Annotated in this window: 115 protein-coding genes, 1 tRNA gene and 1 pseudogene (2 of these 117 only partly in view); 61 read left to right on the top strand and 56 right to left on the bottom strand. The window is 68.6% G+C overall.

All coding sequences use genetic code 11. From position 1 onward, the window contains the following. Positions 1 to 699, bottom strand: partial view of a hypothetical protein gene (locus PUT80_RS00875; RefSeq protein WP_275290747.1) — the 5' portion only. 705 nt of this gene lie to the left of the window's left edge; only the first 699 of its 1404 coding nucleotides appear in the window; it begins with the start codon at positions 697 to 699; the stop codon falls past the left edge of the window. Positions 700 to 858: 159 nt separating this feature from the next. Here PUT80_RS00875 and PUT80_RS00870 point away from each other — a divergent pair, with 159 nt between their 5' ends. Genes PUT80_RS00870 through PUT80_RS00850 form a run of 5 tightly spaced genes read left to right on the top strand, consistent with a single transcriptional unit; the run spans position 859 to position 4453 of the window. Further along, a complete protein-coding gene (locus tag PUT80_RS00870) occupies positions 859 to 1503 on the top strand; it encodes a glycosyltransferase family 2 protein (protein ID WP_275291089.1) in 645 nt (214 codons plus the stop codon). Then, positions 1500 to 2171, top strand: a complete 672-nt coding sequence (locus tag PUT80_RS00865) for a DUF2064 domain-containing protein (protein WP_275290746.1) — start codon at positions 1500 to 1502, stop codon at positions 2169 to 2171. The genes PUT80_RS00870 and PUT80_RS00865 overlap by 4 nt, the downstream gene beginning before the upstream one ends. Continuing rightward, a complete protein-coding gene (locus PUT80_RS00860; RefSeq protein WP_275290745.1) occupies positions 2168 to 2797 on the top strand; it encodes a class I SAM-dependent methyltransferase in 630 nt (209 codons plus the stop codon). The genes PUT80_RS00865 and PUT80_RS00860 overlap by 4 nt, the downstream gene beginning before the upstream one ends. Then, positions 2794 to 4005: a molybdopterin-dependent oxidoreductase gene (locus PUT80_RS00855; protein ID WP_275290744.1), complete on the top strand. Its 1212-nt coding sequence runs from the start codon at positions 2794 to 2796 to the stop codon at positions 4003 to 4005. The genes PUT80_RS00860 and PUT80_RS00855 overlap by 4 nt, the downstream gene beginning before the upstream one ends. 40 nt (positions 4006 to 4045) lie before the next feature. Further along, on the top strand, positions 4046 to 4453 hold the full coding sequence (locus PUT80_RS00850) for a hypothetical protein (RefSeq protein ID WP_275290743.1): 408 nt from the start codon (positions 4046 to 4048) through the stop codon (positions 4451 to 4453). A 292-nt stretch (positions 4454 to 4745) separates the two neighbouring features. On the opposite strand, the gene PUT80_RS00845 is transcribed toward PUT80_RS00850, so the two are convergent. The 7 genes from PUT80_RS00845 to PUT80_RS00815 all read right to left on the bottom strand — a co-directional run bounded on the left by PUT80_RS00845 (position 4746) and on the right by PUT80_RS00815 (position 11951). After that, positions 4746 to 6341, bottom strand: a complete 1596-nt coding sequence (locus PUT80_RS00845) for a trypsin-like peptidase domain-containing protein (protein ID WP_275290742.1) — start codon at positions 6339 to 6341, stop codon at positions 4746 to 4748. Positions 6342 to 6420: 79 nt separating this feature from the next. Further along, the gene (gene galT, locus PUT80_RS00840) at positions 6421 to 7491 is read right to left on the bottom strand and encodes a galactose-1-phosphate uridylyltransferase (protein ID WP_275290741.1); all 1071 of its coding nucleotides are present in this window, start codon (positions 7489 to 7491) and stop codon (positions 6421 to 6423) included. After that, a complete protein-coding gene (locus PUT80_RS00835) occupies positions 7488 to 8288 on the bottom strand; it encodes a DeoR/GlpR family DNA-binding transcription regulator (protein WP_106961260.1) in 801 nt (266 codons plus the stop codon). The genes galT and PUT80_RS00835 overlap by 4 nt, the downstream gene beginning before the upstream one ends. Positions 8289 to 8407: 119 nt before the next feature. Further along, complete coding sequence (locus PUT80_RS00830) at positions 8408 to 9847, bottom strand: HAMP domain-containing sensor histidine kinase (protein ID WP_134665169.1); 1440 nt, start codon at positions 9845 to 9847, stop codon at positions 8408 to 8410. Continuing rightward, on the bottom strand, positions 9844 to 10536 hold the full coding sequence (locus PUT80_RS00825; protein WP_037811118.1) for a response regulator transcription factor: 693 nt from the start codon (positions 10534 to 10536) through the stop codon (positions 9844 to 9846). Before PUT80_RS00825 ends, PUT80_RS00830 begins: the two co-directional genes overlap by 4 nt. A gap of 131 nt (positions 10537 to 10667) precedes the next feature. Next, positions 10668 to 11288: a trimeric intracellular cation channel family protein gene (locus PUT80_RS00820; protein WP_134665171.1), complete on the bottom strand. Its 621-nt coding sequence runs from the start codon at positions 11286 to 11288 to the stop codon at positions 10668 to 10670. A gap of 9 nt (positions 11289 to 11297) precedes the next feature. Then, positions 11298 to 11951 carry a response regulator transcription factor gene (locus tag PUT80_RS00815; protein ID WP_009083595.1) on the bottom strand — a complete coding sequence of 218 codons (654 nt, stop codon included), beginning with the start codon at positions 11949 to 11951 and terminating at the stop codon, positions 11298 to 11300. 462 nt (positions 11952 to 12413) lie between these two features. On the opposite strand from PUT80_RS00815, the gene PUT80_RS00810 reads away from it, so the two are divergent. Beyond that, positions 12414 to 13601: an MFS transporter gene (locus PUT80_RS00810; protein WP_275290740.1), complete on the top strand. Its 1188-nt coding sequence runs from the start codon at positions 12414 to 12416 to the stop codon at positions 13599 to 13601. Here the strand turns inward: PUT80_RS00810 and PUT80_RS00805 are convergent. Continuing rightward, on the bottom strand, positions 13567 to 14178 hold the full coding sequence (locus tag PUT80_RS00805; RefSeq protein WP_275290739.1) for a TetR/AcrR family transcriptional regulator: 612 nt from the start codon (positions 14176 to 14178) through the stop codon (positions 13567 to 13569). The genes PUT80_RS00810 and PUT80_RS00805 overlap by 35 nt on opposite strands. Before the next feature lie 69 nt (positions 14179 to 14247). Between PUT80_RS00805 and PUT80_RS00800 the strand changes: the two genes are divergently transcribed. After that, complete coding sequence (locus tag PUT80_RS00800; RefSeq protein WP_275290738.1) at positions 14248 to 14649, top strand: hypothetical protein; 402 nt, start codon at positions 14248 to 14250, stop codon at positions 14647 to 14649. Beyond that, positions 14604 to 15164 carry an alpha/beta hydrolase gene (locus PUT80_RS00795; RefSeq protein WP_275290737.1) on the top strand — a complete coding sequence of 187 codons (561 nt, stop codon included), beginning with the start codon at positions 14604 to 14606 and terminating at the stop codon, positions 15162 to 15164. Before PUT80_RS00800 ends, PUT80_RS00795 begins: the two co-directional genes overlap by 46 nt. 116 nt (positions 15165 to 15280) lie before the next feature. Here PUT80_RS00795 and PUT80_RS00790 read toward each other — a convergent pair whose 3' ends face one another. Continuing rightward, complete coding sequence (locus PUT80_RS00790) at positions 15281 to 15964, bottom strand: GntR family transcriptional regulator (protein ID WP_275290736.1); 684 nt, start codon at positions 15962 to 15964, stop codon at positions 15281 to 15283. Positions 15965 to 16073: 109 nt separating this feature from the next. On the opposite strand from PUT80_RS00790, the gene PUT80_RS00785 reads away from it, so the two are divergent. Genes PUT80_RS00785 through PUT80_RS00755 form a run of 7 tightly spaced genes read left to right on the top strand, consistent with a single transcriptional unit; the run spans position 16074 to position 24229 of the window. After that, positions 16074 to 16907: a fumarylacetoacetate hydrolase family protein gene (locus PUT80_RS00785; protein ID WP_275290735.1), complete on the top strand. Its 834-nt coding sequence runs from the start codon at positions 16074 to 16076 to the stop codon at positions 16905 to 16907. A gap of 13 nt (positions 16908 to 16920) precedes the next feature. Next, positions 16921 to 17847 carry a VOC family protein gene (locus tag PUT80_RS00780; protein ID WP_275290734.1) on the top strand — a complete coding sequence of 309 codons (927 nt, stop codon included), beginning with the start codon at positions 16921 to 16923 and terminating at the stop codon, positions 17845 to 17847. A 17-nt stretch (positions 17848 to 17864) separates the two neighbouring features. After that, positions 17865 to 18839: an amidohydrolase family protein gene (locus PUT80_RS00775; RefSeq protein WP_275290733.1), complete on the top strand. Its 975-nt coding sequence runs from the start codon at positions 17865 to 17867 to the stop codon at positions 18837 to 18839. After that, positions 18836 to 20047 carry an aromatic acid/H+ symport family MFS transporter gene (locus PUT80_RS00770; protein WP_275290732.1) on the top strand — a complete coding sequence of 404 codons (1212 nt, stop codon included), beginning with the start codon at positions 18836 to 18838 and terminating at the stop codon, positions 20045 to 20047. Before PUT80_RS00775 ends, PUT80_RS00770 begins: the two co-directional genes overlap by 4 nt. A 14-nt stretch (positions 20048 to 20061) precedes the next feature. Further along, positions 20062 to 21516: a bifunctional 3-(3-hydroxy-phenyl)propionate/3-hydroxycinnamic acid hydroxylase gene (locus PUT80_RS00765; protein WP_275290731.1), complete on the top strand. Its 1455-nt coding sequence runs from the start codon at positions 20062 to 20064 to the stop codon at positions 21514 to 21516. Beyond that, positions 21513 to 22331, top strand: a complete 819-nt coding sequence (locus PUT80_RS00760) for an SMP-30/gluconolactonase/LRE family protein (protein WP_275290730.1) — start codon at positions 21513 to 21515, stop codon at positions 22329 to 22331. The genes PUT80_RS00765 and PUT80_RS00760 overlap by 4 nt, the downstream gene beginning before the upstream one ends. After that, the gene (locus PUT80_RS00755) at positions 22316 to 24229 is read left to right on the top strand and encodes an acetoacetate--CoA ligase (RefSeq protein WP_275290729.1); all 1914 of its coding nucleotides are present in this window, start codon (positions 22316 to 22318) and stop codon (positions 24227 to 24229) included. Before PUT80_RS00760 ends, PUT80_RS00755 begins: the two co-directional genes overlap by 16 nt. Here the strand turns inward: PUT80_RS00755 and PUT80_RS00750 are convergent. Next, on the bottom strand, positions 24213 to 25652 hold the full coding sequence (locus PUT80_RS00750) for a carboxylesterase family protein (RefSeq protein WP_275290728.1): 1440 nt from the start codon (positions 25650 to 25652) through the stop codon (positions 24213 to 24215). The two genes, PUT80_RS00755 and PUT80_RS00750, sit on opposite strands and share 17 nt — an antisense overlap. Before the next feature lie 70 nt (positions 25653 to 25722). On the opposite strand from PUT80_RS00750, the gene PUT80_RS00745 reads away from it, so the two are divergent. Beyond that, a complete protein-coding gene (locus PUT80_RS00745) occupies positions 25723 to 26307 on the top strand; it encodes a TetR family transcriptional regulator C-terminal domain-containing protein (protein WP_275290727.1) in 585 nt (194 codons plus the stop codon). Between the two features lie 64 nt (positions 26308 to 26371). Here PUT80_RS00745 and PUT80_RS00740 read toward each other — a convergent pair whose 3' ends face one another. Continuing rightward, the gene (locus tag PUT80_RS00740; protein ID WP_051171969.1) at positions 26372 to 26767 is read right to left on the bottom strand and encodes a hypothetical protein; all 396 of its coding nucleotides are present in this window, start codon (positions 26765 to 26767) and stop codon (positions 26372 to 26374) included. Positions 26768 to 26873: 106 nt separating this feature from the next. Here PUT80_RS00740 and PUT80_RS00735 point away from each other — a divergent pair, with 106 nt between their 5' ends. Continuing rightward, positions 26874 to 27083 (top strand): hypothetical protein, encoded by a 210-nt coding sequence (locus PUT80_RS00735; RefSeq protein ID WP_134729292.1) that lies wholly within the window; start codon positions 26874 to 26876, stop codon positions 27081 to 27083. A gap of 269 nt (positions 27084 to 27352) precedes the next feature. On the opposite strand, the gene PUT80_RS00730 is transcribed toward PUT80_RS00735, so the two are convergent. Then, on the bottom strand, positions 27353 to 27523 hold the full coding sequence (locus PUT80_RS00730) for a hypothetical protein (RefSeq protein ID WP_238604155.1): 171 nt from the start codon (positions 27521 to 27523) through the stop codon (positions 27353 to 27355). A 17-nt stretch (positions 27524 to 27540) separates the two neighbouring features. Here PUT80_RS00730 and PUT80_RS00725 point away from each other — a divergent pair, with 17 nt between their 5' ends. The 4 genes from PUT80_RS00725 (at position 27541) to PUT80_RS00710 (ending at position 28865) form a co-directional block, all read left to right on the top strand. Beyond that, positions 27541 to 27780: a hypothetical protein gene (locus PUT80_RS00725; RefSeq protein ID WP_275290726.1), complete on the top strand. Its 240-nt coding sequence runs from the start codon at positions 27541 to 27543 to the stop codon at positions 27778 to 27780. Positions 27781 to 27801: 21 nt separating this feature from the next. Continuing rightward, positions 27802 to 28167 (top strand): hypothetical protein, encoded by a 366-nt coding sequence (locus tag PUT80_RS00720; RefSeq protein WP_051171967.1) that lies wholly within the window; start codon positions 27802 to 27804, stop codon positions 28165 to 28167. Positions 28168 to 28275: 108 nt separating this feature from the next. Beyond that, on the top strand, positions 28276 to 28647 hold the full coding sequence (locus PUT80_RS00715) for a hypothetical protein (protein WP_051171965.1): 372 nt from the start codon (positions 28276 to 28278) through the stop codon (positions 28645 to 28647). Next, entirely contained in the window at positions 28644 to 28865 is a 222-nt protein-coding gene (locus tag PUT80_RS00710; protein ID WP_037811091.1) for a hypothetical protein, read from the top strand. Before PUT80_RS00715 ends, PUT80_RS00710 begins: the two co-directional genes overlap by 4 nt. A gap of 84 nt (positions 28866 to 28949) precedes the next feature. On the opposite strand, the pseudogene PUT80_RS00705 reads toward PUT80_RS00710, so the two are convergent. From PUT80_RS00705 to PUT80_RS00685, 5 genes and pseudogenes are all read right to left on the bottom strand, one after another. Next, positions 28950 to 29438, bottom strand: a pseudogene (locus PUT80_RS00705) (LppA family lipoprotein). Positions 29439 to 29556: 118 nt separating this feature from the next. After that, a complete protein-coding gene (locus PUT80_RS00700; protein ID WP_275290725.1) occupies positions 29557 to 30078 on the bottom strand; it encodes a hypothetical protein in 522 nt (173 codons plus the stop codon). Further along, positions 30075 to 31730, bottom strand: coding sequence for an alpha/beta hydrolase (locus tag PUT80_RS00695; RefSeq protein ID WP_275290724.1), 1656 nt, complete (start codon positions 31728 to 31730; stop codon positions 30075 to 30077). Before PUT80_RS00695 ends, PUT80_RS00700 begins: the two co-directional genes overlap by 4 nt. Further along, a complete protein-coding gene (locus PUT80_RS00690) occupies positions 31730 to 32038 on the bottom strand; it encodes a type VII secretion target (RefSeq protein ID WP_037811085.1) in 309 nt (102 codons plus the stop codon). Before PUT80_RS00690 ends, PUT80_RS00695 begins: the two co-directional genes overlap by 1 nt. 309 nt (positions 32039 to 32347) lie before the next feature. Further along, positions 32348 to 32728, bottom strand: a complete 381-nt coding sequence (locus PUT80_RS00685) for a hypothetical protein (RefSeq protein WP_037811083.1) — start codon at positions 32726 to 32728, stop codon at positions 32348 to 32350. Positions 32729 to 32856: 128 nt separating this feature from the next. On the opposite strand from PUT80_RS00685, the gene PUT80_RS00680 reads away from it, so the two are divergent. Continuing rightward, complete coding sequence (locus PUT80_RS00680) at positions 32857 to 33789, top strand: IS3 family transposase (protein WP_275290723.1); 933 nt, start codon at positions 32857 to 32859, stop codon at positions 33787 to 33789. A gap of 72 nt (positions 33790 to 33861) precedes the next feature. On the opposite strand, the gene PUT80_RS00675 is transcribed toward PUT80_RS00680, so the two are convergent. The 4 genes from PUT80_RS00675 to PUT80_RS00660 form a co-directional block, all read right to left on the bottom strand. Continuing rightward, the gene (locus tag PUT80_RS00675; protein WP_134665208.1) at positions 33862 to 34143 is read right to left on the bottom strand and encodes a hypothetical protein; all 282 of its coding nucleotides are present in this window, start codon (positions 34141 to 34143) and stop codon (positions 33862 to 33864) included. 79 nt (positions 34144 to 34222) lie between these two features. After that, entirely contained in the window at positions 34223 to 34732 is a 510-nt protein-coding gene (locus tag PUT80_RS00670) for a hypothetical protein (RefSeq protein WP_134665210.1), read from the bottom strand. 340 nt (positions 34733 to 35072) lie between these two features. Further along, positions 35073 to 35145: transfer RNA gene (locus PUT80_RS00665), tRNA-Arg, on the bottom strand. Positions 35146 to 35161: 16 nt separating this feature from the next. Next, a complete protein-coding gene (locus tag PUT80_RS00660) occupies positions 35162 to 35782 on the bottom strand; it encodes a TetR/AcrR family transcriptional regulator (protein WP_037811080.1) in 621 nt (206 codons plus the stop codon). Positions 35783 to 35853: 71 nt separating this feature from the next. Here PUT80_RS00660 and PUT80_RS00655 point away from each other — a divergent pair, with 71 nt between their 5' ends. After that, positions 35854 to 36600: an ABC transporter ATP-binding protein gene (locus PUT80_RS00655; RefSeq protein ID WP_037811079.1), complete on the top strand. Its 747-nt coding sequence runs from the start codon at positions 35854 to 35856 to the stop codon at positions 36598 to 36600. Here PUT80_RS00655 and PUT80_RS00650 read toward each other — a convergent pair. Further along, on the bottom strand, positions 36597 to 37550 hold the full coding sequence (locus tag PUT80_RS00650; RefSeq protein WP_037811078.1) for an Lrp/AsnC family transcriptional regulator: 954 nt from the start codon (positions 37548 to 37550) through the stop codon (positions 36597 to 36599). The two genes, PUT80_RS00655 and PUT80_RS00650, sit on opposite strands and share 4 nt — an antisense overlap. On the opposite strand from PUT80_RS00650, the gene PUT80_RS00645 reads away from it, so the two are divergent. Continuing rightward, complete coding sequence (locus tag PUT80_RS00645) at positions 37506 to 38996, top strand: MFS transporter (RefSeq protein ID WP_275290722.1); 1491 nt, start codon at positions 37506 to 37508, stop codon at positions 38994 to 38996. The two genes, PUT80_RS00650 and PUT80_RS00645, sit on opposite strands and share 45 nt — an antisense overlap. Here the strand turns inward: PUT80_RS00645 and PUT80_RS00640 are convergent. Both PUT80_RS00640 and PUT80_RS00635 read right to left on the bottom strand, forming a co-directional pair. After that, complete coding sequence (locus PUT80_RS00640) at positions 38917 to 39786, bottom strand: SDR family oxidoreductase (protein WP_275290721.1); 870 nt, start codon at positions 39784 to 39786, stop codon at positions 38917 to 38919. The genes PUT80_RS00645 and PUT80_RS00640 overlap by 80 nt on opposite strands. Positions 39787 to 39847: 61 nt before the next feature. Continuing rightward, positions 39848 to 40348 (bottom strand): pyridoxamine 5'-phosphate oxidase family protein, encoded by a 501-nt coding sequence (locus tag PUT80_RS00635; RefSeq protein WP_238604150.1) that lies wholly within the window; start codon positions 40346 to 40348, stop codon positions 39848 to 39850. 317 nt (positions 40349 to 40665) lie between these two features. Here PUT80_RS00635 and PUT80_RS00630 point away from each other — a divergent pair, with 317 nt between their 5' ends. Both PUT80_RS00630 and ftsW read left to right on the top strand, forming a co-directional pair. Further along, complete coding sequence (locus tag PUT80_RS00630; protein ID WP_275290720.1) at positions 40666 to 41907, top strand: LCP family protein; 1242 nt, start codon at positions 40666 to 40668, stop codon at positions 41905 to 41907. Between the two features lie 111 nt (positions 41908 to 42018). Beyond that, complete coding sequence (ftsW, locus tag PUT80_RS00625; RefSeq protein WP_275290719.1) at positions 42019 to 43335, top strand: putative lipid II flippase FtsW; 1317 nt, start codon at positions 42019 to 42021, stop codon at positions 43333 to 43335. 304 nt (positions 43336 to 43639) lie between these two features. Here ftsW and PUT80_RS00620 read toward each other — a convergent pair whose 3' ends face one another. Then, entirely contained in the window at positions 43640 to 44806 is a 1167-nt protein-coding gene (locus tag PUT80_RS00620) for an AAA family ATPase (protein WP_275290718.1), read from the bottom strand. Next, complete coding sequence (locus PUT80_RS00615; RefSeq protein WP_275290717.1) at positions 44800 to 45768, bottom strand: RNA polymerase subunit sigma-70; 969 nt, start codon at positions 45766 to 45768, stop codon at positions 44800 to 44802. The genes PUT80_RS00620 and PUT80_RS00615 overlap by 7 nt, the downstream gene beginning before the upstream one ends. Positions 45769 to 45834: 66 nt before the next feature. Here PUT80_RS00615 and PUT80_RS00610 point away from each other — a divergent pair, with 66 nt between their 5' ends. Next, positions 45835 to 46395, top strand: coding sequence for a TIGR03086 family metal-binding protein (locus PUT80_RS00610; RefSeq protein WP_275290716.1), 561 nt, complete (start codon positions 45835 to 45837; stop codon positions 46393 to 46395). Here PUT80_RS00610 and PUT80_RS00605 read toward each other — a convergent pair. Continuing rightward, the gene (locus PUT80_RS00605) at positions 46392 to 47327 is read right to left on the bottom strand and encodes a methyltransferase (RefSeq protein WP_275291086.1); all 936 of its coding nucleotides are present in this window, start codon (positions 47325 to 47327) and stop codon (positions 46392 to 46394) included. The two genes, PUT80_RS00610 and PUT80_RS00605, sit on opposite strands and share 4 nt — an antisense overlap. Before the next feature lie 214 nt (positions 47328 to 47541). Between PUT80_RS00605 and PUT80_RS00600 the strand changes: the two genes are divergently transcribed. Together PUT80_RS00600 and PUT80_RS00595 are read left to right on the top strand one after the other, a co-directional pair. Beyond that, a complete protein-coding gene (locus PUT80_RS00600) occupies positions 47542 to 48174 on the top strand; it encodes a TetR/AcrR family transcriptional regulator (RefSeq protein WP_275290715.1) in 633 nt (210 codons plus the stop codon). A gap of 55 nt (positions 48175 to 48229) precedes the next feature. Next, positions 48230 to 48892 carry a TetR/AcrR family transcriptional regulator gene (locus PUT80_RS00595; RefSeq protein WP_275290714.1) on the top strand — a complete coding sequence of 221 codons (663 nt, stop codon included), beginning with the start codon at positions 48230 to 48232 and terminating at the stop codon, positions 48890 to 48892. On the opposite strand, the gene PUT80_RS00590 is transcribed toward PUT80_RS00595, so the two are convergent. Together PUT80_RS00590 and PUT80_RS00585 are read right to left on the bottom strand one after the other, a co-directional pair. Further along, positions 48893 to 50206 (bottom strand): MFS transporter, encoded by a 1314-nt coding sequence (locus PUT80_RS00590; RefSeq protein WP_037811062.1) that lies wholly within the window; start codon positions 50204 to 50206, stop codon positions 48893 to 48895. A gap of 32 nt (positions 50207 to 50238) precedes the next feature. Then, positions 50239 to 51243 carry a hypothetical protein gene (locus PUT80_RS00585; RefSeq protein WP_275290713.1) on the bottom strand — a complete coding sequence of 335 codons (1005 nt, stop codon included), beginning with the start codon at positions 51241 to 51243 and terminating at the stop codon, positions 50239 to 50241. Positions 51244 to 51341: 98 nt separating this feature from the next. Between PUT80_RS00585 and PUT80_RS00580 the strand changes: the two genes are divergently transcribed. Further along, positions 51342 to 51941, top strand: coding sequence for a TetR/AcrR family transcriptional regulator (locus PUT80_RS00580; RefSeq protein ID WP_275290712.1), 600 nt, complete (start codon positions 51342 to 51344; stop codon positions 51939 to 51941). On the opposite strand, the gene PUT80_RS00575 is transcribed toward PUT80_RS00580, so the two are convergent. Further along, on the bottom strand, positions 51938 to 52288 hold the full coding sequence (locus PUT80_RS00575; RefSeq protein WP_134665233.1) for an antibiotic biosynthesis monooxygenase family protein: 351 nt from the start codon (positions 52286 to 52288) through the stop codon (positions 51938 to 51940). The two genes, PUT80_RS00580 and PUT80_RS00575, sit on opposite strands and share 4 nt — an antisense overlap. 206 nt (positions 52289 to 52494) lie before the next feature. Between PUT80_RS00575 and PUT80_RS00570 the strand changes: the two genes are divergently transcribed. Next, positions 52495 to 53682 (top strand): cytochrome P450, encoded by a 1188-nt coding sequence (locus PUT80_RS00570; protein WP_275290711.1) that lies wholly within the window; start codon positions 52495 to 52497, stop codon positions 53680 to 53682. A 93-nt stretch (positions 53683 to 53775) separates the two neighbouring features. Further along, entirely contained in the window at positions 53776 to 54159 is a 384-nt protein-coding gene (locus PUT80_RS00565) for a hypothetical protein (protein WP_275291085.1), read from the top strand. Between the two features lie 4 nt (positions 54160 to 54163). On the opposite strand, the gene PUT80_RS00560 is transcribed toward PUT80_RS00565, so the two are convergent. After that, complete coding sequence (locus PUT80_RS00560; protein ID WP_275290710.1) at positions 54164 to 55105, bottom strand: MBL fold metallo-hydrolase; 942 nt, start codon at positions 55103 to 55105, stop codon at positions 54164 to 54166. A 10-nt stretch (positions 55106 to 55115) separates the two neighbouring features. After that, the gene (locus tag PUT80_RS00555) at positions 55116 to 56108 is read right to left on the bottom strand and encodes a fumarylacetoacetate hydrolase family protein (protein WP_275290709.1); all 993 of its coding nucleotides are present in this window, start codon (positions 56106 to 56108) and stop codon (positions 55116 to 55118) included. Positions 56109 to 56232: 124 nt separating this feature from the next. Here PUT80_RS00555 and PUT80_RS00550 point away from each other — a divergent pair, with 124 nt between their 5' ends. Further along, the gene (locus tag PUT80_RS00550) at positions 56233 to 56832 is read left to right on the top strand and encodes a TetR/AcrR family transcriptional regulator (protein ID WP_275290708.1); all 600 of its coding nucleotides are present in this window, start codon (positions 56233 to 56235) and stop codon (positions 56830 to 56832) included. On the opposite strand, the gene PUT80_RS00545 is transcribed toward PUT80_RS00550, so the two are convergent. Genes PUT80_RS00545 through PUT80_RS00520 form a run of 6 tightly spaced genes read right to left on the bottom strand, consistent with a single transcriptional unit; the run spans position 56829 to position 63581 of the window. Beyond that, positions 56829 to 57710 (bottom strand): hypothetical protein, encoded by an 882-nt coding sequence (locus PUT80_RS00545; protein ID WP_275290707.1) that lies wholly within the window; start codon positions 57708 to 57710, stop codon positions 56829 to 56831. The genes PUT80_RS00550 and PUT80_RS00545 overlap by 4 nt on opposite strands. 1 nt (position 57711) lies before the next feature. Next, a complete protein-coding gene (locus PUT80_RS00540; protein WP_275290706.1) occupies positions 57712 to 59193 on the bottom strand; it encodes a CoA transferase in 1482 nt (493 codons plus the stop codon). Then, positions 59190 to 60047, bottom strand: a complete 858-nt coding sequence (locus PUT80_RS00535; RefSeq protein WP_275290705.1) for a 3-hydroxyacyl-CoA dehydrogenase NAD-binding domain-containing protein — start codon at positions 60045 to 60047, stop codon at positions 59190 to 59192. The genes PUT80_RS00540 and PUT80_RS00535 overlap by 4 nt, the downstream gene beginning before the upstream one ends. Positions 60048 to 60061: 14 nt before the next feature. Continuing rightward, positions 60062 to 61225, bottom strand: coding sequence for an acyl-CoA dehydrogenase family protein (locus PUT80_RS00530; RefSeq protein ID WP_275290704.1), 1164 nt, complete (start codon positions 61223 to 61225; stop codon positions 60062 to 60064). A gap of 13 nt (positions 61226 to 61238) precedes the next feature. Then, positions 61239 to 62411, bottom strand: a complete 1173-nt coding sequence (locus tag PUT80_RS00525; protein WP_037811046.1) for an acyl-CoA dehydrogenase family protein — start codon at positions 62409 to 62411, stop codon at positions 61239 to 61241. Positions 62412 to 62414: 3 nt separating this feature from the next. Next, the gene (locus PUT80_RS00520; RefSeq protein WP_275290703.1) at positions 62415 to 63581 is read right to left on the bottom strand and encodes a CoA transferase; all 1167 of its coding nucleotides are present in this window, start codon (positions 63579 to 63581) and stop codon (positions 62415 to 62417) included. Positions 63582 to 63710: 129 nt separating this feature from the next. Here PUT80_RS00520 and PUT80_RS00515 point away from each other — a divergent pair, with 129 nt between their 5' ends. The 12 genes from PUT80_RS00515 to PUT80_RS00460 all read left to right on the top strand — a co-directional run bounded on the left by PUT80_RS00515 (position 63711) and on the right by PUT80_RS00460 (position 78475). Further along, complete coding sequence (locus PUT80_RS00515) at positions 63711 to 64583, top strand: LysR family transcriptional regulator (RefSeq protein ID WP_275290702.1); 873 nt, start codon at positions 63711 to 63713, stop codon at positions 64581 to 64583. 55 nt (positions 64584 to 64638) lie between these two features. Beyond that, positions 64639 to 65841: a TIGR02679 family protein gene (locus tag PUT80_RS00510; protein WP_275290701.1), complete on the top strand. Its 1203-nt coding sequence runs from the start codon at positions 64639 to 64641 to the stop codon at positions 65839 to 65841. Between the two features lie 136 nt (positions 65842 to 65977). Beyond that, positions 65978 to 67516, top strand: coding sequence for a TIGR02677 family protein (locus PUT80_RS00505; RefSeq protein ID WP_275290700.1), 1539 nt, complete (start codon positions 65978 to 65980; stop codon positions 67514 to 67516). Then, the gene (locus tag PUT80_RS00500) at positions 67513 to 68754 is read left to right on the top strand and encodes a TIGR02678 family protein (RefSeq protein ID WP_275290699.1); all 1242 of its coding nucleotides are present in this window, start codon (positions 67513 to 67515) and stop codon (positions 68752 to 68754) included. The genes PUT80_RS00505 and PUT80_RS00500 overlap by 4 nt, the downstream gene beginning before the upstream one ends. Beyond that, positions 68751 to 72803, top strand: a complete 4053-nt coding sequence (locus PUT80_RS00495) for a TIGR02680 family protein (RefSeq protein WP_275290698.1) — start codon at positions 68751 to 68753, stop codon at positions 72801 to 72803. The genes PUT80_RS00500 and PUT80_RS00495 overlap by 4 nt, the downstream gene beginning before the upstream one ends. 294 nt (positions 72804 to 73097) lie before the next feature. Continuing rightward, positions 73098 to 74498 carry a fatty acid desaturase gene (locus PUT80_RS00490; RefSeq protein ID WP_275290697.1) on the top strand — a complete coding sequence of 467 codons (1401 nt, stop codon included), beginning with the start codon at positions 73098 to 73100 and terminating at the stop codon, positions 74496 to 74498. Next, positions 74498 to 74689, top strand: a complete 192-nt coding sequence (locus tag PUT80_RS00485) for a ferredoxin (protein WP_037811043.1) — start codon at positions 74498 to 74500, stop codon at positions 74687 to 74689. Before PUT80_RS00490 ends, PUT80_RS00485 begins: the two co-directional genes overlap by 1 nt. Continuing rightward, entirely contained in the window at positions 74686 to 75888 is a 1203-nt protein-coding gene (locus PUT80_RS00480; protein ID WP_275290696.1) for an FAD-dependent oxidoreductase, read from the top strand. Before PUT80_RS00485 ends, PUT80_RS00480 begins: the two co-directional genes overlap by 4 nt. Before the next feature lies 1 nt (position 75889). Beyond that, the gene (locus PUT80_RS00475) at positions 75890 to 76513 is read left to right on the top strand and encodes a TetR family transcriptional regulator (RefSeq protein ID WP_037811040.1); all 624 of its coding nucleotides are present in this window, start codon (positions 75890 to 75892) and stop codon (positions 76511 to 76513) included. A 42-nt stretch (positions 76514 to 76555) separates the two neighbouring features. Next, a complete protein-coding gene (locus tag PUT80_RS00470; protein WP_275290695.1) occupies positions 76556 to 77284 on the top strand; it encodes a class I SAM-dependent methyltransferase in 729 nt (242 codons plus the stop codon). A gap of 60 nt (positions 77285 to 77344) precedes the next feature. Continuing rightward, the gene (locus tag PUT80_RS00465) at positions 77345 to 77740 is read left to right on the top strand and encodes a VOC family protein (RefSeq protein ID WP_037811038.1); all 396 of its coding nucleotides are present in this window, start codon (positions 77345 to 77347) and stop codon (positions 77738 to 77740) included. A 21-nt stretch (positions 77741 to 77761) separates the two neighbouring features. After that, entirely contained in the window at positions 77762 to 78475 is a 714-nt protein-coding gene (locus PUT80_RS00460) for a nucleotidyltransferase domain-containing protein (RefSeq protein ID WP_275290694.1), read from the top strand. Between the two features lie 379 nt (positions 78476 to 78854). On the opposite strand, the gene PUT80_RS00455 is transcribed toward PUT80_RS00460, so the two are convergent. Further along, positions 78855 to 79571, bottom strand: a complete 717-nt coding sequence (locus PUT80_RS00455; protein ID WP_275290693.1) for a CDP-alcohol phosphatidyltransferase family protein — start codon at positions 79569 to 79571, stop codon at positions 78855 to 78857. A 33-nt stretch (positions 79572 to 79604) separates the two neighbouring features. On the opposite strand from PUT80_RS00455, the gene PUT80_RS00450 reads away from it, so the two are divergent. The 3 genes from PUT80_RS00450 to PUT80_RS00440 are packed head-to-tail and all read left to right on the top strand — an operon-like array spanning position 79605 to position 81723. Next, on the top strand, positions 79605 to 80579 hold the full coding sequence (locus PUT80_RS00450) for a zinc-binding alcohol dehydrogenase (RefSeq protein WP_275290692.1): 975 nt from the start codon (positions 79605 to 79607) through the stop codon (positions 80577 to 80579). 11 nt (positions 80580 to 80590) lie between these two features. Then, a complete protein-coding gene (locus tag PUT80_RS00445; protein ID WP_037811036.1) occupies positions 80591 to 80989 on the top strand; it encodes a 6-carboxytetrahydropterin synthase in 399 nt (132 codons plus the stop codon). Further along, positions 80986 to 81723 (top strand): class I SAM-dependent methyltransferase, encoded by a 738-nt coding sequence (locus PUT80_RS00440; protein ID WP_275290691.1) that lies wholly within the window; start codon positions 80986 to 80988, stop codon positions 81721 to 81723. The genes PUT80_RS00445 and PUT80_RS00440 overlap by 4 nt, the downstream gene beginning before the upstream one ends. Here PUT80_RS00440 and PUT80_RS00435 read toward each other — a convergent pair. The 4 genes from PUT80_RS00435 to PUT80_RS00420 form a co-directional block, all read right to left on the bottom strand. Next, positions 81706 to 82671 (bottom strand): ATP-dependent DNA ligase, encoded by a 966-nt coding sequence (locus PUT80_RS00435; RefSeq protein ID WP_275290690.1) that lies wholly within the window; start codon positions 82669 to 82671, stop codon positions 81706 to 81708. The two genes, PUT80_RS00440 and PUT80_RS00435, sit on opposite strands and share 18 nt — an antisense overlap. A 39-nt stretch (positions 82672 to 82710) precedes the next feature. Further along, positions 82711 to 83490, bottom strand: coding sequence for an oxygenase MpaB family protein (locus PUT80_RS00430; protein WP_275290689.1), 780 nt, complete (start codon positions 83488 to 83490; stop codon positions 82711 to 82713). Between the two features lie 42 nt (positions 83491 to 83532). Beyond that, positions 83533 to 84576: a cytochrome P450 gene (locus tag PUT80_RS00425; RefSeq protein WP_240691316.1), complete on the bottom strand. Its 1044-nt coding sequence runs from the start codon at positions 84574 to 84576 to the stop codon at positions 83533 to 83535. A gap of 359 nt (positions 84577 to 84935) precedes the next feature. Then, positions 84936 to 85811, bottom strand: a complete 876-nt coding sequence (locus tag PUT80_RS00420; RefSeq protein WP_037811030.1) for a LysR family transcriptional regulator — start codon at positions 85809 to 85811, stop codon at positions 84936 to 84938. Positions 85812 to 85881: 70 nt separating this feature from the next. On the opposite strand from PUT80_RS00420, the gene PUT80_RS00415 reads away from it, so the two are divergent. Then, entirely contained in the window at positions 85882 to 87024 is a 1143-nt protein-coding gene (locus PUT80_RS00415) for an FAD-binding oxidoreductase (RefSeq protein ID WP_275290688.1), read from the top strand. Between the two features lies 1 nt (position 87025). Here the strand turns inward: PUT80_RS00415 and PUT80_RS00410 are convergent, their stop codons facing one another. Next, on the bottom strand, positions 87026 to 87430 hold the full coding sequence (locus PUT80_RS00410) for a nitroreductase family deazaflavin-dependent oxidoreductase (RefSeq protein WP_043830655.1): 405 nt from the start codon (positions 87428 to 87430) through the stop codon (positions 87026 to 87028). Positions 87431 to 87516: 86 nt separating this feature from the next. Here PUT80_RS00410 and PUT80_RS00405 point away from each other — a divergent pair, with 86 nt between their 5' ends. Continuing rightward, complete coding sequence (locus PUT80_RS00405; RefSeq protein ID WP_275290687.1) at positions 87517 to 87975, top strand: MarR family winged helix-turn-helix transcriptional regulator; 459 nt, start codon at positions 87517 to 87519, stop codon at positions 87973 to 87975. On the opposite strand, the gene PUT80_RS00400 is transcribed toward PUT80_RS00405, so the two are convergent. Continuing rightward, positions 87961 to 88632 carry a GNAT family N-acetyltransferase gene (locus PUT80_RS00400; RefSeq protein WP_037811025.1) on the bottom strand — a complete coding sequence of 224 codons (672 nt, stop codon included), beginning with the start codon at positions 88630 to 88632 and terminating at the stop codon, positions 87961 to 87963. The two genes, PUT80_RS00405 and PUT80_RS00400, sit on opposite strands and share 15 nt — an antisense overlap. An 81-nt stretch (positions 88633 to 88713) precedes the next feature. Between PUT80_RS00400 and PUT80_RS00395 the strand changes: the two genes are divergently transcribed. Next, positions 88714 to 89562: a PaaX family transcriptional regulator C-terminal domain-containing protein gene (locus tag PUT80_RS00395; protein ID WP_275290686.1), complete on the top strand. Its 849-nt coding sequence runs from the start codon at positions 88714 to 88716 to the stop codon at positions 89560 to 89562. On the opposite strand, the gene PUT80_RS00390 is transcribed toward PUT80_RS00395, so the two are convergent. After that, positions 89552 to 89944: a RidA family protein gene (locus tag PUT80_RS00390; RefSeq protein ID WP_037811023.1), complete on the bottom strand. Its 393-nt coding sequence runs from the start codon at positions 89942 to 89944 to the stop codon at positions 89552 to 89554. The two genes, PUT80_RS00395 and PUT80_RS00390, sit on opposite strands and share 11 nt — an antisense overlap. 66 nt (positions 89945 to 90010) lie before the next feature. Between PUT80_RS00390 and PUT80_RS00385 the strand changes: the two genes are divergently transcribed. Both PUT80_RS00385 and PUT80_RS00380 read left to right on the top strand, forming a co-directional pair. Continuing rightward, positions 90011 to 92362 (top strand): bifunctional salicylyl-CoA 5-hydroxylase/oxidoreductase, encoded by a 2352-nt coding sequence (locus PUT80_RS00385; protein WP_275290685.1) that lies wholly within the window; start codon positions 90011 to 90013, stop codon positions 92360 to 92362. Further along, positions 92359 to 93504: an acyl-CoA dehydrogenase family protein gene (locus PUT80_RS00380; protein WP_275290684.1), complete on the top strand. Its 1146-nt coding sequence runs from the start codon at positions 92359 to 92361 to the stop codon at positions 93502 to 93504. The genes PUT80_RS00385 and PUT80_RS00380 overlap by 4 nt, the downstream gene beginning before the upstream one ends. A 66-nt stretch (positions 93505 to 93570) precedes the next feature. Here the strand turns inward: PUT80_RS00380 and PUT80_RS00375 are convergent, their stop codons facing one another. Beyond that, positions 93571 to 94200, bottom strand: a complete 630-nt coding sequence (locus PUT80_RS00375) for a DUF2306 domain-containing protein (protein ID WP_238608232.1) — start codon at positions 94198 to 94200, stop codon at positions 93571 to 93573. A 394-nt stretch (positions 94201 to 94594) separates the two neighbouring features. On the opposite strand from PUT80_RS00375, the gene PUT80_RS00370 reads away from it, so the two are divergent. Next, a complete protein-coding gene (locus PUT80_RS00370) occupies positions 94595 to 95812 on the top strand; it encodes a family 16 glycosylhydrolase (RefSeq protein ID WP_037811020.1) in 1218 nt (405 codons plus the stop codon). Positions 95813 to 96118: 306 nt separating this feature from the next. Here the strand turns inward: PUT80_RS00370 and PUT80_RS00365 are convergent, their stop codons facing one another. Then, positions 96119 to 96796, bottom strand: coding sequence for a GntR family transcriptional regulator (locus PUT80_RS00365; protein WP_037811018.1), 678 nt, complete (start codon positions 96794 to 96796; stop codon positions 96119 to 96121). A gap of 147 nt (positions 96797 to 96943) precedes the next feature. On the opposite strand from PUT80_RS00365, the gene PUT80_RS00360 reads away from it, so the two are divergent. The 5 genes from PUT80_RS00360 to PUT80_RS00340 are packed head-to-tail and all read left to right on the top strand — an operon-like array spanning position 96944 to position 101219. Beyond that, positions 96944 to 98203 (top strand): MFS transporter, encoded by a 1260-nt coding sequence (locus PUT80_RS00360; RefSeq protein ID WP_037811016.1) that lies wholly within the window; start codon positions 96944 to 96946, stop codon positions 98201 to 98203. Then, positions 98200 to 98994 (top strand): putative hydro-lyase, encoded by a 795-nt coding sequence (locus PUT80_RS00355; protein WP_275290683.1) that lies wholly within the window; start codon positions 98200 to 98202, stop codon positions 98992 to 98994. Before PUT80_RS00360 ends, PUT80_RS00355 begins: the two co-directional genes overlap by 4 nt. A 1-nt stretch (position 98995) precedes the next feature. Beyond that, entirely contained in the window at positions 98996 to 99745 is a 750-nt protein-coding gene (locus tag PUT80_RS00350) for a 5-oxoprolinase subunit PxpA (RefSeq protein WP_043830637.1), read from the top strand. Then, positions 99742 to 100347: an allophanate hydrolase subunit 1 gene (locus PUT80_RS00345; RefSeq protein WP_238604116.1), complete on the top strand. Its 606-nt coding sequence runs from the start codon at positions 99742 to 99744 to the stop codon at positions 100345 to 100347. The genes PUT80_RS00350 and PUT80_RS00345 overlap by 4 nt, the downstream gene beginning before the upstream one ends. Then, positions 100344 to 101219, top strand: coding sequence for a biotin-dependent carboxyltransferase family protein (locus PUT80_RS00340; protein ID WP_275290682.1), 876 nt, complete (start codon positions 100344 to 100346; stop codon positions 101217 to 101219). Before PUT80_RS00345 ends, PUT80_RS00340 begins: the two co-directional genes overlap by 4 nt. Here PUT80_RS00340 and PUT80_RS00335 read toward each other — a convergent pair. From PUT80_RS00335 to PUT80_RS00305, 7 genes are all read right to left on the bottom strand, one after another. After that, positions 101188 to 101814: an alpha-ketoglutarate-dependent dioxygenase AlkB gene (locus PUT80_RS00335; RefSeq protein WP_275290681.1), complete on the bottom strand. Its 627-nt coding sequence runs from the start codon at positions 101812 to 101814 to the stop codon at positions 101188 to 101190. The genes PUT80_RS00340 and PUT80_RS00335 overlap by 32 nt on opposite strands. Before the next feature lie 173 nt (positions 101815 to 101987). Further along, complete coding sequence (locus tag PUT80_RS00330; protein ID WP_275290680.1) at positions 101988 to 103043, bottom strand: alcohol dehydrogenase catalytic domain-containing protein; 1056 nt, start codon at positions 103041 to 103043, stop codon at positions 101988 to 101990. A 194-nt stretch (positions 103044 to 103237) separates the two neighbouring features. Beyond that, positions 103238 to 103588 carry a hypothetical protein gene (locus PUT80_RS00325; RefSeq protein WP_037811001.1) on the bottom strand — a complete coding sequence of 117 codons (351 nt, stop codon included), beginning with the start codon at positions 103586 to 103588 and terminating at the stop codon, positions 103238 to 103240. 72 nt (positions 103589 to 103660) lie between these two features. Then, on the bottom strand, positions 103661 to 104479 hold the full coding sequence (locus PUT80_RS00320) for an LLM class flavin-dependent oxidoreductase (protein ID WP_275290679.1): 819 nt from the start codon (positions 104477 to 104479) through the stop codon (positions 103661 to 103663). A gap of 68 nt (positions 104480 to 104547) precedes the next feature. Next, complete coding sequence (locus tag PUT80_RS00315; protein ID WP_009083739.1) at positions 104548 to 105231, bottom strand: metal-dependent transcriptional regulator; 684 nt, start codon at positions 105229 to 105231, stop codon at positions 104548 to 104550. Positions 105232 to 105725: 494 nt separating this feature from the next. Continuing rightward, a complete protein-coding gene (locus tag PUT80_RS00310; protein ID WP_043830620.1) occupies positions 105726 to 106166 on the bottom strand; it encodes a GNAT family N-acetyltransferase in 441 nt (146 codons plus the stop codon). A 579-nt stretch (positions 106167 to 106745) separates the two neighbouring features. Continuing rightward, positions 106746 to 108323: an amidohydrolase gene (locus PUT80_RS00305; RefSeq protein WP_275290678.1), complete on the bottom strand. Its 1578-nt coding sequence runs from the start codon at positions 108321 to 108323 to the stop codon at positions 106746 to 106748. A gap of 47 nt (positions 108324 to 108370) precedes the next feature. On the opposite strand from PUT80_RS00305, the gene PUT80_RS00300 reads away from it, so the two are divergent. Continuing rightward, entirely contained in the window at positions 108371 to 109114 is a 744-nt protein-coding gene (locus PUT80_RS00300) for an enoyl-CoA hydratase/isomerase family protein (RefSeq protein ID WP_275290677.1), read from the top strand. After that, positions 109111 to 110547 carry the 5' portion of an ATP-dependent acyl-CoA ligase gene (locus tag PUT80_RS00295; protein WP_275290676.1) on the top strand. It continues 99 nt past the right edge of the window, so the window shows 1437 of its 1536 coding nt (coding positions 1–1437); the start codon lies at positions 109111 to 109113; its stop codon lies beyond the right edge, outside the window. Before PUT80_RS00300 ends, PUT80_RS00295 begins: the two co-directional genes overlap by 4 nt.

The raw sequence follows: 110547 nt of genomic DNA, 5'->3' as shown, positions 1-110547 counted from the left end.
TGGGCTCAGCACGGCGAACGGAAGCGCCGCGCGGGCGGCGTCGGGACGGCCCAGCACGGCGACCGTCGCTGGGACCGCCACCGCGACCAGCGCGGCCACCAGCACTACCGCGGTCGACGCCCAGGCACCGCCGTGGAGACCGAGCCGGTCGAGCCAGACGAAGACGAGGGTCGCGCCGGGCGGGTGGCCGGACACGTGAGTGGTCCACGAGTTCGGTTGGAAATCGAGGATGCGCGAGGAGAATTCGCGGAGGAACCGCGGGATGTCCGTGATGCCGGGGACTTCGTGCAGGTACTCCTGCACAGTGGTCAGCCGGCCGGTGAAGCCGCGCGTCCAGCCGTCCACCATGGCGAGCGAGAAGATCCAAGCGAGGGAGGCCAGGTAACCCGCGGCCAGGGCGCGCCGCCATCGCAGCCGGGCGGCCAGGACCGGGCCGTACAGGACGACACCGGCGGCGATCAGGACGGCGAACACCGTGCCGGGGCCGACGTGTGGCAGCCAATGCGCGAACAACGGCGGCGCGAACGCGTAGATCACCACGTCCGAACCTGGCCGGTTGTAGTACACGCCAACCGCGGTCGCGGCGGCGATCACCACGAGGGTGACGCCGACCGTCACGAGATCGGCGCGGAACCGGGGACGGACGGGAACCGGGGGTGGCGGCTCGGCGAGCCGGGCAGCCTTCGTCGACTCGCTCATCGCCGGTCACGATAACCCCGCGGGCGGGCGTCCGGCAGGGTTCCGGCGGATCCGTGAGAAGTCGGTAAGATCTGGGCGAACGTCAGGATTTGGTAAGCACAGCAAGGGTTCTGCACTGTCCTTTCCAGACCTACCGTACGCCTCGTGAACGAATTCGGAGTGGACGTCGTCCTCCCCTGCCTCGACGAGGCGGCCGCGCTGCCCGGCGTGCTCGCCGGTCTGCCGCCGGGGTATCGCGCGATCGTCGTGGACAACGGGTCGCGCGACGGTTCCCCTGATGTCGCGGCCGCGCACGGCGCGAAAGTCGTCGACGAGCCGCGACGTGGTTACGGTGCCGCTGTCCACACCGGGTTGGAGAACGCGACCGCCGACATCGTCTGTTTCGCGGATGCCGACGGGTCACTCGATCTGGCCGAGCTGCCGCAGCTGGTCGCCGCGGTTGTGGATGGTGCTGACCTCGCGGTCGGGCGACGGGTGCCGGTTACCCGGGCGGCTTGGCCGTGGCACGCAAGAGCAGGCAATGCCGTCCTCTCGCTGCTCTTACGGTCCCGCGGGCTGCCAGTACGGGACATCGCGCCGCTGCGGGCGGTGCGTCGCCAGGAGTTGCTGGCTCTCGGCGTCACGGACCGGGCTTTCGGCTACCCGCTTGAGCTGTTGGTGAAGGCTCAGCGCGCGGGTTGGACGGTCCAAGAGTTCGAGGTCGCTTACCGGGAACGGGCGCGGGGCACGAAATCGAAAGTGTCCGGTTCGATGCGCGGCACGTTGCGAGCGGTGCGGGACTTCGGGCGGGTGCTCGCCCGATGACGTTCTGCCTGCTTGTGGTCGCGAAAGCCCCGGTGCCGGGGTTCGCGAAGACTCGGTTGTGCCCGCCGGCGACGCCAGAACAGGCCGCGGAGATCGCCGCCTCCGCGCTGTTGGACACGCTGGACGCTGCGTTCGCCACCGACGGCGCGATCACTGTCGTGGCGATGACGGGCGACCTCTCGGAGGCGGCGCGAGGCGGCGAAATCGGCCGGGCGTTGCGGAAGGCGACCGTGATCGCGCAGCGGGGCTGGGATTTCGGCACCCGGCTGGCCAACGCGCACTCCGACACCGCCGCGGTGCATGCCGGGTTGCCCGTGCTGCAGATCGGCATGGACACGCCGCAGGTCTCCCCCGCATTGCTGGCTTCGGCGATCAAGCCGGTCGTTGACGGAGACAGCCGCGCAGTGCTGGGCAGCGCGGAAGACGGGGGCTGGTGGGGACTCGGGCTGGCTGATCCGCGGCAGGCGCAAGTGCTCGCCGGTGTTCCGATGTCGCGTCCGGACACCGGGTTCCGCACTCGAGCGGCGTTGGCGGGATCCGGGTTCCGAGTCGGCGAACTGCCGACACTGTCCGATGTGGACACCATGGAGGACGCGCTGCGGGTGGCCGCGATCCGGCCGGACAGCAGGTTCGCGGCCGCGGTCGACGCGGTGGGAGTGGTGGCATGAAACTCGCGACTGGGCGGGAATTCGATCGCGGGCTGCTTGGCCATCACTGCTGGCTGGAGCTCGCGAACGGCGACCGGATCGAGCTGCCGGTCGGTCGTTGGGCGGACGGTTGCGGTGCGGGCGACGCCGTGCTGCTGAACGCGTGCGCGGGTCCGACGCTCGACGTCGGCTGCGGACCCGGTCGGCTTACTGCTGCGTTGACGCGTCGAGGTGTGGTGGCCCTCGGCGTGGACAGTTCGCCGGTCGCGGTGCGGCTGACCCGGCGACGCGGGGCGAGTGCGTTGCAGCGCAACGTTTTCACTCGCTTGCCTGGCGAGGGACGATGGAATCACGTGCTACTGGCTGACGGCAACATCGGGATCGGTGGTGATCCCGATGCGCTGCTGCGGCGAGTGCGCGAGTTGCTCACGCCCGATGGCGACGTGCTCGTGGAACTGGAGGAGCCCGGTCAGGGGGTGCGCCGCGACCACGTCCGCTTGCGGCCGGATCCCGCTGGTGGACGGTGGTTCACCTGGGCGTGGGTCGGTGTCGACGCCATTGCGGAAATCGCGGTGCGGACGGGTTTTCGAGTGGTGTGGACGACCAGTCGCGGCCGCCGCTGGTTCGCGAAGCTGGCACGCGCATGAAACGGCTGGCAGCCGCGTGGCGCGAGCTCGACGCTCGGGTTTCCGCAGCACAGGCAAAGATCGGCGAACGGGCCCGTGCCGTCGATCGCCGGGTGCCGAAGGCGGAGCAGTTCAAGGGCGGCGCGCACGGCGAGCGCGCGACCGCCCGGGTCGGCAGCCTGCTCGGGCTCGCGTTCCTGATCTGCTTCATCACCGGTCTGCTGAGCCATTTGATCCAGCATCCGCCCGAGTGGTTCTTCTGGCCGAGCCGTCCAGCGTGGCTGTATCGGGTGACGCAGGGCGCACATGTGCTGTCCGGGATCGCGGCGATTCCGTTGCTGCTGGCCAAACTGTGGAGCGTCTACCCGAAGCTGTTCGAGCGGCCACTGGTGCGCTCGGTGCCGCACGCCGTGGAGCGGCTGTCGATCCTTGTCCTGTCCGGCGCAGCGTTCTTCGAGCTGAGTTCGGGATTGCTGAACGTCGCGCAGAATTACCCGTGGAATTTCTACTTTCCGCAGGTGCACTATGCGGTGGCGTGGGTCGCGATCGGATCGATCTTCGTGCATGTCGCGGTGAAGCTCCCGGTGATCCGGCGTGCGCTGGCGCGGGAGCGTGCGCCCGCTCGGCAGCCTGGCCCGGGGTTGTCGCGCCGGGGATTCCTGACCACCACGGGGATCGCGACCGGGGTTGCTGTGCTGGCGACCGCGGGCGCGACCGTTCCCGCGCTGCGGAACGTCTCCGGCTTGTCGTGGCGGTCGGACAAGGGCACGCAGAAGTTGCCGGTCAACCGCACGGCCGTGGCAGCGCAGGTCACGCGGGCAGCGCAGGATCCTGGATGGCGGTTGTCCGTGGTGACTCCGGCGGGGACCCGGCAGTTCACGCTGGCCGAGCTGCGGGCGTTGCCGCAGACCACTGTGGACTTGCCGATCGCGTGCGTCGAAGGGTGGAGCCAGATGGCGACCTGGCGCGGCGTCTCGTTCCCGGACCTGTCGCGCGCGAGCGGCGGTTCGCCCGGCGTGGACGTGCGGGTGTCGTCGCTGGAGAAGACCGGCCTGTACGGCGTCAGCGTGTTGCCCGGCGAGCATACGGCCGACCCGCTCACGTTGCTGGCGCTGGAACTGAACGGTGAGGTGCTGAATCTCGACCACGGGTATCCGTGCCGCGTGATCGCGCCCAGTCGGCCGGGCGTGTTGCAGACGAAGTGGGTCGAGAAGCTGGAGGTGCGGTGAAGACCGCGCGAATTCTGCTGGCGCTGCCCGGATTAGCGCGTTGGCGTACGGGATCGTGCTGTTCCTCGAGTACGCGGCACCGGCGTGGCCGGACAGTTTCACGACGTTGCTGTGGATCGGCGGCGGTCCGATCGTCAACGACGCGGTGTTCGCTCCGATCGCGGGCATGGTCGGCCTGCTGCTCGCTCGATTCCTGCCGCTGCCATGGCGAGGGCCAGTGCAGGTTGGCGCGGCGTTGACCGCAGTGCTGGGTTTCGTGGCGTTCCCGCTGCTGTGGCGTGCTTATGGCGTGCCGCCGAAGCCCGGTCTGCACGACGGGAGCACGTGGCTGGGGCTGCTGGCGACGCTCGCCGTGGTGTGGAGTGCCGTCCTGGTCGTATCGCTTGTCCGTATTGTCCGGGTACAGCGGCAGGCGGCACGGAAAATTCGGCCGCGCGCACGTAGTTGACCTGGGTTTTCTTCCGGTACCGGAATTTTCCCGCGGATTCGGCGTTTGGGACAGCGTGCGCGTGGGCACCTCACCGCACGCGGAGAGGCTCTCCGTGCCGAGTCGGAGGCGGCACGGAGAGCCTCTTCGTGTTTTCGTGTGCGAGCCGGTTTTCGCGCGCTGGGCACAAAAAACGGCCACGCGCGACCGGCTCTAGTGCTCCGGTCGCGCGCGGCCTGCAAAGGTTCGGCCCCAGCGCGGATAGGGGGTCGAGCCGTGGCTGGTCTCGGCCGCGCCTCGGCGGCCGAGCGAACTAGTTGGCCGGTACCGCCTGTCCGCCCAAGGTGACCTGCACCGTGCGTCCGTCGGCGAGGGTGAAGGTGGTCTGGTCGTTCGGGGCGCGGGTGCGGATCGCGGCGACGAGCGTGTTGGCGCTGTCGATGACGCGGTCGTCGATCTTGGTCACCACGTCGCCGGACTTCAGGCCCGCCTTCTCCGCCGGGCTGCCCGGCGTGATGTCGCCGAGCTGGGCGCCGCCCTGGGGCGCGTCGGTGACCTTCGCGCCGATGAACGTCTGGGTCGCGTGCCCGGTCTTGATGATGTCCTGCGCGGTGCGGCGCGCCTGGTCGATCGGGATGGCGAAGCCGATGCCGACGTTGCCGCCCTCGCTGCCGCTGCCCTGGCCGCGGCCCGAGTTCGGGCTGTAGATGGCCGAGTTGATGCCGATGACCTGGCCGTTCATGTTAGACAGCGGACCGCCCGAGTTGCCGGGGTTGATCGCGGCGTCGGTCTGGATCGCGTCCATCACCGTGGTCTGGTCGGTTTCGTCGCCGCCCGCCTGCACCGGGCGGTGCAGCGAGCTGACGATGCCCGAGGTGACCGTGCCGGTCAGCTCGTACGGCGAACCGATGGCCACCACCTGCTGGCCGACCCGCAGGTCGTCGGAGCGGCCCAGTTCGACCGGCTTCAAGTTGCTGACGCCGGACACCTTGACCACGGCGATGTCCGTGGTCGGGTCACGGCCGACAACCTTCGCCGCGGCCTTCTTGCCGTCCTGGAACACGGCCTGGATCTGGCCGCCGTTCGCGGCGACCTGGACGACGTGGTTGTTGGTGAGGATGTAGCCGTCGCTGCTGATCACGAATCCGGAGCCCTCGCCCGCCGCGGTCCGGCCGGACACCTGCAGCTCGACCACGCTCGGCGACAGCTTCTGCGCCACCGATTCGACCGAACCGGCCGGCACGTTGCCGGTCTGCTGCGCGGGTTTCGGCGCGTCGAGCGCGCTCACCGACGAACCGGACCCGCCGGTCAGGTACCCGACGGTTCCGCCCGCCACGCCGCCGATCACGAGCGAGATCGCGGCGACGCTCGCGAGGAGCTTGCCCGCCGAACCCTTCTTCTCGCGCTGCGCGGGGACGCCGTACACCGAGGTTCCCGGTGCGCCGTAGGGATTGGCCGGGGCTCCGGCGGGCGGAGTGTGCGTGCCGCCGGGGTATTGGCTGCCGTACGGCTGCTGAGCGCCGGGGATCGCGCCGCTCTGGGGCGTGCCAGTGTGCGGCGCGGCCGCGCCTTGGGCCGACCACGGATTCGGCGTGCTTCCAGCCGGAGCAGCGGCCCCATACGTCGGAGCGGCGCCGTACTGCCCCGCAGGCGCTCCGTACGCACCGGAAGCGTCGCCGCTCGCCGTGCCAGTGCCGGACGTCCCCGCCGAGCCCTCAGCGGCCGAACCGTACGCGGCGGTCGAACCAGTGGCACTGGAAGCCGGCTGGTTCGCGTCGCCGCCGGAAGAGGGTTGGTCCGGCTGAGCCGGGGTCTGCTGCCAGGCCGCCTGGCCTTCGGCGCCCGGCTGGGCGCCCGGGTCCTGGCGACCCGCCGCGGAGTCGGGCACGTGGGGGTCGTTCTCGGTCATGTCCTCACCTAAGCGGCTGGGCCTGAGAGGTTCCTGAGTCGAACCTGTGTTTCGTAGATGAGTATGCCGTGAGTTCCGGTCAGCCTGCCGAACGAAGCCGTTCCGCGATCTGTTCCGGGGTGGCGTCGTTGATCCAGACCGCCATGCCCGACTCGGATCCGGCCAGGTACTTCAGCTTGTCCTTGGCCCGCAGCACGGAGAACAGCTCCAGGTACAGCCACGACAGCTCCCGGTCCCGCCGCACCGGAGCCTGGTGCCAGCCCGCGATGTACGGCAGCGGCCGGTCGTACAGCGCGTCACACCGGCGCAGCACGTCGAGGTACACGCGGGAAAAGTCGTCGCGCTCGGCGTCGGTGAGCGACGGAAGGTCCGGCGCCTGCCGGTGCGGCACGATCTGGATGTGCACCGGCCAGCGCGCGGCAGGCGGCACGAAAGCCGTCCAGTGCTCGCCGGTCGCGATCACGCGCTCGCCCGATTTCCGTTCCGCGGCCAGCACGTCGCCGAGCACCGAGCCGCCGTGTTCGCGTGCGACCGCCAGCATCCGCTCGGTCTTCGGCGTGACGAACGGGTAGCCGTAGATCTGGCCGTGCGGATGCGAGAGCGTGACGCCGATTTCCTCGCCGCGGTTCTCGAACGGGAAGACCTGTTCCACGCCAGGCGTCGCCGCGAGCGCAGCGGTGCGGTCGGCCCAGGCGTCCACCACGAGGCGCACCTGTTCCGGGATCAGCCGGGAGAACGCGCCGTCGTGGTCGCTGGTGAAGCACACGACCTCGCAGCGGCCGAGGCCCGGTGCGGTCGGGACGAGGCCCAAGCCGTCCACAGTGGACGGTTCACCGGTCGCCTGCTGCGAGAACGACGGGAACCGGTTCTCGAAGACGACCACGTCGTAGTCGGCTTCGGGGATTTCGCTCGGCTTGCCCGGCCGGGTCGGGCAGAGCGGGCAGAGGTCGGCGGGCGGCTTGTACGTGCGCGTCTGGCGGTGCGCCGCCATCGCGACCCACTCGCCGGTCAGCGGGTCGCGGCGGATCTCCGAGGCCGCCGCGACCGGCGGCAGGTCCCGGGTGTCCTCGGCGAGCCGTTCGCGGTCGTCGGTGTGGTCGAAATAGATGATCTCCCGGCCGTCGGCCAGGTACCGCACAGTGCGTTTCACGCTTCTTCTGCCTCGAGGTTCTCCGCCGTTTCGGCGATCATGAGTTCTCCGACCCGCTCCGCGAGGTCTTCCCGCGCGCGGTCGTCCAGTCCGTCGTCGGTCACCACGACCTGCGCTTCTTCCAGGTCCGCGATCGTGGAAATGCCGACGGTGCCCCACTTCGTGTGGTCGGCGAGCACCACCAGCCGCCGTCCGGCCTCCACCAGCGCGCGGTCGGTTTCGCTCTCGGTGAGGTTCGGGGTGGTGAACCCGGGCCCCACCGCCATGCCGTGCACGCCGAGGAACACCAGGTCGAGGTGCAGTGTCCGCAGGCTCTGCACGGCGACCGGTCCGACCAGCGCGTCCGATGGGGTGCGCACGCCGCCGGTGAGGACCACCGTGCGGTCCGGCTGTCCCGCGTTGCGCAGCACATCGGCGACCTGGATCGAGTTGGTGACGATGGTGAGGCCCTCGACGCCGTCGAGCGCGTGCGCGAGCGTCCAGGTGGTGGTGCCCGCGGACAGGCCGATCGCGGTGCCCGGCTTGACGAGGGTGGCCGCCAGTTCGGCGATGGCTTCCTTCTGGGCGCGCTGGCGCACCGACTTCGCCTCGAACCCCGGTTCGTCGGTGCTCTTGCCGACCAGCGACGTCGCGCCGCCGTAGACCTTCTCGACCAGGCCGCGGCCCGCGAGCACGTCGAGGTCCCGGCGGACCGTCATGTCGGAGACGCCGAGCCTCGCGACGAGGTCACTGACCCGGACCGCACCGGTCCGGCGTGCTTCCTCGAGGATCACCGCCTGTCGCTGCCGCGCGAGCACCGCCACTCCCCAAGCACACCCATCAACTGCACAAAATCCTACACGATTCAACATCAGGTGTGCGCGACGTGCAGATCAAGCGTCCCCCTGCCGGGCGACAGCCATGCGTGGCGGGCCGCTCAGGCGACCGGGGCCCCTGGTAGCCGGATGGTGAGCAGAGCGCCGCCTTCCGGTGCCCGGTTGGCGTAAACCGTGCCGCCGTGCCGTTCGGCGGCGTGCTTCACGATCGCCAGCCCGAGGCCGGATCCGGGCAGGGTGCGTGCCTCCGAAGAGCGGTAGAAACGGTCGAACACCTTGGGCAGGTCCTCCTCGGCGATGCCCGGTCCGGAGTCCGCGACCTCGACCACTGCGGTGCCGTCGCCGAGCGGACGCAGCGTGACCCGCACCCGCGAACCCTGCGGCGAGAACTTCACCGCATTGTCCAGCAGGTTCAGCACCGCTCGCTCGAGCGAGCTGTTGTCGCCGGTGAGCACCCACGGCTGCAGCGCGACCTCGAACTCGATCTCGCCCGCCCGACGGCGCGCCCGGTCGAGTGCGCGCTCGACCACGTCCATCAGGTCGACGCGTTCGGCCTGCTCGCGCGGTTCATCCTGCCGCGCCAGCTCCACCAGGTCGCCGATGAGCTGGGTCAGCTCGTCGAGCTGGCCGCGAATGTCGGCCTCGATGTCGGCTCGGTCCTCGTCCGGCAGCGACGGCGCACCCGGGCGACTGGCCGACAGCAGCAGTTCCAGGTTGGTGCGCATGGAAGTCAGCGGGGTCCGCAGCTCGTGCCCGGCATCGGCGACCAGTTGCCGCTGCCGTTCCTGCGAGTCCGCGACCGTGCCGAGCATGATGTTGAAGCTGTGCGTGAGCCGGGCGAGTTCGTCATCGCCGCTCACCGGGATCGGGCGCAGGTCGCCGGTCGCGGCTACCCGTTCGGCAGCTGAGGTCAGCCGGTCGACGGGGCGCAATCCGGCGCGCGCGACGGCCGTGCCCGCGCCCGCGGCCACCACGATCCCGGCACCGCCGACGAGGAACAGCACCACGGACAGCTGGTTCAGCGCGCGCATCGTCGGAGCCATCGACTGAGCCAGCACGATCGCCTGGCCGTGCCCGAGCGGCACCGCGACCACGCGCATGCCGGTGGCCGCGTCGGTGCGCAGCGACTGCGGAAGGACGCCGGTCGCGACGCGCATCTCGGACGGGCCGACCGGCGGCCGCGTGCCCGGCTGCGGATAGATCAGGTCGCCGGTGAGGCCGTTGAGCTGGCCGATCTGCAGGTCAGCGCTGGCCAGCAAAGCTCCCGGAACCTCGCGCAACTGGTCGGTCGGCACCTGGGGCGAGTTCGCCGCGGCTTGTGCGCGGGCCAGCAGGTTGTCGTCGAGCTGAGTAAGGAGGTTGTTGCGCACCACGAGGTACGCGCACAGGGACACGAGCGCCACCGCACCCGCGACGCACGCCGCGGCCAGCAGCGTGACGCGGCCGCGCAGCGAGAACCGCCGGGTGGTCCACCGGGTGCCCCGCGGATCCGGGACCTCCCCCTCCGGCGCGGCGTGCGCACCCGCCGGGTAGTCGGTCACGGCGGGGTCTCGCGCAGGACGTACCCCACTCCACGCACCGTGTGGATCAGCCTCGGTTCGTTGTCCGCTTCCGTCTTGCGGCGCAAATAGCCGACGTAGACCTCCAGCGCGTTGCCCGACGTCGGGAAGTCGTAACCCCATACTTCCTCCAGGATCCTTCCGCGGGTCAGCACGTGCTTGGGGTACGAGAGGAACAGCTCGAGCAGCGCGAACTCGGTGCGGGTGAGACTGATCTCGCGGCCGCCGCGGCGGACCTCGCGAGTGCCCGGGTCCAGCGTGAGGTCGGCGAACGACAGCACCTCCGACGTCTCGCCCTGCTGAGCGTCCGGCGCGGCGCGGCGCAGCAGGGCGCGCAACCGGGCGAGCAGTTCCTCCAGGGCGAACGGCTTGGGCAGGTAGTCGTCGGCGCCGGCGTCGAGGCCGGAGACCCGGTCGGAGACGGTGTCGCGGGCGGTCAGCACGAGAATCGGCAGGTCGTCGCCGGTGCTGCGGAGCCGGCGGGCCACTTCGAGCCCGTCGAGGCGCGGCATCATCACGTCGAGAACCATCGCGTCCGGACGGTTGGCGAGGATCGTCTCCAACGCCTGCGCACCATCGCTCGCGAGCTCCACGGTGTAGCCGTTGAACTCCAAAGACCGCCTGAGCGATTCACGGACGGCACGGTCGTCGTCCACTACGAGGATGCGCATGCCGCCAGTCTTACGCAGAGTGCTGAGACCCGCCTAAGAACACACGCAGAACACACAAAGAGCATTTCCGGACGACCGCGGACAGGGCGGCACATTCGCGCTGGCCGCGCCGGGGGTCGCGGACGCGGAAATCACAACGAGCGCTCTTCCGGCGGCCGGGCGACCGGGGCGTTCCAGTGTCGCCAGAGAGCGAGCACGCGGATCGCGACCACGACCACCGCCGAGACGGTCGTGACCGCGCCGGCCGGGAGGTGCAGCGCGTGCCCCGCCCAGACGCACACCGCGCCGGTCAGCGCGGCCATCGCGTAGATCTCCTTGCGCAGCACGAGCGGGATCTCCCGCAGCAGCAGGTCGCGGACCGCGCCGCCGCCGATGCCGCTGGTCATGCCGATCAGACACGCGGCGTACCCGGTCGCGCCCGCGTTGAGTGCCAGCGTGGTGCCGGCTGTGGCGAACACTCCGAGCCCGACCGCGTCCGCGAGCAGCACGGCGTGGCGCAGCCGGGCGACCTGCGGGTGAAAGGCGAACACGACCAGAGCCGTCACCGCGCAGACGGCCAGGTACGGCCAGTTGCGCAGGGACGTCGGCGGATGGATGCCGAGGAGCACGTCGCGGATGATGCCGCCGCCGAGTGCCGTGGTCAGGCCGACCACGACGACCCCGAACACGTCCAGCCGCGCCCGGACCGCGGCCAGCGCCCCGGACGCCGCGAACGCCACCAGCCCGAGGAACTCGAGCGCGGTCAGCAGCATGTGCTGGTTCTACTGGTCGAGAAGCCCGCCGCGGTAGGCCAGGAGCGCGGCCTGCACCCGGTTGGCCGCGCCGATCTTCGACAGCACCGCCGAGACGTACCCCTTCACCGTCGCCTCGGACAGGTGCAGCCGCCCGCCGATCTCAGCGTTCGAGAGACCCTGCCCGATCAGCGCGACGACCTCGCGTTCGCGTTCGGACAACGAGGCCAGGAGCTTGCGCGCCGGCTGCGCGGCCCGCTGCTCGTCGCGGTGGCTCTGCACCATCCGCACGGCCACGCCCGGATCGAGGACGGCGCCGCCCTTGGCCAGGTCGCGCACGGCCCGCAGCAACGCCGCCGGGTCGATGTCCTTCAGCAGGAAGCCGTTGGCTCCGAGCCGCAGCGCGAGGCTGACGTACTCGTCGATGTCGAAGGTGGTGAGCATGGCGACGGTCGGCGGATCGGGCAGCGCGAGAATGGCCCGGAGCGCGCGAATGCCGTCGTCAGGGGCGCGCATCTTGATGTCGAGCAGCGCGACGTCAGGGTGATAGCGACGGGCGACCTCGACCGCCGATCTGCCGTCGCTCGCCTCGCCCACGATCTCGATGTCCGACGCCCCGGACATCATGGCGCGCAGCCCCGACCGAACTAGTTCCTCGTCGTCGGCGAACATGAGCTTGATCAACGAAGCCCTCCGGCAAACCGTGGGTTGGAGGCGGCTCCCCGCACCCGTTACGGAAGATTACCTACTGTTGTTCACGGTTTCGAAACCAGACACGACCAGGTGACGCGGCTGGTCCACCGGAGCGGCCGAGAACAGCAGTCGACCCGGTTGCTGGTCACCCACTTGAGTGACTTCTTCGGATGGGCGCCGCCGAGTTGCGTAACCGATCCAGAAGGAGCGGATGTTCATCGGCTGGTTCGGAAGGCTTGCTGACTGGAGTCCGCGCGAAAAAGGTGACCGCCGGGCGCGCCGCCGCTGCTACGGTCGCGGCGACGTTCCAGTTCATCGTTCTCTTCAGCTGACGGTCCTGCGACCCGCCCCTCGCAGATCCAGCACCGGCCCGGGCGGGTCTCAACGCGCCGTTTTCGGCGCAGGACCCCGTCAGCCGCGCGCCTCGACTCGCGCTGTGCCCTGGAGAACGACGTGTCACCTGAACACCCTTCCTACTGGACCGCGCTGCGCCAGCCCCACGTGGTGCGCTCCTTCCTGCCGAGCATCCTTGGCCGGTCGTCGCTGGCGATGTCCGGTCTCGCGCTCGTGTTCCTCCTCGAATCCGGCAGCGGATCATTCGCCGCCGCCGGAGCCGTCACGGCCACGCTGGGAATCGCCAACGTCGTCGCGACACCCTGGCGAGCGCGCGCCGTCGACCGATTCGGCCAGGCAACCGTCTTGTCCACGCTGGGCGCGGTCCACACGATGGCGCTCGTGGTGTTCGCCATGGATCCGGGCGCGCCGTTGCCTTTCTTGCTGGGTCTTGGCACCGTCGCGGGGTTGTCGCTTCCGCCGTTCGGATCGACGATGCGCGTGGTGTGGTCGGCGGCGCTCGCCAGCGGCCCCCTGCGCACTCGGGGGCTGAGCCTGGACGCAGTCGCCGAAGAGTTGATTTTCGCAGTCGGGCCGTTGACTTCCGCGATCCTCACCGCGCTCGCGGATCCGGCGCTGGCGCTTTACGTCTCGGCCGGCCTCGTCGCCACGGGCAGCGGCCTTTTCGTGCTCAGCCCGCTGTCCCGGCAACAGCGCGGGCACCGCACCAAACGAACCGCGGAAGCGCCGAAACCGTTGCGGTCGCCCGGATTTCTCCCGGTGGTGGTCGCCATCATGGCTCCGGGAATCATCCTCGGCGCGGTCGAGATCGTGGCACCGGCCATGGGGTCGGCCGAGGGTTCCGCGGTTCTGCCCGGTGTCGTCCTGGCCCTGTTCGCTGGGGCGAGCGCGCTCGGCGGTTTGCTGTACGGCCGCCTCAATCCGCGGATGCCTGTCGAACGACAGCTGCTCGTCCTCGGCACAGCGCTGATCGGCGTCAGCGCGACCGCTGGGCTCATCGGGTCCACGCCAGTGCTGGTCGTCGGCATCGGCATAGCGGGCGGCTTCATCGCACCGCTGCTCATCGTCGGCTACCTCGCGGCTGATGCTCGCACTGATCCCACCGTGCGGACCGAAGCAAGCAGCTGGATCAACACCGCGGTCAACCTTGGTGCCGCTGCCGGCTCGGGCCTCCTCGGCGCGACGACGGAAACCACGACACCCGGTACCGCGCTCGCGCTCTGCACCGCGGCGGCAGCGGTCGTCTTGCTCGTCAGCGCGCCACGACGCCGTCGCGCAGTGCCGTGAACAGCTGATCAAGGCGGACGCGGTGGTTCTTCGCCGCCGCGCGGTCTGGCTCGCCCTCGATACGGCGGCGGACGGTTTCTACGAGCACCGTGCTGTAGCCAGCGATAAAGAAGGCCGCGAGCAAAAACCCGTCGCCGTCGAAGGCGGGGTCTTGGGCTAGCTCCTCGGCGAGGACGGACTGGAGTTCGGAACCAATGGCTCGCGCGCGGGCGATCAGCGCGGGGGAACCGGCGACCGTCCGGAAAAACGGTACGGAATTGGCGCTGATCCCGGACAGCGGCGCACAGTCGTCGCACAGGCGGAAGCACAGGTCCTGCAAGGAGGTCAGGATATCGGCGTCCGGCGCGCGGTCTCGGACTGCCGCGCGCAGCAGATCCACGGCGTCGGCCGCTCGGTCCAGGAAGAGGTCTTCCTTTCGCGCGAAGTGGTTGAAGACCGTCACGCTGGAAACCCCGGCCTCCCGCGCGATCTCGGCAACGGTCACGGCTTCGTACCCGCGCTCCACGAACAGCCGGTTCGCGACCGCCAGGATCCGGGCGCGCGTCCGCGGGCCGCCGCGTTCGCTGGTTCTGGGCATCCGGAACCACTTCCTTGTGTCACTAAATTTAGTTAGTTAAGATGCTACCAGGCAGAGGGGAGCCCAGTCATGAGCGAGCGCGTGTTTCCCGCTCCGTCGACGATCAGCGAGCAAGCACGGTCTTGGCTCGTCCTCGACGCCGGCGAGTTGACCTATCCGGCTGCCGACGACACGGATGGCTGGCTCGCGATGGCGGCTCGGGCGAATCAGTCGACTGCCCAGCGGTTTCCGGTCACTGGACTGCCGGTGCACGTCGAGGACTTCGAGGTCGACGGAGCCGCCGGGTACGCCGCGCGGCCGCATGGGGTCGATGACGACGCCGTCTTCCTGTGGATGCATCCCGGCGGCCTCCTGGTCGGCGGCGGGGAGGCCGCCGGGCGACAACGGCCAGGACCGCCTTGTCGACCGGCATGCTCGTGTGGGGCGTGGACTACCGACTGCCGCCGCTCTATCCGTATCCGGCGGCGCTGAATGATGCGATGTCCGTGTACCAGCACGCGCTGCGGGAGCGTGATCCGTCGCAGGTGTTCGTCGGCGGCGATTCCGCGGGAGGGAACATCGCGGCCGCGCTTTTGTTGTGCGCCAAGGACGCCGGGTTGCCGATGCCGGCCGCGCTGGTGCTCAACACGCCGCAAGTCGACCTGACCGAATCCGGCGACACCTTCCAGACGCTGGACGGCGTAGACAACATCCTCCGCAGTCTGGCTCCCACGAACGCCCTCTACGCAGCGGGTGCCGACCTGCGGGATCCGTACCTGTCCCCGATCTTCGGTGACGTTTCCGGCTTCCCGCCCACCTTCCTCCGGAGCGGTACCCGCGATCTGTTCCTGTCGAACACGGTCCGGATGCATCGGAAATTGCGCGCCGCCGGCGTGGCAGCCGAACTGCACGTGTTCGAGGCGATGCCGCACGGCGGGTTCGGCGGCGACAGCCCGGAGGACTTGGACGCGGCGGCGGAGCAGCGGCGGTTTCTCGCTCGGAGTTGAGAGAACTTGTTTGCCGCAAGACTTTCGAGATCCGATGCCGTCAGGTTATCGCCGGATAGCGAACCAGTCTTGGACGCCAGGTCCGCACGCAGGCAAAACTCGAGGCATGACCACCGCTATCCGTCGCCCTCTTCCCGGCTCCGATACCCGTCGAGCAGCAGCTTCGTAGTCAACTCGATGTGGTCCCGCAGGGCCTCGACCGTGCCCGCGACGTCTCGTTCGATCGCGCGTTCGCAGATCAGCCGGTGTTCCGCCGCGACGTCGCGGTGGTTGTCCTCGCTCGAGGCGCGGGCCCAGCACCGGTAGACCTCGGCCGATTCGCGCAGCTGGGTCGCCACCGTGCGCAGGTGCTGGTTCGGGCAGCCCTCCAGCAGGACCTGATGGAACCGGGCGTGCGCGGACAGCCAGCGCTCGTTGATCGCGTCTGACTCGTCGGCGAACGTGGTGCGGGCGAGATTGTGATGCGCCGCGAGCAGGTCGGACTCCCATTCGATGCTGCCGTGCGCGAGGGATTCGCGGACCACGTGTGTTTCGACGACCACGCGCGCTTCGGTGAGGTCTTGCAGCGTGTCCGGGGAGACGTCGATGACCCGGAATCCTTGCTGTGGCGCGAAAGTCGCGAGTCCTTGGCCGACCAGCCGGGGCAGCGCTTCGCGCAGGACGCCGCTGCTGGCGTCGTAGTCCCCTTTGAGCGCTTCGACGCGCAGCCGCGTTCCGGGCGCGTGCCGGCCGTTGAGGATGTCGGCGCGAAGACGCAGGTAGACGTCCTCGACGCGGGTCGTGCTGCGAGCGCCAGTCATGTCGCAGATCGTACCTGGTTCCGCATACTCGCCATAATCTCGAGATTTAGTTGACTTATCGAGATTCAGCGGTGTTCACTGGCCGGGAAGCAGCGGAAGGACGCGGAGAATGCAAACGACGACACGGGCCGGCCGGATGTGCCTGGTGCTCAATGACAGGGCGATCGACGTCGAAGGGGCGAGCGGCGGGCGGTTCCCGGCCGATCCGCTCGCGGTTTTCGAGCGCTGGAGCGAGTTCGCGGAGTGGGGGCGGACGACGACCGACGGACCGGCCGCGCCCGAGGGCCTCGCGGGGAGTCCTTCGCCGAAGCCGCGGCAGATCTTCGCCATCGGGCTGAATTACCGCGAGCACGCGCAGGAAGCCGGGCTCGAACTTCCGGAGTCGCCGGCCACTTTCACGAAGTTCGGCACGTCCCTCACCGGGCCGGACACGGAGCTGAAGCTGCCGAGCGAGTTCGTCGACTGGGAAGCGGAACTTGTGGTGGTGATCGGCCGCCGGGCGGAGAAAACCGCGGCCGAGGACGCCTGGCTGCACGTGGCGGGATTGACTGTGGGGCAGGACTTTTCCGAGCGAGTCGTCCAGGCGGCGGGACCGGTTCCGCAGTTCTCGCTCGGCAAGTCGTTCCCGGGGTTCGCTCCCACCGGGCCGGTCCTGGTGACCGCGGACGAGTTCGCCGACCCCGACGACCTCGCGATCGAGTGCCTGGTCAACGGCGAGAGCGTGCAGAAGGCGCGCACGTCGTCAATGGTCTTCTCGGTCGCCGAGCTGATCGCGCGGCTCTCGGCGGTGTGCCCGCTCCTTCCCGGCGACCTGATCTTCACCGGCACGCCCTCGGGGGTCGGGCATTCGCGGTCCCCGCGGCGCTACCTGTGGCCGGGCGACGAGGTCGTCACCCAGATCGAGGGCATCGGACAGCTCCGGCAGACCTGCGTCGCCGGGTGAAGGGAGCGATTCCATGGCACTGCACAGATTGAAGTCGCTGACCGTCGGAGTACCCGACGTCGCGGGCACCTCTGGCTACTACGCCGACTTCGGGCTCACGCAGCTCGCGCCCGGCAGGTTCGCCACGGTCGAGGGCGGCGAGCAGTTCGTGCTCGCGCACTCGCGGGTGCGCCGCCTGCTGGGTCTGACCGTCGCGGTCGACGACGCCGACGACCTCGGCCGGATCGCCGCCAACCTCGACCGGCTCGGCTTTCCGGTGCAGCGCGAGGCCGACACGCTGCACGCCCGGGAACCGATCGCGGACATCGCCGTCGAAGCGGTCGTCGCGCCGCGGCTGGTCCGCACACCGGTGCCGGCGACTCCGTACAACGGGCCTGGCCGGTTGGACCGCGCCAATACTCGCGCGCCCGTGTTGTCCCGTACCGGGCCGGTGCGGCCGCTCGCGCTGGGGCACGTCGTGATCGGGACGGTCGAGCAGGAATCGACCCAGCGGTTCTTCACCGACGGCATCGGGTTCAAGGTCAGCGACGTGGTTCCGGGCCGGGCGGCGTTCCTGCGGTGCTCCACCGATCACCACAACCTGCTGGTGCAGCAGGCTCCGCTCAATTTCCTGCACCACACGTCCTGGCAGGTGTCCGATGTGGACGAAGTCGGCCGCGGAGCGATGGGCATGCTCGCCGAGCATCCGGAACGGCATGTCTGGGGATTGGGCCGCCACCACATCGGGTCGAATTTCTTCTGGTATATCAAGGATCCCGCCGGGAACTTCGCCGAGTACTACTCCGACATGGACGCCATCGTCGACGACCAGCTCTGGACGCCGCGGTCGTTCGAGGGCATGCGGTCGCTCTACGAATGGGGCCCGCCGCCCCCGCCGTCGTTCATCAATCCGGAGGACCTGGCGGCGCACATGACCGGCGCGCACGCCGAAGGCAGCTGAGCGGAAAGGCCATCATCTTGCGTTACATCGCCATGGAAGAAGCGTTCGCGCTTCCCGAACTGCAGGCCGGATACCCAGTGCCCAAGACGGAAACCGCCGCGCGGTGGGTCGAGGACTGGGGGAAACGGTTGTGCGACTACACGACATACCGGCTGCCGGAAATGGACGCGCACGGCATCGACGTTCAGGTGCTTTCCCTGACCGCACCCGGCATTCAAGGGCTGACCGATGCCGACCAGGCGGTCAAGGATGCCCGGATCGCCAATGACCAGTTAGCCGAAGTGATCGCCGCGCATCCGGATCGGTTCCGCGGCCTGGCCGCGTTGCCGCTCCAGAATCCGGATGCGGCGGTGCCGGAACTTCACCGCGCCGTCGGCGAACTCGGGCTCAGCGGAGCTCTCGTCAACGACCACACCAACGGCACCTACCTCGACGACCCGCGCTACGAACCGGTGTGGTCCGCCCTCGAAGAACTGGACGTGCCGCTTTACCTCCACCCGGGCGCTCCCCCAGCCGAGCCCTGGAAGGTACTCGAAGGACGTCCTGAACTGCGCGGTCCATTGTGGAGTTGGGCGGCCGAGACGAGCGGACACGCGCTCCGGCTGGTTTTCGGCGGCGTCTTCGACCGGCATCCGGGTGCCACTCTCATCCTCGGTCACCTGGGCGAGTTCCTGCCGTTTCAGCTCGCGCGTCTCGATTCGCGCTACGACCGGCAGGAACTTCGGACCCTCGCGCGGAAACCGTCGGAATACTTCGGCGACAACATCCTGATCACCACCAGCGGGGTTTGTTCCTCGGCCGCGCTCGCCGGGGCGGTGCTGGCCGTCGGAGCGGACGCGATCATGTTCGCCGTCGACTATCCGTTCGAAGACACCGCCGAGGCCGTTCAGTTCCTCGAGCAGGCACCGATCAGCAACCGCGACCGGGAGAAGATCAGCCACGGCAACGCCGAACGGGTGCTACGCCTTTCCACCGACAAGGCGAGCACATGAAGATGCCGTGGCGAGCCATCGCGATCGGGCTGGCCGTCATGACGCTGGAGGGATACGACCTCGTCGCTTTCGGAGCGACGACGCCGCTGTTGCTCCGCCATCAACCGTGGCAGCTTTCCCTTCCCGAACTGGGCACGTTGGGCAGCCTCACGCCGGTGGGCATGCTTTTCGGCGCACTGCTGGTCGGGCCGCTCACCGATCGGCACGGGCGCCGCCGGACGACTTTGCTCAGCATCGCGATCGTCTCGCTGGGCATGTTCGCTTGTGCGTTGGCGCCCAATCCGGAATTGTTCGGTGCCAGCAGGCTCCTCGTCGGACTGGGAGTCGGCGCGGTCTACCCCTCGATGGGCCCGCTGATCTTCGAACTCGCGCCGCCGAAACGGAAGAACCTCAGTTCGGCGATCGTCCAATGTGGAGTTACCATCGGCGGTTCGCTGGCCGCTGTTGTAGCCGCGGCGTTCCTGAGCGGAGACAACTTCCGGCCCGAGTATCTCGTCGGCGGAGCGGTCGGGTTGCTGCTGGTGCCGATGACTTACCGCTGGCTTCCCGAATCACCGGTCTACCGGAGGGAGCCGACCGGAGCACGCGGTCTGCGCGTCGTGTTGCGCCCGCCGTATACCGGAACGACCGTGCTGTTCTGCGCCATGGTGATCTGTTCGTTCTTGCTCATTTTCGGGATCAACACCTGGTTGCCGCAATTGATGCAGGCCGCGCGGTATCCGCTGGATTCCTCGCTGATGTTCCTGACCCTGGTCAATGTCGGCGCGACGGTCGGCGGTCTCGCGATCGCGGCGCTCGCCGACCGGGCGGGATCGCGAATCCCCATCATCGCGTGTTTTGTCGTCGCCGCAGGAGCTATGGCCGCCTTGAGCGTTCGGTCGCCATTGCCGGTGCTGTCAGTGATCGTGCTGATCGGCGGCGCGGGCGCGTTCGGCGTGCAGGGGCTGATCAACGTGTACGTCGCCCGCACTTATCCAGCGCACGCCCGGGCCAGCGCGATCGGCGTCGCGCTGGGAATCGGCCGGATCGGCGCGATCGCCGGGCCGGTGCTCGGCGGATGGGTCCTTGCCGCCGGGTTCGCTCCACAGTGGAATTTCCTGCTTTTCGCGGTGCCGGCGATCCTCGGGGCGATCCTCACTGTCGTCCTCGGAAGTTTCCACCGCACCACCGAAACCCCCGCGTCGCAACCGGTCGAAGAACCGGCTTGAACGAAGGAACAGTCATGGACACGTACGACATCGCGGTCGTGGGCTGCGGTCCGGTCGGCCTGACCCTCGCGCGGCTGCTCAGCGCGAAAGGACTGCGGGTCGCCGCGATCGATCCGAACCGGATCGTCTGCCACCATCCGCGGGCGACTCATCTCGACGACGAATCGATGCGCACGCTGCAAACGCTGGGCGCGGCCGATCTGGAGGAGCGGTTTCTGCGGCAGACCGGATGGACGCTGCAACTGCCGGACGGCACACCATTCCTCGAATTCGCCCATGCCCGGGACGAATCCGGACAGGGCTGGCGCACGGATTACCAGTTCCACCAACCGGATTTCGAATCCCGGCTGCGCGGTCTGCTCGCGAACGACCCGAACGTCGACCTGTGGTTCGGCTGGTCCGTCACCGAAATCACCCAGGACGCCGACGCCGTCCACCTCACCGTGACCGGCCGGGACCAGGTCAGGACGTTGACCGCGGCCTACGCCGTCGGCTCGGACGGGGCGAATTCGTTCGTCCGGCGGCTGATGGACGCCGAGGTCGAAGATCTTGAGGGAACGCAACGTTCGCTCATCGTCGACATTCATCCGTTCCAGCACCCGCCGGCACTGCCCCAAGAGTCCGGATTCATTCTGTGCCAGGGAAAACGGCCGATCACCTACGTGCCGATCTTTCCCCCAATGCTGCGGTTCGAATTCATGCTCCTCGACGGAGACGACGACGCCGCGCTCGAACGTCCGCAGGCGGTGTACGACGCCCTCAGCCGCTGGATCGAACCGGGCAGCTACCGCATCATGCGCGCCGACACTTACGAATGGCACGCACGGCTCGTGCACGGCTGGCGTTCCGGCAGGCTGCTCCTAGCCGGCGACGCCGCGCACGAGATGCCGCCGATGCTCGGGCAGGGCATGTGTTCCGGACTCCGCGACGCGGCAAACCTCGCCTGGAAACTCGCCGCCGTCGTCCAGGGCGGCAGCCCCGACAGCCTGCTCGACACCTACGAGACCGAGCGCGCCCCGCACGTTCGCCCTTACATCGCCGAGTCCGCCCGGCAGGCCAACCTCATCGAGTCCTTCGGCATCGGCGACACCCATCCGGAACTGACGGAGCCGCAGACTCTCGAACCGCTCCGGCCACCGCTCGGCTCCGGCCTGAGCACTTCGGTCAGCCGACTCAGCCCGCAGCCCCGGGCCGCGGACGGCACGCGACTCGACGAGGTCACCGGATACAACTTCGTCGTCGTCGTCGGCACACAGGCCGTATCGGCGGAGATCGCGGAGCTGTGGCGGCACCTCGACGTCGCGGTCGTCGCTGATGGCGGCCCGGCGGTCGAAGAATGGTTGGCCGCGAATTCTGCCACCGCGGCCATTATCCGCCCGGACCGGTACGTGTTCGCCTTCGCCGCCGACACGGCGGAACTGGAGACGGCGACGAAGGAACTCGCGCGACACATGGAGGTGCGCGTATGAAGCCTTACGGCACCGGGATGATCTGGGGCGAAGGACCCCGCTGGCATCAGGGCGCGCTGTGGCTGTCGGACACCCAGGGCAGTCGACTGTGGACGGATCACGGCGGGACCTGGAGCGCCACCAAGCTGGACTCACCGGCGAACGGACTGTGGTTCTTGCCCGACGGCAGGCTGGTCGCGGCCATGATGCACGAGAAACGCATCGGCGTCTGGGTGGACGGACAGTTCACCACCTACGCGGATCTCAGCGCCGTGGCGGCTGGTCCGCTCGGCGATCTCGTCGGTGACGAGCAGGGCAATCTGTACGTCGACGACGTCGGGTTCGTCCCTGGTGAACCGCCGCGACCAGGCCGTTTGGTGCGGATCGGCGTCGATGGCTCAGCCACTGCCGCTGCCGAGAACCTCGACTTCCCCAACGGTCTCGCCTTCCTCGACGGCGGGCGCACCCTGGTCGTCGCCGAGACCGCGGCGCAACGGCTGACGGCCTTCACCGTCGGCCCGGACGGCACGCTGACCGACCGGCGGCTTTACGCCGACCTCGCCCACTTGGTCGGCCCCGACGCTCGTCCGGACGGAATCTGGCCCGCCCCGGACGGGATCTGGGTAACGACCACGACTGGACACGCAGTCGTGCTGGTCCAGGACAACACGGTGCGCGAGACGATCACAACCGGTGCCACGTTCCCCATCGCATGCTGCACCGATGGCGGAAACCGGCTGTTCGTCACCCTCGCCGACACCGGCGGACGGCCGCTGTTCGAGGCCCTCGCCGCCAAGGATGTGCGGACCACGGTCGCGGAATGGGAACTCGAATGACCGCGCGGATCACCGATTTCGCCCGGTACGCGTCGGCCCGCACCGGACGCGACCTGACCGGCGGCTACCGGACGTTGTGGGAATGGTCGGTGCAGGATCTCGACGGATTCTGGTCCGCGGTGTGGGACTACTTCGGACTGCCGGCGCGTCCGGAGGGACAACCGGCGCTGGCGACCGAGGCGATGCCGGGCAGCGTCTGGTTCCCGGGGAGCACGTTGAACTATGCGGCCGAGGTCTTCCGGGATCGCGACGAGGACGCCACTGCGGTGATCGCGGTGGCTGAGGACGCGGCACCGGTCGAGCTGAGCTGGGGTGAGCTGCGCCGGCAAGTCGGCTCGGTCGCGGCGGCGCTGACTGAATTGGGAGTGTCGCCGGGCGACCGGGTGGTGGGTTATCTGCCCAATTCGGCCGAGGCGATCGTGGCGTTCCTGGCGACCGCGAGCCTCGGGGCGATCTGGGCCGGATGCGGGTTGGACTACGTCGGATCGGCCGCGCTCGCGCGGTTCGCGCAGCTATCGCCGACCGTGTTGATCACCGCGACCCAATCCCGGCACGGCGGCCGCGTCGTCGAACGCAGCGCCGACGTGGCGGCCTTGCGCGCCGGACTGTCCACATTGGTCGCGACAGTGGTGCTCGATGACGAGGCGCCCGGCGCGATCCCCTGGTCGTCAATCGTCAACGCCGACGCTGCCTTGGCACCCGTGCCGGTTCCGTTCGAGCACCCGCTGTGGGTTCTCTTTTCTTCCGGGACCACCGGCCGTCCTAAAGGGATAGTGCACGGCCACGGCGGCGTAGTCCTCGAGCAGCTGAAACATTCCGCGTTCCACCAGAACCTGCGGCCTGGCGACCGGATCCTCTGGTACACGACGCCGAGCTGGATGCTGTGGAACTCACTCGTCGGCGCTCTCCTCACCGGAGCGACCGCGGTGTGCTACGACGGCAGCCCGACGTTCGGCCGCCCGGACGCGTTGTGGCAGCTGGCCGCTCGCCTGCAAGTCACCACGCTCGGCACCAGTCCCGGTTACCTCGCGTTGTGCCGCAAGGCCGGGGTCCGGCTCGGGGACCATGACCTGCGCGCGCTGGTACGGCTCGGCGTCACTGGCTCGACGTTTCCGGCTGACCTGCACCGCTGGGTCGAGGGCGAGCTCGGGCCGCGGGTGCAGGTCGTTTCCAGCAGCGGCGGGACGGACGTCGTCACCGCCTTCGCGAGCGCGGCGCCCACCACGCCGGTGTGGGCGGGCGAGTTGTCCGCCCCCTGCCTCGGCGTCGCGCTCGATTCGCTGGGGCACAACGGGGAATCCGTGCGCAACACGGTCGGCGAGCTGGTCGTGCGGCGGCCGATGCCGTCCATGCCGGTGGGGTTCTGGGACGACCCCGATGGCAGCCGGTACCGAGCCGCGTATTTCGACACGTTTCCGGGTCTGTGGCGGCACGGCGATTGGACGACCATCACCGATCGCGGCTCGGTGATCATTCACGGCCGTTCGGACGCGACGCTGAATCGGCACGGCGTGCGCATGGGCAGCAGCGATATTTACGGGCCGGTCGAGGAACTTCCGGAGGTCGCGGAGGCGCTGGTCGTCGGCGTTGAGCTGGACGATGGCGGGTACTGGATGCCGTTGTTCGTCACGCTGACCGACGGGGTCCGTCTCGATGAGGCGCTGCGGCACCGGATCCTCGCGGCTATCCGCCGAGGTGCTTCCGCGCGGCATGTTCCTGACGAGATCCTTGCTGCGCCGGGGATTCCGCATACCCGCACGGGGAAGAAGCTCGAGGTTCCGGTGAAGCGGCTGTTGCGCGGAGAAGAGCCGGACAGCGTGGTTGATCCTGGGAGCGTTGATCAGCCGGAGCTCCTTGACTGGTATCGGCAGGTCGGCATGACTAAGCGGGAAGGCTAAACGGGACCGGGGTGTGCTGCTCCCAAATGTTCCGTGAAGCTTCTTCCGGATAGGGAACGGTCTTCGACTCGGCGTCCAGCACGCGGGTCAGCCGTTGACCGGGACGATAAGCGGCCCACCCCGGATCGCCGGTGGCTGCGAAGCTGACCCAAGCACTCCGAAGCTCCTCGGACACCTGAAGCGTGGTGGCACCAGGCATCTCGCCGAAGACCTGGCGGCCGACCGGACTGTCCAGAGTTCCGAAGACGAGACACACGTCGAGGCTGTGACACGCACCCAGACCGGGCGCGGACAGACACAGTTCGAACAGGTACGACCGGCCGCCAGCCAGAGCGTTGACCTCGGCCAACTGCTGGCTCGGCATCCGGAAGAGCGCGTCCGAGTAGACGGTCTCCATCAACTCCTCCGGGCTGGCTTCCGGATAGCCGGCGCGGTAGCCGTCTGGCGACGGGGCAAAGAGGTCGAGCGCCCGTTGCGCGTCGTCGGCAGTGAACGTGCCGACTCGACCGGCCATCACGGAGAACAGCCGGAACTCGTCGCGGGTGTGGCCGACGAGGAGGTCGACGCCGTCCGAGAGCGCCGACCAGGGCGTCTGCGGCAGGGAATTCTCGTCCAGCACAGGACAAACTCCGGCCCCGATTTGCGCCATCGGCCCCCAGCGGTCGCGTTGGCCGGACAGGCTGGCGTTGAACGCGGTGAGCCTGTCGGCCAGCTGCCACGGGTCGACGTTTCGGAGGTCTTCCCCGTTCGCCAGCGCCGCGGTGACCTGCTTGGCGAGCGAAGGGAGGACGAACGCACCGGGTACGGAATGGGCGATGGCACGTTGGAACAAGCCTTGCGCCGTCACGAGCAAGGACGCGACCGATCCCGCTCCCGCGGACTGACCGGCGACGCACACTCGCGCGGGGTCGCCGCCGAAGCGGGAAATGTTGCGCTGCACCCATTCCAGAGCGGCGATCTGGTCGAGGAACCCGCGGTTGGCCGGAGCGCCGTCGATGAGCGCGAACCCTTCGACGCCGACCCGGTAGTTCACGCTCACCACGACCAACCCGGCCGCGCACAGCAGCGTCGGGTCGTAGCTCGGGTCGCTGCTTACCGAGATGACGTATCCGCCGCCTGGCAACCAGACCAGCACGGGCAGTCCTGCCGCCCCCGGGTCGGGCGTTGCGACGTTGAGGGTGAGCCAGTCCGTTTCGTGCGCCGACTCCACCTGGACCGGCCCGGATTGCGGAGGCAGCGGACCAAACTCGGTCGCCTGTCGCGTGCCCTCCCAGGCCGGAACCGGGACCGGCGCCGCGAACCGGAGATCGCCCACCGGCGGCTGCGCGTACGGGATCCCGCGGAACTCCGCCACCCCCGCTCGCCAGCGGCCCGCCACGGCCCCCTCGACCGTCCGGACCACTGGCTGCGTCTTGTCGTCCATTCTCGTTCCCCCTCCGGTTTCAAGTCAAGTGTATTATGTCACTTGTATTGGAACGAGGGAAAGGGCTGCCGTGCCGAAGAAGGTCGACCACCGCGAGCGCCGGGAAGCGATCGCGCGCGCGTTGTGGCGGGTCGTGGCGCAGCAAGGCTGGAACCGCGCGACCATGCGCGAGGTCGCCCGGGAGGCGGACGCGTCGCTCGGGCAGGTTCAGCACTACTTCTCGACGCGGACGGCGATGCTCACGTTCGCGATGGAGTTCGCCGCGGAGCAGACGTCGCACCGGGTCGCCGAGGGGCTCGTCGATGTCACGCACCCCCGAGAGGTGCTGCGGGTGACGCTCACCGAGATGCTGCCGCTGCACCCCGACGCCCGCGCGACCAGCCGGATGAGCGCCGCGTACGTCCTCGAAGCCCTGCACGACCCCGAGTTGCACGCGAAGCTGCGCGACGACCTGCGCGAGAAACGAGCGCTCGTCGAACAGATGATCCGGCAAGCCATCGCGAACGGGCACATCGCCGCGGATCGGGACCCGGCCGTCGAGACGAATCTTGTCCTTGCACTGACTGGATTGACGCCGCTGCTTGAGCTGGACGTGATCGATCCTCGCGCCGCGCGCGTGGCGATCGATCGGTATCTGGATCAGCTTTTCGTTTAACCCGCGCCGGTCAAGCAGTGCTGCACGAGCGGGCCACGCCGCAGAGAGACTCGAACGCGGCCGGCTACGGCCGAATTGTTTGCAGCGCTTCCCCGTTCTCGGCGATGAACCAGAACGACCATCCGTTGCGGTTGTTGTGCACATTGGGGTTGAGTGCTTGGACAACCCCCATCGCCGCACCGCTCGGGCTCTTGTACGAGCACCCAGCGAGCACGCCGCTCGTAATGTCGACTCGCTTAGTAGCTTTGTGGTAGAGCGCCTCGATGCGCTCGCCTCCGTAGTCGGCGTAGATGGACACGCCGTCATCAGCAGGTTCCTGCCCAGCGGCGGCGGGCGTTCCGACCTCACGGACGAAATGGTCGAGCAGACGTCGCACCGCCTCACCGCCTGAGACCTGCCACGCACGTGCGAGCAGCATGACTCGGTCGTAGTCGCTGTCCACAAGATCCAGTTTTTTCAATTCTCATTCCTCTCTGGTTGCTGAGAAGATAGTAGTATTCTCTACTGGGTTGCGCAAGCGGCGACAGTCCGAAGCCGCTGTCCGATGAGTGAAGGGCTCCTACCCCATGACCAAGCCTCGTGCGACGTCGTCCCGCCAGCGGACTCTGCTTGTCCTGGTCGCAGTGCTCACTGGAGTGATCGCCTGCCTGGTGGCCGGAATCGTGGCGGCCGCAGTGGGCACCCGAACGGAAGTCGTGCTGACCGCTGGGGCAGGCGCTTTTGTGGTGACCGTCAAGCTCGTGCTCCACATCCTGAAGGAGCTCCGGCAGCTGTGAGCAATCATTGATGCGCACCGCGAAGAGAATGGACCTCACAGCAGAGAAGCGGCCGCTCTTGTCCAACTGAAAGGAAGGGCTTGTCGCGAGCCAGAGGGCATGCCGATCACCATGTTTTGTGCCCCCGGCAGGATTCGAACCTGCGACACCGGCTGTCGCAGAATCATGGCCATGTTAGCTCCATTTATGTTGTGGCGTAACGGAATCCGTCCCGCAGTGACTCAGTTGGACATCGTTGTATCGAGTTGAATTCTGACGGTTTACTGACACTAGTGACCCCTCAAATCGCCGATCTTCGGCTCGGCGTCGAGCAACGTCTCCAGCAGCGCCGCGGCCCGCTCGTTCGTCACCTGCTTGCGCCAGTAGTGCTTCTCAACCATCTCCTTGGTGTTGCCCAGCTGGCTGGCCGCCTCCTCGACCCGGCCGCCCTGATCGGCCATGTGCGTACCGACGGTGGATGCGCCCGGCGAACTCGGCCAGCAAACCCGAGTGGGTCGCCTGCGCGCAGGCGCGCGCGGGCCAGTCGTGGCAGGTCGACGGCCTCGACTTCCAGCCCGCGTGGTCGATGAGCGGCAACGCCGCCGGTGACGCAGACGCGCTCAACGCGGAGTCACCGCGCTGCCCGGCTTGGAATACGGCTGGCTCAAGAGGGCCGATGGCGCGCGTCTGCAGCAAGAAAGCCGACGACCGGGTTTGAACTGCGGACGCGCACGCCGCGTTGTTCCGCCGTCTCGGCATCCCGTTCGGCGGCTACGTCTACGCCCAGCCCAGCGACGGTGCCGCCGAAGCCCGCGTGCTGTGGGCGGAGTGCAAGCGGCTCGGCTGGACCGGGGTCGCGCCCGGCTGCGACATCGAGAGCGACCCGAAGATTCACATCTGGTCGAACGCTGAGGCCAAGGACCACGGCCGCGCGTACTGCTCGCAGATGCGCCAGCTCGGCGTCCGGCAGGCGGTCTACATGAACGCGTCGCTGGAGCAGGCGACCCGGCCGGATCTCTGGCCGGAAGTCCCGGTCGTCTGGGTCGCCCGATACGGGCTCAAACCGGAGACCCCAAGGAACGGCGTGCAATACACCGGCCACTAAGACATCCATCAGTACCGCGACGACGGCGCACTCCCCGGCTCGGCCGGAGCCGTCGGCTGGAACCAGTCCTACACCAACGCTCAACTCATCAGCGCGGAGGCTCCCGACATGGACGCTACCCGAGCCCGGCAGCTGGCCGAGCTGCATTCCTGGCTTAGCCCGCTTTCGCTTGAGATCGGGCCGAACAACGCGGACGGCATCGCCCCGCGCTCAAACGCCAAGCCGCTCAACGACATGCTCGCCAACGTGTACGGATGCTCTTCTTCGCGTCGAACTACATCGCGGCGCCGGACGGCAACCCGATGCCGTCGATCCTGTCCATGGTCGCCAAAGGCCGTCGGCGCGGGCCTCGACGATTTCCGCGCGCAGCTGCGCGCCGACGTCGTGGCAGTGCTCGGCGACGACAACGCCGAGCAGGCCGACGAGATCGTGGACAAGCCCGCCGCTCGGCTCGGCACGAAACCGGCGGTCGCGCAGTGACCGCGCCGGATCAGCCGAGCCGCGCCGGCACCGAGCCCGCGAGCATCGCCGAGGCCGTGCGCCTGGTCCTCGTCGCCGTCGTCGCCATCGGGTGGTGGGTGATCCCGGACCAGACCATCAACGTGATCGTGTCCGCGGTCGGCACGATCCTGTCCGTCGTGAGCAGCGTGCTCGTCCGCCGCCCTGTCGTGCCGGTCGCCAAGCTCGACCAGGACTAACCGGGCATGGAACCGCCTCGCCGCGCAACCGAGGGGGAAGCGCGGCGGGGCGGAACTGAGCAGATGGCGGGTCGGTGCGCCCGGCTAGGGCGTGGCCGACGGGGTGCCACGTTGCTTGGCCGCAGAGAAGAGGCGACAGCCAAGGTCGAGGCCAAGGCTGGTGTTGAGCGCGGTGCCGAAGGAGATCGCTCCTTCATCGGTCCGGTTATGGAAGACGGCGTCGTGTGATCCGGGCGCGTCGTGCAGACGCTGGGGACGCGGGTCGAATCCGTAGCGCTGGGCGATGGTCCCGATGATGGTGAGGGCTTTCTCCTAGTCCGCGTCCGGCAGGTTCCCGGTCACCCCGTGGTCGCCCAGGCTTGCCTGTTCGCCGTCGTTGCCGACGCCGGGGAATCGTGCGCCGCACGCTGCTCGCGAGCCGTTGCCAAGCGGCGTCCAGGGCGTCAGTTTGGGGATGGCGGCGGTGAGGGCTTGGCGGAGTTCGGTGTCGAGTTGCTGGTATTGCTGGCGGGCTTGGTCGGTGTCGGGCAGGCGCATCAGTGCGGCCCAGACTTCTGCGGGGTCTCGGTCCACGTTGTCTCCTGGGAAGGGCGATTTCTCGACACTGCACGCAGTCAGGACTGCAGCGAACAGCCCAGCAATGAGCAGGACTGCTGACCTCGGCTGATCCAGTCGACGGCTCATCCGGGCCTCAGGACTTGGGCTCGGGCGTCCCGTTGGGCCAGACGCACGGCGAACTAGCTCCGATGCTCAGGCGCCCCAGGACCGTTCCCGTCACCGTGCCAGTCAGGCTCATGACGTAGCCGTCACCGTTATGGGCGTTGGCGAATTGGTCGCCCTGCCAGGTGTCGGTTTCGATTGTCCAGCCGTTGTCCGTCCACCACTTTTTTAGCTTTTCGTAGTAGGAACTATTTTGCGCGCGGTCCGGGCCGTCTACCCAGTAGGTGACGCCGACCCTGACTTGACCGGTTTCTTTGTCCGACGAGTCAGTGCAGGACTCTGCGGGAAATACGATTTCGGTCAGCTTGTACCCGGCAGGGAAGGAGATCGACGCGGCAGCGTGAACGGCGTCCGCCGCCGCCTGCTTGGCCTGTTCGGACGTGAGGGTTGGCTGCATGGGGGCACCTCCGCAGGCGGTCATTGCGATCAAGACGGCGGCAAGCGTTGCGAGCCTCATCGGCTGCACAGTTTTTTTTTGATAGTTACGAGTCATGGTTTGCTTCCGGCAATTACCTTGCCTATCGACTTGAGCGAGGAAGAGTCTTTGTTCCAGTAGTCACTGTGGGAGGTGGCGGGGTTTCCGGTGTCAGAATCGAAGGTCTGCCCGCCGAACCAGGGGGTGGTGGGGGCGGGTCCGAGGGGGTCGATTCCGTCGAGCGGGGAGAAGTCGAGGTTGGTGAGTGCGGGGATGGGGTCGGTAGTGGAGGCGGTGGAGTAGATGTGCTGGCCGACTTGGTTTTGAGGAGTTCCGTCGAGGTGGAGCTGGTTGGCGTGGTCGACGCCGACTCCGGGGCTGGCGACCATGACGAGGTTGTTGGCGGGCAGGCCGAGGTCTCGGGCGGTTTGGCCGACGACGGTGGTGCCGTAGCTGTGTCCGATGACGGTGGTGTTCACCGGCCCGTGGTGCGCGGCCCCGAGCCCGTCCTGAAAACCGCGCAGCGCGGGTTCGGCTTTGTCGGCGAAGCTCGTGCTGGCCGCGTCCGGGAGGACGCTTTGCGGCGCGTCGTACCCCACCCACGTGATCACCGACGTGGACGGGGAACCCAACTGCGTGGCTTTGGCTGCCATGGCGTCGGAGCGTTCGATGTCGGTGTGCATGCCGTCGTTGAGCCCGGCAGTGGTGCCGGGGACGTAGGTGGCGACGTTGGCGGCGTGGTCGGGATCGCCGATGGCGACGATCGCCTGCCCGGAGTTCGCGGGGTTGATGCCAAGCAGGTAGGCGGGCGGCTGACCGGGCAGGGCCTGGTCGAGCCGGTGTTTGATCTGGTCCATTCCGGCGATCTTGCCGTTGAGCTCGTCGAGTTGCTTTTCCAGCGCGTAGTACTCCTTCTGTTGCTGCGGATCGCTGCGTTTCACCCCGTCGAGCCGGTGGCGGATGTCGTCGCGCTGCCGTTGCAGATCGGCGTAGTCGCGGTCGAGCACGGCCCGGTTCGCGCGGTCGCGGTCGACGGCGGGCAGTCCGTCTATCGCGCCGATCTGGCCGGGGCGGTCGCGGATCAGGATGTCCCGCTCGGCCGGGGAGAGGGTGGCCCACCACGCCGAGGCTTGCGATGGCGTCGCGTTGGGCGGAGGTTCGGGCGCGGTGAGGCCAGGAGCGTTTAATCCGTCGGCGGCCGCGGCGGCGACGGTGGACTCGTTCCCGGTGCCGAACTGGCCGGCGGCTGCTTTGTCCAGGACGGCGGCGAGGTCGCTGTCGATGTCTTCGGCGGTGCGCAGGATCTGCGCGACGTCGTCGGCCAGTTGCTGTTGTGCTCGTGCCCGGTCCTGCGGGTGCAGTTCCGGTGGCGGGTCACCTGCGTAGACGCAGACGATCGCGCCGTCGGCGGTGATCGCGAACCCGTATTTGCGGGCCAGCTCGTCGGCGTTCTTGATCGCGGCCTGCAGCGCGAGGATCGCGTCGGCGGCCTGCCCGACGGCTTTGCCGATCGCGGCGACTCCGGCGGCGTAGGTGTCCAGGCCCTGCATGTGGGTCTTGTGCTGGGCGGCCGCGCCCTCGGCGGCGGGACCGCTCCAGCCGTCCACCGGAAGCAGTTTGCCGTAGTCGTCGCCCTCGCTGACCAGAACCTGCACCTTCGCCCGCACGGCCGAGCAAACCTCGTCCAGCACGTTCGGGTTCCAGGCGCGCACATCGGCCAGTGACACCATCAGCGCGGCCCCCGCATCGTCGGAGCGACGGGGAACACCCCGGCCGCGCTGTGGTCGCCCTTCTCGTACCGGTCGGCTGCTGCGCCAAGATTCTCGCCGAACCGCTGCGCCTGTGCACACCACTGCGCGAAGGTCGACGACAACGCTTCTTGGCAGCCCCCGGCCGCCGCCGCGGCCTTCCCGCCCCGCACCGCAGCCGAGACCCGCCCGACCAGACCGGCGCAATCCGCGCCGCGCAGACCGGCCGTTTTCTCCCCTGCGGACCGCCCCGCTGCTCTCAACGCAGCGGGCACACTCGTGAACCCCATCGGCCTCCCCTTCCCGTAACCGAGAGTCACGTTACGGGCACCGGGACTCGGAGATCAACGGTGTCTCCCCCTCAAACGGGGGGCTCGCCAGCGAACACGCGAAGGCCTACCTAGGCGCAGCTAGGTAGAACTGCTCAGGAGGAGGAGAAGCGACGCGTGGCACGACCTGATGTGCAGCGCCCAAGGACTCGTGAACGCTAGATCGCCGCCATGCGCGTCGCTCGACCGGCACATTTCACCGGACAACGGAACCGCCCCGCCACGCGCCTGCGAGAGGGAAGCATGCGGACGTGCGGCATGGGGTCGTGGTTATGTGCGGGATCGAAGGGTTAGCAGGGGCGAGAGCTCGATGGCGTTCTGGCCGCCGTGCGGGCGAATCGTCTCCTTGTGTTTCTTCAGGAGCCGACGGATCGTGGCATAGCACGTACTGTGTGCGTCGGTGACTGCCTGTATGGATGCGCCGCCTTCGTAGTCGAGAATGTTCTGTTCGATGTCGAGGTCGGTGCGCTTCACACCCTGTCGGATGGGCGGCAGCACGGCCCCTTCCTGCCGCAGCAATCGCCCGGTCCAGCTCAGCGACAGCCCGTGCTCCCGAGCGATCTCGGTGACCGACTCACCGGCTCGCCAGGATTCGATCATCCGGCGGTTTCGCTTGATCCGTTTCGCGCGCGCCTCGTCCGGCGTTTCCATCCGGTGTTCCTGTCATCGCAGTCTGTTGGATGGGGGGGCGGTGGTCTTCGGGATAGACCACCGTCCCCCGCGCCCCGCCCGGTGGGGGCGCACCCGGTGCCGCAGCGTGTCGAGGGATCACCGCCGCGGTGCCGGGCTGTCTAGATGTCCAAACGGAAGCTTTCGCCGCACTCGCCGCATCGGTGGTCCGTGTGCTTGGCGGTCGCGCCGCAGGCTTTGCAGGCGAGTCGTATCCGGATTGGACGGCGCGGCGGACCAATGCGAGCGAAGCCCGGCGCTCGGCGCAGCCAGTCGGAGAAGAGGAACAGGGGATTGATCCCACATTCGTCGTCGGCGTGGTGGTCGCCGCGATCCACGACGAGTCGAACGGCACCTACGGAACGCCCCGGCTGCACGCCGAACTGCGCCACCGCGGGCGGCGGCACTCCCGCAAGCGCATCGCCCGGCTCCTGCGCGCCGCCGGCCGCGCCGGACGAGCTCCGAAACCGTGGCGCACCACCACCGTCCCCGACCCGGGCGCGCACACTCCGGCCGATCTGATCAAGCGGGACTTCTCCTGCAGCACAAGCGATATCAACACTCGCTGGTGCGGCGATATCACCTACATCCACACCTGGGAAGGCTGGCTGTATCTGGCCACGGTGATCGACCTCGGTTCCCGCCGCGTTGTCGGCTGGGCCACCGCCGATCACCCGCGCACCGACCTGATCGCCGACGCGCTCAACAACGCCGTTGCCCAGCGCCGACCGGAACCCGGGGTGATCTTCCACTTCGATCGCGGCTGTCAATACACGCCTGCCCAGTTCGGTGCCCTCGCCGACGAGCACGGCGCGCGTTTGTCGGTGGGGCGCAAGGGACAGTGCTGGCCCAACGCCGTCGCCGAATCGTTTTTCGCTACCATCAAAGCGGAATTGCTCGACCGGCGCGGCTGGCCTACCCGGGTTGCCGCGCACAAAGCGATCTTCGGCTACATCGAAGGCTGGTACAACACCCGCCGACTGCACTCCAGCCTCGGCTACCTCAGCCCCAACACCTACGAACCCACCCACCGGATAGCCTGACCGCCTCAACGACCCTGTCCGTCAAAACGGGTCAGCCCCAGTCGGTCAGTGGCAATCCAACTGGACCTGCGCTCAGCGATCCTCGCCGCTCGTGCCGGCGACCCGGTCGAGGCCGACGACTATCTGGGCGAGGTACGCGCGTTCGCGGACGAGTTCCAGCCGCCCGCGGTCCCGTACTACGGCGTCGACGCCAGCACGACGAACATCGTCGTTCACTGGTGCGCGAAGCCGGTCGAGAACTACAACGGCACCGAAGCCGTCCGGCGTGCCTCCGCCGTCGAAGTTACGGACCCGCGTCGACCGGAACGGGTCGGGCACCACCACATCGACATGGCGCGCGCATGGATGCTCCATGGTGACCGAGAGCGCACTCTCGCAGAGTTGAACGCGGCCAGGGAAGTCGCACCGAACGCGACCCGTCACCACCCATCGGTCACCGAGACGGTGCGGGCGCTCGCCGCTTCCGAGCGGCGCACCACCGCGACTCTGGCTGGGTTCGCGCGATGGGCAGGCGTTCGGCTCTGACCAGAGCTAACCCGGTCGGTTGGCGGCGAGCAGTGACCGCGCGGACGCCACCTCGTACTCGGTGCAGCCAGTCCCCCCGCTGGTCGAGGTACGGCGTGTACGCCGAGCCGAGCAGTCGCGAGCCGCAGTCGGCGACCGGTTCCAGCACGTCGCCGTAGGCTTGCATGGTGCGGTCGCCGTACTTGGCGTATTGCCGCGTATGAACCCACTCGTGGTTGATCACGTCGATCATGTGCGAGCACGGAACCCGCGGGGAAATGCGCACCTGCATCGTGCCGTGCAGGTCGACCACGCCCCACAGATTGTCGGGCGGCTCGGCGATCGTCCAGGTGAAGCCGCCGCGACCGAGCTCGTCGAGCCGCCGGTTCATCACCGTGGCCTGGTCGCACGTCGGCGCTTTGCGATCGGTCGGCCTCAACCCGGCCGACCGTGCGACCGGGTCGACCGGTGGCGCGAAGCTGGTCAGACCGAATGCAACGACCAGGGTTGCCAGCAGCGCCCCGATCGATCGCGAGGTGAAGCATCTCGGTCTGTCGGAGTCGTCCCCCACGGTGTCCCCCTCGTCATGGTCCGGCAAAGGGGATCGCAGAGCGAAGCGGACCTGTTACGCGGGAAGCCGCGGGAGGTGCGGACCGTGTGCGGAGAGGTACGGTCGGGGGCCGAACCGTCACGCGCTGAATTCAGACAGTTTTCTGACTCTTGAGGCTTCCCGGTTCGAACCTTCTTGATCGAAATAGGATCTGACCTGCGGAAGAATGTGCCCCCGGCAGGATTCGAACCTGCGACACCGGCTTTAGGAGAGCCGTGCTCTATCCCCTGAGCTACGAGGGCCGTCGCGTGCTGCTGGCTACATCCTAGCGGGGCCCGTGGGCGGTGAAGTCAGGTACGCCAGTGCCATCTCCGCCGCTTCCTCTGCCCACGTCTCCCACGGGCGGTCGTCTGGCCAGAATCTGCTGGTCGCGGCGCGGTGGACGCATGCGCCGATGATCGTTCTGGCGGCCATTTTCAGGTTCTCGACCTCGGCCGAGGAGAGCGGCAGGGCTTCCAGCAGGGCGTCTTGGATCGCGGACAGGGCGGCCAGGCCGCGGTCTCGGCCGTCGGAGCGTTGGGCGTCCAGTAGTTCCGGGAAGATCCCGTCGTGTTCTTCGAAGGTCTGTGCCAGGGCTGCCACGAAGGCGGTGAAGATCGAGCGCAGGTCCGGGGGCGCTGAGCGGAGGGCGTCTCGGACGCTGGTTTCCAGCTGGGTCAGCAAGCGGTCCTTCACGGCGTGCAGCAGCTGTTCCTTGCCGTCGAAGCGGCGGTAGATCGTGCCGACCGACATGCCTGCCTGCGAGGCCACCGCGGCGACAGTAAACGACTCCAGGCCCTGCTCGGCCAGGACTTGTTCGGCTGCGGTCAGGAGTCTCTGCAGCGCGGCGCGGCTGCGGGCCTGTTGCGGCGGGCGGAAGCCCTCGCTGGTCTCGCTCACTCGCGGCACGTTACTGGTAGCGTCGCGGATATGCGAATGATAATTCCTGTTCGCATCTAGGAGGGGGAGCCATGGTCAGCATCGAGGTGCGCAACGCCTACGTCGACTTTCCGATCTTCGACGCCAAGACCCGGTCGTTGAAGAAGCGGGTGCTCGGGAAGGTCGGCGGGACCATCGCCGACGGGGCAAGGGTGCCGGTGATCGAGGCGTTGCGGGACGTGTCGTTCCGGCTTGGCGAGGGCGATCGGGTCGGGCTGGTGGGGCACAACGGGGCCGGCAAATCCACGTTGCTGCGGTTGCTGTCCGGGATTTACGAGCCGACGCGCGGCGCACTGAAGGTCGTGGGGCGGGTCGCGCCGGTGTTCGATCTGGGGGTTGGGCTGGATCCGGAGGTGTCCGGACGCGAGAACATCCTGATCCAGGGGCTCTTTCTCGGGATGAGCCGGCGGCAGATGACGAAACGGGTCGATGACATCGCGGAGTTCACTGAGCTCGGCGACTATCTCGAACTGCCGTTGCGCACCTACTCGGCCGGGATGCGGGTGCGGCTCGCGCTCGGGGTGGTGACCACGATCGATCCGGAGATCCTGCTGCTCGACGAGGGGCTCGGCGCGGTCGACGCGGCGTTTCTCGCCAAGGCGCGCGATCGGCTCAAGGACCTGGTGCGGCGGTCCGGGATCCTGGTGTTCGCGAATCATTCCGACGAACTGCTCGCGGAGTTTTGCGATACCGCGTTGTGGATGGACGAGGGGCACGTGAAGCAGCACGGTTCGCTGTCCGAGGTGCTGAGCGCTTACAGCGGGAAGGCCGCGGTTTAGAGCGGCAGCAACGATCCACTGCGCTTCACCGTGCGGACCACGGGGGCGGTTTCCATTTGCTGGATCCCGTCGAGCGCTCCGACGCGTTCGGTTAGGTATTCGTACAGGTGCGTCGCGTTGCGGCAGGCGATCGCGGCGACCAGGTTCGCCGGGCCGGTGGTGACTGCGGCGAATTGCACCTCTTCGTGTTCCGCCAAGGCACTTGCCACCGAGGTGACGGCTGAGGGGCGGACGATCATCCACAGTCGCGCTTCTGCCTGACAGCCCAAGGCGCGCAGGGAAATGTCCAGCTGATACGACAGCACCCCGGCTCGGCGGAGGGTTTCGATCCGGCGCTTCACGGTCGACTCGGACAGGCCCGACGCGGCGGCCAGTTCGCCGTAGCTGGCGCGGCCGTCGTCGGCCAGGACTTGCACTAACTGCCGGTCGGCGTCGTCGAAGGTGGTCTCCTCGGCGGGGTCGACCGGGACTTGCAGCGCGGCGATCTGCTCGTCGGACAAGGCCGACCATCGGCCTAGGCGCGTGAACCCGTGCAACATCTGGTGTGCGGACACGGACGTGATCCGGCTGCTCCGCGGGAGTTTGTCCAGCAGCAGCACGTCGGGTTCATCCACAATGGACGACTGTGTCGTGCACGCGATTTCCGTGCCGCCGGACAGCAAATGGACCCAAAACGTATCCGGGCGCTTGGCGAGCGCCGTCGCGATCGGGAGGCCGGACGCGGGCGCGCAGGCGAATCGGACCGTCCACAGTGCGTACCCGAGTCTCGCGCTCGCGACCGCGCCTACTACCCGGAGCACCCCGGCCTGTCGCAACCGCCGGTAGCGCCTGCCGATGGTGTTCTCCGAAACGCCGAGCACGTCGGCGATCCGCGCGAAAGCGGCGCGGCCGTCGAGATCCAGCGCGTGGATCAGCTGGCGGTCCACGGAGTCCAGCGTGACGGGTTTCATCACTCCACGGTAGTTGATGACGGGATCCGCCACCAAAGGCCAGTTTGCTTGAGGCACGCCGACAGCGTGAGCACTCTTCAGGGAATGAGAAAGGGAGCTGTGATGCGCAAATGGGGGCCGTTGGCGGCGATCTGCCTCGGGTCGTTCATGTTGATCCTCGACACCACCGTGGTGACGGTTGCGTTGCCGGAGATGGCGCGCGGGCTGGGAGCGTCGCTGGCCAGCCTGCAATGGGTGGTCAACAGCTACACCTTGGTGCTCGCCGTTCTCGCGTTGAGCGCGGGCGCGATCGGCGACATCGTAGGACAGCGTCGGGTGTTCGTCGGTTCGGTCGCGTTGTTCGCGGTGGCGTCGCTGGGATGCGCGCTCTCACCGAATGTCGGCGTGCTGATTGGCGCGCGGGCGGTGCAAGGGATCGGCGGCGCGGCGATGATGGTGGCTGCGATGTCGTTGCTGGGAGCCAATTACGCGGGCAAGGAGCGAGGTGCCGCGTTCGGGACGTGGACGGCGGTGCTCGGTGGCGCTGGTGCGGCGGGCCCGTTTCTCGGTGGCGTTTTGACGCAGTGGGCGGGGTGGCAGGCGATATTCTTTCTCAATTTGCCGTTGAGCGTGCTGACTCTGCTGCTGACCCGGAAGTATCTGGCCGAGGCACCGAAACGACCGGCTGGCACCCGGATCGACTTCGGTGGCATGCTGGCTTTCGGAGTCGGTTCGGGTGCGGTGATCTACGCGTTGATCCAGCATGCGTGGCCGGTGTTCGCTCTCGCGGCCGTGGCGTTGACAGGTTTCGTTGTGGTCGAGCGACGAGTGAAGCACCCGATGCTCGATCTCGCACTGTTCCGCCGGGCATCATTCGTGACAGTGCTGGTCGTGGTTGTCGCGAGTTCTTTCGTATTCGCCTGCCTGGTTTACGTGTCGATCTGGCTGCAAACCGCGGTACACCTCAGCCCGACCGAGGCTGGGCTTGCGCTGATTCCGTTGGCGGCAACGTCTTTTCTCGCCTCGATCCTGATCGGCAAGCGGCTGCACGCGGTTTCGCCGGGCATCGTGCTCGGGCTCGGGGCCCTGCTGGCGGCTGCGGGCTGCGGCCTGGAGTGGATGCTGCTCGACCGCGATTCGACGTGGCTCAGCCTGCTGCCCGGGCTGATCGTGACCGGCGCTGGGATGGGGATCGCCGGACCTGCGGGCAGCACCGCGATTCTCAGCGCGGTTCCCAGGGACCGCGCGGGGATGGCGTCGGGTGCCATGGCTACGTTCCGACAGCTCGGTCAAACGCTCGGCGTCGCCGTGCTCGGGCTGGCTTACGCCGCGGACCTCGGCGACGTCTTCCTGGTCACCGCCGGGCTCAGTCTCGTGGCCGCCGTGCTCAGCTGCCTTGTGCTGCCTCGAAACAATGCCGGTGCGCCGTCGCGAACTCGCGGAAGCTCCGCGGCCGCTGGCCGGTGACGTCCTCGACTGTGGACGTCACGGTTTCCGCGCCGCCGTCCAGGTACGTATTGCACACCTCGACCAGCGCCTTCGCATGGAACGACGACATTCCGGCTTCAGCCAACGCGGAAAGTGCTTGCTCGTTCGACATTCCGCGATACGCGATCGGACGGCCGAGCACTTCGGACAGCACTGCCGCGGCCTCGTCGTACGTCAGTGCTTCGGGACCGCTGAGCGCGTACGCCTTGCCTGCGTGGCCGTCCTCGGTCAGTGCCCGAAACGCCACGCGGGCAATGTCTTCGGCGTCCACGAAGGCGATCGGACCGCGGATCAGCGAGCTGGCGAAGAAATTCCCGGACCGGATGGTTCCGGCCCAGTTTCCCGAGAACGCCTGAAGATAGAAGTTCGCCCGGAGAAAGGTCCAGGACAGCGGCGAGGTTTCCAGCATCCGCTCGACCGGACGGTGCAGCCGGGCGATCGGGGTGAGTTCCTCGTCCGCCCGCCACAGCGACTGTTTCACCACGTGCGAGACCCCGGCGGACACGGCGGCTTCGACCACATTGGACTCGTTGCCGGTCTGTCCGGGGCTCATCGCACCCAGCAAGAAAACCTTCGACACTCCGGCCAGCGCCGGTTGCACGCTGGCCGGATCGGACATTTCGACGGTGACCGCGTCGATTCCGTCCGCGGCGGCTTTCTGCGCTTTCTCCGCGGAATGGTAGGCGGCACGGAACGGGACCTCGGCCTCGCGCAACTGCTTGACCAGCGCCGATCCCACGTTGCCGCTCGCACCCGTCACCAGGATCATGCGCTCCGCCTTCGCGCGTCGGGGGCGTGTAGGCGATTCAGTGTAGTGGATCAGCGGACGGCTATCCGGCGTTCGCTTCCGCTCGCCGCTGCACCAGTTCCTCGACCGCGGACGGCAGCGTGGTGTCAAAGTCGATGAGCTTCGCCCAGGTCGGCGTGACGACGATGCGGACCATGCCGTCCGCGTACAGGGAGCGGACTTCGGCCTCCCATTCGACGCGCTGTTCCGCCGTCATCTCGTAGGTGCCGTTGATCTGGAGGAACTCGTCGGGGATGTGGTCAACATAGTCGAGTTCGGCGCGGCCGCGGACGAGCAGGATCTTCGGCGGGTGCGACTCGGTGTCGATGGTCAGCGCGACCATCGGGTTCGCCCGCAGCGCAGGAAGTTTCGGCGCGTTCTTGGTGGTGCACAGGACGACCTCGGCACCGTTCCAGGTGAACGAGATCGGGACGCTGCGCGGGGTGCCGTCCTTCGCCACGTAGGCGAGCCGGGTGATGTCGCGGGCGAGCAGTTCACGGCTGAGCGGGCGGTTCAGGACTTCGGCGACTTCCTGCGGTTCCATCGTGGTCTCCTTCTCGACTTCGGTCAGGTGCTGCGGGGACGGAGCCCGGACGGCGTTCTCGACATTACCTCGACTGTGACCTGGGTCACTTTGATAACTACAACACTTGTACAACTGCTTGACAGTTATCTGGCGGAGGGCGTTGAGTACTCCGCGAGCCGGGAAACGTGATCGGCCCGGGAAACGGGCCCGGAGGGAGTGCTTGCCATGACCACCGCCGCCCCTGAGTTAACTCTGCGTGAGCTTCGTTCTCAGCGTGTACACAGCGTGTGTGCAGAACAGTGGTCAACCATGACGCCCTGGCACCGGAAGGCCTGATGACCGACCCTCACGACAGACGTGCCGCCGCGTCCCGAAGTGCTGCGGCGCGTGGTGTCGCCGCCCGTGCCGCGGCCCGGCGGCGGCGGGTCACCGGCCGGGTCGCGCTGGCGCTCGCGGCCGCGTTGACGCTCTCGCTGACCGGCTACGGCTGGGCGGCCTACCACGGTGTCGTGTCCGGGCTGCAGGTTTCCGACGTGCTCGACGGGCAGTCGACCTCCAGCGGCGGCGACACCAACATTCTCATCATGGGCCTCGATTCGCGGCTCGACGAGAACGGCAACCCGCTGCCAAAGGACATCTACAACTCGCTGCACGCCGGGGATCAGCAGGACGGCGGCTACAACGCGAATGTGCTGATGCTGCTGCACGTCCCCGGCGACGGCGGCAGGGCGACGTCGATCTCGATCCCGCGCGACGATTACGTGCCGCTGGCGGGCTGTCCGGACAACGTGTGCCAGGGCAAGATCAAACAGGCCTACGGGCTGGCGTTCGACGAAAAGGCCAAACAGCTCGTCTCGCAGAATGTCACCGACAAATCCCAGCGCGAGCAGCAAGCCCGGGACGCGGGCCGCCGGGCGGAAATCGACACCGTGCGGAAATTCCTCGGCGGCCTCCCGATCGACCATTTCGTCGAGGTCACCCTCGTGGCGTTCTTCGAGATCGCCCAGGTAGTCCAGCCGATCACGGTGTGCCTCAACGAGGACACCCAGGACAGCTATTCGGGCGCGAATTTCCACGCCGGCCAGCAGGAGATCAGCGCCGAACAGGCCGTCGAATTCGTCCGGCAGCGTCGCGACAACGTGCATCCGGCACTCAATTTCACCGATCTCGACCGCGAACGCAGACAACAGGCGTTCATCTCTTCGCTGGCCTATCAGCTCAAACAGGGCGGTACCTTCACGAATCCGGCGAAACTCCAGGGGATCCTGGATGTCGCGAAGCAGAACACCGCGGTCGACAGCGGGCTGGACCTGCTCGCGCTCGCGAAACAAGCGTCCAGCCTGACCGGCGGGAATGTCAGTTTCGTAACCCTTCCGGTCGACCATTTCGGCAAGAGCCCGTCCGGCGAAGACGTCAACTTCGTGAATACCGGGCAAATCCAGTCCCTGGTCGCGCAACTGCTCAGCGGCGCTCCGGTGCCGACACCGGCCGCGTATGTGCTCCCGATGACGCACAGCAGCGGCGTTCCCGCTCCCCCGCCGGCGTTGAGCGGGGGCGGAATCCCTTGCGTGAAATAGCTTCAGCGCCGAATGCCCGCGCGCCGCACTATCCGATGAAGACGGTTAGGGCATAATCGGCCCGGCGCGTTCCTTCCGCGCGCCGGAAAATCGGCGGACGGCGGTGCGCGAGTGGCTACGACACGGAACAGACGGACCCGGGTTCCGGTCGCGATCGTCGGCTGGCTCTCCCGGCCGCTGGCGTCGTTCCACCTCGTCCTCGCGCTGTGCGGCCTGCTCACGCTGCTCGGCGTCATCATGGTGCTGTCGGCGTCCTCCGCGCAGCCGGGCGGCGTGTACAGCACGTTCCAGAAGCACGTCATCTTCGTCCTCATCGGCCTGGTCGCGCTGTGGGCCGGGCTGCGGATTCCGTTGCGGCGGATCAGATCCCTCTCGCCGATGCTGATGCTCGTGACGCTGGCGATGCTCACGCTCGTGCTCACCCCGCTCGGTGCGAAGGTGAACGGGGCGCAGCGGTGGTTCGCGCTGGGACCGCTGACGCTGCAACCGGTCGAGGTCGCGAAGGTCGCGCTGACCCTGTGGGGTGCGCACATTCTCGTCGTGAAAGCCCGGCTGCTGCACCACTGGCGGCATCTGCTGGTGCCGCTGGTGCCGGTCGCGCTGCTGATGTTCGCGCTGGTGATGGCGCAGCCGAACCTCAGCGGGACGATCTCGCTCGGCATCGTGCTGCTGGCGCTGCTGTGGTTCTCCGGAGCGCCGGGACGGCTCTTCGCCGCGCTTCTGGCCGGCGGCGTCGGCGGGTTCGTGGTGCTCGCGCTGGTCGCGGACTACCGGCTCGCGCGCGTGCTGTCGTTCCTCTCCCCCGACGCGGACACCTCCGGCGCCGGATACCAGGCGGTGCAGGCGCAGTACGCCCTCGCCGAGGGCGGGTTGTTCGGCGTCGGGCTCGGTCAGGGCGCGTCGAAGTGGAAGTACCTGCCGAACGTGCAGAACGACTTCATCTTCGCGCTGATCGGCGAGGAACTCGGTTTCCTCGGCTGCGCGGTGGTGCTGCTGCTGTTCGGCGGGCTCGCGCTGGTCGGCCTGCGGATCGCGACGCGCAACCTCGACCCGTGGATCCGCATCGTGGCCGCGACGATCACCGTGCTGCTGGTGGCGCAGGCGGCGGTCAACATCGGGTACGTGGTGAACGCGCTGCCGGTCACCGGGGTGACGCTGCCGCTCGTGTCGTACGGCGGGACGTCGCTGATCGTGACGATGTTCCTGTTCGGCGTGCTCGCCAGTTGCGCCCGGCACGAACCCGCGGCGGTGGCGGACTTGAACCATCTCGGGCCGGGCAAGATCGGGCGGATCCTGCGGCTGCCGGTGCCGGAGCCGTACCGGCCGGTCCGGACGCCGGGGAAAACGACTCGCGCGCGGCGGCCGGCCGCGGCGCCCCAACGGCGGAGGCCGCCGGAGCTGGCGGACGGGCAGCGGGCGAAACGTTAGGGCAGCGCCCCGAGGTGCTGGACCTCCGGTGCGGGGATCGAGCGGGACAGATACCTCTCGTCCAACGGCCGGACCCGCGCACGCAGCTCGCGGGAAGCGTTGCGCGGCAACCGATGCAACGCCTGGCCTAACCGGGCCCGCGCGGACACTGGATCAGTCGCCGGACCGTACTCGGCGTAGTACGGAACGTGGTCTTCCGGCGGGTGCCGGTCCAGCTGCCGGTACGAGGCATGGACCCGGAGCCGCGACGGGCGCTACGCGGCATGGCCCTTTCTGATCGGCATATCGGCAATCCTGCCAGGCTTTACCGTTTCGGCCAATGCCAAGCCGGTTGGTCCAGCCGCCCCTGCCCGGCGACCACCGTCGCGCCGAAGTCCTTCTCCAGTTCCAGTACCGAGGCGTCCTCGAGAAACCGGACCAGCAGCTGGGAGTGCGACACCACCAGCAGTTGCGTCTTCTTGGCCGCCGCGGTGATCAACGCGGCCAACGCCGGCAGCAGGTCCGGATGCAGGCTGGTTTCCGGTTCGTTCAGGACGAGCAGCTCCGGCGGGCGCGGGCTGAGCAGCGCCGCGGCCCACAGCAGGTAGCGCAGGGTGCCGTCGGAGAGTTCGGCGGCGCTGAGCGGGCGCAGCAGGCCGTGCTGGTGGAAGCGGAGGTCGAAGCGGCCATCGGCGGTGGCTACTTCGACGGACGAGCCGGGAAAGGCGTCGTCGATCGCGGTGGTCAGTGCGTCGGCGTCGGTGGATTCCTGGATGGTGCGCAGGGCCGCGGCCAGGTCGCCGCCGTCGTGGTCCAGCGCCCAGGTGCGGGTGCCGATGCGGCTTTGCCTTCCCGGGGCGTCGGCGTCGGTGCGGAAGTGGTCGTAGAACCGCCACGCGCGGACTCGGTCGCGGACGATCAGGAGTTCCGGACACCGGCGCGGGTCGGCGAATTCGCTCAGCATGCTGTCGGTGAGGGCGATCGAGTGGCCGCCTTCAGCCCAGGAGCCGGACTCGTCGCGGATGCGGACCCGGGTGCCGGAACGGTCGGCCAGCAGGGCGGACGGGCGCAGTACCGGGCCGTGCCAGACGCATTCGCGTTTGTATTCCGGGTCCAGGTTGAAGGCCGTTGGACGGCGTTCGCGACTGGGCACGGGCAGGCCGAAGTCCAATGCGTAGCCGAATTCGTCACCGGAGAAGCCGAGCCGCAAACCGACCGCGGTGGTGCGCTGCAAGGGCTGCACCGGCGACCGGCCCTCGCGGACGGCTCGGCCGATCTTCTCCGGACCGGCCCACAGCGTCGACGGCAGACCGCCTTCGCCAGCGAGAGCGGCGACCGCGCCGTTGCGTCCCGCGTCGGCCAGCAGCCGCAGCGCGCGGTACAGGCTGGACTTGCCGGTGCCGTTCGCGCCGACGATCACAGTGAGCTGCGACAACGGCAGCACCAGGTCTCGCAGCGAGCGGTAGTTCTGGATCGCCAGGGTAGTCAGCACACCTTCACCTCCGCGGGCAGGCTGAAGCGCGGGAACAACTCGGGTTTGAGGAACCAGGTGACGGTGCGGATTCGGTCGCCCCACAGCGCGAGAACGAGGATTCCGGCGGGATGCCCCACCGTTCCGTCGGGTTCCGTGAGGTAGCAGGCGAAGGCTGGGTGGGTGTTGGCGCGCGTCGGGAGCAGACGGAACCGTCGGGTGCCACGCCACTGCCCGAACATCGCGAGGAACGCCGTGACAGCTTCGCGGCCGACGTATTCGTGCGGCGCGGGCGGCATGGCGAGCCAGCCGTCGTCGGTCAGGAGGGCGACCACGCCGTCGACGTCTCCTTCGCTGAATGCGTCCGCGAACCGTTGCGCGATCTCCCGTTCCCGCGGTGCTGGCGGCGCGGGTTCGACGGTCTGCCGCAGCTGGGCTCGCGCGCGTTGCAGAGCGCCTTTGACCGCGGTGGAGCTGGTCTCCAGCATGTCCGCGACCTCGGCGGTCGAATAGTCGAGCACATCGCGGAGCAGGAGGACGGCGGCCTGGCGCGGCGGAAGTTTCTGCAGGGCCGCGACGAACGCCAGCTCGAACGTTTCCTTGGCGCTGTACTGCGCGGCGGGGTCGTCGGGCGCGGGCTGCAGCCAGGTCACCTCGGTACGGCGGCTGGGCTCAGTCGGAGTGAACGGCGGCGACGGCTCGGCCGGGACGCGACGACCGGCGTCGCGGAGGGCGTTGAGGCAGCGGTTGGTCGCGATCCGGTACAGCCAGGAGCGCACTGAGGCGCGGCCGGCGTAGCCGTCCAGCCCGCGCCAGGCGGCGAGGAGGGTCTCTTGCAGGAGGTCTTCGGCGTCGGTGAGGGAGCCGAGGATGCGGTAACAGTGCACTTGCAGCTCGTGCCGATAGGGCTCGACCAGCTCGCGGAAGGCGCGCGCGTCTCCGGCGCGTGCGCGATCGAGGATGTCCTGGCCCACCTTTCGCATACTGCCATCGTTCCGTTTCCGGGGCGGGCGGTGTCTGTACTGGTGACCCCTGAGAAAGGCGAAACGATGAACCCTGTCGACGATCTGTCCGCGGTCCTCGATTCCACCGGCGCGCTGGTCGCCGGCGTGTCTCGCTGGGACTCGCCGACGCCGTGCCCGGAGTGGACGGTCCGCGAACTGGTGAACCATCTGGTCCTCGGGCACCGGCTGTTCACCGCCGCCCTGAGCGGTGCGAAGGGCGCGTCGTTGGACCCGCGCGGCTCGGACGCGCTCGGCGACGACCCGGTAGCGGCCTACCGGGACGCGGTTGCCGGTCTGCTCGCGGCGTTCCGGCAGCCGGGGGCGCTGGAGCAGGTGGTCGAGGTCCCGGCCGGGACGGTTCCGGGGATCGTCGCGGTGCATCTGCGGATCGTCGAGGAACTCGTCCACGGCTGGGACCTCGCCCGCGCCACCGGGCAAGAGGCGAAGTTCGAGGACGCCTTGGTGGAGCGGGAAATCGCGTTCAGCGCGGCGAAACTCGCCGACCTGCCGCCGGAACGGAGCCCCTTCGCGCCGCCGGTGCCGGTTGCCGAGGACGCACCGCCGCTGGATCGGCTGGTCGCGTTGCTCGGACGGTCGCCGAGTTAGCCGACGCGAAATTCCAGGAGGCCTCGTTGATCGGTCAACGGGGCCGCCGATTCAAGGACCAAACCCGCGGAATCGGCGAGTGCACGGAATTCTTCCACGCGTCGTTCACGGCCGCCGAAATGGACCAGCATGACCAGGTCCATTTCGGTGCGCGCGTGAATTCCGCTGACCGCTTCGATGGCGAGAATCCGACCGGACCGGCCTGCCGCTTCGGCGCACCGCTCCAGGATGCGGCGGGCGTTTTCGTCATCCCAGTTGTGCAGGATGTCCACCAGGACATAGGCATCCGCGCCCGCCGGGAGCGGATCGAAGAAGCTGCCGCCGCGCACCTCGACCCGGTCGGCCAGGCCGCGTGCGGCGAAGGCGGCGCGGGCCTCGCTCGCGGTCGGTTCGAGGTCGACCAAGTGGGCGCGCAATTTCGGATTGGCTTCGAGAATCGCGGCGAGCAAATCTCCTCGACCGCCGCCGACGTCGACTACCGTAGTGAAAGAAGCCCAGTCGATTCCGGCGACCACTTGGGGGATCTCCGTGCGGAACCGGTTGATCATCTGCTGATCGAAAGACTTCCGTAGGTGCGGCTGCTCAGCAAGATCAGCCCAGAAATCCTTGCCGTAACGCCGGGAGTAAGCCGCCTCGCCGGTCCGGACGCTGTGTGCCAGCTCGACGAACGCGAGTTCGGCGCGACCGGCGGCTCGGTCCAGGTGCAGCAGGTTGGCTACTCCGTTTTCCTTGTCCTGGCAGAGATTCGCGCCGTACGCGGTGGTCAGGTAGCCCTCGTCGGTGCGTTCGACCACGCCGAGCGTGACCAGGTGGCCGAGCAGGACGTCGAGCGCGATCGGCGAGAGATCCAGTTCTGCGGCGACGTCGTCGACCGTGCCAGGGGCGCGCAGCCGGTCGGGCAAGCCGAGCGTCACCGCGACGCGCAATGCCATGGGGGTCGCCAGGCTGGCGGCACGGAGAAGGTGGGTCGCGTCATCACTCACGTGACTCCACTTTGCCAGCGTGGTCAACCGGCTTTCCGGGCCACGGTTGACAAGCTCGCCTCGAGGTCCGCGCGTATACGCTGGCCGGGTGGACACAGTAGCGGAATTGCTCGCGAACGTACGGGCTCGCGCCAGTCGCCCGAGATCGGGGTAAGGAGAACCGATGTCCCGCCCGCGCAAGGTCCGCAAGGACGCGGCGGCCAACCGTGAACGGCTGCTCTCCGCGGCTGCCTCGGCGATGCTTCGCGAAGGACGGCATGTGCCGCTGGCCGCCATCGCCGCCGAGGCCGGTCTCGGGATCGGCACGCTCTATCGCAGCTATGCCGACCGCGACGCGTTGCTCCAAGCCCTGGAGCACCGCGCGTACGGCCTGCTCAACAGCCTGCTCGACCAGATCGACGACAACGGCACCGGCATCGACCAGGTCCGCCGCTATCTCGAAGGCACCGTCGACATCGCCGATCAGCTCGTCCTTCCGCTGCACGGCGCGCCCCCGCTCGTCACCCCGGAAGCGGTCGCGGCCCGGAAGTCGATCTACGGGCGGCTCGAGTTCTTCCTCGCGACCGGCCGCGAGGACGGCAGCATCCGCGGCCCGGTCAACGCCACCGATCTCCTCGCGTTCAGCACCCTGCTCACGCAGCCGAAGGCGTCCGTCCTCGACTGGACCCACCTGGCGAGGCGGCAGATCGCGCATTTCCTCAACGGCCTCGCAGCCGGGGGACCGATCGAAGTGCCTGGTCCCGCTGTCGAGCGCGACGACGTCGAGCGAGCCTTCGAAGACCGGACGAACAGTTAGAAGGTCTTCCGAACGATCGGCCGTGTTACCGTCGGGCGTCGTCAAGGAGGTGGGGATGCCCGCAGCAGGCACCCGCAAACCGATGCGCGAACGGTTCCGCGAGCAGGTGCGCGAGGAGGTCAAATCCGCCGCACTCGACCAGCTCGCGGCCGGGGGCGCGCAGGCGATCTCCATCAACGCCATCGCCAAGCAGCTCGGGGTCAGCGGACCGGCGTTGTACCGCTACTTCTCCAGCCGCGACGAGCTGCTGAACGTCCTGGTCATCGACGCGTACCACGACCTCCGCGACGCCATGGCGCAAGCGCTCGGCACCGACGCACCCGACGCGGAAGCGCGGATCCGGCTGCTGGCCGCCGCCTACCGGAGCTGGGCGAGGGAAGAGCCGCACCGGTACGAGTTGCTGTTCAAGGCACCGTTCCCCGGCTACGACGCGCACGCCAAGCCGCTCGCCGACGCGGCCCGCGCGCTGATGGGCGTGGTGCTGGGGGTGTTGCACGACCCCGACACCGCGGGAAAGCCGTACGACAACGAGGAAGTCCTCGACGCCCGGCGCGCGAACACCGAGAACCACCAGCTGGCGGTCGCGTTGTGGTCGCGGCTGCATGGCTTTGTCAGCCTCGAAATCGGCGGCGGTTTCACCGCGATGGGCCTCGACGCCGACGCGTTGTTCGAGACCGAAGTACAGGTGCTGACGGACCGGGTGCGCCGCGCCGGCTAATCACCGGCGAGACGCGCGCGGCTTCGCCCCCAACGCCACTGCCAGCACCGCTCCGGCGACCATGCACGCGCCGACCACCCACAATCCGGTCCGCTGCGTACCGGTCAGGTCGCGCAGCCAACCCGTCAGGTACGGCGCGACGAATCCGCTCAGGTTGCCCAGCGCGTTGATCAACGCGATCCCGCCGGCGGCCGCCGCGCCGGACAGGAAGTTCGAGGGCAGCGCCCAGAACGTCGGCAGCGCCGCACACACGCCCATCGCGCAGATGGTCACCGCGGTCATGGTGGCGTAAGGGTTTCCGAGATACAGCGCGACCGGGATCGCCGCGCCGCCGACGAGCATCGGCAGCGCGACGTGCCAGGTCCGTTCCCCGGTCCGGTCGCCGTGGCGCGCCCACGGGACCATCACCAGCGCACCCGCGACGTACGGGATCGCATTCACCAGACCCGCTTGCAGCACGGTGAGCTTGGTGCCGAACTCCTCGCCGAACCCGGCGATGATCGTCGGCAGGAAGAAGCCCAGCGCGTACAGGCCGTAGACCACCGCGAAGTACACGAACGCCAGCCCGAGGATCCGCGGGTGCGTGAGCGCTTTCCGCAGCGGCCAGTGGTGTTCGGCTTCGGTGGCGCGGCGTTCGGCGTCGAGTTCGCTGGTGAGCCAGTCGCGTTCCTCGGCCGTCAGCCACTTCGCGGATTCCGGCCGGTCGCTCAGGCAGAACCACGTGACGACCGCCAGCAGGATCGCCGGAACGCCTTCCACGAGGAACATGAACCGCCAGCCGGACAGGCCGAACACGCCGTGCCCGCCGCTGATCAGCAGACTCGAAACGGTCGAGCCGATCGCGCTCGACACCGGCACCGCGCACATGAACAGCGCGACCGCCTTCGCCCGCTGCGCCGCCGGGAACCAGTACGTCAGATACAAAATGATGCCGGGGAAGAACCCCGCCTCGGCGACGCCGAGCACGAACCGCAGCACCACCAGCGTCGTCGTGTTCGGCACGAACGCCATCGCGACGGCCACCGCGCCCCAGGTGATCATGATCCGCGCGATCCAGCGGCGCGCGCCGAACCGGTGCAGCGCGAGATTGCTCGGCACCTCGAGGATCAGGTAGCCGATGAAGAAGATCCCGGACGCGAGCCCGAACGCGGTCGCGGTGAGGCCGAGTTCTTTGTTCATCCCGTTCGGACCGGCGAACCCGATGTTGACCCGGTCCAGGTAGTTGACGAAGTACAGCAGCATCAGCAGCGGCATGATCCGCACCGCCGCCTTGGCCATGACCCGGTTGCCCAGCGCGCTCGTCTTCGTCGGCATGTCCGGATCTCACCCGCCCGGACCCCGCTGAGTCAAGGTTTCGCGTAATGCTCGGCGACCGCGGCGAACGCCTCCTTCGGTTCCCAGTTCAGCCCCGGGTACGCCGTGCCCGACCGTCCTTCCAGGACTTTCACCAGGCCGAAGCTGGCGAGGTCAAGATCGTCCGGGTAGTTGTAGAGCGCGAAAAGGAACACGAACGCGCTGTCCACTCCCTCCGCGTCGAAGATCTCCAGCAGCTCGCGCAGATACGCGGCCTGCCCGGCCTCGTCCCGCTCGTACTCGCCGTCGATGCGGAGCGGATCGCCGGTCTCCTTGTCGTACTCGACGATCTCCATGCTCCGCGGCGCGACGTCGCCGGACCCGCGCCAGGTCGCCGTGCCGAAGCCGGTGATCGCGACCGGTTTCCCTTGCGCCACCAGGGTTCGCACGCCGGCCTGGAAGAGGTCGGCGACCTCGGCGGAGCGGATGAGCTCCACCGTGACGAAGTCGAACCGGCTCCAGTCCACCTGCTCGAACTGGATGCACGCGTAGGTGACCGGGCCGTGGAACCGTTCCCGCACGATCTTGACCGCGGCGTCGAGGAACGGGTCGAGCCGCTTGCCCACCTCGGCCAGCCGCTCGGCGCGGCCCTCGGGTTCGGCGAGCAGCAGGCCGACTCGTTCGGCGGTGTCCTTGCCGGGCAGGAAGCCTTCGTTCATCACGCTCAACTCGACGCCGGTCACGAACACGACGTTCGCCCCGGTGGCGCGCAGCCATTCCGCGCGGGTGGCGCAGTCGGCGAAGAGGGCGAGCATCTCGTCCTGGGTCTGCTCCAGCGGATACGGCGAGAACCAGACCTCCAGCCCCAGTTCGGCCGCCCACCGCGAGGCCTGCTCCAGCCGATCCGGATCGCCGCCCACGACGTGCACCGCGGTGCAGTGCAGGTCGTCGCGGATGATCGCCAGTTCGCGCTTCACCACCTCCGGTTCGAAGCTCTCCCGCGACGACCGTCCATTGCGGACGAATCCGGTGTCGTACGTCATTCCCTTGCCGCGCATGGCGGTTTCCTCTCGCTCGGGGACGCCGCCCACCTTACGCACGAAACTTGCGTGCACGCAAGTTTGCGTAGGCGCAGGAACCCTGCGAGACTGGCCGGGTGACCGGATTGCGCGAACGGAAGAAGCAGGCCACTCGCGTCGCCTTGCGTGAAGCGGCCCTGCGGCTGGCGATCGAGTACGGGCCGGCGAACGTGCGCGTCGACGACATCGCCGAAGCGGCCGGAGTGTCCCCGCGGACTTACAACAACTACTTCTCCAGCCGCGAGGAAGCGATCGTCGCGGCGGTCACCGCGGACCGCGAGAACCGGATCGCCTCCGCCGTCGCCGAGCGCTCGCCGGATACCCGGCTGGCCGAGGCGATCCTCGACGCGATCGCGGAGCAGTACACCGATCCCGGCGAACAGAGCCGCGACGCCCTCCTGCTGATCACCACGAATCCCGGGCTGCGCACGGCTTTTCTCGACGCTCCGGCCGCCCTCGCGGACCCGCTGCAGGAGGTGATCGCGGCCCGGGTCGGCAATCCGCAAACCGCGCGCGTGCTGGCCGCGTCGATCGCCGCGGCGGTCCGGGTCGCACTGGAGCAGTGGACGCAACCGGCGGGCAACGGACTGGTCGTGGTGTCCGGCTCACTGCCAGATCTGTTGCGGCGAACGCTGGAACCACTCGTTCCGGCGCTCGACGCGGCGGAAGCGGACTAGGCCGCGATCTCCTCGAAGATGTGCGGGTAGGACACGACGTCGTCGGGGAACTCGGCTGCCACGCGCTGGAACTCCGGATTGCTCAACGCCGCGGCGAGCGCCTCGGTCGACTCCCACACCGCGACGTTCAGCAGCAGCTGGCTGCCCGCCGTTCCCTGGTGCATGCGCAGTGAGACGAATCCGGGCTGAGCCTTCATGAACTCGGCCTGCTTCCGGAAGAGAGCCAGGAACGCATCGGTCCGCTCCTTCGGGACGACGAAGGTGTTGGCGAGGACGATCTGCCCGGTTTTCTCCTTGAACTGAGCGAACATCGGCGTGTGCGGGTCGAGGCTCTGCAACTGGGCCATTTCGGAACTTCCCTTGCTGTCGACTGAATCTAGCAACGCTAGATACTGGTTCGACGCTAGCACTGCTGTCGCTCGGTTGTCTAGCAGCGCTAGCTCTAGGCCGGGCCGGTGATTCTCCGCCTGCTCGGCGTTCAGCTCCGACATTCACTTCACAACTTCGTGAAAGATGTGTACATTCTGAACTATTCAGAGGGGAAGGAGCGACGATGACCCGTCAGGCAGGACTCCCGCTCGAAAGGGGCGCGTGTCCGTTCGATCCGGTGCCGGCCCAGCGCACGCAGGCTCCGGTCGAGCCGATGACGTATCCCGACGGCTCCCAGGGCTGGCTCGTCACGGGATACCGGGAGGTTCGGGCAGTCCTCGCGGACAAGCGGATGTCCGCGCGCGCCGAACTCGCGAAGGTTCCGCTCGACTTCGGTCCGCTGCCGCCGCCGAAGCCGGCCGACCCGGGGGTGTTCACCGGGATGGACGACCCGGACCACCACCGTTACCGCAAGCTGCTGACCGGGGCGTTCACCGTGCACCGGATGCGCACGTTGGAGGACCGCGTCGCCGAGATCGTCGACGCCCACCTCGACGCGATGGCCGCCGCGGACGGTCCGGTCGACCTGGTGGAAGCGTTTGCGCGGCCGGTGCCGTCGCTGGTGATCTGCGAACTGCTCGGCGCGCCCTACGAACGCCGCGCCGAGTTCGACGGCTACGCCAGGACCATGTTCTCCAAGGACATCCCGGTCGCCGAGCGGATCGACGCGACACAGGGCGTCGTCGCGTTCATCGCCGGGCAGATCAAGGAGAAGCGCGCGAACCCGGGCGACGACCTGCTGTCCGATCTCGTCCGCGGCGACGAGCTGACCGACGAGGAACTCGCCAACATCGGCATGATGCTGCTGGTCGCCGGATTCGAGACGACCCGCAACATGATCGCGCTCGGCGCGCTGGCGCTGCTCGAAAACCCGGAGCAGCTGGCGAAGTTCAAGGCCGACCCGGAGCTCACCGCGGGCACGGTCGAGGAACTGATGCGCTACCTCAGCGTGATCCACATCGGCCCGATCCGCACCGCGCTCGAGGACGTCGAACTCGGCGGCGTGCGGATCAAGGCGGGCGATCCGGTCGTCATGTCGCTTCCGGTCGCCAACCGGGATCCGGAGAAGTTCCCGGACCCGGACCGCCTCGACGTCACGCGCAAGGCGGCCGGGCAGCTCGGCTTCGGGCACGGCGTGCACCAATGCCTCGGGCAGCAGCTGGCGCGGGTGGAGATGCGGATCGCGCTGTTCCGGCTGTTCGCGCGGTTCCCGGACCTGCGGCTCGCGGTGCCGTTCGCCGAGGTGGACCTGCCGCACGACGCGTCGATCTACGGTCCGGTGCGGCTGCCGGTGACCTGGCGGCGGGAGTAGCCTGGCAGCGGCGGATCGAACACCGGAATCGAGGTTTTCCGCACTGTGCACGCGATTGCTCTGATTGGCGCCTTCACGTTCGTCTGGTTCGGGATGGTGCTCGCCATCTCGTTCCTGGAAGCCCCGCTGAAGTTCCGCGCGCCGGGGGTCACCATCCCGATCGGCCTCGGCATCGGCCGGATCGTGTTCCGGGCCTTGAACATCGCCGAGATACTGCTCGCGGTGGGGGTGGCGGTCACCGTGGCGGTCGGGCAGCCGGGCACCGCGGTGACGGTGCTGGCGGCGGTGGCGGTCGTGGTGCTGATCGGGCAGCTGGGGGCGGTCCGTCCGGCGTTGAACCGGCGGACGGACCGCGTCCTCGCCGCTCCGGAAGGCGTGGAGCTGCCGCGCTCCCGGGCGCATTTCGTTTACCTCGCCACGGAAACCGTGAAGGTGCTCGTGCTGCTGGCGCTCGGGATCCTGACCGTGGCGGGCTAGCGGCTCACGCGAACCCTTCCAGTTCCGCGATGCGGCGGAACACCTCGCGGGTGTCCACGCGTTCCATCTCCGGGTCGAGTTCGTAGTACACCGCGAGCACGTTCTGCGCGAGGCGGCCGTGTTCGTCTAGGTCGGCGAACCGGCCGAGCGAGATGTCCCGCATCGCCTCCTCCGCCGTCATCCCCCGGCGATGACGGTCGGCAGCCTCGGCTCGCACCCACTCCAGGTAGTCGCGGACCGAACGGATGCCGTCGGCGTCGGTGACCGGTCCGTGGCCGGGGACGACGAACTCGGCGTCCATCGCGAGCATCGCGTCGCAGGCGGCGATCCAGTTCGTCACCGGTCCCGCCCAGGTGATCGGGGTGCCGCCGATGAACAACAGGTCACCCGCGTACAGCACGCCCTCGTCGGGGACCAGCACGACGCTGTCTCCCTCGGTGTGCGCGGGGCCGAGACAGCGGATTTCCACGGCGACGCCGCCGATGTCGAGCTTCAACTGCCCGGCGAACGTCCGGGTCGCCGGGGTCGCAGTGATGGAGTCGAAGTCGAACGGGTGGAGGATGTGCTGGGCGAAGCGACCCAGCGGGCCTTCCTGATTCACCAGGCCACGCATGAGGTCGGGGCCGTTGGTGCGCATCTCTTCCGCGGTGGCTTCGGACGCGATGATGGACGCGTCGGCGACCAGTTCGTTGCCGAACCAGTGGTCTCCGTTCGCGTGCGTGTTCACGACTGTCTTGATTGGACTGTCTACTGTGGTGTCTTGAAGCCCGTCGAGCATTTCCCGGGTCATCGGCACGTCGAAGAGCGTGTCGACGAGGAGGGATTCTTCTTTCCCGGCGATCAGCCCGGCGTTGCTCCAGCCCCAGGTGCCGTCCGGGACCAGCCAGGCCGAGCAGTGTTCGGTGAGCCGGTGATGTCCTTTGGTGTAGGGAATGTCTTTGCGCATTGCCTGCCTCCTAGCGGACGTGCACTTCAGGTGCGCCTTGATACGAAGCCAATCCCGCACCGTCCGGCGCGGTCTGCCGTTGCCCCACCGGGTTTCGCAGCACCCCGACGCCGGCCGCGGCGAGTTCCACCACGTCGCCCGGCTGGATCCAGCGGTCCAGCTCCAGCCCGCACCCGCCGCCGACGGTGCCGAGTCCGAAGAACTCCCCTGGATAAACGTCTTCGTCCAGCGAGGCCCACGCGAGCACCTCCGCGAACGAGAACTGTCGGTCCTTTGTAGACCCTGAAGCCCAGACTTCACCGTTCACTGTGGCCGTCATCTGCACCGCCCATTCGTCGACCTCGTCCATGGTCAGCACGCACGGACCCATCGCGGTGCAGAAGTGTTTCCCTTTGGACGGACCGATGGTCATGCTCATCTCGAACATCTGGATGTCGCGGGCGCTGACGTTGTTGAAGATCGTGACTCCGGCGATGCGTCCGGCCGCTTCGGCTGGCGTGAGGTTCTTGCCGCCGCCGGACGTGAAGAAGCCCAGTTCAAGCTCGAAGTCGAGCTGCGCGGTGTAGGACGGCCACAGCAACGGTTCGTCCGGCCCGATCACTGTTTCGACGTTGCACTGGTAGCAGATCGGCATCGCGGCGAAGGCTGGCGGAACGGCGAGTCCAGAGCCCTTGGCGTGCTGGGTGTAGGTCAGATAGTCGCGAATCCGGCGCGGCCTCGGCACCGGCGCGAGCAGGCGAACGTCTGCTTGCGGAAGCACTGCCGGACAGCCTTCGTCGACTAAGACGTCGCCCTTTTCGGCTGCTGCATCGGCCAGCTGAAGCGCCTGTTCCGCCCTAGCCCGCGCCTCGGCTCCGCCCTCGAAGAAGGCGACCATCTCCGTCGGGACTTCGGTTTCCCCTGCTCTCGACGCTCGCAAGACCCGCGCCGGATCCACCACAGTGTCGCCGTGCAGCACCCCGAGCCGGGCAGCGCCCGCGGATTCATAGGTGACCAGACGCACCGCCGCCTCCTTGAACTGGAGTTCAATTTTAGACTTGCGTCCAATCAAGCTAGGCCGCGGCGGAGGCAGCGTCAAGAGCGCCGTTCAGCAGGCGCCGCGAAGAAATGATGGTTGACTGCGAGGCATGACGGCAGAGGCGACGACCGACCGGCGGACCAGGCAGCGACACGAACGCCGGGACCGGCTGTTCCAGGCGGCCGTGGAGCTGTTCGTGGAACGCGGCTACGAGAACACCACGATGGAGGACATCGCCGAACGCGCCGACACCGCGCGCGCCACCGTGTTCAACCACTTCCAGCGCAAGACGGCGTTCCTCGACGAGTGGAGCCTGCGCCGGCGCGAACGCGCGATGACCGCGGTGCGCGCCGAGAACCTGGAGGACCGGCCGCTGCGCGAGGTGCTCAGCCGGTACCTGATCGAACTGGCGCGCAACAGCCTCGACTCCCGCGCGGAAACCGTCGCCTGCATGGGCGCGGCGATCCACTCCACCAACGTGTTCGGCAATCCGGAACTGGCGCGTGAGTTCGCCGCGTTCGTCGCGCGGGCGCAGGAGACCGGAGAGATCCGCGCGGACGTCGATCCGGCGCAGGCGGGTTTGCTGCTCGCCACCGGGTATTTCGGGACGCTCAGCTCATGGATCGAGAGCGAGGCCGCGCCGTTCGATCTGCAGGAGCATTTGCTGAAGCTGGTGGAGATGATCCTGCGCGGGATCGCGGTGAGCTAGCCGCGCACGACCCCGGCGATGCCGGACAGCAGCTCGCCCATGTCCACCACTACCCGCGATTCGCCGCCGTTCAACGGCACCTCAGTGATCCGCCCGCCGAGGTCGGAAACGTAGGCGACTTCGTCGTCCACCGCCAGGCCGATCGCCTCGGTGAAGCCGCTCGCCAGGATCTCCGGCTCCGCGCCCTTCTCCCCCGGGCCGGGAATCGGTGCGCGGTTCAGCGTGTTGCCCTTCGGGGCCGCACCGCGGTCGGTCCAATACAGGTACCCGCCACGGATTTCCAGGTCGATCGGTTCCGGCAGGTGATCCCACAGGGTCTCCACATCGGACCGATCACGCGCGGTCTCGCCCGCAGGGATCTCCAGTCCAGCACGGAAAATCCGGCCGACGCCGCCCTTCGCCGGACCCTTCTGCGTCCAGTAGAGATGCGTGGCGTCCACAGTCACGCCGACGCATTCCTGCATCCCGCTGTCATCCGGCTCGTTCACGATCAGGTCCGTAAGGCCCGTGCCGTCTGGACGCACCCGGGTGATCCGGTAGCCCTCCCGGTCGCCCCAATACAGGGAACCGTTGTACGCCAACTGTTTCCCGGTAGTCAGCGTTCCATTCGGAACGACGTCGCGGGCACCGGTGCCGTCGAAGGAAACCGCGTGCAGACCGCCGTTTCGCGCCGAGTAGTCGAGACCCGCTTCGCCCGGCACCGACGGATCACGCGAAGGCATGCCCATGGTGGTCCAATAAACAGTGCCATCGGCGATGACAACGCCATCCGGCGAGACGCCAGCGTCTTTGTACAGCGGGGTAACCTGCCCGTCGGGAAGTCCGACGCGGTAAATCGTCCCGGTGCGAATGCCCAGCACCACTAGCTCGCTGAACATGTCACCTCCACTCTGGACGGTGCGACCCCATGGGGATCAGCGGATTCGTGTAGTAGCCCGGGGTCTCGGACATCCGGATTTGTTCGGTGACGCCGCGGTAGCGACCCAGCGGGGTGTCCGCAATGAACGTCTCGGGGTCGAAGTATTCGTGCCCGGGCGCGACACCGGCGACCTCCGCGGCGTAGCCCTTGTCGAAGATTCCCAGGCTCAGCAACCATAAGGCGACGCGCGTGAGCGAAACCTGCACTCGGTAGGAACCGCCCCATTCGGCGCGGAGCATGAGTGCGCGCAGGATTCCCAGTTGCAGGAACCAGGAAGTGATGTAGTCGTTCACCACCGGCACCGCGGGCAGCGACGGGACCCCGCCCTCGCCCTCCAGCAGCATGACGCCGGACAGGCAGCCAGCCGTCTGGTCGAAGCCAACTCGGCCGGACCACGGGCCGGTGCCGCCGTTGAGCGTCACCTCGGCGTGAATGATTCCGGGCCGGATCTCGGCGGCGGTTTCCGCGTCGAGACCGTGCCGCGCAAGGTATCCAGGGCGGCGGTTGGCGTAGAAGATGTCCGCGCCGGTGAGCAGCCAGTGCATCCGCTCCTGGTCGGCGGGCCGGCGGAAGTCGAGCCGGGTGGAGCGAACGCCCACATTGGACGTCGCGTACAGCACCGGCAGTTCGTACTCGCCTGGATCCCACACGTTCAACACGTCCGCGCCGTGCAACGCCAGCGCCCGGCCGCAGCCAGCGCCCGCGATGATGTGCGCCCGACCGAGAGCGCGGATTCCTTCGAGCGGCGTGGAAGGGTTGGGGCGCAACGGTTCCGGCGCACTGTCGCCAATTCGCTCGACAATCACGGGCGGCATCGTCGACAACACCGACTGGTATTGCTCGGTCGCCATCAGCTCTTCGGTCGTGCGCACCACCGGCATGATGACGCCCGCGGCTTCGGCGGCGTCTTCCAGCTCAAACGAATTCCACTGCGCGATCGCTTGCTGCACCACGGCATCCCGCTCGGGAACGCCCAGCAGTGCGGCAGCGTCGTTGCGCAGCTTGGGATACGGGCTGATCGGGTGCACCCAGCGGCCGTCCGCGGTGGAGTAAAACCGATCGGTGCCGAAGGCTGGATCGACGCGCGCCGGGTCGCCCTGCGGGTAACCGTCGAGCAGTTCCCATTTCTTGTCGTAGAACGGGCACAGCCGGTGCGGCGCGGTCCGCAGGTCCATCGAAATGTCCTGCCCGCGCCCGCCGCGCAGCTGCCAGATCTTCGCCACCGCAACGGATTTCGCCGCCAGCGCGATCGACGTCGCCCCGGCCAGCCGCAGTGCGCCCGGCAGTACCGGGTCGGCTCCGGTGAACTCGATCCGGCCGCCTGCGTCGGATTCCTGCAGGCCGACCGAGCCGAGGAGATCGGCGAGCGGCTGGTGCAGATCGTATTCGTCGGTGGTGGCCGGTTTGGCGAGTGCCGCCTCGAGTTGCTCGGTGAGGCTCATGCCTTCTCCAGCGCGTCCACCACCGCGCGAGTACGGCTGTCGCGCTCTTCGACCCGCTCGGCGTAAGTGTCCGCGGTGCCGTAGGTCTGCTCGACCTCGTCGATCACCGCGTCGAGGTGTTCCCGGTCCGGACGGCCGATCTCGAACTTCATCTGCGACCCGACGTGGCTCACGAGGTGCCGGATCCCGTCCGGCCCGCCGCCGAGGTGCATGCTTTCGAACGGCCCGATGGTCGCCCACCGCGGCCCGAGCGACGCCTTGACCAGCTCGTCCAGGTCCGCCGCGGAGATCACGCCCTGCTGCACCAGGTACATCGCCTGGTCGTTGAAGACCTTCTGCAGCCGGTTCCCGACGAAGCCGGGCACTTCCTTCTTCAGCGTGATCGGCTTCTTGCCCAGCCCGCGGTAGACCTCGACGGCCTTCGCCACGGTCTCCTCGGACGTCGAAACTCCAGGCACCACCTCGACTAGCGGCATCAACTCGGGCGGGTTGAACGGATGCCCGATGACAATCCGCGAGGCCGCCGCGTTGCCCTCGGCGATCACCGAGGGCAACAGCGACGACGAGGAGGACGCCAGTACTACGTCGTCGCGCGTGGCGGCGGCGAGCGTCGCGAACATTTCCCGCTTCAGCTCGATCCGCTCCGGGCCCGACTCCTGGACGAAGTCGGCTCCGGCAGCGGCTTCCGCGAGGTCCGCGACTGCCGTGGCGGGCAGCCCGGCGAGGTCGCGAGAGACGATTTCCCGCAGGTCCGGGCGAGGATCGGTGACCCGCACCGTCCAGCCCGCCTCGGCGAACAGCCGAGCCCACGACACTCCGATGACCCCAGCGCCGACGATCGCGACGACCGGCATGGCGCGCTCCTTTCTCAGGCGGTGACCGCGTCCGCGTTGTTGAGCAGCGCGCTCGGGGGCGTCAGCAACGCGTCCGACGCTAGCGCGCGGCGACGGGCCGCGCTCACTCCGCCGTAACTCTCTGTAATGGCGATGAGGCGCGCCGCGTGGTGCGCGACCTCTGATTCGTAAGTCATTCCGATGCCGCCGTGCAGCTGGACGATCTCCTCGGCGGTCGCGGTCGCCGCGTCGCACACGAACACGAACGCGTCGTCTGCCGTGGCGTCGAGGTCCACTGTGGACGCGCCGTTGTCGTACGCCTCGACCGTCGCGGTGGCCCACAGCGCCAGCGAACGAGCCAGCTCGACCTTCGCGTACAGGTCAGCCGCACGATGCACGAGCGCCTGGAACGCCGCCAGCGGAACGCCGAACTGCTTGCGGGTCTTGAGGTACTCGACGGTCATCGCGAGCCCGGTCTCCATCAGACCGATCGCCTCGCCGGTCACCGCGACCCGCGCCCGCGAGAACGCGCGACGCAACCCGGCCGGCGCGTCGGAGTCCGAGGTGCCGAGCAGAACCGCCGGCGTACCAGCGAATTCGACCTGCGACGTGTGTCCCCAGTCCGCGGCCCGGCCGTCGACGCGAGTGATGCCTTCGGCAGTCGCCTCGACCAGGTACACCCCGGTGCGGCCGTTCTCGTCGACCGCGGTGACCAGGAACTTGTCGGCCTGGTCGGCGTTGCGCACCGGCGACTTCACGCCGGTCAGCGCGGAACCGGCCGCCGACACCGACGGCGCGACGCCCCACGGACGTCCCGGCTCGGCGTGCGCGACCGCGATCGTGGTGCCACCGCTGGCGAGCAGCGGAAGCAGCTCCTTGACCTGGTCGTCGGTGCCCAGCTCGGCGACGATCCACGACGGCAGGAACACGCCGTCGAGCAGCGGTTCGGCCGCCGCGTGCTTGCCCATCGCTTCCAGCGTCGCGTAGACCTCGACCGGGCCCGCGCCCGCGCCGTCGTGGTCCGCGGAGATCGGGAGACCGGCGAGACCCAGCTCGCCGAGGGTGCTCCAGACCTGGTCGTTCCAGCCGAGTTCGCTGCTCGTCGCGGCCGCGCGGCCGCCTGCCGGGTAACCGCGGCCGACCGCCGTGTCGACGGTCTCGAACAGCAGCTTCTGGTCTTCGTTGAATTCGAGGTTCATGAGTCGCCGTCCCTTACAGACCGAGGATCGTCTTCGCGATGACGCCGCGCTGGATTTCGTTGGAGCCGCCGAAAATCGACAGCTTCCGCTGGTTCAGGTACTGCGCCGCGGCCACGACCGCGGCCTCGTCGGCGCGCACCGGCGACTCGGTGTCCAGCAGCATGCCGTCGGAACCGGCCGCGCGCATGCGCAGCTTCGTCAGGGCCTGCAGGGCCTGCGTGCCCTCCATCTTGAGCAGCGACGACACCGGGCTCGGCTGTCCGTTTTCGGAAGCGGCGGTGACCCGCATCTGGGTCGCCTCCAGCGCGAGCAGCGTGGTCTTCGCGGTGTGCATCGCAGCGCGGAACTCGGCGTCCTGCGCGAGCGGACCGTCCTCAGTGGGCAGATCCGCGGCCGCGGCGGCGAGGTCGGCGAAGATCCGCTGACCGGTGCCGACCTGGGCAATGCCGTTGCGCTCGTTGCCGAGCAGGAACTTCGCGTATGTCCAGCCCTTGTTCTCCTCGCCGACGAGGTTCTCCGCCGGGATCACGACGTTGTCGAAGAAGAACTCGTTGACCTCGGCGGAACCGTCGACCAGCTTGATCGGACGGCGCTCGATGCCCGGCGTGTTCAGGTCGAGCAGCAGGAAGGACAGCCCCTGCTGCTTGCGCGGCGCGTCCGGATTGGTCCGCGCGAGCACGAACATCCAGTCGCCGTACTGGCCGAGCGTGGTCCAGGTCTTCTGTCCATTGAGGACGTAGTGGTCGCCGTCGCGCTTCGCGGTGGTGCGCAGCCCGGCGAGGTCGGAACCGGCCTCCGGCTCGGAGAAGCCCTGCGACCACCAGATGTCGAGATTCGCGGTGGCGGGCAGGAACTTCTGCTTCTGCTCCTCGCTGCCGAACTCGGCGATGATCGGGCCGACCATGCTCGCGTTGAAGGCGAGCGGCTGCGGCACCGCGTTGCGCTGCAGTTCGGAGGCGTAGATGTGGGACTGGGTCGGAGTCCAATCGCGACCGCCCCATTCGACCGGCCAGTGCGGCACGGCCAGACCGTGCTCGTTCAGGATCCGCTGGCTGGTGACGATGTCGTCACGCGTGATCAAGCCGAGTGCGCTGCGCTTGCGGACTTCCTCCGGAATCGCGCCGAGGAACACCTCCCGCAATTCGTCCCGGAACGCGAGGTCCTCTTGAGACAGTTCGAGATCCATCGATCAAACCCCTTCAGTGGTGCGTACGGCTCCGACGACTTCGGCGGTGCTCGCGCCAGCGCGTTCGGCGTGCCTGCGGAACCCGGCCGGGGTCCGCGAGAAATGCAGCGGGCTCTCCACGACGCGGATAGTGCCCTCGGTCGGGTGTTCCCGCTCGGTGATCAGCCCGACTTCCTGAACGTACGGGTCGGTCGGCAGGTCGGCGATGTCGACGACGACCGCGTACGGAACGTCGTGGGCGGTCAGGTACTCCTCCCACTCCGCGGTGGTGCGGCTGGCGGAGTTGGCCAATACCTTCTCCACCCCCGCGGTGAAAATCTCCCGGTCGATCACCGGGGAGTCCCAGGCCGGATCGGCCGCGGCGTCCTCGAGGCCGGCGCCGATCAGCAGCGTCCGCACGGCGTCGTTGGTGTAGGGCACCGCGGCGATCGCGCCGCCGTCGGCCGTGCGCATGGCCGCGTGCGTGTCGCTGAGCGAAAGCGGGTTGCCGACGTCGCCGGCAGCCGGGACGAAAACGTCGCCCGCCAGGTGCTCGACGAGGTTGACCGCGATCATCGCGTCGGCCATCGCGAGTTCGACCTGCTGGCCCTTGCCGGTGCGCTGCTGGTCGAAGAGCGCGGCGAGCACGCCGTTGAGCAGGTACAGCGCGGCGGTCTTGTCGGCGATGAAGGTCGGGACGAACTGCAGCGTGCCGCCTGCCCGGTCCTGGAGGCTGACCAGGCCGGACGTGGCCTGGATGACCTCGTCGTAGGCGGGCCGGTTCGCGCGCGACGAGCCGGGCGCGAAGCCCTGCGCGTGGGCGTAGACCAGGCGGGGGAAGCGTTCGCGCAGCTGCTCGTAGCCGAGGCCGAGCCGGTCGAGCGCGGCGGCGCGCATGTTGGTGACGAGGACGTCGGCGTCGGCGAGCAGGGCGAAGAGGTCTTCGCGGCCGGCCGGGTCCTTGAGGTCGAGTTCGATACTGCACTTGTTCTGGTTGACCTGCATGTACAGCGGGGCCATCCCGGGCGTGCGGCCGGTGTTGGCCGGCGAGTGCCGGGCGACGTCGCGCAGCGGTTCGACCCGGATCACGTCGGCGCCGAAGTCGCCGAGGATCTGCGTGGCGTACGGGCCCATCACCGCGGACGACAGGTCGAGCACCTTCACCCCGGAAAGCGGTCCGGTGGCATCCATCTTCGCGGTCCTCCCGTTGACGATCTTTGCTTCACCACTGACGCTAAGCGCTTGCTCACCAGAAGGGAATGACCGAGTGCATCAGATCGGTATGACCACCGTGATAACACCGTGGGTACGCTGCTCAGCGTGGAGATTCACCACCTGCGGTACTTCCTCGCGGTCGCGCGCGAGCTGAACTTCACCCGTGCGGCACGGGCGCTGAACATGTCCGTTCCGCCGCTCAGCCAGCGGATTCGCGACCTCGAACGCGAGCTGGGAGAACCGCTGTTCGACCGCTCCACCCACCACACCCGGCTGTCCGAGGCGGGCGAGGCGCTGCTGCCGCTCGCCGAATCGGTCGTTTCGGGCTTCGACGCCATTCCGGTCCGCATGCGCACCCGCGACCAGCGCGCCGACGTCCGGCTCGCCATCCCCGACGTGCTCAATCCCGCGCACCGCCGCCAGCTCAGCGAATCGATCCGCGCACTGGACGGCTCCTACCGGTTCACCCTGCGGCAGATGCCGTCGCTCGGGATGGAATCGGCGCTGCTCAGCAATTCGCTCGACCTCGCGGTGTCGCATCTCGGCACTTCGGACGACCGGCTGTCCACCATCGTCCTTTACCGCGAACCGCTGGGCGCGGTGGTGGACGCGTCGCGATTCCCCGGCCGGACCTCGCTCACCCTCGCCGACCTGCGCGGATTCCAGTATCTGCAGGGGCCGCGGCACTGGGACCTCGGCTCCCGGCGCGCCGAGCAGCTCGCCGCCAAGGGCGTGCTGGTCGATCCGGAGGCACAGTTCTCCGACGTCAGCGGGCTGTTGATCTTCCTGCGCAGCACCAAGAGCTTCACTCTCGCCCCGGTCGAATCCGCGACCGCGCTGGCGCTGGACCCGAACGAATGCGCGGTTCTGCCGATCGACGATCTGGTCGCCACCCTCACCACATTCCTGATCCGGCGCACCGCCGACACCCGGCTGGACCCGGTGGTCGAGGTGCTGCGGCACGCCCGCGTGTCGTGAGTGTTCAGGCCGGTTAGAACCGGCGTAGCCGCTCACGACCCCTACACTCGCCACAGTGGACCCCGTCGGCCGGCTTCCCGAGGCATTGGCTCCGGTGTGGCAAGCAGTGCACGCAAGGCTCTCGTCCGGGCTTCCGGTCACCCGCGTCCGGGTCGGCCCGCTCGATTCCGAGCAGCAAACGGCCGTCGCCGACCTGCTCGGCTTGGCGCAATTTCCCGGCCAGTACCCGAGCCTCTCCCTGGCGCACCTGGACGAGGCTCTTCGCGAAGTCGCCGGTGTCGGGGCACGCGAGGTCGTCGCGCAGCTGGTCGGCCCGATCGGCAACCGCGCGGAGGATCGCCGAACGGCCGCCGAAGCCCGCGTCAGCCTGTGGGAGTGGCTGGACAGCCATCCGGTGATCACCGCGCAACCGGCGTTGCGTTCCTGGACGGCGGGGGTCCGCCGGGCCGGCTTGATCGAGAGCTCGGTCGAACGCACCCGGCTCGAACTCGAACGGGCGCTGCGGGTGCTTTCCGAACTGCCTGCCGCCGGAGTGCCGCTGCCGGTATTCGCCGATTCCGTGCTCGACGCGACTCATGCGCTGGACGACGGCACCCGCACCGCGAATCTCGTCCTCAAAGCGCTGGCTGAGATTTACGACGTACCGCCGCCGTCTGACGCGCCGGGACGCCGTGCGCTGTGGGAACGAGCAGGCATCGCCGACGACGAACTGTCGTCCACAGTGCTCGCGGCCGGGCTCCAGCTCCCTGGCGACCACGTCGTCGGCCGGATCCTCCAGGCGTGCCAGGACGCCGGAGCGGCAGCGGTCTTGACGTTGCAGCACCTCCGCGCCAGCAAGCTGACAGCAGCGCCGGACAAGGTCTGGGTGTTCGAGAACCCCAGCGTTCTCGCCCTCGCACTGGCTCGCTTCGGCAGTTCCTGTCCTCCGCTGATCTGCACGTCCGGCTGGCCGAGCAGCGCCGGGGTGGCCTTGCTGAAGCAACTAGCGCAGATCGGAACAACCCTGTGCTACCACGGCGATTTCGACGGAGACGGACTGCGAATCGCTGCGAATGTCGTAGCCCGAACCGGTGCGAAGCCATGGCGGATGACGAGCGCCGACTACCTCTCCGCGGTCGCCGACGGCCCCGCGGCCGGGCGAGCGACCCCGGTCCCCTGGGACGCGGAGCTGGCGAACCACCTGACTGAGCAAGGAAAAACCGTACCGGAGGAACGTGTTGCCAACGGCCTTCTCGACGAGATCATCGCGCTCCCTTAGCCGTGCGTGAGGGGAACCCTGAGGGAATCAGATTCCCCCAGGGTGGCCCTCACGGACGGTCGCGGGCGCGGGAGCTGCGCGGCTGAAGTGTCGGTGCCTTCCCGTACCGTGGCCGATGACGATGGCAGGAGGTCGCATGGACCCGATCCGTGTCCCGCCTGAGATGTTCCGCTTCACCAGCGGAGAACTGGGCGGGCTGTACGTGTCGGTGCTGCACGCCTTCGGGGAGGCGAACGAGCGGCTGGAGACGTCTCTCGGACTGGACGACGTCCGAGCTCGCCTGCGTTCGGTCGGCTGGCTCGACGCACTTGAAGACGAGGAACTCCGGCGTGCTTTGGAACAGCTCCACGGATGGCATCTCGTCGACATCGTCCAGAACCATTCGGAGAACTACCGGTCAGCCGCCGAGTACGAGCGGCGCAACCTGCAGTATTCCCTGACGCGGCAAGGCGAAGCCGCGTTCGCCGGAGTCGTGCACGCGATGAGCATGCTCGCGTCGGCCGGAGCGCTGCAAACGGCGGTTCTCGACGCGATCGCCGACCGGCTCGCCGACCTGGCCCGCGAACTGGACGGCGGTTCGGATCGCCGGGTGTTCACCGCACTGACCGAGCTGGAGAGCCACCTCGAAGCCTTGCGCGCGAACACCAAGCAGTTCAACGGCGAACTGCAGCGGCTGCTGCGTTCGGAAGGAGCCACCCGCGCGACCTTCCACGAGGTCAAGGCGTCCACGGTGGCCTACCTCGAGGAATTCCTTACCGACTTGGAGCAACGCAGGCACACGATCAGCGTCCGGATCCAGCAGGTCGAAGACCACGGAGTCGCGTTGATGCACCAGCGCGCCCTGGTCGGGGCGGATCTCCCTCGGTTCTCCGGCGCCGATCCCGGTCCGGAATGGCTGGCGCATCGCCGGGCACGCTGGGACGGACTCCGAGCCTGGTTCCTGCCGTCGGACGGATCGACGCCGCGGGCCGAACACCTGCATGTCGTCGCCCGGCGGGCGATCATCACGCTGCTGCAAGTCCTCGACCGGATCACCGAGTCACGGCGGCGGGCGAGCAGCGCGGCCGCTGATTTCCGCGAGCTGGCCAGGTGGTTCGCCGTCGTCCCCGCCCAGGGCGACCTGCACCGGTTGTGGTCGACGGTCTTCGGGCTCAGCCCGGCTCGGCACGCGCATCTCGCCCATCCCGATCCTGAGCTGATCAGCTCCACCACGTCGTGGGAGGAAGCTCCGCCGGTCGAGGTCTCCCCCTTGCTCCGCACCTCGGGCAAAACCGAACGGTTCAGCCGCACCGGAAAGGTCCGCGACGTCGCCGCGATCAAGGCGGCGAGGGCGGAGCAGGCGCGTGCGGAGCGAGCCGAGCTGGAGGCTGCCTGGGATCTGCTCGACACGGGCGGGCCGATCCGGCTCGCCGCCTTCGGCAAACTGGACCACGCGGTGTTCGAAAGGCTGCTCGATCTGCTCGGCCGCGCCCTCGGAACCGCCCCGGGCCGAGGAGGTGTCCGGCAGAGCACGACTTCCGACGGCCGGATCGAGATTCTGCTCCGCCCGCCTGCCGACGGAGCCGTGGCAAGGCTCTGCACTCCACGCGGGCTTTTCCACGGCCCCGACTACGAGATCGAGATCCGTGCGGCGGGCGCCAGCCAGGCCCGGCGGGCGAGCGGGGGCGGCTCATGAGCCAACTGGCGAATCAACTGGCCGCCGCCGAGCGCGAAGAAGTCGCGCTGGGAATCCGCCAGCTCCTCGCCACCCCGCTGATCACCGAGCGCACCAAGCCGGACGTGTTCGACTTGATCCGGCGACGGGGCGAACCGATCCGGCAGTGGTTCGACTATTACTGCGGCTGGGCTTTGACGATCGAACCGAGGCTCGGTTATGCGCGGCTGGCCAAGGTGCGCGCAGCCGACGACCCGCGGCGACCGCTGCGCCGGCTCCGCTCCGGCAAAGCTCCGTTCGATCGTCGGCGTTACGTGCTGTTGTGCGTTACCGCGGCGGAGCTGCTCGCAACGCCGGTGACCACCATCGGGCTGCTCGCGAAGCGAGTAGCCCAAGCCACCGCCGCGGACGAAGCGCTCACGACACTGGACACTGCCAGCCGCGAAGAACGGCGAGCGTTGGTCGATGTCCTCCGGCTGTTGGAGCACTACGGCGTACTGGACGCAGTCGACGGCTCGACCGAAGCGTTCGTCGAATCGACCGAAGCGAAGGTGCTGTACCAGATCGACGGCACGCTGGTGCTGCGATTGCTGTCCGCGCCGATCGGGCCGTCCCGTCTCGAAGTGCCGCTTGACGAAGTCGCGCTTCGCTTCGAAGAACTCCTCGCCGCGGTTTCCCGCGAGCGTCGTTACGGCGACACCAGTACGCACAGCGACCGCCCCGGGCAATCGGAAGTGCAGCGCAACCTGTGGCTCCGCCACTCCGTTTTCCGTCGGCTGGTCGACGACCCCGTGCTCTACTTCGAAGCCCTCAGCGATGCTGAACGCGCCTACCTCGCCTCGCCTACCGGACGGCAGCTGCTTCGCCGTGCGGCCGAACAGGGCGGCTTCGTTTTGGAAGAGCGCGCGGAGGGTGTGCTGCTAGTGGACGTCGAGAGCGTCGCGACGGATTCCCGGTTCCCCGACGACGCGGGCAACGCGAAAGTGGCCGCGCTCCTTTTGCTGGAAACTCTCGCTGGTCCGGCCACTGTCGAGCAGCTGCGGATCCAGGCGGCTGAACTGCTCGGCCGCTTTCCCCGATGGGCCGAGGGATATCGCGGTCCGGACGGTGCCGCCCGGCTGGCCGCCGACGCGATCGAGGTGCTGATGGCGTTCGGGTTGGCCCAGGTGTCTTCCGGAATCGTCCGGCCGCTTCCCGCGGCAGCTCGCTATACCGTCCGCGAAGCCCGGACCGCTGATTCCGAAGGAGCATCAGGATGACGGTCACCGAACTCCCCCGGCATGCCGAGGACTCGTTCTCGCGCCAGGCGGACCGCTGGCAACCCGCTCGCGCCGGGATCCTGAACGTCTGGCGGTACTACGACGAGGTCTTCGAATTCCACCACGGCAGGCTTCTGCTCCGGGGCCCGAACGGCAGCGGCAAGTCGAAAGCGCTCGAGCTGCTGCTGCCGTTCCTCTTCGACGCGAGCCTGCGCGCGAACAGGTTGTCCACGTTCGGCACCGGCGAGCGCACGATGCACTGGAACCTCATGGGCGAGGGCGCGTCCGGGGTGACCCGGGTCGGATACGTCTGGCTGGAGTTCCGTTGCCCGGGAACCCCCGAGCGATGGTTCACCTGCGGCGCACGGCTTCAGGCCAGTTCCCGCACCACCACCGTGCACCCAGACTATTTCACGACCGCGCAGCGCATCGGGGTTCCCGGCGGCATCAGCCTGGTCAACGACTCCGGCCAGCCGCTGACCCGGCAGGCGCTCGAACAACGGCTCGGCGCCGACGGCACGCTCTACGGGAACGCGACCGACTACCGGGCCGAAGTCCGCACCACGTTGTTCCCGGGCCTGAGCGAACAGCGGTTCGACGCGTTGATCCTCGCGTTGCTCCAGTTGCGCATGCCGAAGCTGTCGCAACGGCTGGACCCGGGCATGCTGTCAGATCTGCTGTCCAAGGCGCTCCCGCCGCTGGGCCAGCAGGAGATCGCCGATCTCGCCGAGGGCTTCGAAAGGCTGGACAAGCACCATGAACGGCTGAAAGGGCTGGAGGAACTGGTCGCCTCGACCCACACTCTGGCTGCCCGGCAGCGGACGTATGCCCAGCGGGTGCTGCGAGCCGGCGCGGGCACGCTGATCTCAGCCACCACAGAGATGGAGAAGCGGGCCTCGACGGCGCGCGAGTCGGCGGACCGGTACGAAACCGCGACGCGGGAAAAGGACACCGCCGAGCAGCAGATCGACGAACTGGCCAAGCAGATCCGCACCTCGTCGGCGCACAAGGCCGGGTTGCTCGAGAGCGAGGCCTACCAACGCGGTTCGGAGCTGGAACTTCTTCGCAGGCGAACCGGCGACGCCAAGTCCCGGGCGGAGCGGCTGCTGACCGAGTCCGGCCGGAGGAAAGCGGAAGCGGAGAAAGACGAGCGCGCCAGGAGCAGTGCGGAGCAAGACATCCGCCGCCGGACGGAGCACGTACGAAACCTGGACAGCGAGACCCGGCTGGCCGCCGTACGAGCCGGAATGCCCAGCGTGCACGGCGAGATCGCGGTGCAGCTGGCCGGCGATGACCCGGCCGCGGCCCGGCCGTTGCTGCGCGCCGCCGGGCAAAGCCGGGAGGAGCAACTGCGGGCAGTCGGCGAGACGCTGGACGGTCACGAGCGCGCAATCGACCGGCGGGGCCAGGCAGAAGAGGAACTGGAGCAAGCGAGGACGGCGTTCTCCGCGGCGAAGGAGGATCTGGATCTGGCCGCTGAGCAGCAAGCCGCCGCGCTGGAACAGCTGCGAACCGATGTGCTCGCGTGGGCACGGGCCTGTCACGAGCTGGCGTTTCCCGAGCCTGACCTGCTGCTGGACCTCGCTGAGTCAGAGCGGGCGTTGAACTCCGAGGTGGAGAACGCGGTCAACGCGGCGCTGGAGGACATCACTCGGCAGGAAGCTTCCCGTGAAGCGCTGGTGGCTGAACTGCGGCGGCGACGGGACGACTGCGGTGCCGAGATCTCCCGGCTCCAGGCCGAGAAAGACCTTCCCCCGCACGCGCCGCCGACCCGTACCGCTGACCGGACGCGGATGGCCGGAGCACCGTTGTGGCGGCTTGTCGACTTCTCCGCCGCCAGTTCGGACGACGACCGCGCCGGAATCGAAGCCGCCCTCGAAGGTGCGGGACTGCTCGACGCTTGGGTCGGTTCGCGTGGAGAGGTCCAGGGCCACGACGTCTTCGCCGCCCCGGACGCCCTGCCCGCGGCGGCCGGACGTTCGCTCGCGGACGTCCTTGCGCCCGAGCCCGACGGCGAGGTCGCTCCGCCCGTGGTGCGCAGGCTGCTCGCTTCCGTGGGTTTCGGCGACGTGCTGCCTGCCGAAGGTCCCGCCGCGATCGGGGCCGACGGGTCGTGGCGGCTCGGAAACCTCACCGGCAGCTGGCACAAAGAGCACCCGGCCTACATCGGCGCGGCTGCCCGCCGACGCGCCCGCGAGTCGCGGATCGAAGAGCTGCGGAACGAAATCCTCATGCTGGACACGGAAATAGCCGACGTCGAGGCAGAACTGTCCGCGCTCGCCGTGCGCAGGGGGACAGTGCGCGACGAGCGAGCGAGCCTGCCTCCGCACACGGCTCTCGACACCGCGGCCAGGCACCTCGACCGAGCGGAGATCGGACTCGCCAGTGCCGATCGGCTCGTGCGCGAGCGCATCGAACGGGTAGGCAAGCGAGAACGCGAGGTCTCCGATGCCCTGCGAACGTTGACTGCATGTGCCGCCGAATACGGGATGCCTTCCGAACGGTCCGCGCTGGCGAATCTCGCCGCGGCCACCCGCACGTTCCACACCGCCTGCGAAAACTGGCTGGTGAGCCACGACGGATTGCGTTCAGCGCGGCAAGTGCTCGACTCCTTGGCCACGCAGGCTCGCCGGTCCGCGGACGATGCCGTTCAGAGGGCAGAAGAAGCGGAGAAAGCCGAGGAGGAGTACTCGGAGCTGGCGGCGACCCTCGATGCGGTAGACAGCACTGCCGGCGTCGAGTACCGCGAGGTCGCGGCCAAAATCGAGAAGATTCGCGTGCATCTCGACGAACTCGAAGCCGCGCGGAAGTCCACGCAAAGCCGGCATACCGAGTTGGCGGTCGAGGTCGGGAAGTGGAACAACCGCAGGGAGACGGACGCGGCCGAACACGAGAAAGCAGTGGCCGATCGCGATGCGGCAGCGCTCCGCTTCCGCAGGTTGGCGTCCGGGGTGTTTCCCGCTGACAGCGGCCTCGACGACCTTGAGCGCTTCGAGACCGTCCTCGGCTCCAGCGACGGCGTCCGCGCCGCACTGGATGCCGCGCGACTGGTAGCCGCCGCGTGGCCGAGTGTCCCGCACTCACCGAGCAACATCGGCGACGCGCTGCACCGGCTGTCCGAGTCCATGCACACGTGCCGGGATGTTCTCCAAACCCGTGCCGACCTCGACCTCGAAACAGACGAGGACGTGCAGATCTTCACCGCCGTGGTGGACGGGATCCGGGTCGGAGCGGCCGAACTGCTGAAGATCCTGCACGCGGAAGCGGAGGAAAGCCGCCGCGAGATCACCGAGCGAGAGCGGGAACTCTTCGACCAGACCCTCACCGGCGACACGCGACGGCACCTCGCCGCGCGGATCCGCCAGGCGAACGAACTGGTCGACAACATGAACAACCGGCTGGAGCAGGTGCGCACCGCGTCGAAAGTCGCGGTCCGGCTGGTCTGGCAGGTCGCCACCGACCTTCCGCCCGGCACGAAGGCGGCCCGCGACCTCCTGCTGAAGGATCCGGTCCGGCTGACCGCCGCCGATCGGGAATCCCTGCACCAGTTCTTCCGCGACCGGATCGAAGAAGCCAAGGCGGACGACACCGCCACCGGCTGGGAACAGCAACTGGCCAAGGTCTTCGACTACACCGCGTGGCACCGGTTCGTGGTGAAGGTCGACCGGGCCAACGGCGAGGGCTGGCAACTGCTGACCCGGAAACTGCACGGCGCGCTGTCCGGCGGCGAGAAGGCCATCGCGCTTCACCTGCCGCTCTTCGCCGCCGTCGCCGCGCATTACCAGGCCGTGCCGGAGGCGCCCCGGATCATCCTGCTCGACGAGGTCTTCGTCGGCGTCGACACGACGAACCGGGGCCAGGTGTTCGCCCTGCTGTCCGCCTTGGACCTGGACCTCATGCTCACGTCCGACCACGAGTGGTGCGTATACGCGGAACTCAGCGGGATCGGGATCCACCAGCTCATCACTGGCGCCGACGGGGACGACGCGGTCACCACCGCTCGCTTCACGTGGGACGGGCACCAGCTTCTCTCGATCGACACGGAGTAACCGCAACTCGCTCGTGTCCACAGCTCTCAGCGGTACGTGAGGGCCACCCTGAGGGAATCAGATTCCCTCAGGGAGACCCTCACAGCCCTGCACACCCGGTCACGCGGACATCAATAGGGCATTTCGCCAAGTCTGGCGTCCTTTGCGGACAGGCAACAGGCACGGCGAAACCCTCACGTACCGCTGCACCTGCGGGTTCACCCGGCCGTGGCGTCTTTACATTTCAACTCCTCTTGTCAATCGCGGTGTACATGTCTTACCGTCATGTAAAGCCAGCCAACGGAGGAGGGCGCGATGAGCGAGATGACCGGCACGGTGCCGCTGGGGTCGACCGAAGGATGGACCGACAAGAAGCGGTACCTGTGGCTGATCGGGCTGGTCGTGCCGTCGCTCGCGTTCCTCGCGATCGGCCTGCACGCCGCGACCGGCTGGGGCGTGTGGTTCTGGATCGGGCCGATCGTGATCCTGGCGATCGTGCCCGCGATCGACCTGGTCGCCGGCCTCGACCGGAGCAATCCGCCGGACGACGTCATCGAACGGCTCGAACAGGACCGCTACTACCGGTGGATCACCTACCTGTTCCTGCCGATCCAGTACGTCGGGTTCGTCTTCGCGTTCTGGCTCATCGCGCGCGGCGATCTGTCCGTTGTGGACAAAATCGGGCTGGCGATCTCGATCGGCTGCATCGGCGGGATCGGCATCAACACCGCGCACGAACTGGGCCACAAGAAGGAAAGCCACGAGCGCTGGCTGTCGAAGATCGCGCTGGCGCAAAGCTTTTACGGGCACTTCTACATCGAGCACAACCGCGGCCATCACGTGCGCGTCGCGACTCCGGAGGACCCGGCGTCGAGCCGCGTCGGCGAGAGCTTCTACCGGTTCTGGCCGCGTACCGTGTTCGGCTCGCTGAAATCCGCGTGGGGGCTGGAGCGCAAGCGCTACGCCCGCCGCGACAAGCATCCGTTCCGGATCGGCAACGACGTGCTCAACGCGTGGCTGATGTCCGCGGTGCTGTGGGTGGCGATGGTTGCGTGGCTCGGCGTCGGGATCCTGCCGTACCTGGTGATCCAGGCGGTGATCGGGTTCTCGCTGCTGGAAGTCGTGAACTACATGGAGCACTACGGGATGCTGCGGCAGAAGGTCGGGCCGCCGGAGCGCCGTCGCTACGAGCGCGTGGATCCCAGCCACAGCTGGAATTCCAACAACATCGCGACGAACGTCCTGCTGTACCACCTGCAGCGGCACAGCGACCACCACGCCAACCCGACGCGCCGCTACCAGACCCTGCGCGACTTCGCCGAATCCCCGGTGCTGCCGACCGGGTACGCCGGGATGATCGTGCTCGCGCTGTTCCCGCCGCTGTGGCGGCGCGTGATGGACCAGCGGGTGCTCAACCACTTCGAAGGCGACATCAGCCGGGCGAACATCCAGCCGTCGAAGCGAGAGAAAATCCTTGCCCGGTACGGGACTTCCACTGTTGATCCGGTGGTCGTGCCGGACGACGTGCGCGGTGACGCGAGCGAGGGCGGGATGTGCCCCGGTTGCGGATACGTCTACGACGAGCAGCGCGGCGACCCCCGAGAGGGCTTCCCGGCCGGTACGCCGTGGTCGTCCATTCCGGACAGTTGGTGCTGCCCCGACTGCGGCGTAAGGGAAAAGGTCGACTTCGTTGCCCCCGGAAGGATGAGTGTGTGATGCGGATCGAAGCGGATTTGAACAAATGCGACGGACTGGGCATGTGCGAAGCGATGGCCCCGGACTTCTTCGAGGTGGGTGACGAGGGCACGGTCGTCGTCCTCGACGAGAACCCCGGCGAGGAGCACCGGACCGATCTCGCCGCGGCGGTCGACGCCTGCCCGGTGCTCGCACTGAAGCTGGTGTCATGACGCTCGCGGTGGTGGGCGCGTCGCTGGCGGGACTGCGCGCGGTCGAATCCGCGCGGCGGACCGGATACGACGGCCGGATCGTGCTGATCGGCGCGGAGGGCCACCTGCCGTACGACCGGCCGCCGCTGTCGAAATCCTTCCTCGCGGCGGACGGACCGGTTGCGGTGGAACCGTTTCTCAGCGCGGACGACCTGCGCGAACTCGGCGTCGAACTCCGGCTGGGCACTCCCGCGACCGGGCTCGACCCGATCGCCAGGGAGATCCGCACCGGCGACACGCCCGTCCGCTACGACGCCGCCGTCATCGCCACCGGAGCCGCCGCCCGGGTTCTTCCCGGCACCGAGGGAATCTCCGGCATTCACTCGCTGCGCACCGCGGACGACGCGGTCGCCATACGGTCCGCTTTGGACAGTGGCGCTAGGACAGTCGTGATCGGAGCCGGTTTCATCGGCTCGGAAGTCGCTTCAGCCGCCCGCAAACGCGGCCTGCCAGTGTCTATTGTGGAAACGCTGGAAACGCCTTTGGTGCGCGCGATCGGTCCCGAGGTCGGCGAGGTCTGCGCGGATCTGCATCGCGCGGCAGGCACCGATCTCCGCCTGGGCACCAGGGTCACCGGCTTCACGTCGCAAGACGGCGCGGTGACCGGCGTCCAACTGTCCACCGGCGAAGTCCTCCCAGCCGACCTCGTGGTCGCTGGAATCGGTGCGGCCCCGGCCACCGGCTGGCTGCGCGACAGCGGACTCCTGCTGCACGAACGCGACGGCGGCGTCATCTGCGACGGCACCCTCGCCGCCGCACACGGCGTTTACGCGGCCGGAGACGTCGCGCACGTGGCGAACGCGTTGTTCGACGGCGAGCTGATGCGGCTGGAACACTGGACGAACGCGGCCGAGCAGGGTGCGGCCGCGGCGCGGCACGCGCTGGACCCCGCGAGCGCGCGGGTGTTCAGCGCCGTGCCGTATTTCTGGTCCGATTGGTACTCGCACCGCATCCAGTTCGTCGGGACGCCGCGTGCGGACGAGGTCGTCGTCGCGGTCCCGGCCGAGCACGGCTTCACTGCGCTGTACCGGCGCGGCGACCGGCTCGTCGGCGCGTTCACGGTCGACCGGCCGCGCGACATCATGAAGTACCGCAAGCGGATCGCTGCCCGAGCGCCGTGGTCTGAGGCAGTGGCCTTCGCTTTGGAAACGGCCGCCTAGAATGACCGCTATGAGCGTGCTTCCGGTGCCCGCAGGCGGCCAGTACCGGCAGCCCATCATCACCGCCGCCATCGAACTCACCGCGAAATCCGGCTGGTCAGCGGTCACCATGGCGCGGCTCGCCGATCTGGTCGGAGTGAGCAGGCAGACCGTCTACAACGAGATCGGCTCGAAAACCGCGCTCGCCGAGGCGATGATCTCGCACGAGCTGCGCCGGTTCCTCGCCGTCGTGAGCACCGCGTTCGACCGGCATCCGGACGACCTGGTCGAGGCGATCTACGACGCCGTCCGCGCGGTGCTCGAACTGGCCGACGACAACATCCTGCTGCGCGCCATCGCCTCCGCGACGCACGGCACCGACAACGAGTTCCTGCCCCTGCTGACCACCCGCGCCGGCACCCTCCTCACCGAAGCGAAGGCCGTCCTGCGCGGCCGGGTCCGCGGCTACGCGCCGCCGCTCGACGACGGGCAGCTCACTGTGGTCATGGACCTCGTCGTGCGCACCGTGCTCAGCCACGTCATGCAGCCGTCGGGCACGCCCGCCGAAACCGCCGACGGCCTGGCTTGGGTCGCCGCTCGCGTGCTCGGCACCGCCCCGTCGGCATCGATGCGCACCCGCTCGTAAACCAGGTGCGCGGTTCGGGCCGTGCGTGCCAGCGTTGCGCGCGTGAACCGTGAACGACTTTCCGCACTCGCCCACACCCGGCACCCCATCGCGTCCCCGGTCAGCGACGACGAGGTCCAGCGTCTGCTCGAGCGCAGCATCCCGCACGAAGACGCGGTCATCCTGGACCTGGGCTGCGGCGGTGCCGAATGGCTCATCCGCGCTCTCGCCGCGTACCCGAAACTCCGCGCCGTCGGCGTCGACACGTCGGAATTCGCCCTCTCCCGCGCCCGCACCGCCGCGACCGACCGAGGCGTCGCTGACCGTCTGACCCTCCACCAGCAATCCGCCACCGAATTCCCCGCCGCGGCCGAATTCGACACCGTCCTGTGCATCGGCTCCACCCACGCCTTCGGCGGTTTGCCAGCCACCCTCGCCGCCCTGCGCACCCACGTCCGCCCCGGCGGCCGCGCCCTGATCGGCGACGCCTACTGGGAGACCGAGCCGACCCCCGCCGCGCTCGAGATCTTCGGCGACCTGCCAGACCTGCCGGAACTCCTCGACCAGGTGATTTCCGCCGGCTGGACGCCGACCCACGGCCACACGAGCACCCGCGCCGAACTGGACGCGTACGAGTGGTCGTGGACCGGCAGCCTCACCGAATGGGCCCTGGACCACCCGGAAGACCCGGACCAAGCCGAAGCCCTCACCGCCGCGACCACGCACCGCGACGAGTGGCTCCGCGACTACCGCGCCTCGTTCGGCTTCGCCTGCGTGGTGGCGCGCGCTTGACAAAACTTCTTGTCAATGCGACGTTCGGATCTGACCCCCACCCCGAGAAAGGGCAGTCCGATGACCGACCTCGTCCCGTTCCTGATGTTCCAGAAGCGCGACGCCGCCGAGGCGATGGCCTTCTACACCTCGCTCTTCCCTGGCGACTCCGTGCTGTCCGAGGAGCGCTACGGCGCCGACGGACCCGGCCCGGAGGGAACGATCGTGATGGCCGAGTTCACCGTCGCCGGACAGCGGGTGCGGTGCAGCGACAGCTTCGTCCAGCACGCCTTCGACTTCACGCCGTCCACGTCGCTGTTCGTCACCGTGGACTCGACCGACGAACTGAAGCGGATCTACGAGGCACTCGGCGAAGGCGGCGGAACCCTGATGCCGCTGGACGATTACGGCTTCGGCCCGTTCGCCTGGGTGAACGACCGGTGGGGCGTGTCCTGGCAGTTGAGCGCCAAGGGCTGAGCAATTCGAGAGGGGGATTGCGTGGCTGATCCGCGCGAAGGGGAGCCGGTTGCCGCAGCTGGCGAGATTGCGCGTCGATTGTTCGCGGACGCCCGGGTCGTGATCGTCGGCGGCAGCGTGCTGACCGACCGGCGGACGCCGATGTCCGATCTCGACCTCGTGGTGGTCACTGCGCCGCGCGACGCCCCGTACCGGCATTCGTTCACCTGGGGAAACTGGCCGGTGGAAGCACTGGTGCACGACGAAGAAACCTTGCGTGCCCACTGCACCGACAATCTGGCGCGCCGCTGGGCCGGAATCCCGCGGCTCATCGCCGAGGGCGCGCTCGTGGCCGACCAAGACGGCCTCGGCACCCGGTTGCAGACCGAAATGCGGCAACGACTGGCCGCCGGACCCGCCGCCGCGACGGCAAGCGAACTCGACGCACAACGGTACGAACTCACCGACCTGCTCGACGACCTGACCGGAGCCGACGACCCGGCCGAGATCGCCTTCATCGCCGCTCGGGTGCTGACCAAGTCCGCTCAATTGGCCCTGCTGGCCGGACAACACTGGCAGGGCAGCGGCAAATGGCTGTGGCGTGAACTGCACGACCACGATCCCGGTCTGGCCGATCAATTGGCCATCGCCTTGCCCGACGCACCACGGCTCGGCGCGGTCGCCCGTGCGGTGCTTGACCGCACAGGCGGACCGCTGCGAGACGGCTACCGGGTCACCGATCCCCGCTGCCCTTGAGCCCGTCCTGGACAGCAAGATACGCGTACGGTTTCTTTTTGCGATTGCTAACCATCACAGATCCGCAGCTCGAGCGCAATTCCCAACGCTATTGACCCAGTGACAGATACCGCGAAGAGAAATACGGACCGGTGACCCACGGACGGGTTAAGCGGGGCTATTCGGACCCCGCTATGGTGGGCATTGGGAGGTTGGCAATCAGCCTGAGGGGGGCCGATACCTCATCCCGTGGGCCAGCCGTTTACCTGCAGTAGTCCCGCTCGGGCGGTGCTGCGAGGGCAAGCGGCTGGCCCTTTTTTGCCGTACTGCGGATCAAGCGCCACGACGGTTTCCCGGCGCCGAAACCCTGGCTGAAGAAGAATCGTCGCAGCGGAATTCTCTAGGCGGCGCGGTTCCGGTACAGCCACCACACGTCGCGCCCGAACGACCAGCTCAAGGTCGCCACCGCAATCCCCGCCAGGACCACCGGCGCGAACCCCGCCACCCCGGCCGTCAGGGCGATTCCCTGCAGAGCCGCTACTGCCTTCCGGGCTCGGCTGGGGCGCAGTGGGGCACGGAGCCACGGCCACAGCCGAGCCGCGGCGACGAATGCGTAGCGCATCAGGCCGATTGCCAGTACCCATGGGCCGACCGTGGTGGCGGCTAGGACGCTCAGCACCAGGATCAGGAAGGCGTCCGCTTCCATGTCGAAGCGGGCGCCGAGCGCGGAGACGGTTCCGGTGCGGCGGGCGACGTAGCCGTCGAGTGCGTCCAGGGCCAGGGCTACCGCGGCGATGGGGACGATCAAGGTCAGCTGCGGATGCCCGCCCAGGCGGTCGGCGACCAAAGCGGTCACCGTGCCGATCAGGGCCGCTCGGGCGAGGGTCACCTGGTCGGCGGGGCCCAGCCGGTACACCCTGATCCGCCAGGCGCCCTGGGTGAGCAGCACTAACAAGCCCAGGAGGTACGCCACGCCGACTGCCCAGCCGGCCGGGCCGAGGCCGGTTGTCACCGTCAGCAGGGTCAGCAGCGCGAGTTGCGCCAGCAGCGCGGGGGCCTGCTGGACGACGGTTGAACCCAGCTCGGCCGGGGTTCGTGTACAGGTGGAGACAGCCATTTCTCCTCGATCCGGCAGCAACGGAGGACAACCTTGACACGGGCGGCGCAGGCCTTCTGGTTCACTTCGGCCAAGGGCGGGGAGCTCCGATCGGCCGAGGTGGCTGCTCCACAAGCCGACGAAGTGCTGGTCCGAACGCGATTTTCGGCGTTGAGCCGGGGCACGGAAAGTCTGGTGCAGCGCGGCGGGGTGCCGGAAAGCCAGCACGACATCATGCGCGCGCCGTATCAGGAGGGCGACTTTCCGTGGCCGGTCAAGTACGGCTACCTGAACGTCGGCGAGGTCCTTTCCGGACCGCCGGAGCTGACCGGCCGCACGGTGTTCTGCCTCTATCCACATCAGACCGAGTACGTCGTGCCCGCGTCGGCGGTCACGGTGGTGCCGGACGACGTCCCGGCGGCGCGGGCGGTGCTCGCCGGCACTGTCGAGACCGCGGTGAACGCGCTCTGGGACGCGGCCCCGCTGATCGGCGACCGGATCGCGGTGGTCGGCGCGGGGATGGTCGGGTGCAGTGTCGCTCGGCTGCTGTCCCGGTTTCCGGGCGTGGACGTCCAGCTCGTCGACCCCGACCCGGACCGCGCCGAGGTCGCGGACGCGTTCGGCATCCGGTACGCCACCCCGGAAACCGCGAGCGGCGACCTCGACCTCGTGGTGCACGCCAGCGCGACCGACGCCGGGCTCGCGCGTTCGCTGGAGTTGCTCGGCCGCGAGGGCACGGTGGTCGAGCTGAGCTGGTACGGCGACCGTCAGGTGTCGATACCGCTCGGCGAGAACTTCCATTCGCGACGGCTCACCGTGCGCGGCAGTCAGGTCGGCACCGTTTCGCCGGCTCGCGCGGCGCGGCGCGGTTACGGCGACCGGATGGCGCTGGCGCTGCGACTGCTCGCGGACCCCGCGTTCGACGCGCTGATCACCAGCGAATCCACCTTCGCCGAACTGCCGGACGTCGCGGCACGGCTAGCGGACGGAACTCTGCACGGACTGGCTCACCGAATCACCTACCCGTAAAGGAGAACGCGTTGTTCAGTGTCACCGTGCGCGATCACATCATGGTCGCCCACAGTTTCCGCGGCGAGGTTTTCGGCCCGGCGCAGCGCTTGCACGGCGCGACGTTCGTGGTCGACGCGACGTTCCGGCGGTCCGAATTGGACTCGGACAACATCGTCGTCGACATCGGGCTCGCCACTCAGCAGCTTGGCGCGGTGCTCGCGGACCTGAACTACCGGAACCTGGACGACGAACCCGACTTCGCCGGGATCAACACGTCGACGGAATACCTCGCCAAGGTGATCGCCGACCGGCTCGCGGACCGGATCCACGCCGGGGAACTCGGCGAGAACGCGCGCGGGCTGGCCCAGATTTCGGTGACCCTGCACGAATCCCACGCCGCTTCGGCCGGATACGAGCGTTCCTTGTGACCACAGTGGACTCTTCCGGTTACGCGCCGGAATGGCTGCGGCTCAGAGAACCGGCCGACACCGCGGCTCGGGCGGCCGACCTGGTCGCCTTGCTCCCGGCCAGCCCGGCAGTAATTCGGGATCTCGGCTGCGGCACCGGGGCGATGGGACGCTGGCTGAGCGGTCGCCTCCCGAAACCGCAGCGATGGATTCTGCACGACCAGGACCCGCGGCTGCTCGAGATCGCCGCACGCAGTCTTCCACCGGGGATCAGTGTTGAGACCGAACAAGCCGACGTGACTCGACTGAACCTGACCGGCACTTCTTTGGCAACGGCTTCCGCTCTGCTGGATCTCCTTACCAGGGAGGAAATCCAGCGATTGGTGAAGTCCTGTGTGGACGCGCGGAGCCCAGCACTGTTCACGTTGTCCGTGACTGGATCGGCTCACCTCACGCCAGCGGACGCGGCAGACGAAGCGCTCAACGCCGCCTTCAACGACCATCAACGCCGAGACGGAAAGCTAGGCCCGGAAGCCGCCGCCTTCACCGCAGCGGAGTTCCAACGGCACGGTTGGACTGTCCACACCAGACCGTCGCCCTGGCAGCTCGGGCCGGAACACCACGAACTCATCGACACCTGGTACCGCGGATTCGTCACCGCGGCCCGGGAAGAGCAACCAGACCTGGCGGTACCCGAGGATCGGCAGATCACCGAGGTTACCGTGCACCACCAGGATTTACTGGCTCTCCCCTGATTCCCGGCGCGCCCGGGCGCGGCGTTTGCCCTCGTGCATCGCCGCGACCCGGGCGACCGGGATCGTGTGCCCCTCGGCCACGAGATCCGCCGGAAGTTCCTGCGGTTCCGGCAATTCCTCCGCCCACGGGTCGGCACTGCCGAGCAGCCCCACTGCGGTCTTCACCGTGAAATCCGCCGGCGTGACGTTGTCCGCGTCCGCCCAGCGCACCGGGAACGACACCGGCGTGCCCGGCCGGATCCGCGGGCTGTAAACCGCCGCCACGGTCGCCCCGCCCGCGCGGGTCGAATCGAGAAACACCTTGCCGTGCCGGTCTTCCCGGATGAACGCCGTGGTCGCCAGCTGCGGATCGATCCGTTCCGCCCGAGCGCCGACCGCCCGGGTCGCCGCCGCGACGTCCTCAAAGGACAGACCTGGAACCAGCGGCACGAACACGTGCACACCCTTGGAACCGCTGGTCTTCAACGCACCGGCGAGCCCGGCGTCGGCCAGGGCCTGTCGCACCAGCCGCGCCGCCGCCACCGCGACGCCGAAGTCCGCACCCTCGGGCGGGTCGAGGTCCATGATCAGGTCGGTCTGGCCGATCGGCTCCACCCGGGTCAGCGCGGGATGCAGTTCGACCGCGCGCTGATTGCCGAACCACAGCAGCGTCCGGCGGTCGTTGCACAGGCCGTAGGTGACTGTCCGTTGTGAACTCTCCGCCCACAGTTTCGCCCGCGGCACCCACTCCGGCGTGTACTTCGGCAGGTTCTTCTGCATGAACGCGTCCTGCCCGCGCAGCACGCGCATCACCGACAGCGGACGGTCGCGCAGCACTGGCAGCAACCGGTCCGAGACGGCGTCGAAGTAGTCGACGAGGTCGCGCTTCGTCGCCCCGGCGTCGGCGAACAGCTCCTGGTCGAGGTTGGTCAGGGAAACCCCTTCGCGCACCTCATCCGGTTTGGCCATATGCCAACCCTTGCCGACCGCAGCATTCCGGTCAACCGCTTAGACGAGCGGTTTCCCCTTGCGCAACCGCCGCCGGAAGTCCGCGAGGCACGCGTCGTAGGGGAACCGCCGCACCCGCACCGGAAGCGGTTCCACCATTCGGCCGATCGCGCGCATCAGCCGATCGAACCGGCGCTGGTCCGCGCCCGACCACGGCAACCGCATCTGCTCGCGGAACACCTCCGGCAGGAAGCCGGTCGTGACGAAGCGGTGGAACCGTCCGAAGAGGAACGAGAACGGCCGCGGCAGGAATTCCAGATTCGCGATGGCGGTGAGGTACTCGCGGAGCCGGTCGTCGATGTCCACTTGAGCCAGTCCGTCCGCCCAGTACGCGGCGAAGTCCTCCGGCCAGTCTTCCGGACGCACCTGCAGCGTCGTGCCCAGCACCGCGGCCTCGGCGTACCACGATTCCGGAGCGGGCCGGCCGAGAAACACGCGATGCACGTCCTCGACGCCGTGGGCCAGGCAGGCGGCGACCCACAGCTGCAGCTCCCGGTCGAAAGCCCGGTACCGCACCGGACTCGCCTCGGTCGAGACCACCTGCGCGTGCACCGAATTCACCGCCCGCCGGTACGCCGCGCGGTCCGCGTCCGTGCCCAGCACGGCGACCGCGAGGTAGGTGACGGTCGTGCGCGTGCGCTTCAGCGGGTGCTTGAACAGATTCCCCGAGTCGACCCGGCTTTCCATCACGCCGTACCCGACCTCGGGCCGGCCCAGCTGCATGATCACGTTCGCGCCGCCCGCGAGCAGGCTGACCCCGAGCACGCCGTCCTGGAGCATCCGTCCAGGGGAACGCCTCCGTTGACACGTTGTCAAGAGCCCTCAGGCCCGCACGACCCGCACGTCCGAAACCTCCAGCAGCCCGTCCAGGTGCACCCGGCCCCGCGTCTGCGCCGGGTCGACGACCAGGCCGTCGCGCCGGACCAGGTCGAGGACGCGTTCCGCCAGCGGCAGCACCATGTGCCGGCCCCAGCAGCGTTCGTTGCTGTGCCCGAACGGGAGGTAACCGGGGTGGGTGTCCGGGTCGAGCGAGGCCCAGCGACCCGGCCGGAACTCGTCCGGCGCGTCCCACAGTTCGGGGTCGCGGTGGCTGAGCAGCGGCAGCAGCAGGACGTCGTCGCCCGGGCCGATCCGCGCGTCCACCTCGGCGAACTCCGGCGAACGCACGCGCAGGATGTTCCACGACGGCGGCAGCAGGCGCAGTGCCTCGTTGAGCACGTACTCGGTGGGCACGTCGTCGTCCAGCGGCGAACTGAGCCACAAAGCGTTCGTGACCAGCGCGGCGACGGTGAAGCAGACCGGCCCGGCCACGCGCCGGTAGAGGTACATCGCGAAGCGCCGCTGGTCGTAGGTATCGGCCTCCAGCACCATCCGCGCCAGAGTGGACAGCGCGACCTCGGGCGCGGGCCGTCCCCAGAGCGCGGCTCCGGCGGCGACCGCCGCCCAGGTGATCTTCGGCGTCAGCTCCAGCCGCCGGTCGACGAGGACCCGGAACCGCCACTGTTCGCGGCCGAACACCAGGTCCCGCAGGTAGTTGTGCGGCACGGCGGGCCACGTCCCGGAGAGATCAGCCTCGCCGAGCGGCTTCTTGAGCGCGGCGCGCACGTCCGCGCCGACCGCGCGCATCAGCGCCGACGATTCCGGCCTAGTGACGACCCGGCCGCGCACCGGTTTGAACGTCGGCCGTTCCTCGGCGTTCGCCGGCCGGCTGCGCAGCAAAGCGTCCATCAGCTCGGGCCCGGCAACGCCGACGGTGTCCGATTCCAGCCGAAAGAAGGATTTCCCCCGATAACGGTCGAACAGTTCTTGAATGCGCGGCGCGAATACCACCTGGCGCACTTTGTTCCGTTCAGCGGGAATGGTCACCGCGCAACTCCTCGTGAGCGGCGGCACGGGCCGGTTCCGGGAAATTCCGGAACCGGCCGGTACCGTTTAATGGGACCGTCAGATCCAGCCGTACCAGGCGTAAGACTTCAGGCTCTTGCTCGGAAGGGCCTTGCGCACGAGACGAACAAGCTTCACGGAAATTCCTCCGTCTTCTCCGAAACTTCGACCGCACTCGCGGCCGCTGCCGACAGTACGACGAATTTCCGGGAATACACGGCAAGATAACCTGAACGGCCCACTCGGCTGGATGAGTTCGGGAGTTCCCGGTCGTCGGTTCGGGAATTCCGGCCCGAATTCATTGGCGAATCCGAGGCGGCGTCGGTATCCTTCGCCGCTCGCTAAAGCACTGACCGGGCGAACTCGATGAGCACCCGCGCCGCGGGCCCCACCGGCCCGTCGGACCGCCAAGCCAGCGCCAGCTGCCCGCGCAGTTCCGGCCGCAACCGCAGGACGTGCAGCTCCTCGGCGTAGTAGCGAGCCAGCGATTCCGGGACCAGCGCCACGCCGAGGCCGCGCATCGCGAGCTTGGCCAGCACGTTCGGGTCGCTGGCCTCGATCGTCACCCGCGAACGCAGCCCGGCCGCGGCGAACCCGCGATCCAGCACACCGCGCATGCCGGTGCCCTTCGGCAGGCAGATCAGCGACCGTTCGGCCAGCTCCGGCAAGGTGAGCGAGGCGCGGTCAGCGAACTCGTCACGCAGCGCGGTGACCGCGACCAGCTCCTCGTCGAGCACGATCTGAGTGGTCAGCCCAGCGGGCACGCCGTCGGCCAGCCCGATCACCGCGACGTCCAGCCGTCCTTCCCGCAGCGCGTCGACCATCAGGTCGGAATTCGCTTCGCTGAGCGTGATTTCCACTCCCGGGTAGCGTTCCGCGAACCCGGCCAGGAACTCCGGCAGCGCCACGGGCCCGGCGGAGGTCACCATCCCCATAGCCACCTGGCCGCGCACCAACCCCTCGTGCTCGGCGACCGTCTCGCGCACCGCCGCGACCGCGGCGAGCGCCGCCCGGGCGTGCGGCAGCGCGGCCTCGCCGACGCCGGTAAGCCGTACCGTGCGCCCGGACCGGTCGAACAACGGCTGCCCCAGCTCGCGTTCCAGCCGCCGGATCTGCGCGCTGACCCCGGGCTGCGCGACGTGCATCCGGGCCGCTGCGCGCGTGAAGTTGGCTTCTTCGGCGACCGCGACGAAGTACTCCAGCTGGTGCAGTTCCATAAGCAGCAATTCTAGCTGCTGGAACTAGTATCTCTTGGACTTATCGTCGAACAGCCAGCACGCTGAAGGCATGCAGACGTTCACCGCAGACCAGCCCGGCTACCGCGAAGAGATCGCCGGGTTCCAGACCGGCATCACCTCTACTCCGCACCTGGTCGTCGCCGCTACCAGCGCCGACGACGTCGCCGCGGCGGTCCGGCTCGCGGCCGAGCGCGACCTGCCGGTTTCCGTGCAGGCGACCGGCCACGGGCTGCGGGCACCGGCCGAGGGCGTGCTGATCTCGACGCGCCGGATGACCGGCGTGACCATCGACCCGGACCGCGCCGTGGCACGCGTCGAAGCCGGAACCACCTGGGGCAGCGTCATCACCGCGGCCGCGGAACACGGACTCGCGCCGCTGAGCGGTTCGTCGCCGGGCGTCGGCGTGGTCGGCTACACCCTCGGCGGCGGTTTCGGCCTCCTCGGCCGGCACTTCGGCCTCGCGTCGGACCGCGTCCGCTCCGCCGAGATCGTCCGTCCCGACGGCACGCGCACGACCGGCCCGCTCGACGCCGGGATCGTGACCGCATTGGAGTTCGAACTCGTGCCGGTGACCACGCTGTACGGCGGCGGACTGTACTTCGACACCGCCAAGATCCCGGACGTCCTGCGCACCTGGCGCGACTGGACCCGCGACCTGCCGGACACCGTCGGCACCTCGGTCGCGATGGTGCCCTACCCGGATCTGCCGATGGTGCCGGAACCGTTGCGGGGCAAGCACATCGCGCACATCCGCGTGGCCTACCTCGGCACCGGCGGAGACCAGCTCGTCGCTCCCCTGCGCGCACTCGGCCCGCTCCAGGAAACGCTGACCACGATGCCGTTCACCGACTCCGGCAAGATCGCCGCGGAGCCGCCGAACCCGCACTCGTACCTCGGCGACAACCGCGTGCTGCCGGAGCTCCGGGACGACGTGCTGAGCGCTGTGCTCGACCACGCCGGCCCGGACGCCCCGGTGCCGACCGTGCTGATCATCGACCTGCTCGGCGGCGCGTACCAGCACTCGTCCGCGCCGGATTTCACCGCCGATTCGCGCTACACCGTGCGCGCGCTGTCGATGGTCGAGCCGGACGCGGCGACCGTGCAGGCCGCGCACGCCAAGCTGTTCGCTCCGCTGGACCCGATGTCGACTGGACGGTTGCGGAGCTTCGTCTACGGACAGCCGCTGGGCTGAGTCAGCGCTCGAGAACGAAGACCGGGATCACGCGTTCGGTCTTCTTCTCGTACTCCGCGAAGCCCTCCGCGTGCTCGACCATCTTGGCGTAGAGCCGGTCGCGCTCGGCGCGATCGGTGACGAGCTTCGCCTTCGCCGGGAACTTGTCGGTGCCGATCTCGACCGTGACGGCCGGGTTCGCGACGAGGTTGTGGTACCAGTCCGGGTTGGTGTCCGCGCCGCCCTTGGACGCGACGATCACGATCCGGTCGCCGTCGGTGGTGTACACCAGCGGGCTGACCCGCTGCTTGCCGCTCTTCGCGCCGGTGTGCGTGATCAGCACCATGTTCTTGCCCTCGAACATGCCGCCGACCTTGCCCGCGTTGGCGCGGAACTCGTCGATGATCTGCTGGTTCCAGTCCGACATCGGAAAACTCCCTGATTGATGATGTAACAACAAACCTAGGATCGCGCGAATCGGGCTGTCAACACACGCGCAGGTACTGTCGCCGCATGGCCACCGAATCCGGCCCGACCGTCGAGGACGGGGTCCGCGAACTGCTGCTTCTCATGCCCCGTCTCGTCGGGCGCGCGAAGCGGACGCCGCCGCCGCCGGAACTCGACGACGTCGCGCTCGCGCCGCGGCATTTGTCCCTGCTGGCCTATCTATTGTTCGACGGCCCGATGACGGTCAACGAACTCGCCGCACGGCTCGAAATCGCGCCCACCACAGCGAGTCTGATGATCGGCGACCTGTCCCGGCAAGGCGTGCTGGAGCGCGCCGAGGACCCGGACGACCGGCGGCGCACCATCGTGAGCATCCACTCGGACAAGCGGCCCGCCGTCGACGCGTGGCTGGCGCGCGGGGCGAAGGCGTGGGAGGCGGCGTTGTCGCCGTTGAGCCCAGGAGAACGGGCGCTGGTGATCAGGACGTTGCGGGCGTACGAGGAGTACGGCTCAGGAGGCGACTAGCCACTGCGCCTGCGGTCCCGCGCATTTCCGCGGCCAGGCCGCGTCGTGCTGGTACCACCAGGCTTCGCAGGCCCGTCCGTCCGGCAGCGTGTACTGCGGCGGCCCCGGGACCCGGCGCAGTCCGGCTCCTTCCAGCGAACGGCCGCTCGCGACGTTGCCGACCTCCGCGCCCGCGCGCACCCGCGAAAGCCCGAGATGCTCGTGCGCCAGCACGAGACCGGCGGCGAACAGATCGCGGCCGAAGCCTTGTCCGCGGTACTCCGGCGCGAGATAGCCGCCGGTTTCCGGGCCGCCGTCCTCGCCCGCGTGCACGCTCACAAGACCGGCGCAGCGGCCCGCCACGAGATCGATCGCGACGACGTCCACCGAATGCGGGTCCGGCGTGGTCCAGTCCGGTCCGGTGCCGGGGACGACGCGCAGTGCCTCGCCGCGCATCGGTTCGGCGACCACGGACTCGGCCAGCCAGCCGAGCCAGCGTTGCGCCGCCGGATCGCTGCCGCCCGCGACCGCCGCCGCGTACTCCCACGCGGTCGGGGTGCGGAAAAGGAACCGGCCGAGCGCGAAGGCGTGTCCACGGCGGTCGCAGGTGCGCTTCGCCATCAGCCGTCCGCGGCGGGTCAGCCGGCTCACCAAAGGTGCATTGCTCACAAACGCCATCGCGCCGGAAATGCTACCCCGCGCCGGTTGCCCGCCCGTCTGTAGTCGGATTCGCGACGGGCGGCACGGTATGGTGAGCGGGTGACGGCCGTACCGGAAGCAGCCGATGCCGACGGCGGGCGCGCGGCCCAGCCCCGGCACCTCATCGTGTCGGTCTACGGCGTGCATCACCAGGCGGGCGGCGAATGGCTTTCGGTCGCCTCGCTGATCGATCTGCTCGCCGCGGTCGGGGTCGACGAGCCCGCCGTGCGGTCGTCGATTTCCCGGCTCAAACGGCGCGGGGTGCTCGAAGCGGTGCGCCGCGACGGAGCCGCCGGGTACGAATTGTCCGGTACCGCACTGGATTTGCTGCGCGAAGGCGACGATCGGATCTTCCGCCGGGACCGCGCGAAGCTCGCCGACGGCTGGCTGCTCGCGGTGTTTTCGGTGCCGGAAGCCGAACGGCACAAGCGGCACGTGCTGCGGACGCAGTTGTCGCGGCTCGGCTTCGGCACCGCGTCCTCGGGCGTCTGGATCGCGCCGGCGCACCTGTACGAGGTCACTGTCGGCACCCTGGAGCGACTTGGGCTCGCCGAGTACGCCGACGTGTTCCGCGCCGAACACCTCGCCTTCGGCGATCCACGCGAGAAGGTGCGCGAGTGGTGGGACCTGGACCAGCTGGACGAGCTGTACACGGCGTTCCTCGAAGAGCACGAACCGGCGCTGCGCCGATGGCAGCGCCGCCGCACGACGCCCGGCGACGAAGCGTTCGCCGACTACCTGCGCGTGCTCACCGGCTGGCGGCGGATGCCGTATCTCGACCCGTGCCTGCCCGCCGAATTGCTGCCCGAGGGCTGGTCCGGCATCCGCGCCGCCGAGGTGTTCTTCACGCTGCACGACCGCCTCGAGGAGGCCGCGCGCACGCACCTGCGGCAGGTGCTCAGCGGTTGACCACCGCGTAGCCCTGCACTTCCACCAGCGCCTCGACGTCCCACAGCCGGTTCACGCCGATGCCAGCCATCGCCGGGTAATCCGCGCCCACCAGCCGCTTCCACACGCGACCGATCTCGCGCGCGTGCGCCTTGTAGTCGTCCATGTCGACGATGTAGACGGTCAGGCTGCACAGGTCCGCGGGCTCTCCGCCGGCCGCCCGCAACGCGGTGAGCAGGTTGCCGAGCGCGCGCTCGAACTGCTCCACGACGCCGTCGCCGACGATCCGGTTGTCCGCGTCCAGCGCGGTCTGCCCGGCGAGGAACACGAGCCTGCCCTGCGCCGCCACCGCGTGCGAGAACCCCGACGGCTTGCCCAGTTCGGGGGGATTGATCCGCTCCATGCCGGGAGCGTAACCCATCTATCGTCTTCTTGACGACCGTACTTCAGACGACATACCCTGGCTTGCGTGCGGATTTCAGTAGTCGGCGGCGGGCCAGCGGGCCTCTACTTCGCCGTGCTCGCGAAACAACTCGGCCCGGACCACGAGATCACGGTCTGGGAGCGCAACGCGCCTGACGACACGTTCGGCTTCGGCGTCGTCTTCTCCGACGAGACGCTCGGCGGCATCGAGCACGCCGACCCGGCCGTGCACGAGGCGATGAGCCGGGAGTTCGCGCGCTGGGACGACATCGACGTGCACTACCGCGACACCGTGTCGACCTCGGGCGGGCACGGGTTCGCCGCGATGAGCCGCAAGCGGCTGCTCGCGATCCTGCAGCAGCGGTGTCGCGAAATGGGCATCGATGTCCGATTCCGCACTGTCGCGCCGGATCCCGCCGAACTGGCCGCTTCGTCGGATCTCGTGGTCGCGGCGGACGGCGTCAACTCCGCGGTGCGCACGGCGTTCGCCGATTCGTTCCGGCCGAGCGTCGAGACCCGGCAGTGCCGCTACATCTGGCTCGGCACCGACCTCGTGTTCGACGCGTTCAAGTTCTACGTGCTCGAAACCCCGCACGGCATCATGCAGGTCCACGGCTATCCGTACGGCCGCGACGGCAGCACGTTCATCCTGGAGATGCACGAGGACGTGTGGCAGCGGGCATTCGGGCCGATCGCCGCCACCGGACTCGGTCCTGGCGAAAGCGACGAGAAGTCGATCGAGCTGATCCGCGAACTGTGCGGCGACATTTTCGACGGACATCAGTTGCTGGCCAACAACTCCAAGTGGGCCACCTTCGGTACGGTTCGCTGTGATAGCTGGGTCCACGACAATGTCGTGCTGCTCGGCGACGCGGCGCACACCGCGCATTTCTCCATCGGATCGGGCACGAAGCTCGCGATGGAGGACGCGCTCGCGCTTGCCGCGTGCCTGCACGAACAGCCGAGTGTTCCGGAAGCCCTTGCGGCGTATGAAGAAGAGCGCCGTCCGGTCGTCGCTTCCACGCAGCGTGCGGCGCAGGCGAGCCTGGAGTGGTTCGAGAATCTGGCGCAGTACACGCATCAGGAACCGGAGCAGTTCGCGTTCAACCTGCTTACCCGAAGCCGCCGCGTCACTTACGACAATCTGAAGCTGCGGGACAAGGAATTCGCTGCCTCGCTGGATAAGTGGTTCGCCGATTCGCTCGGCACCTCCGTCGCGCCGCCGATGTTCCAGCCGGTGCGGATCGGTTCGCTGGAATTGCCGAACCGGATCGTCGTGTCGCCGATGGACATGTACTCCGCGGTCGACGGCGTTCCCGGCGAATTCCACTTGGTGCACCTGGGAAGCAAGGCACTCGGCGGGGCCGGGATGGTCATGACCGAGATGATCTGCGTGTCCGCCGAAGGCCGGATCACGCCGGGTTGCCCCGGGCTCTACAACTCCGAGCAGGAAGCCGCGTGGAAGCGGATCGTCGAGTTCGTGCACCGCGAAACCGCGGCGAAGATCGGGTTGCAGCTGGGGCATTCCGGCCGCAAGGGCTCCACGAAACTGATGTGGGAAGGCATCGACGACCCGCTGCTGGAGGGCAACTGGGAGGTCTGCGCGCCGTCCGCGCTGCCGTACTCGCCGAACAACCAGACGCCGCGCGAGCTGTCCGTCGCCGAACTGGGCGAGATCAAGGACCAGTTCGTGTCGGCCGCGGAAGCCGCCGCACGCGCTGGGTTCGATCTGCTGGAACTGCACTGCGCGCACGGCTATCTGCTGTCGTCTTTCCTTTCCCCGCTCACCAACCAGCGCACCGATTCCTACGGCGGCTCCCCGGAAAACCGGCTGCGCTTCCCGCTGGAAGTCTTCGACGCGGTCCGCGCCGTATGGCCGGCTGATCGTCCGCTGACCGTCCGGATCTCCGCCACCGACTGGTTCGAGGGCGGCAACGACGCCGACGAAGCCGTGGCCATCGCGCAAGCTTTTGCCGAGCATGGCGCGGCCGCCATCGACGTGTCGACCGGCCAGGTGGTCAGCGAGGAGAAGCCGAAGTTCGGCCGCAGCTACCAAACGCCGTACGCCGACCGGATCCGCAACGAAGTCGGACGCCGCTACGGCACCGCAGTAATCGCCGTGGGCGCGATTTCCTCTTATGACGACGTGAACTCGCTCATCCTGGCGGGCCGGGCCGACCTGTGCGCACTCGGCCGCACCCACCTGTTCAATCCACAATGGACCCTGCACGCGGCCGCCGCGCAGGAGTATCCGGTGGCATGGCCGAAACAGTGGGCAGCGGGCAAACGCCCGCCGCAGACCGGCCGCACCGACGGTCCGGAACCACGTCTCGATCTGGTCCGCACCGGCGGCCACCAGACCGCCCATGCCCGCTGGCGACCGGAGGACGCCCGATGAACGCTTTCGCCTTCACTCCGGAACAGACCGAGTACGCCGCTTCCGTCCGGAAAATCGCCGCCGAACAGCTTGTCGAACTGGCCGCCGCCGGTGCCGAAGGCGCGGTAAACCGTCCGCTGCTCAAGGCCATGGGCTCGCACGGTTTGCTCGCCCGGCTGTTCCCCGGAGTCGAAAGCGGACAGCCGACCCGGCAAGCCGCCGCCACCGATCTGTGCCTGCTGCGCGAAGCCCTCGCCACCCAAAGCACCGAAGCCGAAACCGCTTTGGCATTGCAGGGCTTGGGCAGCTACCCGGTACTCCAGTCCGGTTTGGACGAACAGGTCCAGCGCTGGCTCCCCGCCGTCGCCGCCGGTGACGCCGTCGCCGCGTTCGCACTGACCGAACCGGACGCTGGATCCGACGCCGCCGCATTGCAGCTCGCCGCCGAACCGGACGGGGACGGCTGGCGGCTCACCGGCACGAAAATGTGGATCTCGAACGCCCCGGAAGCCGACTTCTACACAGTCTTCGCCCGCACCACTCCCGACGCCGGGTCCCGCGGCGTCAGCGCCTTCGTCGTCCCCGGCGATCGCGCTGGACTCAGCGGCGAGCACCTGGATTTGGTGAGCCCGCACCCCATCGGCACGGTGGTATTCGACGGTGTCCGAGTGAATCGCGACGAACTGCTCGGCGAGGAGAACCGCGGTTTCGCCGTAGCCATGCGGACGTTGGACTTGTTCCGTCCGAGCGTCGGCGCTTTCGCGGTCGGCATGGCACAAGCCGCCCTCGACGCGACCGTGGAATACACAGCTTCGCGCGAAGCATTCGGCGGCCCGTTGGTGAAACAGCAGACCGTAGCGCACACGCTGGCCGAAATGGCGACGCGGACCGAAGCCGGCCGTCTGCTGGTGTACGCCGCGGCAGCCGCTTACGACGCGGGCGAGCAGAACCTTGCCGGTCGCGCGGCAATGGCGAAGTTGTTCGCGACCGAGGCCGCGCAATACGTCGTGGATCAAGCGGTGCAATTGCACGGCGCACGAGCATTGCGGCGGGGACATTTGCTGGAGCATCTCTACCGCGAGGTCCGGGCGCCGCGCATTTACGAAGGCGCGTCCGAGATCCAGCGGACGATCATCGCGCGGTCGTTGCAGCGGCGCGGATGAGCCGTCGCGCCGCCTGCTGGTTTTCTGACCAGCAGGCGGCGCGGACCCCACACTATTCAGCCAGGGCTAAACACTCGCGCGGCGTTTCGGCTTCCGGTCGAGCCACAGCTGCGCCGCGATCAGCGCGACCGTCCAGCTCACCCACGCCCCGAGCGCCGCGATCGACTGGCCCAGCGCGATTTCGCTGCCGCCGAACGTGGTGGCGAGCTGCGGTCCGAGGAAGATCGCCGCGATCGGGCCGATGAGCCGGTTGAGAATGATCGACATCGTCAACGCGAAACTGCGGACCATCCAGCGCCGGTGATCGCCGAACCGGCGTTCGCGAGCGGCGCGGTAGCCCGCCCACGTCGTACCGAGCCACAAGACCGCGAGCAGCACGTCGCTGGCCCGGGTCACCGGCCCGAACGGGGTCGCCGCGCCGATCGTCAGCGCCAGCAGCCCGGACGGCAGCACCCCGGCGAACACGTACGCGCGGCCGGAATAGCGGTGCAGCACCGGGTGCTTGCGCCGGATCCACGGCCAGACCTGCAGCAACGCGGTCACCATCGCGATGGACCCGAACACCACGTGCCCCACCAGGAACAGGTAGTGCGCGGGGAAGGTCGACGGCACCCGCGAGAGCGCCGGGTCGAACGCCAGGTACGGCGGCAGCGCATACGCCAGGAACGCGACCACCACCAGTCCCAGCGGCGCGATCCACGGCCGCCGCCACCAGTGCTTTCCCGGCTCGACCCGTATGGTTCGCTCCGCTGCGGGCTGCACCCGCGGTGGTCGAAGATCCGTCCCCGCCGTCATGTCGGCCTCTCTCCCGTGTTCGGTCTCGGCTGGCACTTCCGAACGTAGGACGGGGGCTTCCGGCGAACCATGGTGCCGACTGGCGTCACGGCGGTGGGGGCAGCCTTACCCTCGGCCAGGTGACCCCGCGGGCCGTCCGCGGAGGACTCCTCGCCGGACTCTGCTTCCCGCGATGAGCCCTTCCCGGCCCATTGCCGCAGAGGTCCAGACCAGGCATACTTCTCCTACTTTGTTGCCCGCCACAACAAAGCACTCCCTCGCTCTAGGTTCCTCCCCGAAACCGAGGTGACCAAGCATGTCCAGTTTCCTGAGACGTCTCCCCACCGCCCTCGCCGCGGCCGCGCTGCTGGCGCTCGGCCTCCAAGCCGCGCCCGCCGTCCTCGCCCCGCCCACCGCGGCGGCCGCCGACAGTTTCACCGACGATTTCAACGGCCCCGCCGGAGCCGCCGCCGACGCGTCGAAATGGACCTACGAAACCGGCGACAACAACGGCAACAACCACGAACGCCAGTGGTACACCGCGGGAGCCGCGAACGGCGCGCTCGACGGCCAGGGCCACCTGGTGATCACCGCGAAACGCGAGAACTCCGGCCACACCTGCTGGTACGGCACCTGCCAGTACACCTCCGCCCGGCTCAACACCGCCGGGAAATTCAGCCAGGCGTACGGGCACGTCGAAACCCGGATGAAGATCCCGCGCGGCCAGGGCATGTGGCCCGCGTTCTGGATGCTCGGCGGCGGAAACTGGCCTAACGACGGCGAAATCGACATCATGGAGAACATCGGCAAGGAGCCGAACACCGTGCACGGCACCATCCACGGCCCCGGCTACTCCGGCGCCGGCGGCATCGGCGCGGCGTACAACGGCCCGGTCTTCGCCGACGCTTTCCACACCTACGCGGTCGACTGGTCGCCGAACAAGATCGTCTGGTCGGTCGACGGCAACGCCTACGAGACCCGCACCCCCGCCGATCTGAACGGCAACCGCTGGGTCTTCGACCACCCCTTCTACCTGATCCTGAACCTCGCGGTCGGCGGCGACTGGCCCGGCGATCCGGACGGGAGCACGCAATTCCCGCAGCAGCTGGTCGTCGACTACGTGCACGTGACCACGAGCAGCACCGGCGGGTCGAGCGGCCGGATCATCGGCATCGGCGGCAAATGCGTCGACGTGCCCTGGGCCAATCCGGCGAACTTCACCCAGCTGCAGATCACCGACTGCAACGGCAACGCGGCGCAGGACTGGACTGTCGGCAGCGACGGGACCATTCGCGCGCTCGGCAAGTGCATGGACGTCAAGTACTCCGGCACCGCCGACGGCACCCCGGTCCAGATGTACGACTGCAACGGCAGCAACGCACAGCAGTGGGTCGTGACCGCCGCGCACGACATCGTCAACCCGCACGCGAACAAATGCCTCGACGCCGCCGGGGTCAGTTCGGCCAACGGGACGAAACTGCAGCTGTGGACGTGCACCGGGAACGTCAACCAGAAATGGTCGGTGAACCAGTAGCCGTCCACTGTGGACGCTGTGGACAGCGTCGGCAAAGAATGAGCGGCGGGCCGTAACCACCCCCCGGTGGCCACGGCCCGCCGCGGACACCGCGCGGGCCGGGCGGGAACCAAGATCTGCCGCCCGGCCATCGGCCGCCCTCCGCGCGTCGGCTGGGGGTCCCGACGCCCGGGGCGGCACGCTCACGCGGCCTACTGCCGAAGGTAGCCAGACCACGTGCGCCGTGGAGCCTCCGGATGACAGGAGGGGCCGAACGGCCATGCTCGCTGCCTTCCCGGGCAAACCGGCCGGTTTCGGCCGAACCGCTCAGCGGGTCTCGGCCAGCTCCGCGTAGGCCTCGACCAGCTGCGCCTCGGCGTCGTCGAGGTAGACCGCGAGCATCTCCGCCGTACGGATCCCGTCGCCGGTCACGAGCACGTCCAGGATTTCGTGGTTCCGCGGCAGATACCGCTCATGAAAGCGGCGCGGGTCGGCCATCACGTGGAACACCAGCCGCAGCTCCGCGGCGAGCGCCTGCATCAGCTCGACAATGCGCTCGCTGCCGGTGAGCGCCGCCAGCTCCGCGTGGAAGCGGATGTTCGCGGTGCCCAGGTCCTGCCATTGCGCCTGCTTCGCCGCACGATCGCCGTCCGCGACCGTGCTGGCGATCTTCTCGTAGGCCGCCGGCTTCTCGGTCACGTCGCGGACCGCCGCGCACTCGATGATCTTGCGGACGCGGTAGATGTCGCGCACGTCGTCGACGCTCGGCACGCGCACGAACACGCCGCGGTTCAGCTCGTGCACCAGCAGCCGTTCGTGAGTCAGCAACCGGAAAGCTTCACGGAGCGTGTTGCGGGACACCCCGAGCGCGCTGCCGATGTCCTGCTCCGAAAGCCGTACTCCGGGCAGGAAGTACCCCTCGGAAACGCGCGTGCGCAGCACGCCCGCGACGCGTTCCGCGGTACTCGTCCGGCCAAGCAGGCCGCGATCCGCTTCCAGGCCCATCGGCTCTCCGTCGGTGACCACGTCGCCCAGCGTAGCCATCGGACGATGAACAATAAAATGAGGGACTTGTGGGATTGTTGAACGATCCGTACGGTAGTGGCCATGTGACTCGTGCCACCATGAGTTCGTCCCCCTGTGAGGTGCCCTATGAACGTCAACGTCGCCGACGGCACCGCGAACGCGGCCCGCCCGTTCGGCTGGTATCGCTCGCTCGGCCACAAGGGCCGCCGCGCCTTCCTCGGCGCGTTCGGCGGCTACGGCCTCGATTCGTTCGACTACCAGACCCTGCCCTTCGGCCTGGCCGCGATCACCGCCTACTTCGGCATCACGTCCGGAGAAGCGGGCCTGCTCAGCACCGTCACGCTGGTCGTGTCCGCGATCGGCGGCGTCGGAGCCGGCGTGCTCGCCGACCGCATCGGCCGCGTCCGCACGCTGCAGCTCACCATCGCGATGTACACGATCTTCACGGTGCTCTGCGGTTTCGCACCGAACTTCGAAACGCTGCTGATCTTCCGCGGTCTGCAGGGCCTCGGGTTCGGCGGCGAATGGGCGGTCGGCGCCGCGCTGGTCGCCGAGTACTGCTCGGCCAAGTACCGCGGCCGCACGGTGGCGTTCGTGCAGAGCGCGTGGGCGGTCGGCTGGGGCCTGCTGGTGATCGTCTACACGGTGCTGTTCAGCGTGCTCGATCAGGACATCGCCTGGCGCGTGCTGTTCTGGGTCGGCGTGATCCCGGCGCTGCTCGTGCTGTGGGTGCGGCGCAGTGTCGAGGACGCGCCGGAGGCAGCGGCACGACGGGTTTCGGCCAAGGTCAAAGGCTCGCTCGCCGGGATTTTCCGCCCGAATCTCTTGCGCACCACGGTGTTCGCCGCGCTCCTCGCGACCGGCGTCCAGGGCGGCTACTACACGCTGTTCACCTGGATGCCGAAGTACCTGCAGAGCAGCCGCGGCCTGTCCGTGGTCAACACCGGCGGCTACTTCGCGCTGCTGATCCCGGGCGCGTTCATCGGCTACGTCTGCGGCGGCTATCTCACCGACCTGCTCGGCCGGAAGAAGACGTTCCTGCTGTTCTCCGTCGTGTCCGCGTTGCTGATCGTGCTGTTCGTGCAGCTGCCCTACGGCGCGAACGGCCTGATGCTGCTGATCAGTTTCCCGCTCGGCTTCTCGACTTCGGCGATCTTCAGCGGGTTCGGCGCGTACCTCGCCGAGCTGTACCCGACCGCCCTGCGCGCCACCGGACAGGGCTTCACCTACAACTTCGGCCGCGCGGTCGGCGCCGCTTTCCCCGCCGTGGTGGGCTTTTTGGGTGCGGGCGGCGCGATCGTGCTCGGCGCGGTCGGCTACGCGATCGCCGCGGTAGCGCTGCTCGGGCTGCCGGAAACGCGAGGCAAGGAACTGGTGGAGGTATGACGACTTCCTACGATCCTTCGACGCTCACTCCGGCCGAGGCCCGCGCGCTCTTCCGCGCCGGCACCGAACGCCCGACCACCGGCTGGGCCGACGGTTACGCCCAGACCAACCTGATCGCCGTCCCCGCGGACTGGGCCGACGACGTCCGCGAGTTCTGCGCCCGCAACCCGCGGCCGTGCCCGGTGCTCGACGTCAGCGAACCCGGCGACCCGACCACGCGGCTCGCGCCCGGCGCTGACCTGCGCACCGACCTGCCGCGCTATCGCGTCTGGCACAACGGCGCGCTGACCAGCGAAATCGCCGACGCCACCGGGGTGTGGCGCAGCGACATGGTCGCGTTCTCCATCGGCTGCAGCTTCAGCTTCGAGACGCTGCTGCGCGCCGCGGGCATCCCGCTGCGGCACGTGGAGCAGGGCCGCAACGTCTCGATGTACGTGACGAACCGGCAGTGCGAACCGGCCGGCCGGATGAGCGGCCCGATGGTGGTGTCGATGCGGTACATCCCGGAAACCCTGGTCGAGGACGCGGTGCGGATCACCGCCGCGATGCCCGCGGTGCACGGCGCTCCGGTGCACGTCGGCGACCCGGCCGAACTGGGCATCGCCGACCTCGCCCGGCCGGATTTCGGCGATCCGGTCGACGCCGGGCCCGGGGACGTGCCGGTGTTCTGGGCCTGCGGCGTCACCCCGCAGGCGGCGCTGATGGCGTCACGGCCGCCGTTCGCCGTCACGCACGCCCCCGGGTACATGTTCTTGACCGACCAACCCGATCGCGATTACCAGGTGGGATGACATGGACCTCAACAGCGACCTCGGCGAAGGCTTCGGCGCCTGGACCATGGGCGACGACGAAGCCATGCTCGACATCGTGACCAGCGCGAACATCGCGTGCGGCTTCCACGCGGGCGACGCGCGCGTGATGCGCCGCGTGTGCGAACGCGCGGCCGAACGCGGCGTCACCATCGGCGCGCACGTCGGCTACCGCGACCTGGCCGGCTTCGGCCGTCGCGCGCTCGACATCGCGCCGGAAGACCTCGCGGACGAAGTTCTGTACCAAATCGGCGCTCTCGACGCCTTCGCGCGCGCGGCGCACAGCTGCGTGCGTTACGTGAAGGCGCACGGCGCGCTGTACAACACCGCAGCTGTCGATCCGGAGCAGGCGGCTGCGCTTGTCGAAGGCGTACGGCGCTATCACACCGATCTGGCACTGCTGTGTCCTCCGGACTCCGAAATGCTGCGCGCGGCTCAAGCGGCGGGCGTGCCTGCGTACGCAGAAGCGTTCGCCGACCGCGCGTACACGCCTGAAGGACGACTGGTGTCGCGCAAGCTGCCGGGCGCGGTGCTGCACGACGCCGACGAAGTCGCCGCGCGTGCGCTCACCATGGCGACCACCGGCGAGGTGGTCGACGCTGACGGCGGCAAGCTCACGCTACGGGCGGATTCCCTGTGCGTACACGGAGATACGCCCGGCGCGGTCGAGCTCGCCCGGCGGATTCGCGAGCTGCTCACCGAATCCGGCGTGGTGCTGAGGTCGTTCGTGTGAGCACTGTTTTGCGCTACGGCCGTTCCGCGTTGCTGGTGGAGGTCGACGACGTACTCGGGTTCCAGGCGGCCTGCGAAGCCGCCCAGCCCGAGGGCGTCGTTGAACTCGTGCCCGCCGCACGCACTCTGCTGGTCCGGTTCGACCGGGCCCGCACCGATTCGGCCACGCTCGCTCGTTCGCTTGCCTCACTGTCCACAATGGATGTTTCCGGACGCTCGGCGGACACCGTCACCTTGCCGGTGCGTTACGACGGCGCTGACCTGGCGGACGTCGCCGAGGCCGCCGGACTGTCGGTTTCCGAGGTCGTGCAACGGCATTCGGCAGCCACCTACGTCGCGGCGTTCTGCGGTTTCGCGCCCGGTTTCGCCTACCTGACCGGCCTCGACCCGGTGTTGCACCTGCCGCGCCGCAGCACGCCGCGCACACGCGTGCCCGCGGGTGCGGTCGCGATCGCCGGCGAGTACAGCGCGATCTACCCTCATCCCTCACCCGGCGGCTGGAACCTGCTCGGCCACAGCGACGCGCAGGTCTGGGACATTGGCCGCGAACAGCCGAACCTGCTGGTCCCGGGCACCCGAGTGCGGTTCGAGGCGATCCGGTGACCGGGAAGATCGAGATCCTCGCGCCCGGTCCGTTCGCGACCGTGCAAGACCTCGGCCGCCCGGGATACGCGGCAGTCGGCGTCGGCCGGTCCGGCGCGGCCGACCGGGGTTCGCTGAAGCTGGCGAACCGGCTCGTCGGCAATCCGGAGACGCACGCGGCGCTCGAGGTCACCCTCGGCGGCCTGCGGCTGCGGGTTTCGGAGCACACCGTCGTCGCGGTCACCGGCGCGCGGCTGCCGATCCGCGCTGGCGGACGGGCCGCGGCCGTCGGTGCGCCGATCGTCCTGCGCCCGGGGGAAGAACTCGAACTCGGCGTCGCGTCGCTCGGCCTGCGCAGCTACCTCGCGGTGCGCGGCGGCCTGGACGTACCGCCGGTGCTCGGCGCGCGAGCCACCGACACGCTGGGCAAACTCGGCCCGCCCGTCCTCGCGGCGGGAATGACGCTGCCGATCGGTTCGGTGATCGAGCGTGACCCTTGTGTCGATCTCGCCCCGCTGCGCCGGCTCGCGGAAGAACCGGTGCTGCGCCTGGAACCCGGCCCGCGGCTGGACTGGTTCACCCCGTCCGCACTGTCCACTTTGCTCACTGCCGCCTACACCGTGACCAGCGACCTCGACCGCGTCGGCGTCCGGCTGGACGGCCCCGCGCTGACCCGCGCCCGTGTCGGCGAACTGGCCCCGGAAGCCGCCGTGCCCGGGGCGCTCCAGGTGCCGCCTTCCGGAGTGCCGATCCTGTTCCTGGCCGACCACCCGGTGACCGGCGGCTATCCCGTCGCCGCCGTCGTGGACGAGGACGACCTCGATCTTGCGGCCCAGCTCCGGCCCGGGCAGCGGGTCCGGTTCACTTCCCCGACACCCGCAACGTCAGGTTGAGCCGCCCGGTCAAACCAAGATCCGGATCCGCCGTGCCCGGGAGGGTTTTCGGCACCCCGTGGAACGCCAGCCGCGCCGGGCCGCCGAACACGAACAGGTCGCCCGAACGCAGCTCGACATCGGTGTACGGCCGGTTGCGATGCTCGGTGTTGCCGAAGCGGAACACGCACGTGTCGCCGAGGCTCAGCGAGACCACCGGGTCCGTCGAGAGCTCGTCTTTGTCCTGGTGCATGCCCATTTTCGCGGTGGCGTCGTAGTAGTTCACGAGTGCCACGTCGGGTTGGTAGTCGTCGGCGGGCCGGTCGTAGGCGTCGGCGAGCGCGCGGCGGCCGAGGTCGGCCAGCCAGTCCGGAAACGGCTCCACCGGCGAACCGTCCTCGCGCAGCCGCTCGTAGCGGTACGGCCGCCACTGCCAGCCCAAACAGACCGTGCGCACCGACATCACTCCGCCGCCGGGAAGCCGGGTCGCCCGGTAACCGCGCCAGCCGCGACAGGCCGTGACGAGGTCGCGTTGTTCTTGCTCGGTGAGCCAATCCGGGACGTGCACCGCGCCCGGGGAGATTTCCCGGCGCGGACGCGGCAGCAGCTCCATCACGCCGCCCCGGGGCCGGCGGCCGCAGGAGCCACCTGGACGGGCGCTCCTGCGGCGGATTCCCCTCGCCACTTGCCGCCAAGCTTCGGAGAATTCCACACCGCCGAGGGTCCCGCCAGGTCTCGATCAGCTACAACTCGGACTCGCCACCCAGGGTGTATGCCGGTCACCATTCGTCACCCGAACTCGACGACAGTCACCCCGGCCCGGGCAGGCACCGGGTCACTCATCGCAGCGAGCGCCGCTGGCACCCCGTCCAGCCCGATCCGCGTGCCGATCAACCCGGCCAGATCGATGCCGGACCGCTCCACCACGCCCAGCAGCTCGGGATACTCATACGCCTGCAGCCCATGGACCCCGACGATTTCCAGCTCGCCGCCGACCACCCGGTGCATCGGAATCGGCGGCACCCCCTGACTGGGCGGCATCAACCCGGCCTGCACGTGGCGCCCGCGCTTGCGCAAGCTGCCCACCGAAGCCGCACAGGTGGCCGGTGAACCGAGACAGTCCAGCGACACGTGCGTACCGCCGTCAGTGCGCTCGCGGACGTACGCGGCCAGCGCTTCGGGCCCGTCGAACGCGCTGGCGTCGACGCTCAACACTGCGCCAGCACGCTCCGCCGCGGCACGCGCCTTCGGCGAGACGTCAATTGCAACCACCTTCGCGCCCGCAGCGGTCGCCAGGAGGACCGCGGAGATGCCTACGCCGCCACAGCCGTACACAGAGACCCACTGCCCCGCGCGTACGCCGCCCTGGCGCAACACTGCGCGAAATGCCGTTCCGAAGCGGCAGCCGAGCGCAGCAGCTTCCGCCGACGACATCGAGTCCGGCAACGCGACCAGGTTCGTCTGCGCGTGCTCGATCGCGACCTTCTCGGCGAAGGAACCCCAGTGGGTCGCACCGGGCTGGAACTCGTCGTCGCAGATCTGCTGGTCGCCCTTGGCGCACTGGGCACAGACGCCGCACGCGCACACGAACGGGACAGTGACCCGGTCGCCCTTCGTCCAGCCCACGACACCCGCACCGACCTCGACGATCCGCCCCGCGAGCTCGTGCCCGGCCACGTGCGGCAGCGGGACCGCCTCGTCGTGCCCCTGCCAGGTATGCCAATCGCTGCGGCACACCCCGGTCGCTTCGACCGCGATGACGACCCCGCCGTCCGAGGCCACTGGATCCGGTACCTCCCGCACTTCGGGAAGCACGCCGAACTCTTCGATCACGACCGCACGCATGGGTCCGATCGTAGAAGCCGCTTCGCGGACGGCTGGCTTCGCCGCCACTTCCGACGCACCGGCACGTCGGGTCGGCCTTCCGGGAAAACCGCATCGGGTTCATCCATGCGCGGCTCTTGCGAACGCGGCGGACGACGGTGCGTAAGCGTCGGGATACGCCTGCGCACTACGCCGTCCGCCGCGGCCGGGCGCGCTCAGGAGAGCGGCTGGCCCGGCTGGTGGAACTGGCCGCGCGGACGCGGCGGGCCGAGCAGCCTGCGCAACGACCCGTCCGGGACGCCGAGGATCTGCTCGAGATTTCGCAATGCCCGCAACGATTCCGGGCGTTCCGGACGGCAGCGGCCGGATTGCCAGTGGCTCAAGGTCGCGAGACTGACCGTGGTTCCCCTTCCCCGCAGCCGATATCTGATGCGTTCGAGGCCGAGCCCGCGGGCCCGGATGGCCGCGCGCAGCGCTTCGGCGAACGGGCCGGTTTCGAGCAATTGCCCGAGATCCCGTCCCGCAATACTCCCCCGGTCGATCGTCGGTGTTCGCTGACCGGTCATCGCACACGCTCCGAACCACGTCGCTGGGAAACCTCGGAGCGTAGGCCGGACACCGCATGATCGGAAGGGCTTTCACCCTTGTGCGGAGAGTGCCCGGGCAATCGCGGCGAACGGTTCGGCGTAGCCGGAATTGACCGTGACACAGGAAATCCCCCACCGCTCGCGCCAGCGGAGAAGCATTTCCCCGGCGGCGGCAGGGTTTTCCGGCACCACGGTGACCGCTTTCTCCTCGACCAGTTGCGGCACGTCGACCCCGGTGTAGCGGGCGAGCTGCGGGGAAGACTTGTCCCCGATCGCGGTGAGGTTCACCGCCAATTCGACGTCCCGGCTTCCCGCGAACGAGCGAAAAGTGTCCACAATGGAGTCAGCCTGGTCCTCGGTCGTGCGCGGCCCCCAGGAAAACGTCACGACGTCGGCGGTGCGCGCAGCGAGCGCGAGCATTTTGGGCCCGGACCCCGCGAGCAATAGCCGCGGCCGCTCGGGGCGCTCCGAAAGCACTTCGATGGTGTCCGCCAACCGGGCGACGCGTTCACCCGGCGAAAGAAACTCACGGCCCAGCGTCGCGGCGTGCTTGCCCGCCCCGGGATGCCCGACGCCCAGCCCCAGCAGGAAGCGGCCGCCAGTCGCCTGATGCAGTGAATCGGCCTGCCACGCGAGGTTCCGGGCGTCGCGGAAGGGATCGGCCAGCACGAAGGTGCCGACGGTGAGCGTGCTCGTGACCGCGGCGGCGGCCGGAACGAGCGTCAACGGGTCGAGCCCGCCGACCGGGTCGGTCGCGAACATCGTGTCGAGCCCGAGCTCCTCGATCCGGCGGGCCTGCGCGGTCCAGGACCCCAGATCCGGGGCGAACCCGGCGACGATGCCGAAACGGAACGGCTTGGTAGTGGTCATGCGACCCATCGTCGGCGGGTCAGCTGCCGGACACATCCGCCCAGCAGCGACACTCGCGCGTACGCCTCTCAGCGCAGGGTGACCGACAACGCCTGCGCGATCTCCTTGCCGATAGCGTGCGTAGCGGCGTCCGGCGGCTGGCCGACCTTCACCACCATCGGCCCGCCGAACGGCTGCCGCTCGACGACCTCGATCCGTTCGCCGAGCCCGATCGCGTGCTCGGTGAGGTAGCGAAGCAGGTCCGGATCGGTGTCCCACACGCGGACGATCTCGCCGACCGCGCCGGGCGGCAGGTCGTCCAGAATGCGCATCGGAAGCTCCTCGACGCTGCCGTCCGGAGCCGGGATCGGATCCCCGTGCGGATCGCGAACGGGGTTGCCGAGCTTGGCCGCGATCCGGTCGACAAGCCGATCGGAGACGGCGTGCTCCAGCGCGTCGGCCTCGGCGTGGACCTCGTCCCAGGTGTAGCCGAGTTCGGAGACCAGGTACGTCTCGATCAGCCGGTGCCTGCGCAGCACCGACCGGGCGAGCTGCCGCCCCTCCGAGGTCAGCTCGATGCCGCGGTAGGGCACGTGCGCGACCAGGCCGAGCTGGGAAAGCTTGGTGACCATCCCCGACGCCGACGACGGACTCACCTCAAGCCGCCCGGCCAGCGACGCGTTGGTGACCGCCTCGCCCCGTTCGACCAGCCCGTAGATCACGCGCACGTAGTCCTCGACCGACGACGACCTCCGGACGGAACCATCTCCCATGCCGCATACGATACGGGGCCAAGCCTGCCGGGGTCGCCCGGTCAGGGGCGGTGGGGGTGGGCCGGGGGTGTTATCTCGGGGCGCCGGTCGGTGGGAGCGTTGGTCGGCTCGCGGGGGCACCGGTCGGCAGGAGTGTTGGCGGCTCGCTGGTGCTCGGTCAGGTCCTAGGCGGCTGTCCGGATGCCGCCCTTGATTCTTCGCAGCTGGCAGGTCGGCGTCCGCGTTGCGCGGCGGAGGCGCCCGGCCCTCCGCCGCCGGTGTCCCTGCCGTTCGCGATCGCGCTGTTCTCCACAGCCGGTCAGCGGGAGCGCTACCCAGCCGCAGGCACTCAGCGTTGGTCCCCGTCGCGGTCGCGCTCTTTCGCCAGCCGTCCGGTCCGTGCGAGCGCAGCCACCCAGCCATAACCGGTGTCGCTGCTCCCACCGTCGCTATCGCGCGGCTCGCCGCAGCCCCCCGGTGAGAGCTGTCGCGTACTCGTCCGCCCGGCTGTCAGATCACGGCCGCCAGCGGTAGCGGATCCAGCCCGGCACCGGTTCCGCTCCGAGTTGCGCGTAGAACGCCTCCGCCTTGGCGTTGCCAGCCTGCATGTCCCACTCGACGCGCCCCGTCGTGCGGGCGCGCAGTGCGTCGAGCAGTTCCCTGCCCAGCCCGTGCCTGCGGTGCTCCGGACGGATGAACAGGTCATCGAGCCAAATACCGGGGCGACCCTCCCACGTGGAGAAATTCCAGCTGCAGAAAGCGAACCCGGCAACGACGTCCGGACGTCCCGGCGGCGTGCACATCAGCACCCACGCCTTCGGTTCCGGACCGAACAGGTGGCTGCTCATCTCGGCGCGGTCGAGTTTGAGGTCGTGCTTGTCCTCGTAGACCGCGTGTTCCTCGATGAGGCTGCAGATCTCCTCGACATCCTCGAAGACGGCGTCGCGAACGGGCATCGGGCACCCCTTTTTTGTCGGTGGTGGCGGCTACGGTGCAGGTATCAGAGCAGGGCAATGGGAATCCGGCGCCGCGGAGCCGGTGTGGAGCGGCACGAGAGGGAAGGAGTTGGTGACGGTTGATCGGTGAATCGACAAGTGAATAGGCGCAGGAGTCGGCCCGGGGAGTCGTCGAGCAGCGGCGAGCACACTCGCTGACCGCCGAGCAGCGAGGAGTGCGCGAGTCGATCCGCGGACGTTGGCGGGCACGTAAGCCAACCGACGAAGGATATCGAGTGCTCAAGCCGGCCAGTGAAGGTTGGCGAGCGCCCGAACCAGTCAGCGAGCAGCGAAGAGCGCCCGACCAAACCGCCGAGCGGTTGGGAGCCCACACGCTGAGCGCCGGACGGCGAGGAGCCCGCAAGCCGATCCACGGACGTTGGCGAACACGCAAGCCAACCGACAATCGTTGGCGAGCGTCCAAGCCAACCACCGAGCGGCGCAGAGCACCCCACCAAGCCGTCACCGAGCCGCGGCGACCGCCCACCCCAACCGGCAGGCAAACCAGCCCACCAGCCGACCGCGCTACGGGCCTCCCCATCACGAGGCCTCGTACCGGAGTTCTCCGCCCACCGCGGTGCCGAGCACGCGGGCGTCCTCCACAGTGGACAGTGGGTCCGCGGACAGCACCACGAAGTCCGCGAGCTTGCCCGGCTCCAGGGTGCCCAGGTAGCTCTCCGCGAAGGTCGCGTAGGCGGAGCCGTAGGTGTAAGCGCGCAGGGCCTCCGCCGGGGTCAGCGCTTCCTCTACCGCGAACGGTTCGCCGGTGGACGTGCGGCGGTGGACCATGTCGGCGAGGCCGAGCAGTGGGGCGCCGTCGACGACGGGGCGGTCTGAGCTGGCTGGCAGAACGCATCCGGCGTCGAGGACGCCGCGGAGGCGGTAGCACCACGGCACCCGCGCTTCGCCGAGGGCTGCGCGCATGCCGTCGCCCAGTTCGTTCACGAAGCGGCCTTGCGGGGACGCGATCAGGCCTAGCGAGGCCAGGCGGGTCAGTTCCGCGGGCGGGAGTACGGCGCAGTGTTCGATGCGGTGCCGGTGGTCCGGGCGCGGGTTGGCGGCCAGGGCGGCTTCGTAGGCGTCCAGGACGACCGTGATGGCTCGGTCACCGATGGCGTGGGTCGCGATTTGCCAGCCGGCGTCGTGGGCTCGGCGGATGGTGGCTGTCAGCTCGTCCTCGGGCACCTGGAAGTAGCCGCGGTTGTCCGGTTCGCCGTCGAACGGTTCGTGCATCGCGCAGGTGCGGCCGACCAGCGAACCGTCGGCGAAGAGTTTCATCGGGCCGATCCGCAGCCACTCGTCGCCGAGGCCGGTGCGCAGGCCTAGGTCCAGGCCGAAGCCGGCGCCGTCGGGCAGGTCGTGCAGGACGCTCGCGGCGACCATCACCGTGCTGCGGACTCGCAGGACGCCGCGTTCACGCGCGAGTTGGTACGCGGCCAGCTCCGCTGGCGTCTCGCCGACCAGGCCGCCGCCGATGCCGGCTTCCTGGACGCTCGTGATGCCCTCGGACAGGTACTGCCGGCTCGCCCGGTCGAGTCCTCGGACCACCGATTCGAGCGGCGTCGGGTACGTCAGCGGGCGCAGCAGCAACTGTGCCTGCTCGCGCAGCAAACCGGTCGGCGAGCCGTCGGCCGACTGGACTACGTCGCCGCCGACGGGGACGTTCGCGAGGTCCAGCTGGTCCAGCACCGCGGAGTTGACCAGCGTCATGTGGCCGGACGTGTGCTTGAGCCGCACGAGCATGCCGGGGGCGGCGCGGTCGAGGCCGTGCCGGTCGGGGTGCTCGCCGCCGGCGAGTTTGTTCTGGTCGTAGCCGCTGCCGACGACCCAGCTCCCGGCGGGCAGCTCGGCCGCGCGCCGCGCCACCGCGTCGTACACCTCGTCGACGCTGCGGCAGTCGCTGAGCGGCACGTCGTCCAGGCCCATGCCGAACCAGGCCATGTGGTTGTGCGCGTCGTGGAACCCGGGCGCGACGAAACCCCCGCCGAGGTCCACCCGGCGGCGGGCGGACAGCTCGCGCGCGTCGTCGCCCAGCGCCACGATCCGGCCGTGCAGCACCGCCAGTGCGGTGTCGCCGGTGACCAGCCTGGCGTTCTCGTACACCGCGTCAACCTGCATGCCCTGGACACTATCGATCGATCGATCGAACGTCTAGGCTCCCCTCCATGAGCACCGTTGACCTGGCCGTCGAGGGCGGCATCGCGCAGATCCGGCTGAACCGGCCCGAGCGGCTCAACGCCGTCGCGCCCGTGCTGGTGGACGACTTCCTCACCGCGCTGGAGGAGGTCGCGCACAGCGAAGCCCGCGTCGTCCTCCTCACCGGCAACGGCCGCGCCTTCTGCGCCGGGCACGACCTGAAGGAACCCACCCCGGAGGGTGACTCCCGGACCAGGCTGGAGCGGCTCCAGGACGTCACGCGCCGGCTGCGCGCGCTGCGGCAGCCGGTGATCGCCGCCGTGCACGGGTACGCGATCGGCGCGGGCGCGGAGTTCGCGCTGGGCTGCGACCTGATCCTGGCCGCCGAGGACGCGGTGTTCGCGTTCCCCGAGGTGTCGCTGGGGCTGAGCGTCACCGGCGCCGCGTCGAGGCTGCTCCCGCTGCTGGTCGGGCCGGTCAAGGCGAAGGAGCTGCTGCTGCTCGGCGACCGGTTCGACGGCCGTCGCGCGCACGACCTCGGCCTCGTCAACGCCGCCGTGCCAGCGGACGAGCTGATGCCCCTCGCGCTCGGCTGGGCGGAGAAGATCGCGCATCACCCGCCGGAGGCCGCCACGATGGCGAAGCGAGCACTCGACGCCGGGATCGACCACGCCTTCGATTCGGCGCTGGAACTCGAGGTCACCCACGCCCTGATCACCGAGCACTCGGCCGCCGTCCGCGAGTCGACCGAAGCGTTCCGGAGCCGGGCGTGACGCCGCTGCAGAACGTCGACACGCTGGTCGCCCTGGTCACGCGCGCCGCGCAGCTCTGGCCGGAGCGCACCGCGTGGATCTTCGACAGCACCGGCACCAGGTTCACCTTCGCCGAGGTCGACGACCGCAGCGGACGCCTGGCTAAAGCACTCCAGGACAAAGGCGTCCGGGCAGGCGATCGCGTCGCGGTGATGCTCCGCAACGAGCCGGAATTCCCGCTCATGTGGCTCGCACTCGCCAAACTCGGCGCCGTTCTGGTTCCGGTGAACATCAACTACCGCGAATTCGACGGCGCGCACGTCCTGCGCCACTCCGGCGCGCGCTTGGCGGTAGCCGCCGAAGAGTTCGTGGAACTGCTGGAGAAAATCGCGCCGGAAACGGCCGTGGAACGCGTCCTCACGCCGGACGCGCTCAAGTCGGAAACACGCTGCGAACCTGAATTGGTGGTGGCCGAACAGCCGGTCAACATCCAGTACACCTCCGGCACCACCGGCGCGCCGAAGGGCTGCGTGCTGCCGCACCGGTACTGGACCACGCTCGCGATCGGACTCGCCACCGACTTCCCCGCCGTCAGCGAAGACGACATTCTGCTTACCGCACAACCTTTCCACTACATTGATCCACAGTGGAACGTCGCGCTCGCGCTGGCCGCCGGGGCGACGCTCGTCGTACTGGACCGCTTCCACCCCTCCACGTTCTGGGCGAAGGTCCGCGAGTACGAGGTCACCTGGTTCTACTGCCTCGGCCTGATGCCGACGCTGCTGCTGCGCCAGCCGCCGCATCCGGACGACCGGAACCACCGCGTCCGCGCGATCAGCGCGTCGGCGATTCCGCCGGACCTGCACGCTCAGCTGGAAGAACGCTGGGGCGTGCCGTGGTACGAGGCGTTCGGGATGACCGAGACCGGCGGGGACATCCGGGTTTCCGAGTCCGACCACGACGCCGCGGTGGGCACCGGCTGCATCGGACGGCCGACCCGCGACCGCGAAGCGATGATCGCCGGCGAGGACGGGAAACCGTTGCCTCGCGGGGAAACCGGCGAGCTGCTGATCCGCGGCATCGGGCTGATGCACGGCTACCACGAGGATCCCGAAGCGACCGCGCGCGCGTTCGCCGGCGGCTGGTTCCACACTGGCGACCTCGCCCGGATGGACGACGAAGGCCGCGTCTACTACCTCGGCCGCACCAAGGACATGATCCGGCGCAGCGGCGAGAACATCTCCGCCGACGAGGTCGAGCGAGCACTGCTGCAACATCCGAAGGTGCAGCTCGCGGCCGTCCTCGCGGTGCCGGACGAGCTGCGCGGCGAGGAAGTGAAGGCGTACGTCGTGTGCGGCGAGAACCGGCCGTCACCCGAGGAGCTGGCGGAGTTCTGCGCGCAGCAACTGGCGTACTTCAAGGTGCCGCGCTTCTGGGCCTTCGCGGACGACCTG

The sequence above is a fragment of the Amycolatopsis sp. La24 genome (assembly GCF_029087445.1).
GTDB classification, from domain to species: Bacteria; Actinomycetota; Actinomycetes; order Mycobacteriales; family Pseudonocardiaceae; genus Amycolatopsis; species Amycolatopsis nivea.
Note: the sequence above shows the minus strand (reverse complement) of the source record. Positions and strands in the feature narration are given on the sequence as shown.

Bases quoted from the DNA above. Each gene is read 5' to 3' on its own strand.
- PUT80_RS00585 (WP_275290713.1), bottom strand. From the start codon at position 51,243: ATGCGCGGCAAGGGAATGACGTACGACACCGGATTCGTCCGCAATGGA.
- PUT80_RS00615 (WP_275290717.1), bottom strand. From the start codon at position 45,768: ATGCGAAAGGTGGGCCAGGACATCCTCGATCGCGCACGCGCCGGAGAC.
- PUT80_RS00315 (WP_009083739.1), bottom strand. From the start codon at position 105,231: ATGGGAGATGGTTCCGTCCGGAGGTCGTCGTCGGTCGAGGACTACGTG.
- PUT80_RS00565 (WP_275291085.1), top strand. From the start codon at position 53,776: ATGGTGCTCGCCATCTCGTTCCTGGAAGCCCCGCTGAAGTTCCGCGCG.
- PUT80_RS00640 (WP_275290721.1), bottom strand. From the start codon at position 39,786: ATGATCCTGGTGACGGGTGCGAGCGGCAACGTGGGATCGGCGCTGGTC.
- PUT80_RS00420 (WP_037811030.1), bottom strand. From the start codon at position 85,811: ATGGAACTGCACCAGCTGGAGTACTTCGTCGCGGTCGCCGAAGAAGCC.
- PUT80_RS00855 (WP_275290744.1), top strand. From the start codon at position 2,794: ATGAAACGGCTGGCAGCCGCGTGGCGCGAGCTCGACGCTCGGGTTTCC.
- PUT80_RS00730 (WP_238604155.1), bottom strand. From the start codon at position 27,523: ATGGCCGATCAGGGCGGCCGGGTCGAGGAGGCGGCCAGCCAGCTGGGC.
- PUT80_RS00800 (WP_275290738.1), top strand. From the start codon at position 14,248: ATGAGCGAGCGCGTGTTTCCCGCTCCGTCGACGATCAGCGAGCAAGCA.
- PUT80_RS00380 (WP_275290684.1), top strand. From the start codon at position 92,359: ATGAACGCTTTCGCCTTCACTCCGGAACAGACCGAGTACGCCGCTTCC.
- PUT80_RS00860 (WP_275290745.1), top strand. From the start codon at position 2,168: ATGAAACTCGCGACTGGGCGGGAATTCGATCGCGGGCTGCTTGGCCAT.
- PUT80_RS00350 (WP_043830637.1), top strand. From the start codon at position 98,996: ATGGACCTCAACAGCGACCTCGGCGAAGGCTTCGGCGCCTGGACCATG.
- PUT80_RS00825 (WP_037811118.1), bottom strand. From the start codon at position 10,536: ATGCGCATCCTCGTAGTGGACGACGACCGTGCCGTCCGTGAATCGCTC.
- PUT80_RS00505 (WP_275290700.1), top strand. From the start codon at position 65,978: ATGGACCCGATCCGTGTCCCGCCTGAGATGTTCCGCTTCACCAGCGGA.
- PUT80_RS00495 (WP_275290698.1), top strand. From the start codon at position 68,751: ATGACGGTCACCGAACTCCCCCGGCATGCCGAGGACTCGTTCTCGCGC.
- PUT80_RS00595 (WP_275290714.1), top strand. From the start codon at position 48,230: ATGCCCGCAGCAGGCACCCGCAAACCGATGCGCGAACGGTTCCGCGAG.
- PUT80_RS00715 (WP_051171965.1), top strand. From the start codon at position 28,276: ATGGACGCTACCCGAGCCCGGCAGCTGGCCGAGCTGCATTCCTGGCTT.
- PUT80_RS00500 (WP_275290699.1), top strand. From the start codon at position 67,513: ATGAGCCAACTGGCGAATCAACTGGCCGCCGCCGAGCGCGAAGAAGTC.
- PUT80_RS00525 (WP_037811046.1), bottom strand. From the start codon at position 62,411: ATGGATCTCGAACTGTCTCAAGAGGACCTCGCGTTCCGGGACGAATTG.
- PUT80_RS00600 (WP_275290715.1), top strand. From the start codon at position 47,542: ATGTCCCGCCCGCGCAAGGTCCGCAAGGACGCGGCGGCCAACCGTGAA.
- PUT80_RS00415 (WP_275290688.1), top strand. From the start codon at position 85,882: ATGCAGACGTTCACCGCAGACCAGCCCGGCTACCGCGAAGAGATCGCC.
- PUT80_RS00355 (WP_275290683.1), top strand. From the start codon at position 98,200: ATGACGACTTCCTACGATCCTTCGACGCTCACTCCGGCCGAGGCCCGC.
- PUT80_RS00480 (WP_275290696.1), top strand. From the start codon at position 74,686: ATGACGCTCGCGGTGGTGGGCGCGTCGCTGGCGGGACTGCGCGCGGTC.
- PUT80_RS00725 (WP_275290726.1), top strand. From the start codon at position 27,541: ATGCGCCCGGCGAACTCGGCCAGCAAACCCGAGTGGGTCGCCTGCGCG.
- PUT80_RS00325 (WP_037811001.1), bottom strand. From the start codon at position 103,588: ATGACCGGTCAGCGAACACCGACGATCGACCGGGGGAGTATTGCGGGA.
- PUT80_RS00410 (WP_043830655.1), bottom strand. From the start codon at position 87,430: ATGTCGGACTGGAACCAGCAGATCATCGACGAGTTCCGCGCCAACGCG.
- PUT80_RS00650 (WP_037811078.1), bottom strand. From the start codon at position 37,550: ATGAAACCCGTCACGCTGGACTCCGTGGACCGCCAGCTGATCCACGCG.
- PUT80_RS00700 (WP_275290725.1), bottom strand. From the start codon at position 30,078: ATGACTCGTAACTATCAAAAAAAAACTGTGCAGCCGATGAGGCTCGCA.
- PUT80_RS00490 (WP_275290697.1), top strand. From the start codon at position 73,098: ATGAGCGAGATGACCGGCACGGTGCCGCTGGGGTCGACCGAAGGATGG.
- PUT80_RS00820 (WP_134665171.1), bottom strand. From the start codon at position 11,288: ATGCTGCTGACCGCGCTCGAGTTCCTCGGGCTGGTGGCGTTCGCGGCG.
- PUT80_RS00540 (WP_275290706.1), bottom strand. From the start codon at position 59,193: ATGAGCCTCACCGAGCAACTCGAGGCGGCACTCGCCAAACCGGCCACC.
- PUT80_RS00655 (WP_037811079.1), top strand. From the start codon at position 35,854: ATGGTCAGCATCGAGGTGCGCAACGCCTACGTCGACTTTCCGATCTTC.
- PUT80_RS00690 (WP_037811085.1), bottom strand. From the start codon at position 32,038: ATGGGGTTCACGAGTGTGCCCGCTGCGTTGAGAGCAGCGGGGCGGTCC.
- PUT80_RS00520 (WP_275290703.1), bottom strand. From the start codon at position 63,581: ATGGATGCCACCGGACCGCTTTCCGGGGTGAAGGTGCTCGACCTGTCG.
- PUT80_RS00545 (WP_275290707.1), bottom strand. From the start codon at position 57,710: ATGTTCAGCGAGCTAGTGGTGCTGGGCATTCGCACCGGGACGATTTAC.
- PUT80_RS00475 (WP_037811040.1), top strand. From the start codon at position 75,890: ATGACCGCTATGAGCGTGCTTCCGGTGCCCGCAGGCGGCCAGTACCGG.
- PUT80_RS00465 (WP_037811038.1), top strand. From the start codon at position 77,345: ATGACCGACCTCGTCCCGTTCCTGATGTTCCAGAAGCGCGACGCCGCC.
- PUT80_RS00400 (WP_037811025.1), bottom strand. From the start codon at position 88,632: ATGGCGTTTGTGAGCAATGCACCTTTGGTGAGCCGGCTGACCCGCCGC.
- PUT80_RS00455 (WP_275290693.1), bottom strand. From the start codon at position 79,571: ATGGCTGTCTCCACCTGTACACGAACCCCGGCCGAGCTGGGTTCAACC.
- PUT80_RS00605 (WP_275291086.1), bottom strand. From the start codon at position 47,327: ATGGCATTGCGCGTCGCGGTGACGCTCGGCTTGCCCGACCGGCTGCGC.
- PUT80_RS00550 (WP_275290708.1), top strand. From the start codon at position 56,233: ATGACGGCAGAGGCGACGACCGACCGGCGGACCAGGCAGCGACACGAA.
- PUT80_RS00485 (WP_037811043.1), top strand. From the start codon at position 74,498: ATGCGGATCGAAGCGGATTTGAACAAATGCGACGGACTGGGCATGTGC.
- PUT80_RS00560 (WP_275290710.1), bottom strand. From the start codon at position 55,105: ATGCGCAAAGACATTCCCTACACCAAAGGACATCACCGGCTCACCGAA.
- PUT80_RS00790 (WP_275290736.1), bottom strand. From the start codon at position 15,964: ATGACTGGCGCTCGCAGCACGACCCGCGTCGAGGACGTCTACCTGCGT.
- PUT80_RS00305 (WP_275290678.1), bottom strand. From the start codon at position 108,323: ATGCAGGTTGACGCGGTGTACGAGAACGCCAGGCTGGTCACCGGCGAC.
- PUT80_RS00750 (WP_275290728.1), bottom strand. From the start codon at position 25,652: ATGGACGACAAGACGCAGCCAGTGGTCCGGACGGTCGAGGGGGCCGTG.
- PUT80_RS00365 (WP_037811018.1), bottom strand. From the start codon at position 96,796: ATGGGCCTGGAAGCGGATCGCGGCCTGCTTGGCCGGACGAGTACCGCG.
- PUT80_RS00310 (WP_043830620.1), bottom strand. From the start codon at position 106,166: ATGCCCGTTCGCGACGCCGTCTTCGAGGATGTCGAGGAGATCTGCAGC.
- PUT80_RS00360 (WP_037811016.1), top strand. From the start codon at position 96,944: ATGAACGTCAACGTCGCCGACGGCACCGCGAACGCGGCCCGCCCGTTC.
- PUT80_RS00785 (WP_275290735.1), top strand. From the start codon at position 16,074: ATGCAAACGACGACACGGGCCGGCCGGATGTGCCTGGTGCTCAATGAC.
- PUT80_RS00635 (WP_238604150.1), bottom strand. From the start codon at position 40,348: ATGGAACCGCAGGAAGTCGCCGAAGTCCTGAACCGCCCGCTCAGCCGT.
- PUT80_RS00575 (WP_134665233.1), bottom strand. From the start codon at position 52,288: ATGGCCCAGTTGCAGAGCCTCGACCCGCACACGCCGATGTTCGCTCAG.
- PUT80_RS00755 (WP_275290729.1), top strand. From the start codon at position 22,316: ATGGGAACTCGAATGACCGCGCGGATCACCGATTTCGCCCGGTACGCG.
- PUT80_RS00630 (WP_275290720.1), top strand. From the start codon at position 40,666: ATGACCGACCCTCACGACAGACGTGCCGCCGCGTCCCGAAGTGCTGCG.
- PUT80_RS00530 (WP_275290704.1), bottom strand. From the start codon at position 61,225: ATGAACCTCGAATTCAACGAAGACCAGAAGCTGCTGTTCGAGACCGTC.
- PUT80_RS00845 (WP_275290742.1), bottom strand. From the start codon at position 6,341: ATGACCGAGAACGACCCCCACGTGCCCGACTCCGCGGCGGGTCGCCAG.
- PUT80_RS00435 (WP_275290690.1), bottom strand. From the start codon at position 82,671: ATGGCCAAACCGGATGAGGTGCGCGAAGGGGTTTCCCTGACCAACCTC.
- PUT80_RS00330 (WP_275290680.1), bottom strand. From the start codon at position 103,043: ATGCGTGCGGTCGTGATCGAAGAGTTCGGCGTGCTTCCCGAAGTGCGG.
- PUT80_RS00300 (WP_275290677.1), top strand. From the start codon at position 108,371: ATGAGCACCGTTGACCTGGCCGTCGAGGGCGGCATCGCGCAGATCCGG.
- PUT80_RS00390 (WP_037811023.1), bottom strand. From the start codon at position 89,944: ATGGAGCGGATCAATCCCCCCGAACTGGGCAAGCCGTCGGGGTTCTCG.
- PUT80_RS00405 (WP_275290687.1), top strand. From the start codon at position 87,517: ATGGCCACCGAATCCGGCCCGACCGTCGAGGACGGGGTCCGCGAACTG.
- PUT80_RS00770 (WP_275290732.1), top strand. From the start codon at position 18,836: ATGAAGATGCCGTGGCGAGCCATCGCGATCGGGCTGGCCGTCATGACG.
- PUT80_RS00760 (WP_275290730.1), top strand. From the start codon at position 21,513: ATGAAGCCTTACGGCACCGGGATGATCTGGGGCGAAGGACCCCGCTGG.
- PUT80_RS00570 (WP_275290711.1), top strand. From the start codon at position 52,495: ATGACCCGTCAGGCAGGACTCCCGCTCGAAAGGGGCGCGTGTCCGTTC.
- PUT80_RS00610 (WP_275290716.1), top strand. From the start codon at position 45,835: ATGAACCCTGTCGACGATCTGTCCGCGGTCCTCGATTCCACCGGCGCG.
- PUT80_RS00320 (WP_275290679.1), bottom strand. From the start codon at position 104,479: ATGACCACTACCAAGCCGTTCCGTTTCGGCATCGTCGCCGGGTTCGCC.
- PUT80_RS00535 (WP_275290705.1), bottom strand. From the start codon at position 60,047: ATGCCGGTCGTCGCGATCGTCGGCGCTGGGGTCATCGGAGTGTCGTGG.
- PUT80_RS00370 (WP_037811020.1), top strand. From the start codon at position 94,595: ATGTCCAGTTTCCTGAGACGTCTCCCCACCGCCCTCGCCGCGGCCGCG.
- PUT80_RS00675 (WP_134665208.1), bottom strand. From the start codon at position 34,143: ATGGAGCATCCATGCGCGCGCCATGTCGATGTGGTGGTGCCCGACCCG.
- PUT80_RS00805 (WP_275290739.1), bottom strand. From the start codon at position 14,178: ATGCCCAGAACCAGCGAACGCGGCGGCCCGCGGACGCGCGCCCGGATC.
- PUT80_RS00590 (WP_037811062.1), bottom strand. From the start codon at position 50,206: ATGCCGACGAAGACGAGCGCGCTGGGCAACCGGGTCATGGCCAAGGCG.
- PUT80_RS00735 (WP_134729292.1), top strand. From the start codon at position 26,874: ATGACCAAGCCTCGTGCGACGTCGTCCCGCCAGCGGACTCTGCTTGTC.
- PUT80_RS00695 (WP_275290724.1), bottom strand. From the start codon at position 31,730: ATGGTGTCACTGGCCGATGTGCGCGCCTGGAACCCGAACGTGCTGGAC.
- PUT80_RS00430 (WP_275290689.1), bottom strand. From the start codon at position 83,490: ATGCTCCAGGACGGCGTGCTCGGGGTCAGCCTGCTCGCGGGCGGCGCG.
- PUT80_RS00765 (WP_275290731.1), top strand. From the start codon at position 20,062: ATGGACACGTACGACATCGCGGTCGTGGGCTGCGGTCCGGTCGGCCTG.
- PUT80_RS00780 (WP_275290734.1), top strand. From the start codon at position 16,921: ATGGCACTGCACAGATTGAAGTCGCTGACCGTCGGAGTACCCGACGTC.
- PUT80_RS00865 (WP_275290746.1), top strand. From the start codon at position 1,500: ATGACGTTCTGCCTGCTTGTGGTCGCGAAAGCCCCGGTGCCGGGGTTC.
- PUT80_RS00685 (WP_037811083.1), bottom strand. From the start codon at position 32,728: ATGGAAACGCCGGACGAGGCGCGCGCGAAACGGATCAAGCGAAACCGC.